Origin of the sequence: Natrarchaeobius halalkaliphilus (assembly GCF_003841485.1) — an archaeon.
Taxonomy (GTDB): Archaea; Halobacteriota; Halobacteria; order Halobacteriales; family Natrialbaceae; genus Natrarchaeobius; species Natrarchaeobius halalkaliphilus.
In genome coordinates this window covers 56,599-166,370 of sequence record NZ_REFY01000006.1, presented here as the reverse complement: position 1 = coordinate 166,370, position 109,772 = coordinate 56,599, and the positions used below count along the sequence as shown (strand labels likewise).

The window sequence follows — 109,772 nt, the reverse complement described above, 5'->3', positions numbered from 1 at the left end:
ACCGGACCGAGACGGATATCGGAATCTGCATCGACACCGCCCACACACTGGTTGCGGGGAACGATCTGACGACCCCAGACGCGGTCGACGAGACGGTCGGACGGTTCGACGACGAGATCGGTCTCGAGTATCTGGAGTACATCCACCTCAACGACTCGAAACACGACGTCGGAACCCACAAAGACGAACACGCCCACATCGGAGAGGGCTACATCGGTGCGGACGGAATGCGCGCGATCGTCAACCATCCCGGTCTTCGGGATCTGCCGTTCGCACTCGAGACGCCAACCGAAGACGGGCGTGGCTTCGCCTGGAACATCGAGAAGGTACTCGAACTCCGCGAGACGTAACCACCCGTCTGGAATCGACCCGTTTTTACTCGAGAGCCACGAACGGCGGTTCGTGCGGGAGTTCTCCGAATCCTACCTCGAGCGGACGCGTGACGGCATGTGGGACGACTCGAGAGCGGCTCTCGAGCCGTTGGCGCTCGAGTCCTGCAACCGGATCCTCGACGTCGGCTGTGGGACCGGCGAGTTGAGCCGGGTTCTCGACGCGGAATCGAACGCCGAGGTGGTCGGTTGCGACGCCGATCCGACGTTGCTCGGGGCTGCGAGCGAGCGCGTTTCGGTCGTCGCCGGCGACGCCCACCGGCTTCCGTTCGCAGACGACAGCTTCGACCTCGTCGTCTGTCAGGCGCTGTTGATCAACCTGCCCGATCCCGCGGCCGCACTGGCCGAGTTCGCTCGCGTCTCGAGCGACCGGGTGGCGGCCGTCGAGCCGAACAACGCCGCCGTCGAAGTCGACTCGAGCGTTACCAGCGAGCGTGCGCTCGAAAAGCGAGCGAGGAATGCCTACCTCGACGGCGTCGGAACGGACGTCTCACTGGGTTCAAACGCACGAAGCGCCTTCGAATCGGCCGGACTCGACGAACTCGAGACGCGACGGTACGACCACGTTCGGACGGTTGAGCCTCCCTACAGCGATGCCGCCTTGCTCGCGGCCCGCCGAAAGGCCACCGGCTCGGGGTTGGCCGACGACCGCGAGACGATGCTCGCGGGAGGCCAGACCGAGGTGGAGTACGACGAACTTCGGGGCGCCTGGCGCGAGATGGGGCGGGACGTGATCGACCAGATGGAAGCGCGGACGTATCGACGGGAGGAGGCGGTGCCGTTTTTCGTGACCGTCGGACAGATTCCTTAGCGCGGCGTAGACGGCTGCACGGCGAGAGAACGATCGCCGGCTTACATGACGGTCGCCGTCGAAAGGGGGGTATGGCCGCGGTCGAACTCGAGGGACTTACCAAACACTACGGCGGGGTGCGTGCCAACGATTCGATCTCCTTTGCGGTCGAGCGAGGAGAAATATTCGGCTATCTCGGGCCGAACGGGGCCGGGAAGACGACCACGATTCGAATGCTGCTCGGTCTCATCTCGCCGACGGACGGCAGCGCCCGCGTTCTAGGTGCGGACATCACCGACGAACGGGCGCTCATCGAGGCCAAGCGCCGGATCGGGTACCTCCCCGACGATCCCCAGTTCGACGAATCCGCAACTGGACGCGAGATCCTCGAACTCCACGCCGGGATCAAAGGCGACGAGCGAAGCGAGAAGCTGCTCGACCTGTTCGATCCGCCCCTCGAGCGGCCGATCCGGGAGTACTCCCACGGAAACGTTCGTAAACTCGGCCTCGTGACGGCGTTCATGCACGACCCGGAGCTGGTGATCTTGGACGAGCCGACGGGTGGGCTCGACCCGCTGATGAAACAACGGTTCGCTGAATTCGTTCGAGGAGAGCGCGATCGAGGCCGAACGCTGTTTTTCTCCTCGCACATCCTCGGTGAGGTTCGTCGCCTCTGTGACCGCGTTGGAATCATCCGTTCGGGAAGGGTCGTCACGGTCGAACCCATCGACGCGCTGGTGGATCGAAGCGGCAAGGTCGTTCGCCTCGTCACCGCCGACCCGATCCCGCGCGCGACCTTCGATCGCGATCTCGAGGGCGTTCACGATCTCGAGGTCGGTGCCGGAAACAGGACGCACGATCCCGGCGGCGGGCGAACTGCTACGACGGACGCACAGAGCGACCCGACGAGCGGACCGGATGATTCGGGAAACAAATCGATCGGGGCGGTCGGAGAGTCCGATCGTCCAGAGACCTTCCGCGAGTATACGTTCACCTTTACGGGCCCGGTCGATGAGTTGCTCGCGGTTCTCTCGGGGACCGAACTGGTCGATCTGACGATCGAGGAGGCACCGCTCGAGTCCGTCTTACTGCGATTTTATGGGGACGGCGACGATGCTTGAGATCGCCCGCTACGACGGACGGAATCGCCTGCGAGGAAGCGTCTATCTCGCGATCGCGATGTCCGTGCTCGCGGTCGTCGTCATCTGGATCTATCCCTCCTTCAGCGACTCGTTCGACGACGTCGACGAGGAACTCCTCCAGGCCTATCCAGACGAAGTCATTCAGCTGTTCGATGTCCAGACGATGGCGACGCTCGAGGGTTTTCTCGCGTTCGAACTCTACATCTTCGGCTGGACGATCCTGCTCGGACTGTACCTCGCCTACCTCGCGGCGGGGGCGATCGCAGACGACATCGAACGCGGCCGCATGGACATTCTGCTTTCGATGCCGATCTCCCGGAATCGAACCGTCCTCGAGAAGTTCCTCGCGCTCGGAGTGCCGATCGTCGTCGTCAACGTTCTCACGCCGATCGTGGTCTACGTCAGTGCGGAACTGGTCGACGAGCCCCTCTCGGCCGTCGACGTGGTGGCAGTCCACGCGCTCTCGGTACCCTACCTCTTCGCCTGTGCCTCGATCGGTCTCGCGGCGTCAGTCGCCGTCGACCGGACGAGCATTGCCCAGCGAGCCGCGCTCGGAGTTACGTTCGGCCTGTTCATGCTCGAGTCGTTGCTCGTCGACACCGAGTACGACGCGGTCGGAACGATCGCTCCGATGCGCTATTACGATCCCAACGAGATCCTTCTAAATAGTACGTACGACCTCGGAAACGTCGGCGTTCTGGTCGTGATGACCGTGGTTCTGGTCGCCGTGAGCGTCGCGTGGTTCGATCGGCGGGACGTGTGAGTTCAGGCTGAAAGCGCGGGCGGCGTTTCGGCCCGGCTCGTTCGGAACACCCGGTCGACTTCCTGTTCCGGAACGTTTGATATCGTCTGGTTGGAACGTCGACCGTGACCCGCGCTCGGCTCTTCGGTTCCCTCTGTGGACTCGTGTTTTTTCTCAACCTCGCCAGGATCGTCTTCGCACCGCTTCTGGACGTGTTCATCGCGGAATTCGGGATCGGGGAGGCGACTGCCGGACTTATCGTGACGCTCGTGTGGATCGGAAGCGCGTCGCTTCGGCTTCCCACCGGCTGGCTCCTGACGAAAGTCCCGAGACACCACGTCGTGATCGGTGCCGGTACGATTCTCGCGGTCTCGTCCGGATTCACTGCGACCGCCACGACGGTCGGTCACCTGATGGTTGGGGCGTTCTTCATGGGAATCGCCTCAGGAGTCTACTTCGTCTCCGCGAATCCGCTGTTGAGTGAACTGTATCCGGACCGCGTCGGACACGTCATGGGAATCCACGGCGGAGCAAGTCAGATGGCGGCGGTGATCGCCGCGCCGCTCGTCGCGCTCACACTCGTTGTCGACTGGCGGCTCTCGATATGGACGATCGCCGCCGGAGCGACCGCAGTAACTGTCTACACCTGGATCGTCACGAGGCGGACCGAGATGCCCGAAGCCGGTCGATCCGACCGGGACTTCGTCTCGGGCGCGCTCTCGGAGTGGCGTCTCATCGTAACCGCGCTCGTCCTCGTCGGGACGACAGTGTTCGTCTGGCAGGGCGTGTTCAACTTTTACGAACTGTACATGCAATCGAAAGGGCTCTCGAGCGGTGCCGCAGGGACGATGCTCACGATCGTGTTCGTCGCCGGCGTTCCCGCGTTTTACGTGGGCGGCGACCTTGCCGACACGCTTCCACACGTTCCGTACCTGCTCGGAATCGTCGCCGCGTTCTCCCTCTGTCTCTTCGCACTGACGCTGGTCGAGGGACTGATCGCGCTGATCGTGCTGTCTGCGGTCGTCGGATTCGTCATCCACGCCCTGTTCCCGGCCGTCGATACGTATCTCCTCGATACGCTTCCGGACTCGACGCGTGCAAGCGCCTACGCCGTCTTTAGCTCCGTCTGGATGCTCACGCAGGCGCTCGGATCGTCCGTCGTCGGCCTCTTCATCGAAGGAGGGTACACCTACGACTGGGTGTTCGCGAGCGCCGCTCTCTTTCTCGCGTCTTCGGTCGTCGTCCTCGCCCTCATCGAGCGATCGGGACGGCTGCCGAGCTAAGCACCCGATACGTTAGCGAGTGATCCGTCCTGACGAACGCACCCACAGACAGCAGGAATCTCGAGCGTGGCGATCAGACGACGTCGCCGCGGACCGTCACGCCCTCCTGATCGTCGCGCCAGGCATGAAGCGTTCGAGCGGCGTCCGTCGCCTCCTCGCCGTCCAGTCCGAGCATCTCGAGGGCGTCAGAAAGCGTCGGCAGTGCGAGGTCGCTCTCACGAAGCTTTCGGAACGCCTCGTCGCTCCGGGTGCCGTCGACCCAGAGGCAGACGCCGCGCGGGTCGAGCAACTGGGTGTAATCCTCACGTCGTTTCGCCCCGCGGAGGCGCTGGGTGACGTTGTCCTCGAAGGGGGCGTTACAGACCTCGAGGTGGATGGGTTCGTCATCGATCTCTCCGAGCAGGTGTGCGGCGAGACACTTCTCGGGTGCGGCGTGCCCGTTCGCGTTGGCCCGCAGATGCTCGGGATACTCGACTGCCCAGTCAGCTCGGACAGACTTGCCGACGCCCTCGATTCCGTGGGACGATCGAAACCGTGCTTCGGGGGACGTTCCCCCTTCCTCTCCGCCAGCCATCCCGTCCCGTCCGTCGCCATCGACGGTCTGGCTGTCGTCTCGCAACAGGATGTCCTTCGTCAGGTAGATATCGAGGCGGTCGACGGGGTCGAGCCCGAGCGCGACGTCGCCAAAGGCCCAGACCTCGCGGACCGGAACGGGGAGTCGATCGTTCTCGACGGTACCGACGAGCGCCTCGAGGCGATCGACCGCCTCGGCGCGGTCAAATCCACTCATTGTCGAGACTGGGTGCTCGAGGCGCAAAACCGTTTGCAGTGTCGACGATCCGGTCGTCTCGATCAGGCCGCCTTCGACTCGTCGGTCGCCACGTAGACCGTCTTTCGAACGGTCGCGTGAACCACACCGTCCGCGTCGACGAGGTCGACCGTGTAGTGTCGGTCGACCGACTCGGTCCCGTCCCGCTCGAGTTCGGCTCGGATCGCCGCGATCTCTTCGCCAGTGATCGTAAACCTCGCGTACAGCGTCTGTCGGCCGGGTCGCTTGAACCTGATCTCGGCCTCTTTGTCCCAGACAACGTAGCCGTCTCCGAGGTTTTTGAGCAGCATCATCACGTAGAACGGGTCGAGAGCGGCGTACATACTGCCGCCGAAAGTGGTTCCCACGTAGTTCCGGGTCCGCCAGTTCAGCGGGAGCTTCACGCGAACCTCCCGCCAGTCGGGTGCAACGTACGTGACGCGGCCGCCGGTTCCGCGGTAGGCGGGAAACAGATTGAACGCGAGCCGAGAGAGACGCGCCCGAAGGGATGCGAGCATACGATGCAGTCGATCCGACGGACGGAAAGCATTGGCAAACGCTCGGCCCGTGGCCGAGAGTTGACGCCGTCGAGAGATCATGTTTTTTATCGGTTCGCACCGAACGGAATCCTATGAGACACCGCGTTTTCAACGAGGACGGCGACGAAGAACTGGTGTTCGTCATGGGCTGGGGCAACCGCTGGACCCACGAGAACGTCAGCTGGCTCCTCGGGAAGCTAACCGAATCCGGCTACCGCGTCCACGCGTTCGAACTCCCCACGAACGTCGAGGACTTCAAAGCCGACTGGCTCGAGCCCGTCGCAGAGTACGTCCTGGATCTCGAGGGATACCAGTTACTTGGCCACAGCGCGGGTGCGCTTATCGGGCAGGCCCTCGACGGTGCGGACAACCACGTCTACCTGAGTCCCTGGTGGGGATACGGCAGCAAATTCCCCGACCCGATGGTGCTGGACGCGGTGGCAACGCTTCCGACGACGGTGCCGTGTCTCCCGGTCGGTGAGTTGAACGAGACGCATCTGGGTGAACGGGCGACCGATCATCAGATCGCGACGATGCCGCGGTGGGTGTCGCCGGCGTTCGTCCGGGAGACGCGTCACGCCCACCAGGAGCTGTTGACCATCGACCACGACGCGGTGGTGTTCTGTTCGCTTCGGGACCCGATCTCGGATCTCCGGCCGATCGGAGAGCGCGTTCCGTCCGAACACGTCGTCCTCTACGACGGCGGCCACGAACTGTTCTCGTCCGCGCGCCGGGACTGGTACGTCGACCTGGTACTGGACGCCCTCGAGAACGGTTCCGACGCCGCCGAACAACGGACGGTCGTCCCACTCGAGGACTGAGACGGAGTCGAGTGGGTCCGGAGACGAAACCGTGATGGGTGCGCGCCGACAACGACCGGCCGATGGACTGCAATCGGTGTGGCGAGGAAGCGGTCATGCACGCCGCCTACTCCGGGGCACACCTCTGTGCGGATCACTTCCGCGAGTCGGTCACGAAACGGATACGTCGCCGAGTACGTCGGGACGACCTCGTCTCGGGCGATCCGACGCCCGAAGACCCACAGATCTGGGTGATCGGTCTCTCGGGTGGCAAAGACAGCGTCGTACTCACGCAGATCCTCCACGACACGTTCGCTGAAGACCCCCGCATCGAACTCGTCGGGTTGACGATCCACGAAGGGATCGAGGGCTACCGCGATAAGAGCCTGGAGGCCTGCGTCGAGCTCACCGACGACCTCGGGATCCGCCACGAGGTCGTCAGCTACGAATCCGAGTTCGGCGTCCGAATGGACGACGTCGTGGAGGACGATCCCGAAAACATGGCCGCCTGTGCCTACTGCGGCGTCTTTCGGCGCGACCTTCTCTCGCGCTACGCCGAGGACCTCGAGGCCGACCTCTTATTGACCGGTCACAACCTCGACGACGAGGCCCAGACCGCGTTGATGAACGTCCTCGAGGGTGACGTCGCCCAGATCGCGAAACACTTCGACGCGAGCCTCGGGCCGCTCTCGGAGCGAGACGAACAGGACGAGTTCGTTCCGCGAGCGAAGCCACTGCGTGACGTCCCCGAGAAGGAAGTCGCTCTCTACGCCCACCTCGACGACCTCCCCGCACACATCACTGAGTGTCCCCACTCGAGCGAGGCCTACCGCGGCGAAATCCAGCAACTCCTCTACCAGCTCGAGGAGAATCATCCCGGCACGCGCCACTCCATCATTTCGGGCTACGAGGAACTGGCGGGGATCGTCTCGGAGGAATACAGCGGCGACGACGGTGCCGATCTCAGGGAGTGTATCGAGTGCGGGTCGACCACAACGCGCGAAATCTGTCGGAAGTGTTCGCTGCTCGAGTCGCTCGTCTGACTGGGTCGTTCGACTCGATCGAGCCGCGTTGTACGACGTGTCTTACACTACAGTTTGAGCGGCTCGTCGACAGCGGGTAACCGATACGCTCGTGAGTAGCGTCGAACTGACGGTCGGTAGAAGTCGTGATTCGAGACGGTGCTGTCGAGTCGCAGTCTGAGTCGTGCGTTATCGGATAACGTCGACGCCGTTCTGTTTCTCGAGTTCCTCGCGCCCGCCATCGCTCTGTGCGCCGTGGCCGGACCGGGAGTGTTCGACGTTGTTACTCGCATCGAAGTTTGACTCGTTGACACCCTCGATACTCGCACGCGACTTGTCGGCCTGTTTCTGCGTCGTCGGACCGAGTACCTGCGCACTCTGGACGCCGGTCATGATCGCCATCACGCGGACCTTGCCCTTGTAGTTCTCCTGAATGCGTGCGCCCCAGATGACGTTCGCGGAGGCCTCGAGGCGCTCCGTGATGTTGTCGGCAATGCCCTCTGCCTCCTTGAGCGTCAGATCCGGTCCACCGGTAATGTGGACGAGACCACCGGACGCACCACGATAGTCGACGTCGAGTAGCGGATGGTTCATCGCATCCTTGACGACTTCGTTGGTCTTGTTCTTGTCTTGAGTCTCACCGACGAGCATCACCGCGACGCCGCCCTGATTCATGATCGTGGACATGTCCGCGTAGTCCAGATTGATGAGAGAGGGCTGGGTTATCGTCTCAGAGATTCCCTTGACGGTCTCGGCGATGATCTGATCCATCACCGAGAACGCCTTGCCGATCGGGAGGTTCGGGACGTAATCGAGTAGCCGATTGTTGTCGAGGACGATGATCGAGTCAGCCTGTTCGCGGAGCTTTTCGAGTCCCTCCTCGGCTTTGACCGTCCGGGCGCGCTCGACGTTGAACGGCGTCGAGACCATTCCGACGACGATCGCCCCCTGCTCTTTCGCGATCTTCGAGACGACGGGTGCGGCACCGGTACCGGTTCCGCCACCCATACCGGCGGTCACGAAGACGAGGTCAGCATCACCGAGAACCTCCTTGACGGTACTCTGTGCCATCTCCGTGGCTCGCTCGCCCATCGACGGATCGCCGCCAGCACCGAGTCCGTTCGTGAGCGACTTGCCGACGAGAATCTTCGTGTCGGCTTCGATCATCGTGAGATGTTGCTTGTCGGTGTTGACCGCGACTGTATCAGCGCCGTCGACACCGATGTTGTACAGTCGGTTGATCGTGTTGTTTCCGGCTCCGCCACAACCGACGATGACGATTCGAGGATCACCGAACTCGTCGTCGTCCATGTCGGCATCCATCTCGCGGGCTTCCTGTTCGGCGTTCTCAAGAGCGTCTTGTACAATATCCTGCATCGTTACACCTTTGCCCAGCTGCGTTTGCTGGTCTGGTCCGTCTGCCCGTCGTACTGTTCGTTGATCATCTCTCGGACGGCCGATCGGATCGCCTCGCTCCGATTCGGAAACTCGCCGGAGTCGACCAGTTGCTCAACCTCCTCGATCTGCTGTTTCGGAATTCGCAGTGTCACACGCTCCATTGTTGTATTCCCCGTTTGGGTAAGACGGCGCGCGCCCCTGTCTGACACGCAGTGTCTTACAGGTTACACGCCCTGTTTCGGGCGTTTTCGGCAATTCATGCCATCTGTAAGACAACCGTCTTACGCGAGTAAACGAAATACTTGCATAGGTAATAAAACTATCGCCGGTCATGACCGTCAGTGTCTTACGAAACTCTCGGTCGCTGATTACCCCGACTCGAGAACGTCAGCGGCCGGCGTCCGACGGCCACAGCTCGGACAGAACGACCAGTCCGACCGGAGTTCGTCACCGCACTCACAGAACAGCCGTCGTGAGGCCTTCTCGCCACAGTTTGGACAGTAAACGTGATCGTCGTCGACGTGTTCACCACACTGTCCACACTGCGTTCGTTCTCTGTTCTGCTCCGAAGAACCGGTCCGATCCCGAGTAACGGCCTCGGATTCGTACTCGGCGTCGACCGATCCGGTTCGCGTCTTCGAAGGCTCGACCGACGCCCCCTCGACCCCCTCGAAGGAGATCGACAGGTTGAGATCGTGGCGTTCGGACGTCCGCGAGCGCACACGGTGAGGAGAGGTCCGTGTTTCGAGCCGTTCAGTCAGTAGCTCGTCGACTCGATCACGAACGAGGTCATCGATCGCCGTCTCGTTCGCCTCACGTTCCGTTCCGGAATCGACCTGGGTCGGCTCACCGAGATACGAACGGAGCGCCTCGCGCATCGCCTCGCTCTTGGAAATCTCGAGTGACTCGAGTTCCTCGATGAGGTCGTCATCGGCTCGGAACGTGATCTTGCTCATCTGCTGATACCACTATGTTAACAGTCATCCTATATCAATCATTCCTCCCTCCGACGGTTGTCATACGGACGTCGTCGGGTGAAATAACAACCCTTATGTCTCCTACATGGCCTACGTTTTGTTGAGACCGCCCTTAGCTCAGACTGGTAGAGCAGTCGACTGTAGATCGACTTGTCCCCCGTTCAAATCGGGGAGGGCGGATCCAGTTTCCTGCCGTTTCGTAGTCGAACCAGATAACGGCGTTTACACCCGTTTCAGTCCCTCTACCCGGAGGGGCGCGTCCTCGAGATTAGACCGAAAATGTGGGTGTGAGCTTGAAACCAGTTGGGGGACGCCGTCCTCTGGCGGTTTTTGTAGTCGAAATTCGGGGTGGTCGGCGTGAGTTCCATTCCCTGGGCGTCGGTCGAGACGTCGACCGGTCGTCACTGTGGAGCCCACGTTACCAACCAGTTCGCTCGAGTGTTCGGTGACGATCGCGACCGCGCCCACCGTTGCGGCGAGTGCGATACCTACTGCCGACTGAGCCGAGGCTCTGCCGCAGGACTCGAGGTTCCGATTCCGGATCCAGAGACGTCGCCGGGCCGACACGGAGATGTGCCGGATGCGTAAGCCGTCGTTCGTCCGCGCGAGCGTACTGTACGACGTCTCGAGGGGGACGCCCACCGTCCATCCGGCCCGCCAGGCGACCGACGCCGAGGTTCGGGAAGCGCTCGAGAACGGGGGTGAGTCTCGTGAGCGGTGAATCCTCGAGCGGTACTGACCAATTCCGAAAACTCGCCCCGGAACAGCAAGTCGGCAACTCATACGGTCTACTGTAAGTCGTTACCGGAGCGACCGCGAGCCGTCCTGCGGTCGCTCCGGTAAAAAGTCACAGCAAACCGTATCAATCGCCTGGGGAGTAGCAAAGTCCCCCATTGCTATCTGCGACCGAATCAGTTCTGGTCGGTCGGGTTGCTATTCTCGTCCTACATTCGGGACATTCGTAATCGATACATTCGCCGTGCGTTCGGACAATCCAGTCTCCGCTGAGGATGCTTTTGTGACCGCAGTTGAAGCAGTAGAGCGTCGCTTTTCGAGTTGGCGAACGCTCAAAGGTTGGTCTCATAGAGGGCATTACCAATACCACGGGCTGGGGGCGAATAACGGTGTTGGCGTTCACACCAGTGAGCATCTGATAACGCGAATCGAATTCGACAATTACTCACTACAACCGGACCCTGATCGTTCGTTTTCTCAATCTGAGAACTCGAGCGGGTCGTCGTTGCTCTCAACGCTCACGTTGTCCGTGAACTGTTCTTCGGCAGCTGCGCCCAGGCCGACCATCGCGACGGCTATCACGTCCACGAGCATGATACCGGCGATAGCGCCGACAGTGAGCCGGGTTGCGAGTCGTTTCCAGTCCGGTCCGATCAGCTGTGTGTTATCAACGTATGACATTGGATTGGTGAAATCAAGCGTCTGGATTCGACCACTATGCATACGCCCAGTTAAACCATGTCCCGACGAACCAGCCTCAAACTGACCGACGAACGTGAGCGCATTCTCTCGCCTAAAGAAGATAGGACAATGCAGCGCGGGGATCTTTGATCCTGATCAGGAGACATTCCCCGATCGAGCGGGAACAAACTCGAGGAGTGGAAGTACTGCGACTGGCGATCCTCTGTACCCGACATCACGATGAGTAGTGGGAAGCCAGGGTGTGCATCTGGCTTCCATGCCACGACAGTGACCCTCGGATGGTTCAATGTATGGTTGAAAGCCAACCGCAGGGTCACTGCCAACTCGTTTGCACACCCTATTAAGAACAACGATTTCATTAGTAATCCTCCGGTTTCTGGACTTGGTTCGTTCACGATCCGGCCGGAATTCTCCCAAACGAAGCTTACAGACGGATGGCATCCATGATCAAAACGATAACGAATTACACACCCATCGGACAGTCGTTCCCCCGATCAGGTGTGTGGCGACGTGTAGTAGCTACTCTATTCTGGGAACCCTCTGACGACGATTACTCATCAGCGATGATGATCTCCTCGGAATCGTCGTTGCGCTCGAGTTCTCGAATCGCTTCGTTTACTTCTTGTTGAGTCGCTTCTTCCATCTACCATCCCCCGCTGCAGCAATATCGAAGGTCTCGGAGCTTAAACGCTTCTAGCGTATTCAGAGCGAGAGAACGCTGGTCACCCGGTTCCGACGGTTCGCACGCTGACCGTTCGAACGACGGGTACGCGTGCCAGCTCGTTGCCATCGACGCCGCGACACTGTCATCCGGTTAGGATCCGGCGAAAAAGAGCGTGCGGAGACGTACAGGATAGGTAAACGAAGATCGAAAGTGAGCAAGGGAAACGTTCAGTTGCTGAACGGGATCTTTATTTTCAGAGGTAGTGATGAACGAAAAAGTGTCGGGTTTTGTCGGTAACACGAGCGTAGCCGCAGTTTCGATAGGACAACTAAACCGACAGTTCCGGTACGGGCACGATGGGCATTAGTGATGCGGATAGCGATTTCTGTTGCTTTTCGTTCATGAATTTCATAGGTCAGGAAGGTAGTTACTGCGCTGTTGGGCCTGCTTGCGGTCTGTGCGGCGGTCGTAGTGTCGGTCCAGAATATCCTCGCTGGCATTGAGCCGATCCTGCACGACTCGGCGGGGGACATCCTCACTTCGGTAGTACGTGACCCGGCCGCTCCGCACGTCATGGGGCGACCTCGACGATGGGCACTTACTCGCTTGATCAATGTACGTTGCCTCGCACTCGGCCACGTCCCGATCGTGCGGGCAGGACTCTCCGCGCCAGCAAGGGCGAGTGATCTTGTACAGCGTCTTCCGAATCGTATTCCCTGCCGGACGGCCGTACCGAGTCGTGATTACCGGTTTTCGACCGTGATCGTCGGTTACGTCGTGGCGATGATACTCGAGATAGTTCTCGAGATATTTCGCCGTCATCTCACTGATCCGATTCCACCGAGTTCCGTCTTCCTGATTTTTCAGCGGTGTACCGCTTTCAGGTCGGTGTACGAACCGTATTGCCGGCCCCTTGACTTTCGGGTGAGCCCCTTCGAGGTCTAGATCACGGAGATCTAACCCCCGAATCGCTCCGGTACGAGCTCCCGTTCGCCAGAGCAGTAGCAAGATGATATGTTCTCGAGAGGCGGGCTCCGCGTGCTCAAGGTACTCGAGGATGCCGATCGCCCGATCGACTTCGAGCGTGGAATCGGAGACATCCTCCCCGTGTTTCATCGTCGGTAGCGTCACCTGTTCGTACAGGGACGGTCGTACAGCGTCGATGTTCGCGGCGAATTGGAGGAAACTACGAAGGGTCGCGAGTTGCCCCTTCAGCGTGACCAGCTTAATCGGTTCACGACCCTCTCCGTGGCCTTCCCGCCTCCAAATACGGTATCGGTACAGGTCCCGGCCGGAGACGTTGTTCAGGTTCTCGATCTCTTTTTCTTCGCAAAACTGAACGAACGACTGTAATCGGTGCCTGGAGCTTTTCCTTGTCGCCGCTGCATGCTCGTCACGCATGGCGTGATGATACATCTCGGCAGCTTCAGCCGGTGGAATCGGATCGAGAGTGTCGCTCATCAGTCTCCCTCCTCGAGCGCGTCAGCGATTCGCTCGAGATCGGCGGCGATCGCCTCGGCGCGCTCGGCCACGACGAGCTCGGGCGGGTCTTCCGGCGTGTAAAACTCGTAGCGCCTCATCGGCCGACCCTCCGTGTCAAGCGGCCGATATCGGCATATTCACAGGTTGCGATACGCTTACCAGCGATGCGTGTGACTGTGTTCATGGTCTCATTTCCGTGGGACCACGGACTCACCGCGCGCGCCATCGTGTTGGACCACCAGGCGCGTGCGGCCGCTGTCCGTTGGTCGTCTGTACTGTCGTTACTACTGTCACTTAGTTTCGACGGGGGTGTTTCCGATTCTTCCGATAACTCGATACCGTGTAGAAACCCGACGGCTCGGGCCTCGAGACGTTCGAATTGGCTATTTCCGAAACTGTTTCCGGAAACGTGGCTGGCGGTCTGTACGTCCGCTCGAGCGGGGAACTTAATTCCCCGCAGGGTGCAGTCTATCATGCGTCCGTAGCGTGGTTACGGAGGCCAGGCGGGCCGGTGCCACAACACCGGGTCCGCGTTCTTTCGAGGACCCGACCGGGCAGCGGCGGGTCCGTCTGGCGTCCGTTACTCGCACGAAAACATTCTACCTACTTATAATTAACCGACCATACGTTATTCTAAGAAATAACGTACGTGCCTTTAGAACGAGCCAATCAGTATTCCTAAAATGGAGGTGCAGGATGTACCAGTATGCGAAGGCCGAGGGTGTCGTGGATGACACAAGCAGACGATAGAGTCCTCGAAACCCTCTCGGATAGCGGTCTAATCCTTTCGCCTCGTATTCTCTCGGCAAATACGGATTATTCACGTCACTACCTAAGTACGCGACTCGGCCATCTCCTAGATGCTGGGCTCGTCGAACGTGTGGACGAAGGGCTCTACAAAATCACCGACCGCGGTCAGGCCTACCTCGAGGGAGATCTCGAGGCTGCGGACTTGGAACGAGACGAGTAATTCAACGGCTATTATCGTACCGTTCCGAGCAAACGTGATGCATCGGCAGAAATGACGATGTCACGTTCCTGTAAACTCACCCCTCCTCCGGCGACGTCGTCGATCAAATCCGCGAGCGCGTTCAGATAGGCCCGGTTTCGATCTTCCCTGACCGTGAGTGTCTGCTTTTTATCGTGTTTGATGGCTCGGTTCTCGAGATACGCGTAGACAAACCTCTCACGAACCGTCTCGGGTGCACCGCCGAGGTACTCGGGCAACTCGAGGTGATGATTCGACTTCGACCCAACAGGCGCACCGAGTGACGAGAGCGTGCGACCGAGGACCGTGCCGTGTTCCGCCGGACGAACTTCGTCGCCGTGGTCCCCGCGATCGTCGATGATTTCGCACTCGATTCCAGCAAGTTCGAAAGCATCGAATACGTGTGAGTCCTCTTTCCGATGGTTGAGTGCGAAACTGGGTTGATAATATTGCTCTGCTATCGATCCACCTGAAAACACGTTCGCAACAAGAACGTTTAGACCGGCAAAGACAGAGTCCTCGTACGAACATTCGAGCCAGCCATAATCACGTGCGGTCTCAATCCCGCGGACTGGATCAGGTTTACCGTCGCCGTCGATCCAGGTGCGCAGTCGGCCCCGCGGAATCTCGAGAGCGCTAGCGGTTGCGGACGACCCGGCGTTGTGCTTCGACGCGTATTTTATCGCTTTGCGATACTGCTTGACGACCTCCCACGAGTTTTCGTGGTACCCGCCGTCGTACGTGGCGGCAAGTGTTTTTTCGTTCAAGACCGCAGGAGGATTGGTCATAGGCGACCTTGAGATCGAATTAGCAAAGGGATGGCGATAATTCGAATGTGATCGGAAACCGACGTACTGAGTCGCTTCAATCGGATGCTGTAAGCCGTCTGGAGAGCCTTGATTATCACATCTGAAACCGATCGTGCAGAGTTGATTTTGTCGAAAAACACACTATCAAGTGATTTTATATACCCTGAAACCACTGGTAACTACCAGCACCAAAATCGACGGCAGAAAGACGCGCCGGGTTGTGGTTGGATCCCCCATCCCCTAGCGCGACGTGTTATCCATACACGTCACACAGCAAAACCCTTCTGACCGTTAGGGTGCTGTATACACATGGATGCAAAACTAATACAACGCAAACTCGTGGGAGAAGAGCAGGAACGAGCAGTGTCACCAGTCATAGGGGTTATACTCATGGTCGCCATAACCGTCATTCTCGCGGCCGTGATTGCTGCCTTCGTCCTCGACCTCGGTGGGAGTGTAGGACAAGAAGCTCAGGCTGGTGTTTCGATCGATGTCGATGAAAGTGCTGAAGAAGTGAGTGTTGAAATCACCTCTCTCGGGAATTCGAATTACGTTGATTTGAGTAGTAGTGAGTGGGGCGATGGTATGGATGGCACCGAGGATAACGTGACGAATATGGATGTCGGAGACACGGTGACGCTTGAGCACGACAAGGCCCCTCAAGATATCAACGAATCGGGTACGGTCTCCGCTGTCGCTGTCATTGAGGAATCAGAAACGCGAACCTCCGTGGCTAGCGAAGACTGGGACTTCTAATAATCCCATCTTATTCCGGTTATTTAACCCATGACCAGCCACTCGCTACAATACCGTAATCGGGCCGTTTCGCCTGTCATCGGCGTCATCCTCGTCGTTGCGATTACCGTAATTCTCGCGGCTGTCGTCGCGGGGCTGGTTCTCGACATCGGCAGTGACATCGACGAAGAAGTACAAGCAGGTGTTTCGATCACCGTCCAACATGATCCACAGTATCTCGACGTCCAAGTGACGACACTGGGGAACGCCGATCACATCAACATCACCGGCGATCCCTACGACAATCTCGACGACAGCAGTCCGAACAACCTGGATGAAGACGATCTCCGAGAACTCGAGACCGGCGACAGTGTCCGAATCGGAAAAGACGATCTTGAGTCCGCCGGAGAAAACGGGACGGTGGTGGCGGTCGGCGTGGCTGGTGAGCAAGAGACGCTGATTACCAGCGAAGACTACAACTTTAGCTAATCTCTCCTTCTTTCTGCCTTTTCGAAACGATACTGACGAGTTTCGCTATCACCACTTACTCACGACCGAGGTCCGATAGCGAAGACCGACAACCGAGGTGTTGAATCGCTGGATCGTTTCTGGATCCAGCTCGCCTCGAGCGTGTCGAGATTTCGCTCGTGTTCGATCAAATTCTCTAACGCCGCATCGATGACGACTGACATCGGCGGGTCGTCGTACTCGTCGGCGGTGACGATCTCACTGGCGCACTCGAGTTTGCGTTCGCGTTTATCTATCAGCTTGTCGAGTAACACGGATATCTCGGTCACACCTTCAACGTTCCAGCCAGCCACAAATATCACGTTGATTGACTCTCGATTTCTATCAGAGCGGTCCAACCGATGATCGAAGACATTCCAGCTGTTTCAGCACTCGAGGAGGGGGAAACGTACCATCGGGTCAAGCTACATGAAAAGTACGGTGGGGCACGATACCGGGGGATCGCACCCTGCAAAGACCATCCGTACGTCTTCATCTTCACCGGCGATTCCGGCGAAGAACACGGCTACCTTGACGAATTCCGCGGCGACACATTCGTTTACACCGGCGAAGGACGGGAAGGGGACATGGAGATGACCCAGGGAAACAAGGCGATCCGCGACCACCGCGAGGACGGCCGGGAGATCCACCTCTTCGAAAGCAACGAGGAAGCCTGGAGCGTCACCTACGTCGGTCAGTTCGAATACGCTGATTGGTTCCCCCAGCGACTCGAGGATACGAACGGCAACTATCGTAAGGCGATCTGCTTCGAGCTTGAACCCGTTGACAACAACGTCGAGATCGAGACCTATGACCTTGGCCAGCTCGATCTCGAGACGTTACACGAACGAGCGGCCGGGACTTCAGCGGCGGAGTCAACTGAAGGCAAAACAACGACTACAACTCGAACAACGCACCCACGCTCGGAGGCAGTCAAAGAGTACGCACTTCGCGTCGCTGACGGAGTGTGCCAAGGTTGTGAAGAACATGCTCCGTTCATCGGGAAAGATGGGGAACCGTTTCTCGAGGTACATCACCTCTATCGTCGCAGTGACGGTGGGCCGGATCACCCAGACAACGTCGTTGCTCTCTGTCCGAACTGTCACCAGAGAGTGCATCACGGACAAGATGGTGATGACTTCAACCAACAACTCATCGAGAGATCGAAAACACCAGAGTTTGAATGAGAGGTGCCAAAGTAAGTGTGTGTCAGAAAATATGAGCTGCTTTCCTCGGAGTGTTGTGTATTAGGAAGGCTGTAAGTCCCAAAATCCCGAAAGCTTGTAGTCCAACTGCTAACAACGGCAATGCTGTGGAGCCCTCATCGTTGACAAGGTAATAGCCTAAGTCAACCGTTAGTAAGAGTGCGGCCACGGAAAACGGAATCAAGGTGCAAAGAAAGAGTAGCGAGGAGTACGGGATATAACGGTAGATCTTGCCAGCCCCTTCCTCTAATTTCTCAGTTCTATATCGGATCGAATCCGGGAGCAGTTTCCCCTCGTTATCATTTTCTACGGATGTCTGTGTGAGCCTCACCGCAGCGAACAGGACTGGAATTAAGATCCCGAGGAACTGCAGCATTTGTAGTGTAAAATCCACCATGAACCGATATACTGAGGGCCACACCTTATTTTGTAAGGATCGCTAACCATCTGCTGTTTCTTTAGCTGGGTGATGGTTTATCCGATAACAGGGGAATCTCGGATAATGAGCGTACACTACAAATGCGTAGTTAGCGCTGTGAATTCTATCAAATTTGAATGATGTGTTCGGCCGTACAAGATACACAGCGCGGGTTCAGCAGAAGACACATGGTTATCTTTGAGAGTGTTAGAACGTGTCGTTGGGGATTTGGTCCCTGTTGTCGCTGAGTAATCGAACCACCGGTTCGATCTCTTCCCAATTCGGTCCCTTTATGATAGTCCCGTGGTCCCTATCCCATACGATGTAGCCCATGTCATCGAGTTTTGGGAGATGCGTGTGAGTGAGTTGTAACTCCTGTACCTCGTCCTCTTGCGCACTATTCTTCGTCACCGCCTCTGGTTGGTCCACTGGATTGTGATCCTGGAGTTCCACAAGTACCTGCCGCCGCGCTCGACCCCCGAGGGCCTCGGTTATGTCATCAAACCCCATGTTTAGTCTCACATGGCAACACGTGTCCCAAATGGTTCCTTTCGCTGCATGGTGGGCCAAGGTAGTCATTTAGTAGCACCCGGTGTAGGAGCCCCCTTACCCGGTTCGAGAGGTTTTATGGTAATCACGATTCCTGGGGCTGTTCGAACTCCTCGGCGAGTTCCTCTTCCATTGCGATGAGCGTGTTTTCGGTGAGCGTCTCGATCGCCCGGCGAAGTCGTTCTGTGACGGCCTGGTCGGAGATCCCGAGGTCATCGGCCAGATCCTGCGTGGACATTCGCCGCGGGATGGAGTAGTATCCGCCCTGAACAGCGCTCATCAACGTTTCACGCTGGGCTTCTGTCACCCCGTACCACATGCCAGTCCCCGGACGGACGGGATTGTAGATGCGTCCGACTTCGAGGGAAATGTGGGCGTTCGAGCAGTATTCCTGAAACTCACTGAGCGCCTCGTGAGTGGGAAACCGGATCTCGAACTCCCATGTATTGACCGTTCCAGTGGCACTCAGGAGTTGTCCCTGGAGATCGACAACTCCCTGTAAGAATACATCGCGACCGACGCTCCAGTCCAGCGAATACAGGCGCTCGTCGTCGTGGCGTGTTACTTCTATGATTCGTTCGACCGACGGGTGATTCTCGACGTTTTGCTCGAACGATTCTCGGACTGCGTCACTCACTGAGAAGAACGGAACGGCTTTCTCGCCCAGCGGGACCATGTTTTCGAGTTCGATCGTCCCGGTTGTTTCCAGTTCGAGTATCCGGCCGAGTTCGAACGAGTCGGCCGGGATCCGAAGATGTGCGATGACTGCCATTCCTTGCTAGGCGTTGGAGTTCGAGACGGGTAAAGATGGGCAGCATGGTCTACCACCTCTGAATAAATAGCATGGTGTACCATGCAAAACGGCAGAGATATGGGTGTGGCGTCCCTTGGTGAGGATGGACCGAACGCCCTGCGCGAAGTGTGACCCAGTTGTGTGGATGTGGTCGTGGGTTTGCTTCCATATCTTCGGGTTGAGGATCGTGGCCCACCCATCATGACACGAGATCAACCCGGTGACGGTTCGATTACCAACGCCGACGACTTCGAGGCCGCCCTCGCCGAGGTGGTTGAGAAGGCCGTCGAGGCTGATGTGGACGTGCGCGGTGCCTGGGAGTTTCGAACGCGAGGGTCAATCCACGAGTGGGAAGTGGAGATAATCGAACTGGCCAGATACGACGATCAAGAAGAGGGATAACCAGTGTGTACAGCTCCAATAGAGTCAGTTGAATCTGTGAGTTTTGCAGTCGTGATGGCTGTCGCACAGCGAAAGGGAACCCCCGTCAAGGAGTTGCGACCGCTGCACGACGTTGTCGATCCGGACGCGCTTGACGCTTTGTGTACCGCCGCGGAAGTTTCGGTCACGTTCTCGTACGACGGCTATATGGTCACCATCAACGGCGATGAATCGATTCATCTCGAAGAACACTCCTGACTCGGTCGCACAGTCGAAGCTCGTTCTGTAGCAAAGCCGTTCTCCCAGCTGGCCCACCACTGATGATGGAATAGCCGCTATATTTAGACCTCGATTCGTAGCAGAATTCATCTACATTGCTGTCAAGGATGTCATATATTATCTCTTCCCTGGCATTTTCAACCTGTTTAACTCTGAAGAAAATGCCGAGCGATATATCCTTTATAGTCAGCAGGCAACTTTTGACAGATACTAATGAATTCGACGATTGCTCCGGTAACTACTTCACCTGTACTGACCGGAAAAGCAGGAGTCCGCTAAAGAGTGAAAGTCGGACGTGATCGGCCCCGATCGGGCCGCCGACCCCCGCCGAAACACTGACTATCCACCGGGTTGCCGTCCGCCTTGCTCGCAACCCGGACATGAATCTCCAACAGCACCAAAACCGCGACGACATGAAGGTCTGGCTCAGCCAGCCCGAAGTAGTACAACTGCTCGAGTCGGCCCAAGACACCCAACAGCGACTGGCGTTCTCACTCGGCGCGCGGTGTGGACTCCGCTCGCACGAGGTACTGGACGTCTCACCCGACGATGTCGTCGATACCGATGCCGGAACGATCCTCCGCGTCTGGCACGGCAAAGGCGACCAGTTCCGCGAGACACCCGTTCCCCGAGATCTCGCGACGACCATCCGAACCGTGGCCGACGTTCGCGACGCCTCCAGGAGCGAACCGTTACTCGAGATCTCGACGACGCGCTCACTTCGGCGCTGGCTCACTGCGGCCGCTGACGAGCTGGCCGAGACGACCGACGATGACGGCTGGCGGTATCTCGGTTTCCACGATCTCCGGCGCACCTGGGCGACCGCGCTCGCCGCGGCCGACGTCGACCCGCTCCTGGTGATCGACTGGGGCGGCTGGAACGATCTCGAGACCTTTCTCGAGCACTACCGTGGTACGTACTCGCCGGAGGCCCAACAGCGAGAACGCCAAAAAGTCGCCTGGTTGTAACGCCGATCAGTTATCGCCGCCGTCAGCAACGGGCTTTTCGGCACGGTAGTCATCGGCTTTCCCACCGAAGTCCTCCGCGAGATCCTGACGAACCTCTTCGCGAAGCTCTTCGATGCTCTCCTCGAGGTCATCGATCTCGTCGTCGGTCATCGGTCGGGTCTGATCTCGTGCCATTCTTCGAATCTCCGTATGAAGCCTACGAGGTTGTTCGCTAAATGATCTTCGGCGCGATCCAGTGCGTATTTTGCGGGCATCGGCGGAGCGACGTACTCGGTCCGGTACTTTTCTCCGTCGCGGTAGATATCGATGTGAACGCCTTCCTCGCTGACATCGTGACCGAACTCGCTTTTCACGTCGTGATCGTATCGGACGACAGTCGTCCACTCGTCGATCTCGTATTCTAACTGCACGACGAACCGACTGATCACGTCCCCGTCTCGGTTGTATCCCAACCGCTTCCGAGCACGGTGTGTGAGGGATGTCTCGTACTCTCGGTCGTACTCTCGCGGTCCGTCCGGCATTTCAGATCAGATACTCTTGATCCAAAGACCATAAGATGTAATGATTATGCCTCGATTTCCTCGACGCGCTCGAGGGTCCATTCGCCGTCGTCGACGTGGCGGATATGAAAGTAGTACTCACCGTCGACTCGCCCGTCCTGGTCGAGCAGGCCTTCGACCTGAAGGTCCCCTTTCGGGAGAGTGATACCGGCGGAGTCCGGATCCAACTGTCGGAGTTTATTGAGTGCCATGACCCAGGGGGCAACCCACCATGTAATAAAGTTGGTGAACCTCTGTTTCCCTGACGCTTTAGCGGGGTTGGATTGAGGGGTGCTCGTTGCACAATGGCAACGAGTAGATCACTCGCGTTCGGCAGTGGTACCGGCAGTAACGAAATCGATCCGATCGACATCATCGCGTTGATGGTCCTCCCCATCTCGGCCTCGATGATCTTTCAGGTCTTCAGCTTCCAGATCAACGTTTTCGGGGAGTACGACTTCACCGAACCCATCTGGACGGTCGGCGGTGCGGATATCTCACTGGCGCTTCTCATCACCGTGGCGGCGGTCGCCTGGGTGTTAATCACGAATATCGTCAACGCCGAAACGGATCACGGTCCGTACGAACTGGGGGCGATCGTCGTTGCGATCTTGCTTCCGGTTGCGTACGTGTTCGTCCCGGCTGTCGAGTCAGCCGTGATGTGGAACGATCTCATGCAGTTGGCGGCGCTGCTCTACGTCAGCGCGGCGACCGTCGTCGTCTCCTACCTCGGGTGATTCCGATGAGTAACAGAACACTTCGTGGATTGATGATTGCGTGGCCGTTCGCACTCCTGCTCCTGACCCTGGTGTTCATCGCGGCGGGTGGAGGTCTCTGATGGCCCAACGCCCACAGCCCACGGAGATGGACGACTGCTCGAGGCGTCAGTTTCTCGGCCGAACGGCGACGGCTGGCGGCGCAGTCGCGGCGATCGGGGCGGGCGGACACAAGATAGCTCCGCAGCACAGCCCGATCGGTCGCGCACAGGCATTAGCCCCTGTCGCTCCGATCGGCGCGGGTGCGGCCGCTGGTGCACTCGGGTACCTCATCACCGAGGGCGTCGACCGGATTCTCGGGGACGACCGGGATTACAGCGGCTATACTGGTTCTGAAGCACTCCACCAGAATATCATGACTGGTGCAGCCGAAATGAACAGCGCAGACGAGCGTGTAATGACCTCGATCGAGAATAATATCACTCACTCTCGAGCCGTCGGCCTCGCAAAAGGGAAGGCTGCGATCATCGAGGAGATGAATGCAGAGGAAAACGAGGATGCGGCTACTGATGCCATGTATGACGCTATTGATGATTATTACGCGACCATCGAAGAAAACATCATCAATCACTACACGGCTCAATACGATCAGCTTTTGCATATGGCTGAGATGGTCCAAACTCACGGTAGTATCTCTCTATCGACGGTCTTCGAGGGATACATCGACAGCAACTACCACGACGCAAATACCGACGGCGGCGGCAGTGCGGGAGTTCATAAATTCCTCACTCGCGAGGATAACGACGACGTAGTGGACTACGAACTCGCAAACGGAGAGACGATCGAAGTTAAAATTTCGATCGGAGAACTCGCTCTCGACACATTCGAGTCCGTCGCTCCACACACGAGTCTCGTCCCGAATGGACTAACTCGGTTCAGAATCCGTCCGGTAGATGACGAGGACCCCGTTGGTTTCTTCGACTGTCAAAGATATCATGACGCCCTAGAAAGCGCAAGCGCAGAGAGGGATACAGTTGTGTCGGACCTTACCGGGTTCGTCTCCGACGTGTACAACTTCTACTCGCCGGGAGATATCCCGACAGAGGACTTAGTTGATCCGATCACAGCTTCAACGGAACTTCGGCAGGACTACGATAACCGCGCTGGGCAGGGCGCTCACGCGGCGATGCTGGGCATTCCGACGAACGCAGACTTCTCGGCCTTACTGCACATCTATAGTGACGATTTGCCGGACGGTGCAGATGAGGACTATTGGGATGTCTGGGCGGATATCTTCACGAATCACGTCCCGACCGATGAAGAAGGCGATGAGGTAGGGTTTGAAGTCGGTGAGACGTATGATCCGTCGGAGTGGGACGCTCCCCTGTTCATCGCATACGAGTACATCGATTCAGTCACAGGCGACGAGAGAGCCGACTTCACACAGATAGAGTCTGAGTTCTCGATCGAGTTAGTCGAAGACGCAGACGGGAATGAAGTCGAGAACTTCCAGACGGAAAGCAGGAACAGCCAAACGAGCGATATCGAATCGCTCGAGGACGAACTCGAGGCGCTCCGGGAGGAACAGATCCGACTTCAGGAGGAGGCACAGGACCAGAACGGTGGCGGCGGTGGCGGTATCGGGGACTGGTTCGGCGGCGGTTCTCAGGGTGGCGTACTCGTCGGCGGACTGATCGTCCTCGCCGCGATCGTCGGAATCGGCCAAGTAACTGGCTAACTCATGAAACCGATTTTTCTGATACCCGTGCTGGTAGTGCTGGCTTCGGTCAGCGCGATGGGCATGGGCGTTGTGGGCGCACAGGAGAACACGATCGACGGGTTGGAGAACGAGACGATCGAGAACGACTCGGCGGTGGCGCTCGAGAACCAGGCGCTGATCGAGTTCACCGAAGACACCCGAATCGTTGGCTGGGAGTTCCGAGACGGACGTGTAACGGTCGCCCTCGAGACGGACCGACGGACCGGCGTCGTCGTCACTGACGCGCTCGCAGGGATCGGAGCAGACGGGGCCGTGCAGGTTCCAGAGACACGCCAGTTCCTCGAGCGAGACGACACGACGACAGTTACGATGGACGTCACCGAGTTCCGCGGCGGTCACTCGGTCGGTGTCTCAGTCGATGGAGCAACGGTCAGACTCTCGAGCGAGATGGATCCAGACGAGAACCCATTCGAGTACTTCGGTGGCGAACAAGGGCTGTTCTTCGGTATGTTCATGTCCGTCGTGATGTCCGGCGGTGCAGCCGGGTTCGTCCTCTGGCGCGAGGAAACGGGGGTGATGAAAGCATGAAATTCGGAAACTGGTTTGACCGACTCACATACGTCGTCGCAGAGGCGCAGATACTCGTCGCCGGAGTCGTGTTCTCGATCGGCGCGGCGCTGGTAATCTTCCGGCCGACCCTCCCGGCCGTTCCGCCAGTCGCGGTCGGAATGCTGGCCGCAACACTCCTGTTCGGTCCGGCGCTGTTCGGGTTCTTCGTGTGGCTGGTTCAGAAGCTCAGGACCCGGAATATGATCGAAGTACACCACGTCAATGCCGTTCAGGACGTTCTCGAGAAATACTACGTTGAGCCGGAAATCTGGCGGGAAAAAGCGATCACCGGCCCGAATCCGTATCCGGTGAACGGCGGCGGTGCCTGGGCGGTCCAGGAGTTCGAATGGCTCGAGGACATCGAGGAACTCCGCGTAAAGGGAATCTGGCTCGAGGAAACGACGGACACGAAGCTACTCACGTCGAAATCACACATGCAGGCGATCTACGGGAAGTTAACGGAGTCGCACATCACGCTGAACATCCTTCGAGATAGCGTCTCGGAGTTCGGCGCGGACATTCAGCGAGCGTTGATCAACTCGATGGCCGAGGCTCGAGAGCGAGGCAAGCTGATGGACAAATCGGCCGTGAAAGACGTCTTCGAATCCTTCGAGGACGACGCGGCGGGAACCACCGACGACGATCTCCCCACGCTCGAGCCGGACGATCTCCCCGGCGAAGACCTGGGCGATCTCGCGGACGACGCCCTCGAGGACACCCCGACGCCGGACGTGGGCATGGGCAGTGGGCCGCACCGAGCGGCGACTGACGGAGGCTCCGAATGACTGACGACAACGACGTCTACACGCCAGCGCAGTATCGAGAGCATCAGGACGGCTACGGCGTTCGTGACGCACACGAACACCGACACACGGGAATCGTTCGCGACGAGCTGGTTTCTCGATTCCTGTCGATTCAAGCGGAGAACTACGATCCCCTCGAGGCGGACGAGCCAGGGCGAATGCCCGGCGAAGCGGATACGCTCGAGGAAAGCCGCGAGATACTCGCGATCGGTGGAACCGAGACGGCACGGTCGGCACTCGAGAACGGCGACATGCCGACGCTCAAGCACCTCACCGGTGACCAGCAAGAGCGGGCCGATATCTCCGGACTGAAGGCGATTCAGCAGGTCGACGAGATCATCGAGGATCCGGCCCCGGTCATCGTCATCATCGGGGATATGGGAACCGGAAAGACGGATCTGGCGTGTCTACTCGCTCAGCGGGCCAAACACCTACTCGGAATCGAAAAGGTTGCGAGTAACGTCCCGACGCTCCGAGAAACGAATCAGTGGGTCGACGAAGACGGCGAAACGAGGGACGGGTTCGTTCCGAACTGGCGATCGATGGAGCAGTGGGTCCAACAGGACGGCGATCCGCTCGAGGACGATCAACGCGGAAAGCTGTTCATCGGAGACGAGTTCTCGAGCGGCGGCGACGGCACCGGAAAGAGCGGCTACCTCATGCGGAAGAAAATGGGACCGCTGGTGTTCAAAATCCGCAAGTACGACGGGATGTTGATCTACGTCGCACACGACGAGAGTTCCATTCATCCGCTTCTCTGGCGCGTCGGATACGTCATCAAGAAGGAATCGAAGAAACGGGCGACGGTCGCGGACAAGATCAAGTCCGGCGAAGTGCGGGATGTGCAGTTCGAAATCGACGGGATTCCGGCGACAGACTGGCGCTACAACACGAAAGACCCGGCTGTGTGGTCGTGGACAGGAGCGGAAGACGACGACGATCCGGAGCCGGGTGAAATCGCCTACGACGTGGCCGTCTGGACCGTCAAAGCGTGCAAGGAAGACGGTCTTTCACACCGTGAGACGGCTAAATTCGTTCCGTTCGGGAAATCGTGGGTCGGTGATCGATGGCCGGAAATTCAGGACGGAGAACATCGATCGGCTCTGGACAGAGTGGAGGCCGTAACTACATGACGGCTGTACGATGTCCGACTGTCCACGTCCGAGTACCCCGTACCATCTCTATGGGCGCGGCCGCTCGGCCCGGTAGGGCCGACGGCCCATCCGTCCGTTTCTCGTCGAGAGATGGCGAGGATTTGATATATAAGACGGGCGCGAGGCGCGTACGCGAGCGGAGGGAAGTATGAGAGAGACAATCGAGACAGTGGTAACAGAGGCGAGGAGAATCTACGAACCGCGAGTCGCACCCGTGATCGGAGTGTCCCTCGGTGGAGCCGCACTCTCCGGATATCTCGGGAACGTGGGCGTGTTCTTGCTCTGTGGGTTCGCTGTGTCGTTTCTCGTCTGGAAGATGTGGGAGTCGGAGAAGCGATGGCGAAACCTCGAGAGGGAAGAAAATGCCGTCACACAAGGCGAATAAGCACGGGACGGCGTGCGAGTACCACCTGGCCGAAAAGTACCGCGTCGATCTCGTCGGTGAGGATGGGAAGCGTCTAGATACGAGCTGGTACGACGGACTCAAGAACGGAACGCCGTGGGAGTTCAAAGCCACGGCGCACAAGCACGCTGACGGGAATCCAGGCAATTTCAAGGTCTACAAGCGGTATCACGGAAAGCTCAGACGAGAAGGCGGCTGGTATGCGTTCGCAGTCTATCGACGGAGAGGAACCGGAACGCAGGTTCTCAAGACGGAGGCAGTGGCGGCCTCGAGCCTCCCTACGTTACGCTGGCACGGTGGCGGCGATCACCGTGGGACCGAGCAGGCAAAGATATCGATCTCCGACGTCTTCTAATCCCCTCTAAGCAGATTCGGCAACTCCTCTTATCGAGGTACTGGCTTTTCACAGAACTACAGGAGACCTGTTCTACCCCAGGGTACCAGCCGATTCGACTTACCTCGAGCGCGGCGCGCGCTCTGCGCGCCGCAAGATTACCCAGCCCCCTTAGGGGCATGATCGTGAACACGAGCCGCTCTTCGTAGGTTATTGCGGTCACTCACTGGGGATATCAGTATAATAGAATGGTGTGGCCCCGGAGTGATCGGCCTGATCACCGACCGTCTCGAGGGCGATAGCCGAAATATGAACATGGGTAAGTCACGCTCGTGTTCATAGCCGGGAAACCGATCGTCGAAGCCGTTAGCTCCTGGGGGGTGCTAGAGAGTTGCTCCGAGAAAGTGAATCCATACTACGAGAACTCTGGAGCATCGCTTTTTGCGCATTCAATTGAGTATCGCACTAATTGGGGGGAAACATCCATCCGGTTATAAAATCGGCCTCGGTGTTTTGGCTCAAACCCACGGATTGCATAAGCGATTATGGCCTTACTCTGTGGCCGAAGTTCCTGAGAGTATAACATTTCGATCTGTTCCCAATCAGAATAGTCACCGTGCTCTCCTAAGATTGCAATTGCATAGTCTCTCGATTCAATTAGGGAACTTTCTCTAGATAGGACGGTCCGAGCAGCATGGACCACTTTAGGACCGATGTGATCTATTTCATAGAACCATCGAAGTAGAGCAAATTCATGATAGGAGTACCGGATTTCGTTCCTAATTATGGCATCAGCCAATCTACGGACAATCCCTTCCTTAACTGGAAGCTTTTTGAAATATCTATTTAATATTTGCCGAACATCTGCATACCCCTCTAAAATGTATTCAATGCAATATTTTACACCGATATACGATCCAACATCACCTAAATTCCTTATGACGTATCTGAAAAGGTGAGTATCTAACTCAGAGAAAGGCACTCCATCAATATATTTAGAATAACCTCTTTCCCAAACCTCCACTTCGGTTTCTTCATTGGCTTCTACTTCTTCGTCCGGCTCTGCTTCTTCGTTTTCCTCAGAAGAAGAATATGTGACGAATTCAGGAGGAAATCCTGAACGAAGGTAATCTGCTTCTGACATACCTTCTTTGTCTGCACTACTAATCCTTTCCCGAAGCTCAGCGAACTTTGATTCTGGCTCATTATATGCCTCAATGGCATCTTCTGCTGTCCGAATCCTTGTCTTACCTGTTTTCATATTCAAACCACGAGATCGGAACAACCGTTCTAAGAGATTTTGTGCCTGAATTGCAGAATCATGTGATCCACAAAATACAGTAAAATCGTCATTATACCTTACATGTGTGAAACCGGAATTACTGAGTCGACGGTCAATGCCGTCCAAATAGATCTCTGCAAGGATGTCCGATGCACCATAGCCTTGTGGAATCCCTCTTTTTCGCGGTTCTGCCCAGGGTTGAAGAATATCCCAGAGACAGTGAGCTATCTCCGTTCTCTCTGTGAATTGGCGAAATATAGATATTAGCCGTTCTATGTCTATGTTCTCATAATATCCAGACACGTCTGTTTCGAGGACATAACTGCTGTTTTCAGCATGTGTTATTTTCTGTTGCTGGAGGTCTCTCCAGTGGCCTTTTTCAAACTTTTGCCACCGGTTACTTTTTGACTTGTCATCTAACAAAATATGAGAATACCTGCACCTGTTCCCTGACCACTGCATTTCATCTTTTATTTTGCTGTATACCTCTAATATATAGGAAGAATATACGACTATGTCTTTAGGATGTAAAACTGATGCAGGACGTAAGTGATAATTGTTCTTCGGAACGTTAACTATCCTTACAGATTTTGGTTCATACTCTCCGTTATTTAACGCATTTCTCAACTCCTCAATCCATTCATCTGTATTTCTGTCAAGGATATCAATTACGTAGGGAGAATCTGTAAAAGAATTCATATGGTCATTTAGGTCTTTCTTAGTCTTTCGCCAAGCAAGTTCAAGATCAAGGTCGTCGACAAAATCCATCAGTAGTAGTTATCTATATTATGTCCTCTTGAAACTTCGTGTATATACCGCCAATATGGACGTTCATTTATCGTATAGGTCTGGAAGATCTATATGTTATTCTAATACTGCTACTTCCGATATAGTGTCCAAAGAGAGAATATAAGCAGATATTCTCACTTAGAGAAATCTTATAACACTGTATTAGTGCTGCTATCTATTCGAGTTGACGAATTGCATCACTTACTGTGAGCCCCTGTTGACCCGCAATCTCAGTTGCCAGGTCCAAAGCCCATTCTTCTTTCAGCGTTCCTCTATGCTCTTGGGCGAGCAGTGACAGTGCATAGACGATCAACAGGTCGTCTTGTGGATGTCGCATGTCACTCACGCTTGGCTGCGGCTTGACTGATAAACCCTCGTAGGTATATCCGATAATCCCGGTTACCGAGGTCGCACTTTATTTTAGTAGCGAGATAGCGGCGTTGTGCTACCCTGTATCTGCCGGCTCAATTTTTCGAGCACGACGCGTGTTCTACGCGCTGCAAGGTTACCCTGCCCCCTTAGGGGCATCAAGCAGCTATCCATAGTATTCCGAAAAAATGTCTACTGCTTCAAGAGCGACTCCAAAGACCATTATCACAATAATGAGGCAAACAACCACTAAAACACCCCAGGCTGCTAATTTGAGAAATTGAACTAAAGATCTCATGATCACAAGAATGAGATTGTTGGATAAAAAATATGGTGTGCAATCACGCTTCAGGAGTAACCCCAGTTTCGTGTGCTTCAACTCGAGAATGCTGTGCGGAGACGGCGAGAGGGCGTTGTAATTTTTTGGCGCTGTCCCCTTGGGGACACCCGCCAAGGGGGCGTTCGCGCGAAGCGCGAAACGACCCCGAAGGCGTCCCGGCGCGATCGCGTCGACGACCGGGGCCTCGAGGCCGGGACTACAACTGAACTTGAACAGTCACGACTGTAGAACAATCTGAGTTGTCGAAAACAGGAGTCTGAACAGCGTTGCCACTATCGTGGCTGGTTCAGCGATCCGCGACCGTCCCGACGTATCCGACCTCGGTGCCACCGTCTGGTGTCTGCCAGGAGAGCTGTGATCGTCGCAGGAGCGACGGATCGTTCCCTGACTTGCGCCACTTCTCTATGGCCTCGGCGGCGATCGTCTGGACGTTCTCGAAACGGCTGGCTTTCAGCTCGGAGAGAATCGTCTCGATACGCACCCGTTTCGGCTCTCCGTTCTCGTCGTATGCGATCTCGGCCCCGTTCTCGACGAGCCACTGTTGGAAGGGCGATGACTCTGCGATGTGATCGGCCAGTCCCATCACGTGTTGAATCCGGTCCGCGAAGCCTTCGATGGCGTACTCGGCGGATTCGACGAGTTTTCGCAGTTCCTCGTGATATTTCCGGACTCGGAACGAGACGTGTCCCTGATCGAGAGTGAGAATTTCGTCGAGTTCCTCGATCGCGCGGTAGATCGTCGCGGGATGTTTCCCCAGCTCGTCAGCGAGATCGTCGACGGTCGTCCCGCCGTCGGTCGCGGTCTTTTCGGTGACCGCACCAGCCGTCTCACCCATGTCTCGAAGCGTCGTCATCAACAGGTGATCCGTCTTCGCCTCGAGGCGGGGCGTCGGATCTTCGTACAGCTCCACTTGCTTCTCTCGAGCGACGGCGTCGAAGTGATCGTCGGGGATATAGACGCCGTTCCCGTCGGGCGAGAGCGGGATATCTTCCCAGTGGAGCGCGTTCAACAGCATTTCGTCGATCTGCTCGGTGACCTCGTCACGATCGGCCCACGCCCATGCCTCGCCGTCGTTTATTTTCTTGTTCACCAGCACCTCGACTTTCGGGTGGTACGACGGGTGATCCTTCGAAACCGCATCCGGATCTTTCAGCTGGTAGATCTCGAATTTGCGGCCGTAGGTGTGACCGGGAAGCAGTTCACCGGCCGACGCCGGATCGAGAACGAGGCGATTCTGGTGGTTGATCACTTCCTTGTTGTTGATGTGGAGGTCGGCTTTGATTCCCTCCAGGTCGGAAAGGTAGAGCGCGATCTTCTGGAGCACTCCCGCCGACGAGAGCGTTTCAGCCCATTCGCGCCGGATTCGGACGTAGCGCTCGTACGCCCACATTCGACTGGCTGAGTGTGGCGTCGTTCGAAAGTACTCCGAGTAAATTCGTTCGTTCGCTTCCTCGAAGATCGACGTGAAGAACTCCGGCAGTAGCTCGAGGCCGCGTTCGGCTTCGATGTTACTGGTGTGGAACTCGACGTCGACGCCGTCGACGTCACCGACCTGGTTTTCCCAGGGAAGTTGGATCGGCTCGCCGGTTTCCCAGTGACGCATATTCGGGAATCGTGGCGAAATGTTGTACGAGGCTTTCTTCTCTCCCGGCCCACGGCCCACGATGTCCCACTCGTAGAGGCGTTCAGCATTGATCCCGTCGGACAGTCGGGGAGCGAACCCGGACTTGCTGTACGAAACCTTCACGAGCCAGGGCTCGCCGTCGACGTCGACGGTCATCTCGAGGTAGCCTTCGAAGGGCGGGCCGAGCATGACCGACGAGAGCGCGTCGTACGGCCCGCGGCCCCAGTCGGGCCACTTCCAGCGGCCCTCGATCTCGTGGGGCGTCGTCGCGATCTGTGACACCGTTAGTCACCTCGCTCCGACTCGAGCAAGCCGGAGAGTACAGCGACGGGATTCCACCACGTCGCACTCCCGCACGGGTGACAGACGTGCTTGAACGACGTGAGGTCCGTCGCCTTGAGCGTCGCTGGATCGACGGCGGGGCTCTGGTCCATCTCCGCGAGCGACGCTCGTTTGACGCGCGTCCGCCCACAGCCCACGCAAATCGCATCGACGGGAACGCCACGCTGTCCCGCTGATGGACTCTCGAGTTCAGCATGGAGATCGCGATCGCCACGATCGACGTCGGAACTCACGGACGACCACCCGTCGCGGTCGACGGATCGACGTTCGTCGGATCGATGACGTGCGACCAGGCGAGTTTCGCCACCTCGTTTTCTGAGCGCGAACCGCCGACGTCGTACCACCGATCGGAGAGCAGTTCGTCGACGATCGTCGCCGGCACGACCGCGCGAGCGACCTGTGGCAATCCCGGTCGGGGAACGTAGACGACGAAGAGATACATCCCCGCCGCCTCGAGCAACTGCTGGTGAGCGTTTCGCTTGACGTAGAAGCGGCCGCGAGTCGATCTGGCTCCGTTGCTCGTCTCGATCTGACATCCTTTGATTTCGACCGGAACGTCCGCCTCGACGACGACGATCCCGTAGAACAGGAGACTCAGTTCCGGCTCGAGAAGTGTGGTCGTTCGGGCATCGTGCCACGTTGCGGTCCGATCACCGACGTACTCCAGGGCGTCGATCGTCTGGACCAGCTCGGCCTCGAGCGCGTCACCGCTCGCTTTTGGACTCTCGAGTTCCGACGTGCGAGAACTCACAGCGGACCACCTCGAGCGCGGCGGACTTCGCGAGCACACTCTGGGCAAAGGCGGCGCGTTGCTGGAACGAACGCCTCACACCGCTCACACTCGTCGGATTCGACAAGGCGGCTCATCGCGAACCCCCTCCGTTTCCGCTCGAGTTCTCAGATTTTGCGAACGAGCGATCAGTAGCCGCGTCTACTGACTGCCAGCACTGCCAGCAGCAAAGGCCGTCGTCCGTGCGTCTCGGCTCTGATGCTATGATTTTGCCCCGGCAGTAGGCGCACTTTCCGCGGTCAGTATCGCTTGACGACGTACCGCCATCCGTTGCGACGCGGCGTCCGTCAGACGACAAGCCGATGTCTTCAGGACCGTGTTCGGCGGCAAGATGACACGAAAACCGTTCGTAGTCCTCCCCCATGACTGCATCGCAGTGTGGGATCGGACAGGCAACCATTTTGAGCCATTCTCCTCTGTGACCCCCACTTTCGACGGTGACGAGACAACGATCAGTCCCGTCACTCGACATTGCGCTCACCTCCCAGCTGTCGTGACCGAACGATCACGTCCGCCCATGCTACGTTCCCCGAGCCGTTTCTCAGATCTTCGTCCGTTACCTCAAGAGTCGATTCACACTCTGGACACACCCATCCGGAAACCGTGTAGGACCTGGGCTCGTCGCCAGCGGTGAGCGAATTCCTCGAGCCGAGATAGTACACCTCTCGACTCGACTCACAGACAGGACATGGAAGAATGCTTTTTTGGGTAGCGTACACCTCATGCCCGGCGACTTCGATTTTGTTTTCCTCGATGTCAGTCAGCCTGATCGCGCCCATTCCGTGTTCGATCTCGCACGCAACGACGGTCGCGGTAAAAGTCTCTCCGTCGTTCTCGACTTCTACGGACGCATGACGCCAAATATCCGTGAAGTCGAATCCTTCGTTAACAGCCCTGGTTACGTCAGTCGAGAGAATTCGGTCACCGTCGAACTCGTCAACCTGTTCGACCGGGATCTGGTCGCCGTTGATTCGGTAAGTTTCGCTCGAGGATTCCCCGCTCATGCGACTTCACCTCGATTCTCGAGGGCACGGCGAACGTCGGCGTCGGTCGCCTGGTGAGCAGGATGGACGACGGACGTTCCGCTCGAGACGTCGTACAGTTCGCTCGCAGGGACGAACAGCGACTCACGCATCTGGCTCACCTCCGTGGCGACCGAGTGACGTCTCTGGATCCGGGATCGGTACCTCGAGTCCGGCGGCAGAGCCCCGGCTCAGTCGGGCGTAGCTGTCGCACTCGCCGCAACGGTGGGCGCGATCGCGATCGTCACCGAAGACGCGCGCAAACTGGTTGGTAATATGGGCTCCACAGTGTCGACAGGCGGATGTCTCGGCCGACGTCAGAGGCGTGAAACTCACGCAGACCACCTCGACGAACATCCGACAACAAAAACCGCCAGACTGCGAAGGGGGGTGTTCAACTGTTGAACGGGATCCGGATTCTCAGAGTGAAACCGGACCTGAAGATCGGCCGAATTTCGTCCAGTGAGCCACTCATGGCTAAATATGCTCGAGGGGCACTGAGACGATAATTTTCGTACGGGCACGATGGGATTTGAACCCACGACCGTCGGATTAGAAGTCCGACGCTCTTTCCAGACTGAGCTACGTGCCCTCGAGTACGAATCGAAGATCAACTGGCATAAGCAGTGTGGATTCGCACTCGAGACCCGTCGTGGATCCTCGAGTGGTCGAACCTCTTATCGAAGCGCAAGGCGTCGTCGAAACAGATAATAGCCGGCAACGAGGGGCTGCAACGGCGGTATCGACAGGCTGAGAAACGCGAGTCCCAGATACAGGCCGGGGTTGGGTTGCCAGGAGTTCCCCTCGAGACAGACGTAGGCGGAGTCCTGGTAGATCGCGATCGGAAATGCGCCGAAGGCAATCGCTCCGGCGAAGCCGATAGCCGTGGGAAGCAATCCCGGAACGGCGAAGACGACCGCGATCAATGCCATCGAGAACCCGATTATCGTCGCCGCGAACGACGCGGCGATTACCAGCCACCAGCCCGACCACCCGGCGCGAGTGCCAAAACGGTTGTGACGCCGGGAGAGGTAGAACACACCCGCGACCGGTGCCCACAACAGCGCGAACAGGGCGTTCAACCACGGTCGAGGCTTCCAGTGGCCGCTTGCACCTGCTCTGTGGCGGACGCGCCGGGCGTCAGCGTAGAGGGCGATCGCGAGAGCCAGCGTCAGGACGGTGTAGCCGAAGGTTCCGACGAGCAACAGTCCTCGCTCGAGGCCCGGGACGCCGGGGTCGGCCTCCCGGAGGACGCCGACGAGACCGACGCCGATCACCGGCGGAAAGAGATAGAGAAGCCGTTCGATGAGGCGCACCCAGTCAACTTCGTCTGTGGGTGTCAACACTCGAGTCATCGTCTCGTCGAAGCGGATAGAATACCGAGAGTGAAGACCTCCGCGCCGATCGTCGGTGCGAGGGGTGCCGTCGGAGTCGGCGTGGTAGATCGCGTGACGGACAGTGTGATAGCGGACGTGTCACTCGAGAGGACGCGCCTCACAGCACGTCTTTGTACGCCTCGAGCGTTTCCTCGACGTCGTCGTCGGTGTGACCGTAGCTGACGAACTGACACTCGAACTGGTTTTGCGAGAGGAAGATTCCCTGATCTTTCATCTCGCCCCAGAAGATGCGCCGCCAGCGTTCGGTCTCGGCGTCTTTTACGTCGGCCGCGTTCTTCGGACAGTAGTCGTAGCGCGGACAGGTCGGATGTTGCCGACAGCCGGCGTCGCATTGCTCCTCGAGCGATTCCTTTCCGGGGCCGTCTCGCGTGAAGATCACTTTGAACATGCTGTCGGTCCCCGTGACGGTGTAGCTCGGTGCCTGATCGGCAACGATATCCGACAGTCCTCGGCGGAGGCGGTCGCCCAGTCCGTTGACGTGGTCGTAGACGTCGTTCGCGGCGGCGAACTGGAGGGTCTCGAGGCCGGCGGCCATCGTTACTGGATGGCCGGAGAAGGTGCCGGCCTGGAAGACGTCACCCGTCGGTGCGAAGTGTTCGACGATGTCGGCGCGACCACCGATCGCGCCGACGGGGAAGCCGCCGCCGATGATCTTGCCGAACGTGGTGAGATCGGGTGTGACGCCGAACTCGCTCTGTGCACAGCCGAGGCCACCGACGCGGAACCCGGTGATCACTTCGTCGAAGATCAACAGCGAGCCGTGCTCGTCCGTGATCTGGCGAAGGAACTCGTGGTACCCCTCTTCGGGGTGGACGATCCCGTAGTTGCCGAGGATCGGTTCAGTGAGGACGGCGGCGATATCGTCGCCGTGGGCGTCGAAGACGTCGCGGATCGCGTCTTCGTCGTTGAACGGAACCGGAACGGTGTGTTCTGCGAACGACTGTGGGATTCCGGCAGATGACGGCGACGGATTCTCGGCATCGCCGCCGACCAGCGTCGACTCCTGGGCCCCGTGGTAGCCACCGTGCATGACGACGATCTTGTTCCGGCCGGTGTAGCCACGGGCGAGTCGAACGGCCGAGACCGTCGCCTCGGTTCCCGAATTGACGAATCGGATCTTCTCGACGCTCGGAACGTGCCGGACGACGAACTCCGCGAGATCCACTTCGATCTCCGTTGGGGTACCGTACATCGGTCCCTCGCTTGCGTTTCGCTGAATTCCGGCGCGGACGGATTCGGGCAGATCGTGACCCAGCAACAGCGGTCCGAGACCCATCACCCAGTCGATGTACCGGTTCCCGTCCGCGTCGACGACGTGTCCGCCGGCACCTCTCCGGACGAAAAACGGATAGGGTTCGATCGCCGCACGAACCGCGGAGTTGACGCCGCCCGGCATCACCGAGAGCGCTCGATCGTACAGGGTACGCGAATTGTCGTGGTTCATACGATCCCCGTTCGCGTTGGGACGGCAAAGTAGTACCGAGGTCGATCGATGATCCTCGAGGAATCGTTGTGGTATTCAGCGATGAGATCGGCCGCGGGGACCGGGATCGACTCGCTGACGGCGAGCTCTCTATCGACGAATGTCGTGAAACCGCGCGCGACGAAAATCGGATCGAACCTCAGCTTCGGATCGAACGTCAGCTATCGGGTCGGGAGAGCGCGACGACTGCCGCCGAAACCCCTCCGAGGGTCGTTAGACCGCGTCCTGACCGGTTTTACCCGTTCTGACCTGGTGGGCGCTCTCGACCGGCAGGACGAAGATCTTGCCGTCGCCCGGTTCGCCGGTGTTCGCAGCGTCCGCGATCGCGTCGACGACGTCACCAGCGGGGATGTCAGCGACGACGCACTCGATTTTAACCTTCTGGTGAAGGTCGACCGTGTACTCCTCGCCGCGCCATTGACCCTTCTTTGCGGGCTGTGAGCCGCGTCCGGAGACGTTGGTGACGGTCAGCGACGGTGCGCCGACCTCGGCCAGCGACTTCTTGACTGCACCGAGACGGTCCGGGCGAACGACTGCCGTAACCATCTTCAGTTCGCCGTCGTTCGGTTCACCGCCGTCAGTGCGGATGATCTTGTCGTCGGTCGCGTGGCCGCCGTCCGTTGCGACGTCCGGCTGACCGAACTCGGGGTAGGTATCGACGCCGTGTTCGGACAGATCGAGACCGTCACGCTCGTGGTCGGTCGTGACTCGAGCTTGTCCGATCGCTTTGAACGCACCCCAGACGGCTGCGGTCGCGAGCACCGTCCAAACGGTGATGACCGCGACGCCGATGATCTGTGGCGCGAACGCGCTCGCTTCGATCGAGAGAATGCCCCCGGCGATCACGCCGCCGCCGATCGCAGATCCCTCGAGCGACCAGAGCGGGTAGATGATCAGCCCGAGCATCCCCGCGGTCCCGTGGACCGGGAAGACGGCGCAGACGTCGTCGATCTTGAGCTTTTCGTCGACGAGCTTGAAGACGATCGGCAGCTGTGCGCCTGCGAGGAAGCCGATCGCGATCGCACCCATCGGCGTGATGAGGTCCGTCGGTCCGGTGACGCCGACGAGGCCGGCGAGCATGCCGTTTGCGACGTACAGCGTATCGACTTTGCCGTTCATCGCGATCGAAACGACTGACGCACCGAGTGCGCCAAGTCCCATTCCGAGTGCGGTGACCATCGCGATGCTCCCGACGTAATCGAAGTCAGCCAGTTCGAACGTCTCCGGGTTGATGACCGTCGCGGCCGTCCCCACGTTGAAGCCAAACCAGCCGAAACAGAGGATCAACGTTCCGAGCACCGCGAACGTCATCGAGTGGCCGGGAATGATGTTGACGCTTCCGTCGCTGTTGTACTTGTCCATGCGTGCACCGAGAACCCAGGCTGCGGTCAGCCCGGCGACACCGCCGACGCCGTGGACGACCATTCCGCCCGCGAAGTCAGCGAAGCCCAGACTCTCGAGGATCGGCGTTCCACCGGGAGCGTACCAGACCATTGCCGCGACGACCGGGTAGATGACTCCCGCGAGCAAGAACGTGTACGTGACGTACGCACGGAGCTTCGCGCGACCGGCGACCGCACCGGAAACGATCGTCGCGGCCGTCATCGCGAACACCGCACTGAAGAGCCACATCGCCCAGTCGAACGATCCTTCACCGAACATCGTCAGCGGACTGGCGTCGCCGCCGCCCAGTGCCGAACCGACGTTGTTCGAAATCCCCATCCCGATGACGAAGAACACGAAGATTCCGACCGCCCAGGTCAGCATGTTCTTCGTCAGCTGATTCGCGACGTTCTTCGAACGGACCTGGCCGGCCTCGAGCATCGCGAATCCCGCGTGCATGAAGAAGATGAGGAACGTGACCGTCAGCGCCCACATCAGATTCATTCCGGTGGCGAGTTGCTCGAGGTCGGCGGTCTCGACCTGCAGGAAAATCGGATCCATCAGCTCGATCCCTCCGTGAGAGTTTTCGTATCGGTACAATTTGGTAGACGTTTGTCCACGAACAAGCTTCTTTCAGCCATGGTTGTCTTCTGAATCACGTCTGGTGCTGATGAACTAGCTCCATATAAGGGTTAGCGTTAATATACGTCCAGTAATCACCCATATTAGGGAATGGCGTCCAGATTCAAAGGTGATATAAGGCATATTATGGTATTCAATCTCGAGTCTCTTTCGAGTGGCGGTTATATATTGTGGATTCGTAAACCACGACGATCCTGGATGAGGAGTTCTACTCGGTTACAAAGCACGACTTGTGGGCCACAGTGGCTCGCTCGTCTCCACGCGCGGCAGATATTGCCCCTCCAGTAGTCAGTCGGCCAATACAATGGACGTTCGTCCGAATACGTGCGAAATTCGATCGCATCCGAACACGGTTCGGCCGTCAAAGCTGCGCTATCAGCGACTAGAGCGATCGACCGACGTCTTCCGCGAAGTACGTCAGGATCAGGTCTGCACCGGCGCGTTTGATCGACACCAGCGACTCGAGTGCGACCTCCTCGAGGTCGAGCCAGCCCTTGTCGGCGGCAGCACACAGCATGGCGTACTCGCCGGAGACGTTGTAGGCGGCGACGGGATGGTCGAACTCCCGGCTGACGTCCCGGACAACGTCGAGGTAGGGAAGCGCGGGTTTGACCATCAGGACGTCAGCACCCTGGTCGACGTCCAGTTCGACCTCCCGCATCGCCTCGCGTGCGTTCGCCGGATCCATCTGGTAGTGTCGACGACCACCGAATTCGGGCGCACCGTCGGCTGCGTCCCTGAACGGCCCGTAGAAAGCGCTCTGGTACTTCGCCGCGTAGCTCATGATCGGAACGTGTTCGAAGCCGGCCCGGTCGAGGCCGCGTCTGATCGCCGCGACCATCCCGTCCATCATCCCGCTGGGTGCGATCATATCCGATCCCGCCTCGGCGTGTGAGACGGCGATCTTCTCGAGGGACTCGAGCGTCGCATCGTTGTCGACGGTCAGGGTGGATTCCCGAGAGCCGTGATCCGCAGTCCCACCTCCTTTCTCGTCCGCGAGGCCCGGCTCGAGCGGCCCGCAGTGGCCGTGTTCGGTGTACTCACAGAGACAGACGTCGGTGATGACGTACGCGTCGGTTTCGGCCGTTATCCGCCGAACTGCGTCCTGAATAACGCCGTCGTCTGCCCAGGCACGGCTCCCCGCCGAGTCCTTCGAAGAGGGGATCCCGAACAGCATGACGGCCTCGACACCCGTCTCGAGGACGCCCTCGACGCGGTCGACGCTCTCGTCGATCGGGACGCGCTCGTGGCCGGGCATCGACTCGATCTGGATCCGCTCGTCAGTCGTCGCATCGACGAACACCGGCGCGATGAGATCCGTGGGCTCGAGGGTCGTTTCGCTGACCAGATCGCGAACCCGGTCCTGTCGGAGCCGCCGGGGTCGGTTGGTGAGGTTCATACCGGCGGTAGTCACGGAACACCCAAAAGCGGTGCGTTCACCGCCGACGGTTGGAACCAACCGATCCCGACTGGCGCTCGACAGCCGACCAGTGGCGGCCCGTGCTGATTCGTGATGATCAGTGCTATTGGTGGCGGTCAGCGATATCGCACCCCCACGAGAGTCGAGACGGTCCGATCCCCGATCGTTACCGCCGGAGAAGATGCAGGAAGTTAAATAAGAGGCACACCGAAGCGTACGCATGAGTATGGGACAGCGTGTCTCGAGCGATCACCAGCTCGCTCGACTCCTCCAGATCGGCGTCGTTCTCGAGGAAGTCGTCGAGTCACGCGCCGCCCACCACCTCGAGTCGCTCCCCCCCGAACAGCGGGATGCAGTCGACGACGAGATTCGCGAGTTGCTCGTCGAAGCCGCATCCGAGTCGGCCGACCATCGCGAGCGCTTGGAGGCGCTGATCGACGACCTCGACGCCGAAACCGTCGCCTACGAGGAGATCAATGCGCTGGTCGATGCACAGTACGGCCCACCCGAGGATACCGACGGCGTTCTCTACGATCAGCTCTGTAACGAGGAAACGGCTTACAAGTTCTACGACGATCTGATCGATGCGATCGAAGCCTCCGACGTCGAGTTCGCCATCGACCGGGACCGGCTTCTCGAGACGCTGTCGGAGATTCGCACCGAGGAGAAAGAAGGGGCCGAGGAAGTCACCGAGATCATGGAGCATCGAGCATGAACGGGCGAGCGGCGAATACGACCGGCAACGGCCACGCCTCCGGCGGAGGGATGCGATGAACACTGCAGACCAATACCTCAAGGCGATCTACCTCGCACAGCGCATGGACGAAGGGCCGGCATCGACTGGAACCCTCGCGGACATCCTCGGTGTTAGTCCGGCAAGCGTCAACGAGATGATCGGTAAGCTCGAGAACCGGGGGTTCGTCGAACACGAAAAATACAAGGGAGCGAGTCTCACCGACGAGGGCCTCGAGCGAGCCCACAACGCCTTACAGACCTACTGCATCATCGAGCGGTTTCTCACGAACGTTCTCGAAGTCGCGGAGTTTCGCGACGAGGCGCGAACTCTCGAGAGCGTCATCGACGATACGGTCGCAGAGCGCCTCGACACGATCATCGACCGACCCGCGGAGTGTCCGGACTGTTTCGATCCGGAACGCGACTGCTGTGAGCGCCTCGAGGTCTGTGGACCGGCGAACTGAGTCGAAAGCAGCCTCCGCCGTGGCCGCTCAGCGCGATGACCGTCAGGGATTTCGATCCCCGAACCGAACGTACCGCCGACCGAGGAGCGCCGCACCGACCAGCAAAGCGACGACTGTGACACTGAGCTCGATCGGAAGCGACCAGACGCCGCCGTTCCAGTCGGCCTCGAAGACGGCCGCGAAGTACTCACCGGCCGCCCCGCTGTGGAGCGCCACGAGGACCTCGCGGTTGTTCTCGAAGGCGTTGTCGTTCCAGTTCGCACTGCCGACGACGGCGATTTCGCGGTCGATGACGACCCCCTTGGCGTGAACTTTCTCGAACCGATCGCTATCCTCGACCAGTTTCGCCTCGAGCGAGAGCCCTTCGGTGGCGGCGATGGCTTCGAGGTCGTCCGCGAGTGCGGCGTTTTCGTCTTCGTTGTACCACGTCGAATCGAGCAGAATCCGCACGTCGACGCCGCGACGCGCGGCCGCGAGCGTTTCCTCGAGCACGACGACGTCGTCTGCGATACTGGCCTGTTTGACGAGGATTTCGTCGTCCGCATCGGCGAGTAGCTCCGCGAGCCGTCGGTCGGCGTTGTCCGGAGCCACCAGTAACTCGACGGAGTCGACTGGGACCGTCGCCGCCTCGTGGACCGTCTCGAACTCGGACGGACTCGAGACACCGTCGTTCTCGACGAACGTTGCACTCTGGCGAAACGTCGATCCGGACTGGGTGTCCCACCCCTCGAAATCGGCCCTGAATACCGTTTCGAGCTCCGTAGCGAGGGACTCGTCTCCGATCCTGACGCCCCAGCCTCGACTCGATTCGCCGCCGATTCCCGACGGCTTCCAGTTTTCGCTCGTGACCAGAACTCGATCGTCGACGACCGCGTACTTTGGGTGGTGGAACCGATAGCGCGCTCCCTCGCCGCCGATCATCCGAACCTCGACGCCTGCATCTTCGAGCCTCTCGATCATCGAACCGGTCGCTGCCGGCGTTCCCCCGACGGGCCCGGACTCGAGGAGGACGGCGACTTCGACGCCGCGATCGGACGCCTCGACGAGCGCCGTTTCGACTGCCGGAGAGGTAAGCGTATACCCCGCGAGCAAGAGTCGGTCGTCCGCGTCTCGAATCGTCTCGAGTGGAACCGCCGGCGAATCGGGAAGGACGAACGTCGTCGCCGTCTCGGCGTCGATCCGAGCGGTCGAGAAACAGGTACCATCCCGCGGTGTCCAGCGTCCGTCCCCGTCGAGGTCGTCGCTGGTTCGGTGCCAGCGCTGGGCGAGGGGTGCCTCGTCGTAGGCCACCGCATCGACCGTCTCCGTCCCGTTCCGGAGTTCGAGTTCGTCGCCGTCGACTGCGAGCCGGATCGCGCCGTCGAGCCCGAGGACTGGATCGTCCGTCAGTTCGTCCGTGATCTCCGGCTCGGTACTCGCCGCGATGCGGCCCGAAACCGTCACGTTTGGAAATTCGGCGGTCGTGTGACCGTCGGTGAGCGTCCAGCTCTCGAGGTCCGTCTCCGGTGGTGCCTCGAGAACGACGAACTCGCCGGCATTGTTGAAGGTCGTCGGATTCGGGTAGAGCTCGACAACGCGTACAGACTCGAGGTCGGTTTCGGCTGACGTCTCGTGAGCAGGGACACATCCGGGACCGGTCGGGCCCGTAGCCGGACTCGCGAGAGGTCGATCCGCGGTGGGTGCCGTCGAAGGAACGCCGGTGGCGAGAGTGGTCAACAGTAAGAGAGCGGCCGCGACGACGATGGTAACTCGCCTGACGGACATCGCCGGCACTGGTCGCCTTTCCCTACGTAAACTCTCGCTTTCTCACTGCAAAACGGGGGGCGCTCGCCAGCGAACGGCGAGGATGTCGGCGATCGTCACTCGTCGGGAAGCCGGTTCCCCCGATAGATTGCGGCGACCTCCCGATCGACGTCCTCGAGACCGATGATGTCGTCCTCGGTTAGCTCTTCCGTGTCCCACTCCGAGAGATACGCCACGGCGTCGTCGCGATCCGCAAACGGCCTCGGGTTGATCTCCATCACTTCTCCGGTGACGGCGGTTTCGTCCGTGACGATCACGAAGTGTGCCTCGGTCGCATCGATGAGGTCACCCGATTCGAAGTCGGTCACCCACACGGCGGTGACGGGCGAATCCGTGGGCGGAACGGCGTAGTAGGCGAACAGACAGCCGGGCGTATCGAAGACCGCGCCGTCCCCGTTTTCGTGTGCGAGCTGACTCTGCCACTGGGGATACTGCGCCGGTACCATGTTACACACCGGACATCGCAGGTCGTCGGCAAACTCGATCGGCTCGTTCCCCGGATGCTCGAGGCTCGTCTCGAACTGATTTTCTCCACCGTCGCCGTTTTGGTGGTCGTCGTGGGTGGCGTGGTCGCCGTGATCGTCGCCGCTACCGTTCTCCCCCAGACAGCCCGCGAAGCAGACAGCGGTCCCCGTCCCGATCGCCCCGATGAATCGGCGTCGGACCAGCGGCTCGCTCTCGAGTCCGGTCATACTCGGAGGTACCGTCCCGACCGTCAAAACCGGCGTGGTTGGGACATCGAATCCATCGATACCCAACGGACCCCTGGATCGTTATCCAAGCTGTTCGTTCGTCAATCGATGGCGTGCCCGAAACATCGCCTCGAAGCCGATCCGAGAGAACGGCCTACCGAATCGCGCGAGCGGGCCGAGCGGAAGCTCGTACTCGATCTCGTCTCGCAGGACCGTCCGGTCGCCGTGGGCGAAGAAGCTGTGCGTGTGCACCCACTCGTCGAACGGTCCGTGTTCGAGTTCGTCGCGAAAGTACGCCGCGCCGTCGGCGCGTTCGCGCTCAGTTATGACCGAGAGCCAGTACTGGCGCGGGCCCAGGCCAAACGGACGGATCGACACCGAAAGCTCCGATCCGGGCTCGAGAACGTCGGGACCCAGTCGACCGTCGGAACCGATTACGGATTCGACCCGAAGGTCGACCCAGTCGGGCGTGACGTCTTCGAGTCCGGAGGCGCGAGAGTAAAACTGCCAGACGTCCTGAAGCGGTGCATCGATGATCGTCCGCCGGTCGTACGACGGCATATACGTTCCCTACGGAAGCCGAAGCAAAAACTCCCGGCATCGTCTCGGGAGCTAAACACTGAACCGAGAGACAGACTCCGGACGGAACGTCGACGCTGGAAAACCGAACTCGAACGAGGTGTCGGCCGAGAAACGAGAGTTCGAACGACGATCGGCGGAACGAGACGACGGAATCGAGCAGTCGGTTCGTTACTTCAATCGTTCTTGCAAGAACGACGGATGTGCGGCGGTGACGCCATCGATCTCGAGTAGCTCATCGGAGATTATCTCCCCGAGTTCGTCGCCGTCGGCGGCCCGAACTTCGGCCATCAGCATGTGATCGCCACTCGAGCTGTAGAGCGCCTCGATTTCGTCGTACTCTTTCAGCGCTTTCGTCGCTTCGATATAGCGCTCGCTGGCGACGTCGAGACCGACCAGTGCGATCGTCTGGCTCGAGAGTTTCTTCGGATCGATATCCGCCGAGTAGCCGACGATAACGCCGTCCTCTTCGAGCTGTTTGATGTACTTTCGAACCGTCGGCTTCGAGACGTTCGCCCGATCAGCGATCTCAGCGTAGGACGCCTGCGCATCCGATTCGAGAACCTCGAGGATGCGATCTTCCGTCGCCTGGGTACTCATGCGTATTCGTTTTGCTCCGACGGGAAAATATCTTTTGTATACGAAAAGAGAGCGTGGATCTCTTGGCGAAAGTACGACGGGGGCGCGAAACAGCAGTTGACGGCGTATACCGCGAGTGGGAGACCGCTCGGAGCACCAATCACCTGCACTCCAATCGTCATCGGCGGACTTATTCGCCAGGTCGACCCAGTTTCGCCGGAGATGATCGATCCGAACTACATCGGCGCGGCGGTCTGGTTCGTCTGTGGACTCGCGATACTCGGACTCGGCTACCTGATCGGCGTTCACGGCCGTGCCGACCTCCATGCGGACTACGACGAGTCGGTCGATCCGACCTACGCCTCCCGCTGGATCGGCGTCACCGCGGTCGTGATGGGGCTGCTCGTGATTGGCTATGCGGTCCGCGAGGCGATCTACGGCTTTCACCCCTACGCACTCGGCGGACTCGTCCTCACGCTGTTGGTTCTGAGCTACGTCACGAAGCTGTTCGCGCGCGGGTTCGGCTCCCGGGGATAGCACACCGACGATGAGTTACCGTTACGTCGAGACATCCCTAGTGATTCGTTCCGGACCGGAATCGATTGGTTATATAACAATTCACCGACGTTAGTGGTGAGTGTGTCCCCGAACACCCCTGCTCGTCGGTTCGTCGTCCCCCTCCTAGTTCTCGGGACGATCTTCCTTCTGGCCGGCTGCGTCGCGGTTCCCGGCGACGACGGTCTCGAAACGGACCTCGAACAACGGTTCGCAAGCGAAGGACCGCCGGACGAAATCGCGGCGACGCTCGAGGTTCGGTCGTCGATCGACGGTGAAACGACGGTTCGCGAGGAAAACGTCTGGTACCGTACGGACGGTACCAGTCGAGTCGAAAGCACAGACGGAACGCACGTCGTCGTCGTAGACGGACAGTCGCGATGGTCTCACGACAGCGAGACGGGTTCCGTCCAGCGCCTCGAGATCGATCCGAATCAGCCGTCGATCCTCGACGGGCTCTACACCCAACAGACGCGATACGTCGAAAGCGACCGTTACACGCTCACAGAACGCGAAGAGACGACGATCGAGGGTCGAGAAACGTACCGACTCGTCTTCGATCCGCCGGAAAACGAGACGGTCGAGCGATCCGTCGACGTTCTCGTCGGAGACACCGAGTACGTTATTCCACTCGAAACGAGCGAACGAGACATCGAGGATCGAGGGATCGAGCGGATCGAGATCTGGCTGGATAAAGAGACGCTGTTTCCCGTCCGCCACCACCTCGACGGAGACGAAATAGAACTCGAGACCACCTACCGGAACCTCGCGGTCGAACCGGGACTCGAGGACGATCTGTTCGAGTTCGATCCGTCGACGGTATCCGGGATCGGAGATGGCGAAAACGGAGAAACCAGCGAAGATGACGCCGTCGAAGAGATCGCATTGCCGGTGATCGATCACCACGAGACCGTCGAGGCGGCGACCGAGGCGGTTCCGTTCGCGGTTGCCGAACCCGACCGGTCGTCGCTTCCCGAAACCGTCGAACGCGACGGAATACGCAGCTACGAGTTTCCGGACGAAAATCGCACGCAGGTGTCGTTGTTCTACCGCGACGAAGACGGAACGGTGTCGGTGACTACCAGCGACGGTCCCCGCGAGTTCGCGGCCGACGGGACGGAAATCACCGTCGAGACCGCCACCGGAAGGATCGAAGAGACCGACCAGGGAACCGAACTCGAGTGGTCGTGTGACGGTCGTCACTACTCGGTGTTCGCCGCCGATTCGTTCGCAGACGGAACGGCGCTCGAGATCGCAGAATCAACCGCCGCCGAAAACTGCTCGTAGCCGGTGGCTCTCTCAGGATTCGTCCGGACCGGCGTCGGTCGAGTCGGCTCCATCGGCGTGTTCGGGATCGTCGTTTCCATCCGATCCGTCGGCGGATTCGCCGGTCGAATGAGGTGTGTCCTCGTCCGGCGTTTCCTCGGGTTCGATCGAATCGGTCTGCGTCGGCTGGGCCTGTTCGGGATCGGGACCCGCCGCTTCACCGACTTCGTCGGCCGTTGCTGAATCGGAGACGTCGATCGAGACGCGATCGTCGTCGGTGTTTCGTCGCGGATCTCGTGTATCGTCCGCCTCCAGTGTCGGCTTCGATCGCGGTTCGGATTCCTCGGTCGCCTCGGTGAACTCGATCCGCGACTCCTCGTCGGCCGCCGCAGACTCCATCTCAGTACTCGAGTCGGTCGTCGCTTCCTCCACCGACCGACGCGCCCGGAGGCCGTAGCCGACCAGCGCACCGCCGGCGATCGTCTTCGGAACCGCGCCGAGCCGTCGCCGTCTCAGCGATCGAAGCGCGGATAGGAGAACGACGCCGCCGGCTGCCAGCGCGACAGTTCGTTCGTCCAGACCGTTGCCAACCATCGAGGCGGCGGTCTCCGCCGCGTTCGGTAATCCGAACTCGTCGATCGCGTCCGATTCGTCGATCAGGTCCGTCGTCGGTCTCTCGTCGTCGTACTCATTGGTCATCGGATATCCTCGAGCGATCGTGCTCGAGCCAGCTACTGGGTCCAGTCCATTGAATCCACTGCCGTCGTACTCACCGGTGTCCACGACTGGATCGCGGTCGCTCGAGACGGATGCTCGCACAGAGATATCAGGACGATTGGTCGCCTCGAAACGCTTCCGTTACGGGCTCAGTCGCTGACGATCCCGTGGGAAGAGCACGGCTTCGCGAATGTTCTCGAGGCCGAGGAGCGTCATGACGAGGCGCTCGCCGCCAAGTCCGAAGCCGGCGTGGGGCGGCATGCCGTATCTGAACATCTTCGTGTAGTACTCGAACTGATCGGGATCGAGTCCCTGCTGTTCGAAGCCTTCGATGAGTTTCTCGTGGCGGTGTTCGCGCTGTCCACCGGACACCAGTTCCATGCGCGGATGCATCAGGTCGAAGCCGGTGGAGAGGTCGGGATCGTCGTCGTGATCCTGAATGTAAAACGGCTTGATCTCGCTTGGCCAGTCCGTGACGAAATAGTGGCCGCCGACGTCCTGTCCGAGCGCTCGTTCGGCTTCCGTCGAGAGGTCGTCACCCCAGACCAGTTGATCGTCGAGTTCGCCGGTCGCGTTGATTCGTTCGATGGCTTCCTCGTAGCTGATTCGCGGGAACTCGCCGTCCGGAACCGCAAAGTCGTCCTCGAGACCGAGCGCCTTGAGTTCGTCGCTACAGTTCTCGACGACGGCTTCGTAGGCGGCCGTGACGATGCCCTCAGCGACGTCCATCGCGTCGGCTTCGTCACAGAACGCGCCCTCGAAATCGATCGAGGTAGCTTCGTTGAGGTGACGCGGCGTGTTGTGTTCTTCGGCGCGGAAGATCGGACCGATCTCGAAGACGCGCTCGACGTTCGAGCCGGCGATCAGCTGTTTGAACAGCTGTGGCGACTGGTTCATGAACGCCTCCTCGCCAAAGTAGGTTATCGGGAACAGTTCGGTACCGCCTTCGGTCCCCGTGGCGACGATCTTCGGGGTGTTGATCTCCGTACAGCGGTACTCACGGAATCGGTCGCGGACCGCACGCATGATCTCCGAGCGGATCTCGAAGACCGCCTGGACCTGGTCTTTTCGCAGATCGAGCGTCCGGTTGTCGAGTCGCGTCGAGAGGTCGGCGTCAACCTTCCCAGACGGATCGAGCGGCAGTTCCGGATCGGCAGCGGAGACGATCTCGACCGACTCCGGCGTGACCTCGACGCCGGTCGGGGCACGGGGTTCCTCTTCGACCGCACCGGAGACGCTCACGACGCTCTCGCGGGCGGCACCGAGGCCGGTCTCGACCAGGTCGTCGTCCATCTCGTCTTTTTCGAATTTGATCTGTATCTTCCCGGTCGCGTCCCGGAGAATCAAGAACGCGATTCCGCCGAGGTCCCGAATCTCGTGGACCCAGCCGGCGACGGTGACGTCGTCGCCTGGCTCGGCGTCGGCCGTGTAAGTTCTATCCTGCATATCACCCGATTCACGTAGCCGGAACTTAAGCCCAGTCGTTCGCGTCCGGTCGGTTACTGGCTGACACGGACCCTCGTTTGATCGCCTCCGCCCGAAACCGGTCGGCCCCCACCCGAGACCGTGGTCCGTCCCGAATCCGAACGCTGAAACGACGAGGCTGTGATCACGTCGGTATGGGAACCCCACTGGCATCGACCGGCGAACAGGCCGAAGAGGTCGTCAACCGCCTCGAAGAAGCCTATCCCGATTCGACGATTTCGTTGCGCTACGCGGACCGCCTCGAGTTACTGATCGCCGTTATTCTCTCCGCACAGTGTACGGACGAACGGGTCAACTCGGAAACCGAGCACCTCTTCGAGAAGTACGACGGTGCCAAAGACTACGCGAACGTTCCACAGGACGAACTTGCCGAGGACCTGAACTCGATTACGTACTACAACAACAAAGCGAAGTACATCCGGAGCGCCTGCGAGTCGATCGTCGAGGATCACGACGGCGAGGTTCCGGACACGATGGCCGAGCTGACCGACCTCTCGGGTGTCGGCCGAAAGACGGCGAACGTCGTGCTCCAGCACGGTCACGACGTCGTCGAGGGAATCGTCGTCGACACGCACGTCCAGCGGCTCTCGAGGCGACTGGGACTGACCGAAGAGGAGTATCCGGAGCCGATCGAGGCGGAGTTGATGGAGATCGTCCTCGAGGACTACTGGCAGCAGTTCACCCACCTCTGTATCGATCACGGACGCGCGACCTGTACGGCTCGCAACCCCGATTGCAGCGCCTGCGTTCTCGCGGATATCTGTCCGTCGGAGAAGGGCGACGGCGAGGTCGACCTCGCGTCGGGCGATCCCTGGTGAGCCCTCTCCTTCTCGCGATCCGATCTTCCGTCGCAGGCCCAACGCTTTTGCGTGGATCGGCGGTACTCCCGTCCGCGATCACCATGACTACTGACCAGAACGAGACTGGCGAGACCGAACCGGACGAGGACGATCGAGACGTCAATCGGAAAGACGAACACGGTCGAGATATCGAACTCGCTCGCGAGGACACTGACGCCGAGGAGGACGAATCGGAGCTCACTGAGGCGGAAAAAGAAGCCCGCGAACGCCGGGACGAAAAACAGCGACGACAGGACATCGACCACAAATCGACCCAGCGGGAGAACGACGCCCTCGAGAACGAGAACCCGGATCATCACCGAGACGAAGAACCGTACAACAGCTAACCGGTGGGCGCGATTCGGTGTCGACGACGTCAGCTCGAATCGGGGACGGTAAGCACCGCGGAGGTTTCCGAAGCCGAGACTGAGACGCTCTCTCCGGCCGGTATACGCTCGACGCTCCGGTCGTCGACACAGAGGACGACCGGATCTTCGTCGCGTTCGACCGAGAGCGTGAGTTCGTCGTCCGGGAGCACCCACTGGCGAGTTCGGGTTACGAACGGCGCGATCGGGACGACGACGAGCGCGTCGATCGCCCGCGAAAGCAACGGTCCGTCGACCGTGCTCGCATAGCCGTGACTTCCGGCGGCCGTCGCCGCGACGACGCCGTCGGCGCGAAACTGCGCGATCGACTCGTCGCGACTGCGGACGCCGTACTCGGAGATCTGTGCCGGCTCTTCGGTAACGAGTGTGACGTCGAACACGCCGCGATCGCGTCGCCCGCGAGGCGTCTCTGCGGTCAAAAGCGGCTGTTCACTGAGGACTGCACCGCCGTCGAGAGCCGCCTCGAGCGCACCTTCGACCGAAGTGCGATCGATCGTCGGAACACCCGGGACGGTTCCAACGGGGAGTATCGGGGTGGCGCGCGCTCTCGAGGCGGCCTCCGTAAGCGCCCGCTCCCCCGGTGTAACGAGGAGAGACGGCTCGTCCGCGAGGACGTCCTCGAGATTCCCCGAAACGGCGGCCGCACCCAGATCCGCGATGCTCGACTCGACGTCGACGATCGAACGGTCGGTACCGGACGCGATGGACGCCGCCGAGCCAGGCGACTCGCCGTTGGCGGGGGGTCGTTCCGTGACGAGCCCGATCAGCGGATCCGACTCGGGAGCCCATGCGGTACGACTCATGTGGATGCCTTCCGGCGGATCGACCAAAAGGGTGCGGATTCACGCGTCAGGGCTGGTCCGGTACCGGGCTCGAGGTCGTACACGAAGAACTGAATCTTTTTTACCTCGCTTGCACTCGAGACAGGTATGCGGGAGACGCTTGCCGAGTGGCGGCCGGCCGTAGATGAGGCGCTTGCAGACCTCGTTCCACGGGAGATCGACGCCGAATACCTCGAGACATTTTTCGGTGAGCCGACCTACGAGTACGATCCGGACGGGATTCAGCGGGCGCTTTCGGATCCGCTCTGGGATCTGCTCGATCGGGGCGGAAAACGCTGGCGAGCGGTCCTCTTTCTCGTTCTCGTCGAGGGGTTCGGAGCGGACCCGATGGAGTACCTCCCGTACGCGTGCATCCCGGAGATCCTTCACAACGGAACGATCATCGTCGATGACGTCGAAGACGAAGCCGCAAAGCGGCGGGGAGAACCGGCGTTACACCACCTCTACGGACAGGACGTCGCACTGAACGCGGGCAACGCGATGTACTTCCTTCCGCTGAAGATCCTGACCGAAAATCCGGCGGACCTCCCAGACGACCGGCGACTGGCGGCCTACGAGATGTTGATGTACGAACTCAACCGGACTCATCTCGGCCAGGGGATGGACATCTGCTGGCACAACGAGCGCGAAGTCAGGATCACCCCGGCGGAGTACCTCGAGATGTGTGCGTGCAAGACCGGCTGTCTCGGGAGAATCGTCGCTCGTCTCGCCGCGATCATCACCGACCAGCCGGACGACGTCGAGGAAACGGTCGCGAACTACGCGGAGCTGACGGCCGTCGCCTTTCAGATCGGTGACGATATCCTGGACGTGGAGAACTCGCTCGGACGGGCCGGCGAGTTCGGAAAGGAGTTCGGCAACGACGTTCGGGAAGGGAAAAAGACGCTGCTCGTGATTCACGCGATCGAAGAGAGCGCACCCGAGAACGCCCTGCGTCTGGAAGAGATCCTCGAGGCCGACGCGAACACCGACGAGGAAGTACTCGAGGCGTTGACGATCATCGAAAACGCGGGGAGCATCGAGTACGCTCGAAACAGAGCGCTCGAACTCGCAGCACAGGCGCGCACCGAGGCGACCGAACTCGAGTTCGACGAGGAGACGACGCGAAAGCTGACGGAGTTTACCCGATTCGTCATCGACCGTGACGTCTGAGACGGCTGCTGTACTGATCAATCGGTGTTATTCCTGTGACTGCAAACGTTTCGTCGTCTGAACGAGTGGGTGGCGGGCGTAATCGACGACATCGATGTCGCTGATTCCCTCTAACTCCTCTTTGGCCGCCGTTTTCGCCATTCCGAGTTCGATCTCGCCGGCGATGACGATGACGTAGGCATCCATCTCGTCGATTCCTAAGCGATCGGCGGCAAGCACCCGATGATGCCCGTCCGCGAGCAAGAGCGTGCCGCCGTTGTCGATCACCACCAGCGGTTCAGCGAGGCCGCGGTCGAGTTCGTAGCGTCGACCCTCGAGTTCGTCGGCGTAGACCTTGCCCTGAGTTGGCGTGAGTTCGGAGAGGGGAACGGTCCGACGCTCTTCACCGAGTTCGATCTCGTGAATCTGCTCCAAAGTTCGTTTCAACTTCCCGACCTTCTCGGGGGTCGCTCGCTCGATCTGACTGCGGATGACGTCGGCGTTGGAGATGATTCCCACGAGGTTCCCCGCGTCGTCGACGACGGGGAGTTTCTGGATTCCGGATCGAAGAATAACGCGTGCCGCGTCGTTTACCTTCATATCCGGATGTGCGACGAGTAGATCGGTCGTCATTACCTTGAAGATCGGTTCGTCGTTCGAGGCGAGCAACAGATCACGGGCGCTGACGAATCCTTCGACGCGACGGCGATCACAGACGGGGAACCCGCTGTGCTTGTCGCTCTCGGCGATCCGCTTTGCAACCGAACCGACGGTCGTGTCCGGCGAGACCGTCGCAACGTCCCGAGTCATGTACTCCTCGACCTGGGGTTTTCTCCTGTCCGACGCGACGTCCATACGTGACACGTAACGGCCGCGAGCGCAAAAGTACTGTTACCCGTCGGTGTCGCGCGGTCGTGTAGGGACGCTTTCTCGGTTGAGACGGACCGCTATCAGTCAGTTCCGGTACGACCGTAACGCAACGATATGGGATGCACTACGCCGTTACAGCAGTCCGTCTCAGGCCGATTCACCGCCGTCAGTCTCTCCGTGCTGCGTGAACAGCCACTCGCTGGTTCGCGTGTAGGTGCCGACGGACGATCCTGGTCGCGTGTCGATCGCTTCGAAGAACCGGTTGGTAATCACCTCTTCGACGACGCTAACGATCGAATCGACTTCGTCCGAATCGTCTACATCACCGAGGATCCCGATTTCGAGCTGTGCACCGGCCATGTCCGCGTGGCCACCCGCGCTGCCGATCCGATCGAACGCGTCACGAAGCGTCGCACCGAGGTCGATATCGTTCGCTCGAGACCGCGCGGAGAGAAACGCCATCTCGTCTTCGAATCCGAACACGAGCGTCGTTTCGACCCCTTCCATCGCGAGTAACTGATCGGCCGCCTGGGGCAACGCATCGCGATCGGTCAATCGGCCGACGCTCGCGACCGCGATCGAATCGCGTCGAATTCGGTTCTGTATCGCCCGGGCGATCGTCCCGAGGGTCTCCCCGTCGACCGTCGGCTGTTCGATTCGCTCGAGCAGGGACGTATCGACGTGGGGCCACAGGATCGAAGCGGCTCGAAAGTCCGCCGGAGCGACCTCACGCATAAAATCGTTCGTGTCGATACGAATCCCGTACAAGAGGGCGGTCGCTGTCGCGGGATGGAACGTGAGACTGAACCGGTCGATATACTCGGTCAGGACCGTGCTGGTCGCGCCAGCGTGTTCGCGGAGGTCGACGAACGACGCCGAGACCGGACCACGCGGCGGATGGTGGTCGATGACGATATCGACGTAGAGTTCCTCGGGAAGCTGGTCGTTGACGCCCGGTCGGGAGTGATCGACCAGAGCGAACGCGTCGTAGTCCGTCAACGGTTCGTCCGGCGAAAGATTTCGGAGGTCGAGATCGAGCAGGTTGACCATCGCCCGGTTTTCCTGATGTGAGATGTCTCCGAAGTAACAGGCATCCGCCTCGAGTCCCACCGCGGCGGCGATGTCGACGAGTGCGACCGCACTCGCGATCGCGTCCGGATCCGGGTTGTCGTGGGTAACGACCGCGAGCCGTCCGTCGATCGACTCGAGGTGTTGACGGAGTTCGATCGCGGTCTCGGCCGAGGGACTGGCCGTTTGGTCGAGAACGCCGTCGACGATCGAATCGGCGGCGTCGATGACGTGATCTGCGAGTTCATCGAAGAGCGATCGATCGTTTTCGGATGGATTGCCGCCTCGATAGGCGACGATCGATGCGCGCGGAAACTGCGCTCTCGCCGTCTCGAGGATGGCCCGGTTTACGTCGCTTCGATCAGCGCCGACGAAGAGAACGTCGGGAGCGTCGACGTTTCGGATGACGCTGGCATCGGTGGGATCACCCTGACGAGCGGGAACGCTCTCGTCACGAAGCGCCTCGACTGCGGCTTCGTCGTCCGCGATGACCAGCAAACGGCCGTCGTTGTCGCGCTCGGACAGCCGTTCGACGACGTGGCGACCGACGGTCCCACAGCCGAGCACGAGCCGGAAAACCATGGTCGCGGGTTGCGACCGCGATGGGTAAAAGCTACCGGGTTTCGCGCCGAAACCGTCTCGATCGGTTCGTGAGTCGTAGAGCTGCTGTGTGTCACCTCCGAGGTATCCGAATCGAGTCCTTCGATCGGGCCGGTAGCCCGCTACAGCTATTCGTATCAGTCACCGGTCGTCCAGGATCGTCTCGAGTGCCTGAAACGGTTCGTCGCACGCCAGATGGACGGAGACCTCGTCGGCTACCGGCTCGGATACCAGCTCCCGTTCGAGAAATTCGATCACGATCTCCTCGGCCTGTCGTTGGTCCCGAACCCCCCTTGATTGGTTCATAACGCGTTCTCACCGGTGAGAGGTGGTGGGAAGATAAATATCTATTGGATATTTCCGATGGACTTCGTCTCGGATCAACGGAGTTTTTGAGGCTATACCGCGTCTATCGTGGCCAGTGACGGTCACCACCAACCCGGCCACACGGGGGCCGGTCGGTGACGGACAACGGATACAGCGGCAGCCGATACGAGCGCCGGAAACCGGAGATAGCGCCATCGAAACCCGTACGGTGGTGGTGAAATGGCACTCTACCGCACGGGTACTCGAACGTGACGAAATCTCGATATAAGTGACCCTGAATTGGCAAGCCGCGTGTTCGAAACTTCGAAATCGAAGGTCCGTGTCCGGCGACGAAACGAAGTCTACACGCACACGCTGGCCGGGTCCTTTTCTTTCGGCTCCTGAAACGCGAGTACATGAGCGAACGCGACCCGGACCGAGATCGCACACAGGATCGGGCCGAACGGCGCGCATCGCGGCGAGCGGATCGGACCGAATCGATTCTGGAGGACGTCGACCGCAACCTCGGGGAGTTCGAGTACCCGATTACCAGCGAGGAACTCGCGGCCGAGTACGGGAGCGAACCGATCGACATGCCGAACGAAACCGAGTCACTCGGAAGCGTCTTCGATCGGCTCGCCGGGGAGCAGTACGCCGATCCAGAGGCAGTCCGAGAAGCGGTGTACGGCGCGATCACCGGCGAGTCCGGTGATCGGAACGAAGCGAACGCCGAACGCGATCTCGATCGTCTGGACGAGGGCCAACAGGACTCCCGTGGTGAAGACGGACGTGGTCCTCTCTGAGTCGGCATCATCCTCGAGGAAGACCGTACGACGGGGACCGGATCCCGGTTCCGTCGGCCGCACTGTGAGAGCAGAACGGATTTACGTCAGCGTCGTCTGTTCTCGTGTATGGATTACGAGTCGAGTCTCGAGCGGGCGATGGACGACGTCCCGGATATCGGGGGCGACGAACAGCGGCTACAGATCCCCGACGCGCGGGCCCAGAAGGACGGCGCGTTTACGCGGTTTACCAACCTCGGAGAGATTGCGGACGTTCTCTCGCGGGAGGACGAACACCTTCACCGATTCGTCCAGCGCGAGATGGGAACGAGCGGAAAACTCGAGGACGGACGCGGACGATACAACGGTACGTTCTCGACGACGGATTTCGACGCTGCGATCGACGCCTACGTCGACGAGTACGTCCTCTGTTCGGAGTGTGGACTGCCGGATACGCGTCTCGTCCGCGAGGATCGGACGCCGATGCTCCGGTGTGACGCCTGCGGTGCGTTCCGTCCGGTGACCAAACGCTCGACGACCAGCCAACAGCACCAGCAGGCAGACGCCGTCGAAGAAGGAAAAACCTACACCGTCGAGATCACCGGCACCGGCCGCAAGGGAGACGGCGTCGCGGAGAAAGGAAGTTATACGATCTTCGTCCCCGGCTCGGAGGAAGGGGACGTCGTCGAGATTTACATCAAGAACATCTCGGGCAACCTCGCGTTCGCTCGACTGGCCTGATCGGTCCGTACCCGACCGGCGGGACCGACGGATCGCGGTTCGCACACCGGCCGTCCATCCGGCGGTGACGACACAGCCACGATCGGTTCGGGACTCGAGTTCCGTCGTTGCGTCCGATCGGATCGCGAAGCTAAAGTACACTTGTGGTAGTTACACGACCGTGGGAGTCTCGTTCGATCTCTTCGGAACGCTCGTCACCGCCGACAGGCCCGTCGACCCGGCCGAAGCCGTCGCAGCCGAACTCGAGGCGCGCGACGTCTCCGTTCCCGACGACTGGAGCCAGGCGTACGCCGAGCGACACGTCGACGCTCCCGTGGGTGCGGAGGTTCCACTCCCCGCCCACGTTTCACACGCGCTCGCGAGCCGCGGAGTCGCCTGGACGGAGAACGCCGTGCGGCGCGCAGTCGTCGCCGCCTTCGATCCCGCGGTCGAAACTGCTCCCGGTGCGCTCGAGTCGATCGAGGCCGCCCGTGCGCGCGGTCCGGTCGCGATCTGTTCGAACTGTAGCGTTCCCGAACTGGTGAGCCGGACGATCGTCAGAGCCGCGTTCGATCGGGACGACTTCGACGCGATCGTGACGAGCGTCGGCTGTGGCTGGCGCAAACCCGCTCCCGAAATATTCGAGCTGACGGCCGACGAACTCGGCGTTGCTCCGGAAGAGCTCAAACACGTTGGCGACGATCCGAGAACCGACGGCGGCGTCGAACGAATCGGCGGAACCGCAGTGGTGCTCGAAGATTCCCCGCTCGAGTCGGTTCCGGATCGTCTCGCCCATACGAGCGGAGGGACCGACCGATGATCGAGAGCGTGACGAGGCGGAACGGCGTCGAAGACGCAGCTGGGAACGCAACCGGTGACGACGAGCGTCTCGCGGTCCGGCCGAACTGGGAAATGAGCTGCGAAGTGAATCGCCGTACGAGTCACGGAAGGGATCACCGTACGAGAGGACGATCGGAACGGAACCCGAGGAGACGACCGTGGCACTGACGACGCTCGCACTGATCGGATTCGCCTTCAGTCTCGACTTGCTGATCGGAGAGCCCCGGACTGCACTCCATCCGGTCGCGTGGTTCGGTCGTCTCGTGGATGCCGTCGATCGGGAGTGGGCGGACACCGATCGCGGGCAACGACTCATCGGTGTCGCCATCGCCGCAGTGTTGCCGCTCGTTCCGGCGGCGGTCGCCGCCGGAGCCGTCCTCGCCGCGTCGCGCTGGATCGCACTTTTGGGGGCGGTCGTCGCCGGCGTCGTGCTCTTTTTGACGACCAGTCTGCGATCGCTTCTCGAGCTGACCGAGGAGGTCGTCACGGCTACGGGGGACGACCTCGAGACGGCCCACGAGCGAATTCGCGGACTCGTAGGACGGGAGACGTCGACGCTCTCGCCGGCGGAGGTGCGAAGTGGGGCACTCGAGAGTGCGGCCGAAAACCTCTCCGATGGACTGATCGCGACCATGTTACCTTTCGCCGTGCTCGCACCGATCTCACTCCCTCTCGCAGCGGGCGCAGCAGCGTGGATAAAAGGCGTCAACACGCTGGATTCGATGCTCGGGTATCCGTCGAAACCGATCGGGACCGCGAGCGCCCGTCTCGATGATCTCGTGATGTGGATTCCGGCTCGGGTGACGGCGGCTTCGATCGCTGGTGCCGCCGCGAACCCGACGGCGCTCCGTTGTGCGCGAACGTGGGCTCGAGAACCGGCGTCGCCAAACTCCGGCTGGCCCATGGCCACGCTCGCGTGCGTGCTCTCGGTTCGGCTGTCGAAACGCGGCGAGTACGTGCTGAACCCGGATGCCGATCTGCCGTCGGTTTCGGACGGGGACAGGGCGGTCACGCTCGTCGGCATGGCGGCAGCCGTCTCGGTCCTGATCGCCGCCGTCCTGTCGGTCGGCGTTGCGACGGTGGGGACGCCACCAGCCACAGCCGTGGTCACTAGCGCGAGCGAGGTCCTGATCCGAACGATCGCGGCCGGACTCGAGAGAGCAGTTGTCACGAACTGGCCGGTGGTGGGTGAGCGATGATCGGACGCCTGATCGGTGCCGTCCGCGGCGCGTTCGGGTTTCTGACGCGACTTCCGGTAGCCCACCGAGACGGTGACTGGGACGCGTTCCGGTCGACCCCACTGGCGTTTCCGATCGTCGGTCTCGTCGCGGGTGCGATCGCTTCGATTCCGCTGTTCGGTACCGAGGTATTACCGCCGACGGCGGTGGCGTTCGGATACGTGCTCGCGGTCTATGCGGTTACGGGAGTTCACCATCTCGACGGCGTCGCGGATCTCGGTGACGCGCTCGTGGTCCACGGGGACCGCGAGCGTCGGCGAGAGGTCCTAACGGATACGACGACCGGCGTCGGCGCGTTGCTCGCGGTAACCATCGTCGTCGTCGGGCTCGCCCTCGGCGGTCTCGGGCTGGCCGGGCTCCCGGTACTCATCGCGGTCGGTATCGTGATCGGAGCCGAGGTCGGAACGAAGCTCGCGATGGCGGTCGTGGCCTGTTTCGGGACGGCGAGCTACGAGGGAATGGGGAGGCAGATCACCGAAGCGTCGACGCCCGGTGGATTCGTCGTTCCCGCGGGGATCGTCATCCCGGCGGCAGCGCTGGCCTGGCCCCATCCGGGAACGGTCGCCCTGTGCGGGGCGCTCGCCGGCGTTGCTCTCCCCTGGTACTGGGCGCGCCGATTCCTCGGCGGAATCAGCGGCGACGTGTTCGGCGCAGCCAACGAGATCGGACGCGTCGCCGGCGTCCACGCGGGGGTGATCGCGTGGACGCTATTGTGATGTGTGGGGGATCGGGAACTCGCCTCGAGAGCCAGCGCGAAAAGCCGTTGCATCCGATCGGTGGCGTTCCGATGGTCGACCGCGTCGCGACCGCACTCGAGGCGAGTCGCATAGAGACGATCTACGCGGCGGTCTCTCCGAACGCACCCGAGACGCGGGCACACTTAGAACGCAGTAGTCGTCTCGAGACGATCGAGACCGACGGCGACGGCTACGTCCCGGACCTGCTGTCGGTCCTCGACGGAGGGGAACTGAGGACACCGGTGCTTACGGTCGCCGCGGATCTCCCGTTGCTCGAGGCCGCGGCCGTCGATCGCGTCCTCGCGACCCACGGCGATGTGAATCGGTCGCGGACCGTCTGCGTTCCGGCGGCGCTCAAACGCCGCCTCGGCGCGAGCGTCGAGTCTCGACTCGACTCGAACGACCACCTCGCACCGACCGGACTCAATGTGGTCGGCACAACTGATGAGACAGAAGACATGATCGACGTACGTTACACGTACCGACTCGCGGTCAACGTGAATCGACTCCAAGACAGCCGACTCGCAAAAGCGCTCGTCGACCGCTCCGAATCGGTCGATCGAGGGAGGATCGACTGATGCGGGTCGTCCTTCCCGCAGGAACGACCGAAACCGCGCTGATCGACGGTATCAGCGCCGCCGGAGCCGCTCCGGATCTGATGGCGCACACCCCGTCGGCGGACGTCGAAATCCTCGCCTACGGCGAGCCGACGGCCGCACCCGTGACGCCGGTGAGTCCGACGGGCTGTCCGACGCCCGCGGCGGTGACGCGTGCCGTCCGGGAGGTGATCGGCTTCGATCTGTCGGTCGTCGACGCGGGACTCGCCCGCTCGACAACCGCACCGACGGTCGATCTGGGGGCCACGCCCGGTGACGATATTCGGGCGTCAGTCGCCGTCCCGGACGCGTCGACGATCTTCGATCGCGCGTACGGCTTCGGCTCGAGTCTTCCCGACGACGAAATCCTCCTCGGAGAGACCGTTCCCGGCGGGACGACGACGGCACTCGGCGTTCTCACGGCGCTCGGAGAGCCGATGAGCGTGTCGTCGTCGCTTCCCGAGAATCCGATCGAACGAAAGCGCCGCGTCGTCGAGGAGGGACTCGACGCAAGCGATCTCGAGGCGGGCAGCTGTGACGGAAATCCTATGGCGGCGATCCGTGCCGTGGGTGATCCCGTCCAGGCCGTCGTCGCCGGTATCGCGGCGGGCGCGCTCGAATCGGGGACCGACGTCACGCTCGGTGGGGGAACCCAGATGGTCGCCGTGGCCGCGTTACTCCGTCACGCCGGCGTGGACGGTCCGCTCTCGATCGCGACGACGTCGTTCGTCGCTGCCGGGCAAGGCACGGAACTCCTCACGACGTGCGAGCGCTTCGACTGCGAACTCGTCGTGACGGACCCGGGTTTCGACGGACGAGATCACGTCGCGATGAGTCGCTACTGTGCCGGCGAGGCGAAAGAGGGCGTCGCGATGGGTGGAGTCCTCTCGCTCGTCGACGACGGGGGGATGGCGGCGGTACGGGCGCAGTTCGCGGCCGTGTGTGACCGTCTCGGAATCGACTCGAACGCGGATGAGAGCATCGACTCGAGCGAGTCGAGTGACGACCGTGGATCCTGACTGCGTCCGAACCGTCGAGCGAGTCCCCCACGGCGGGGAGCCGGATCGGGACGTCCTCGACTTCTCGGCGAACACGAATCCACACACGCCGCCGGGGGTCGAGGCGGTCTATGAGAACGCACTCGCGGAGTCCACTCGGTACCCCGACGACGCGTATCCAGAGTTTCGGGCCGCCGCGGCCGAGTTCGTCGGCTGCGATCCGGCGTCCGTGATACCCACCGCTGGCGGGCTGGCCGCGATCAGACTGGCGATGGCGATCACGCTCGGGCCGGGTGAAGAGGCGCTGGTTCCGTATCCGAGCTTCGGGGAATACGCTCGCGAACTCCGATTACAGGGCGGGAAACCGCGGTTAGTCAGGTACGACGAGCTATGCGATCTCGAGCCCGCCGTCCTCGAATCGGTCTCGTTCGCGGTCGTCTGTCGGCCGAACAACCCGACCGGTGACGCGGTCGGTCTCGACGAGCTGGCGGCGTTCGCCACTCGCTGTCGCGAGGCGGAAACGACCCTGCTCGTCGACGAGGCGTTTCTCGGGTTTACCGAGTTTCCATCGGCGGTCGAACTCGAGACCGAGAACGTGATCGTCGCCCGCTCGCTGACGAAACTGTTCGGGTTACCAGGGCTGCGGGCCGGCTTCGCCGTCGCGACCGGCGAGGATCGGGACGCACTCGAGACCGGAAGACGGGCCTGGTCGCTCGGAACCCCGGCCGCACGGGTCGGTTCCTACTGTCTCCGTCAGGACGAGTTCGTCGCTGAGACACGAACACGCGTTCGACAGGAACGCGAGCGACTTCGTGACGCGCTCGAGGAACGGTTCAGCGTCCACCCGTCCGACGCTCCCTACCTGCTGTGTACGCTCGAGGAGGGAAACCAGGACGTCTCGAGCCTCGTCGCCTCGGCGCGCGAGAAGGGCGTCGCCGTCCGCGACGCGACGACGTTTCGGGGACTGGACGCACACATCCGCGTCGCCGTCAAGGATCGCGACGCGAACGACCGGTTGCTTGCCTCTCTCGGTGTTGGGGAGACGAATACCGATGGTGACGGCCGTGACTGAGGCGGACCCGCCGTACGAGGCGACTCGGCGCGACGGGGTCCTTTGCGTTCGTGACCAGGAAACGGAGTGGCTCTCGAGCGGCTGGAACGGGGGCCGAACGACGGCCGACTGCGCGTACAACGTCTCGGTTCCGGAGGGGTGGAACCGGACCGATCTCGAGGCGTACATCACCGACCGTCTCGAACGTGCGCGGTTCGCCGGAGAGAGCGACCCTGTCGGGAACCAGCCAGCGCCGGTTCGAGCTCCCGTTCTTCTCACCGGCGTCGACATAGAGCACGCTCGTGGGGCGCGATGTGGGTCCGTGACCGCCTACGCAACCGCCGGGATCTCGAACCCCGCTGCGTTGCCGATGGAGCCGACCAGTGAAGCCGGTCTCGAGGACGTCGTGAGTCAACCGGGAGAGACACGAACAGAGGGACCAGAATCCCCGGGAACCGTCAACCTGATCGTCGGGACGACGCGAGCGCTCGCTCCCGGTGCTCTGACGAACGCGCTCGCGGTCGCCGCGGAAGCGAAGGCCACGACGTTACTGGCCGAAACAGGTTTTCCGGGAACGACGACGGACGCGATCGTCGTCGGTCACGATCCCCGCGGCCGGCGAGCGGCGTTTTCGGGGAGTGCAACCCCGGTCGGTGCGGCGACTCGAGCCTGCATTAGAGAGGCGCTTCGGGCCTCGCTTCGGTCCCGGTACGGCGACTCCGATGCGTCGGTTCCCAACACGGTCACGGATGCGGCCGACGGCGTCTCGACCGACGTCGAGGCCCGAGTGTTTCGACCCCCGCGTGAGTCATCCACTCGCGATCGAACGGCTGATACGGGCTCCTGAAAGTCGTTTCCGGACAACCGTAAGACGGCCGCGGTTGTACGGTAAATCGTTACAGCGGACCGTATGACTCGAGAGCGCCGGCGAGCGTGACAGTTAATCCGCGTCGTCTCCAATTGCTGAGCAATGACTGCGGACGATCCGTCGGTAATTCGGTCGCTCGCGATTTCGACGACGGATATCGTCGACGCCTACGCATACACCCAGGAAAATCCCGGAACGGCCGTCATCCGAGTGACGCCGCCGTTCCACGGTCGAATGCGGGCGAGAATTCACGTCTACCGGATCGACGACGTCGAACACACCGATGCCATCCACGTGTCGCCGGCCGACCTCATCGAAGACGATGTCGTCGATTCCTATCCCGGTTACGAGGACGAACTCGCACGTGAGGGGGAAGGAACGAGTCCGCCGAAATCGGGTGGGTTTGGCAACCGTCGAGCCGCGGCGGTTGACGGATGGCGAGCGCGAGCGCGGGATGCGATCGTGGACACGGTTTCGCTCGGGGAGGACGACGCTCGCCACGGCGTGGTCGTGAAAGCCCTCGAGTGACCGACGAGTACACCGGGATCAGGTCGTCAGTGAGATCGGACTGTCGGTGGAGTCGCATCGTCAGTGAATCAACGGTGGCGGTCGCCCTCACGAATCGTGAGCGGTCGGGCGACGAGGCGGAGAATTCCCACGCTGTACATCGTCTCTGCTCCACTTTCACTTTCACTTTGGACGGATCGGATTGACGTACCCTCCGGTCAATCGACACGTATGGCACTGATCGTCGACCGGACTGCTGAACGCGACTGCAGCACCGAATCGAAACCGACCCTCGAGGACGAGTCCCAGCGAGAGCGAATCGACGTCACCGATCTTCGCGCCGCGGGCATCGAGGAGTTCGTTCGCTCGAGCGTCGAGACCGATGCCGTCTCCCTCGAAAACCGAGGGGCGAGAACGTATCTCGTCCTGGAAGAGTGATCGGTCGGCGGGCGGAGTCTTCCGTCCCGTGACGTTCCGTCTCCGGTGACAGTCAGAGGCGACAGTACGAGGGTTGAAGATGCTGACTCCCCCTCTCACTACCGGGGTGATTGCCTTGCGCGACCACAACCGTGTTGTGGCCGTGTGTGAACGCTGCAATTCGGCATACGCAGCGAAAGAGCTCATGAGTGGAAGCGTTCGGCCCATCGGAACGGCCACCTGTTCCTGTGGATCCGACGCCTTCCGTGCACTCAGGTGAACAGTCCGATTGCCAACCGATTCGGCCACCCCTTTCCTGTGACGAGACACTGCCGGAACTCTAACGGAAACAGCGAGAGCTCCACGGACCCCCCGACCCGTGGTCGTTCACGGCAACCCCACCGTGGTACGAGATCACGAATGACGACCGTCGTCTTTCCGTCAGACACAGTGTCTAACCCCCTTTCATCTGCCGTTTTCACTTTCACTCCGCAGGGATTGGTTTTATATGTACGGCGTTCCCCTCTACAGTCGCACGTCACACGCCGTGCATCCCTGTATTCCCTGTCGTGCTGCACCTTCGCAGCACATCTCTTTCGATCGTCCCGACAGCGTCGCCGTTCCGTCCGGTACGCTATTACGATACGGGTGGACTAGTCGTAGATATGCTCGATCGATCGGACGTTCTCGAGGCGCGCGAACGGGTTCGAGAAACCGCCAGACACACGCCACTCGAGTACTCCTACACCTACTCAGCGATGACGGGTGCCGACGTCCACCTCAAACTCGAGACGTTCCAGCGGACGGGTGCGTTCAAGATCCGCGGTGCGACCAACCGAATCGCGACGCTCTCTGCCGACCAGAAAGCAGCGGGCGTCGTGACCGCGAGTGCGGGCAACCACGCACAGGGCGTTGCGCTCGCCGCCACTCGCGTCGGCGTGGATTCGAAGATCGTGATGCCAGAACACGCTCCGATCTCGAAAGTCAAAGCGACCCGGAACTACGGGGCCGAAGTAGTTCTGGCGGGGGCCGACTACGACGAAGCTGCGGAGCGCGCCCACGAGATCGAACGCAAGGAGAATCGAACCTACGTTCACGCCTTCGACGACGAGACGGTGATGGCCGGTCAGGGAACGATCGGACTCGAGATCGCAGAGGACTGTCCGGACGTCGAGACCGTGGTCGTTCCGATCGGCGGCGGCGGCCTCATCAGCGGAATCGCGGCCGCGATCAAGGGCGACAACCCGGACGCCCGCGTGATCGGCGTTCAGGCGTCGGGTGCCGCAAGCGCCGCTCGATCGCTCGAAAAAGGTGAACGCGTCTCGCTCGAGGGCGTCGACACGATCGCAGACGGGATCGCGACGCGGCGAATCGGTGAGCGGACGTTCGCCCACATTCGAGAGTACGTCGACGAGGTCGTCACCGTCTCGGATCCCGAGATCGCCGTCGCGACGGTCTACCTGCTCGAGCGCTCGAAGACGCTCGTCGAGGGCGCGGGTGCGGTCCCCCTCGCTGCACTACTGTTCGAGAAATTCGAGTACGAGACGGACGAGACGATCGTCCCCGTTCTCTCGGGCGGAAACATCGATCTCAATACGCTGACGAACGTCATCGTTCGCGGCCTCGTCGAGACCGGGCGGTATCTGAAGATTCGAACCGTTCTCACGGATCAACCAGGTTCCCTCGAGCGGCTGCTCGAGATCTTCACCGTCCACCGAGCAAACATATACGCCATCTACCACGACCGCACCTCGCGAGACGTCGAAATGAGCGATACGGAAGTCGAGATCGAACTCGAGATGCGCGGTCCGGATCACGTCGAGGAGTTTCTGTCCGACCTCCGGGAGGCGGGATACGAGGTGGACGTCCTCGTCTGAGAGGAGGTGTGGACCGAGTGACGACGTTGCATGCGGATCGCTGTACCGAGTTGCCGGCACAACCGCGGACGGGTTGCGGTTCCAACTGACTGACGGCAGATCGTCTCACATCGTCGTGACAGCAAACCGTATCACAACGCCGTCGAACGTCAACCGTTTTTAGGAACCGGCACCGTCGTTGAACCGAACGGATGAATCCCCGCCTCAAATCGGCCCTGCTGTGGGGCGCCGTCGGCTTCATGGCGTTTCTGGTCCTCGTTCAGGGCTACGCGCTGATCGTCGAACCGCTCGTGACGATCGTACACGGGACGATCCTCGCAGTCGCCGTCGCGATCGCAACGACCGCCAGCGCATACGCCCTCGAACACCGGATCGCCGCGTGGTCGGCTCGGCGAGCGGTGGATGAGACCGAGACACACGGCGACGACGGTAAAAGTAAGAGTTAAACGACGGACGTGGCTATGCTCACTCGAGCCAGGATGGCCGAACGGTAAGGCGCACGCCTGGAAAGCGTGTTCCCTTTGGGATTCTGGGTTCAAATCCCAGTCCTGGCGTATTTTGCCACGAGCAAACTCTCGAGTGGCACATCCCTAACGAGTGGGATTTGAAGCCCTGGCAGTCGCAGCTCCGGAACGGCCGACGAAGTGAGACCGCAGGCCCGGCCATCTGCCTACGGGTTCAAATCCCAGCCCTGGCGTTTCTGTGACGTTACTGGCCTTCCTGAACCTCGTAGATTTCGTCGGCGGTGAGTCCGTGTGACTCGCTGTGTACCTTCTCACCCGCTTCTTTGTCGGGAGCCTCGAAGAGACAAAAGACGGCCCCGGCGTCCTCGTCCCACCAGTATCGTTCGTACTCGACGCCGTACTCGCCCTGGATCTCGACGTCCATCTCGTGAGCATCCATCGCGGCCTGTGCGTCCATTCCTTCGACGTTTCTGTGTACGTCCATGAACAGTGGCATAGCGTGTTGTGATAGCACACCACGGGAGATGAGTCTTTTTTACGATAAACAATCCAGTTGGTTCGGTATCAACGTGTATCGAACTCACACTGCTCGGGGAAGTCGCGAGATATAGATAGTTCCGGTCGAAGAGACGAGCGTGAGAAGACGACGACTCTGGCTCGGTGCGGCGTGTTGTTTCGTCGCCGGCGACGCGATGGCGCTCCAGTCCCGCGGAGCGTTGCTCTCGAGTTTCGAGGGAACGTTCGGCGTCTCGGAATCGCTGCTCGGGCTGGTGGCACCGGCCGGAACTGTCGGTTTCGTCGTGGCGATCCTGGCGGTCGGGATGCTCGCGGGTCGTCTCGACGTCCGCCACGTCCTCGTCTTCGGTGCCGTGGCAATGGCGATCTCGCTGTTTGCGATCTCCGTCGCCCCGGCGTACTCGCTGTTCCTGTTTGCACTGCTCGTTCAGGGGTCCGCGGCCGGCGTATTCCGGGCGATGGATCGACCACTGCTGAGTCACCTCTACCCCGACCGACGCGGACGGATCTTTGTTCTGTACGCGCTCGCGTGGGCCGTGGGGGCGGTCGTCGGTCCGGTGCTGGCGAGCGCCGTGTTACTCGTCGCAGACTGGCGGGCAGTGTACGTCATCCTCGCAGTCAGCATCGTCCCCGTGGTCGTTCTGGTCCTCTCGCTCGAGGTACCATCGTGGAACGAGCAACCGCTCGAGCGCGACGCCATCGGTCCACTACTCTCGAGTTCCGGGGTTCGGACCACGCTGCTGGCGCTTGCACTGGCCGGGGGAATCGAGGGAACGGTTTTCACCTGGCTCCCCTACTACGCGGGGACGTTCCTCGATCGAACGACGGCAAACCTTGCGCTGTCCGCGTTCTTGCTCGCGTACATCCCCGGCCGTTACGCCTACGCGAAACTCGTGGACTCGATTTCGTATCTCCGCCTCTCGCTCGTGACGACGGGGCTATCGATTCCAGCGTTCGCCATCGCACTCGGCTGGCCGAGCGTTGGAATGCTCGTGGCAGTCTTCTGTGCCGGGGCCTTCATCTCGTCGCTGTTTCCCCTGTTGTCGGCTTACGGCGTCGACATCGTTCCGGAGTACAGCGGTCCGATGAGCGCGCTTACGACCGGGGCAACCTACGCCGGAACCGCGTTCGTTCCGGTCGTGGTCGGGATCGCAGCCGAACTGACGAGCATTCGGATCGCGATGTGGATCCCCATCGGGCTGACGGTCGTTCTCTTTGGTCTCATCTGGTCGATGCCCGCTCGAGCCGAGGTGAGCGAGGCCGGGACCGCGTGACCCGCCGTCGAAACGCAACGGGCTCGCCGCGACCTAAACACGGAAGGCGGTTGGATTGAAACGGGCCACCTATGCGATCGATCGGTGGACTGTCTCGAGACGAATACCTCTTTGGCGTGCTCATCGCATCGGTGCACGCTGGCCAGCACGTTCTGTTCCGGCTGTTTCCGCCCCTCATCCCGATTCTCGTCGTCGATCTCGACTCGCCGCTCTGGCAACTCGGTCTGCTCGTAAGCGTGTCGATGTTCGCGGGCGGGATCTTTCAGGCACCGATGGGAATCCTTTCGGACCGATTGGATCGACTGTATCTGCTCGCACCGGCGTTCGTCGCGATGAGTTTCGGCTACCTCATATTCGTACTCGCGCCGGGTATCGGTCCGATGATCCCCGAAATCTCTGTCGGTGGACACGTCTTCGACGGAGCGTACCAGATCATGGCACTCGGTATGTTCGTCGTCGGCATCGGCTACAGCGCTATTCACCCCGTCGGGTACCCATTGATCTCGGCGAACGTCGCGACCGAGAACAAAGGAAAAGTGCTTGGAATGTGGGGCAGCGCCTCCAAAGTCGGTGATGCGGTCGCACCGTTTCTCATCGGCGCGTTCATCGTCGTTCTCCCCTGGGAGTGGATCCTCGTCGGCGTCAGTCTGTTCGGATTCGCCTACGCCTTCGGGCTGGTCTTCGCCTTCAAGTCGGGCCCGTACGAGACGCGGCCGCCGGAGACCGACGACGACAGGTCCTCGAGTTCGTCGCAAACAGCGGAAACGGACCGTCGACAGTTCTGGTTTCCGATGGCCGCGGTGGTCCTCAGCTTCTTTTTCATCCTGTTCGCCGGCAACGGGCTCATCACCTACGCGCCGGTGTTCGTCTCCGACGTGTACGGGTTCTCCGTTTCGATGGCGGGCTACACGTTCGAGCCAGCGTCCGTCGCGAACTTCTACTTCGGCGTCCTGTTGATGAGTGGAGCGATCTCGCAGCTCGTTCTGGGCGGGCTGGCAGACGCGTACGACTACCGGGCGGTTCTCATCTCCTTACTCGGTGTCTCTGCCGTCGCGCTCGTGGTGTTAGCGACGATCGATCTCACGCCCGTGCTCTTGCTGGTCGTCTTCGTCGTCATCGGTGCGACGCAGTTCGGATTGAATCCGGCCCGAGACGCCCTGATAAGTGAGATCACGCCGGCCGAGTACGAAGGCCGAACGTTCGGGTATATCTGGACGCTCGCCCTCGTCGGGAGTTCCATCTATCCCGTCGTCGTCGGATACGTGGCTGATACGTCCGGACTCCGGGCGAGCTTTGCAACGCTAGCGATCGGTGCAGTCGGTGGACTCGTTTGCATCGCGTTACTCTACAGCCCTCGCGTCTATCAGGAGCGTACACCCGCGAAGAGGCGGTCCTGACCGATTTCGAGTCGCGCTCGAGGTCTCTACTGGAGGCGCTCGAGAAGTATATATAATATAGGACTAGCCAACCGGAAGGGATAGACGTGACCGTGTCAATAATACACATGGACAACGTAAGACCGAGCCGTCATCATGCGATTCTTCCTCTCGGTTACGATCCATCGTCGTCACGGATTCCTCGAGCATCCGGTACATTTATATAGAAGCACAATCATAGAATCGTCTGATTATGAGTCAACGAATGCAGCAAGGCCAGCCGATGATCGTAATGAGCGAGGACTCCCAGCGCGTCAAGGACAAGGACGCCCAGGACTACAACATCTCGGCGGCACGAGCCGTCGCAGAGGCCGTCCGCTCGACGCTCGGACCGAAAGGAATGGACAAGATGCTCGTCGACTCGATGGGGTCGGTGACGATCACCAACGACGGCGTCACCATCCTCCAGGAGATGGATATCGACAACCCGACGGCCGAGATGATCATCGAGGTCGCAGAAACACAAGAGGACGAAGCGGGTGACGGTACCACGACGGCGGTCGCCATCGCCGGTGAACTCCTCAAAAACGCCGAGGATCTCCTCGAGCAGGATATTCATCCGACGGCGATCATCAAGGGCTTCCACCTGGCTGGCGAGCAGGCCCGCACTGAAATCGACGATATCGCGACCGAAGTCGACACCACCGACGAAGAACTCCTTCGATCCGTTGCCGAGACCTCGATGACCGGCAAAGGTGCGGAGGTCAACAAAGAGCACCTCTCACAGCTCATCGTCGACGCCGTCCGATCGGTCACCGTCGAGGACGAAGGCGGCAGCAACGTCGTCGACCTCGAGTTCATGAACATCGAGAGCCAGACCGGTCGTAGCGTCGGAGAATCCGACCTGCTCGAAGGCGGTATCGTGGACAAAGACCCGGTCCACGACAACATGCCGACGAACGCCGAAGACGCGGATATCCTGTTGTTGAACAACCCCATCGAAGTCGAAGAGACGGACATCGACACCGAAGTCTCCGTCACCGATCCCGGTCAGCTCCAGCAGTTCCTGGACCGCGAAGAACAGCAGCTCAAAGAGCAGGTCGAACAGATCGTCGATCTCGGTGCCGACGTCGTCTTCTGCCAGAAGGGCATCGACGACCTCGCACAGCACTACCTCGCAAAGGAGGGTATCCTCGCCGTGCGCCGTGCAAAAAAGAGCGACCTCGAGTTCCTCAAAGAAGTCGTCGGCGCGAACATCGTTTCGGACCTCGCGAACGCGAGCGAGGACGACCTCGGCTTCGGAGACATCACCCGCGACGAGGAAGACGAATTGTTCTACGTCGAAGGCGACGACGCCCACGGCGTCACCCTCTTGCTTCGTGGCTCGACCGATCACGTCGTCGACGAACTCGAGCGCGGAATTAACGACGCGCTCGACGTCGTTGCACAGACCGTCTCCGACGGTCGCGTCCTCGCGGGCGGCGGTGCGATCGAGGTCGAACTCGCCTCGCGCCTTCGCGACTACGCCGACTCGGTCTCCGGACGCGAACAGCTGGCAGTCGAGGCCTTTGCGGACTCGCTCGAACTCGTTCCGCGCGTGCTCGCGGAGAACGCCGGACTCGACTCCATCGACACGCTCGTCGACCTCCGTGCGGCCCACGACGACGGCGAGGTCCGTGCCGGTCTGAACGTCTTCTCGAACAGCGTCGAGGACACGTTCGAAGCCGGCGTCGTCGAACCAGCACACGCCAAAGAACAGGCCGTTACCTCCGCAAGCGAGGCAGCGAACCTGGTCCTCAAGATCGACGACATCATCTCCGCCGGCGATCTCTCGACGGACAAGGGCGACGACGAAGAAGGCGGTGCCCCCGGCGGCGGCATGGGTGGCATGGGCGGCGGCATGGGCGGCATGATGTGACGTCGGAACGCTGACTCACGCTCTCGAGAAGCGCCCGAACCGTTCGCCGACCGCGTTCGTTTTCGACGGCAGGTGGTATATCCGTCTCGACGGTGTACGTCCAGCATGGCCTACCGAACGACGCTTGGCTGGTCGCTGTTTACCTCGGGTCTCGTCACGCTCGTCCTCATCGTCCTCCCCGGCGACTCGCTGTGGTGGGGGCTTCTGTTGCTCGCGCTCGGAATCGGCGTGCTGTACGTCCGCTAGGAACGGACAGGCGTGACCGAGGCGGTCGCTCGTGGTCCTCCGTGTCGAAAAATCGCTCGAGCGCCAGCGTTCAGTCGTCGTCGACGTCGACGTCGAGTGTGAACTGTTCGTTCTCGGAGACGGCGTTCAACACGACGCTCGTGTTCGAGGCTTTGATGTCCGGGTCGGTGAGGAGCGCCTTGATCTGGTCGTTCATTCCATCGGTGTCCCTGAACTTCCCGATCGCGATGACGTCGTAGTCGCCGGTGACCTCGTAGACGCTGATCATCTGCCGGTGGTCGCGGAGCGTGTCGGTGATCTCCGGGAGCGCGTTTCCTTCGACCTGAAGCTGAATCACGGCGGTGACGTCGTATCCGACCGCATCGTAATCGATTCGGGGCGTGTACCCCTCGATTACCCCTTCTTCCTCGAGATCCGACAGGTGGTTCGAGACTGTCGTCACGGAGACGTCGAGTTCTTCTGCGAGACTTCGGAGACTCGCGCGGCCGTCCCCGAGAAGTGCATTCACTAGTTTTGCATCGAGATTTTCGTACGTCATCAGGTGTACCCACTCACTCACCCCTTTAGAAATTTACGAATATACAGTTCCAACTCGAAGAGAGAAGATTTGCTCGGAACAGTAGGGTTTTAGTAGCGGAGATTCTTGGATAGGACGACAAGAAAGATGACAAGCGGAAACCTTACCGAAGCCGAACAGGCAGTACTCGATGAGATCGAAGAACACGACGTCGACTTCCTTCGACTGCAGTTCACCGACATTCTCGGAACGGTCAAAAACGTCTCCGTTCCGGCCCGCCAGGCCGAGAAAGCCTTCCGCGAAGGGATCTACTTCGACGGGTCCTCGATCGAAGGATTCGTACGTATTCAAGAATCCGACATGCGACTGGTTCCCGATCCGGACACGTTCGCGATCCTCCCGTGGCGTCAGAAAGAAGACAGTGCGGCGGGCCGCATGATCTGTGACGTCTACAACACGTCGACGGGCGAGCCCTTCGAGGGTGACCCACGCCGCGTTCTCAAGAACGCCCTCGACCGTGCCGACGAGATGGGCTACACCGTCAACGCCGCTCCCGAGCCCGAGTTCTTCCTCTTCGAGGAGGACGAGGACGGTCGAGCGACCACGAAAACCGGGGACCACGGGGGCTACTTCGACCTCGCACCGAAGGACCTCGCCTCCGACGTCCGCCGGGACATCATCTACGGGCTCGAGGAGATGGGCTTCGAGATCGAAGCGAGCCACCACGAGGTCGCGCGCGGCCAGCACGAAATCAACTTCGAGTACGACAACGCGCTTACGACCGCCGACAACGTCGCGACGTTCCGAACGGTCGTCCGCGCCATCGCGGCACAGCACGACCTCCACGCGACGTTCATGCCCAAACCGATTCCGAAGATCAACGGCTCGGGCATGCACACGCACCTCTCGCTGTTCACCGAGGACGGCGAAAACGCCTTCCACGACGAGAACGACGAGTTCGATCTGTCCGACACGGCGCACTCGTTCCTCGCCGGTATCCTCGAACACGCACCGGCGATCACCGCCGTCGCGGATCCGACGGTCAACAGCTACAAGCGACTCGTCCCCGGCTACGAAGCGCCGGTTTACGTCGCCTGGTCCGATCGCAACCGCTCGGCACTGATCCGCAAACCGGCCGCACGCGTCCCGGCTGCCTCGCGTATCGAAGCGCGATTCCCCGATCCGTCGTGCAACCCGTATCTGGCGCTGGCGGCCCTCATCCACGCCGGTCTCGAAGGGATCGATCAGGACCTCGAGTGTCCGGATCCGGTTCGAGAGAACATTTACGAGTTCGACGAGGCCAAACGCGAGGAGTACGGCATCGAGACGCTCCCGTCGAACCTCGGTGAAGCCGTCGACGCACTCGAGGAGGACGAGGTCATCTACGAGGCGCTTGGCGAACACGTCGCGCCCAAGTTCGTCGAGGCGAAATCCAAGGAGTTCGAGGAGTACCTCATCGACGTCTCCGAGTGGGAACTCGATCGGTACCTCGAGACGTTCTAACGGGGTCGCCTCGAGCGCCGCTCATAGTTTTCGATCGTCGTTTGTAACGGTCCGACCGTCGAGTTGACCGCGACGCGACACAGACCGGACTCAGGAGCGGCGGTTACCGACGAAATCGCGGATTCGGCCGGGAACATCGAGGACCGAAAGGCCAGCGCCGAACAACACCATCAGCACGTAGACGCCGAGCGTCGACGTCCAGACGACGAACATCGCGAGGATCGCCCAGATCCCCTCGAGGAAGTAAAACGCCGCGATCGCCATCGCGGTTCCGTACAGCAAGACGACGTAGGGGCCCCAGTCGCGGACGTGGCCGCGTCGGATTCGACGGCGGACGTACCGTTTGAGCTCGCCCTCGAGGGACTCTTTCTCGACGGTGCGTCGTTCGACGTTGTCCTCGAAGGAGTCGATGCGGTCACGGAGCCGTTCGATCTCCTCCCGAAGTGCCTCGGGGTCGTCCGATCGATCACGCGTCCGGGCACTCGAGTGGGTCGCCGTCCGATCGCGCGCGTCAGAACGATCCTGCGTGGTCTCATCGTCGGCACCCGTAGCGTCGTCGGTCATCGCTTCTAGTGGAACCTGTCGCGCGCCGGGACTTTGTAGCTGCCGATCCACTTCACGGCCGGCGAGGGTGGCATTGAGTACCGCCCCGAAGACGAGAATAATCGCGCCCGCATACAGCCAGATCAGGACGAGAAAGACGGCACCGAGCGCACCGTAGACGGCGTAGCCGGTCGCGAACTCCGTATACAGGGAAAACGCGCGACTCAGAACGAACCAGCCGGTGGCGGCGAGGATCGTCCCCGGTATCGCCTCGCGGAGATCGACGTCGGCGTCGGGAAAGACGACGTACAGCGGAAGAAACGTCGCGACCAGACCCAACAGGACGAGGATCGGACCGAGCGGCCCGAGTTCGACGACCGGAAGAAATCGGATGACGACCTCGACGACGGCGATGATCGCGAGGCCGGCGGAGATGACGAGAAAGACGATCATCGCGTCCCAGAACGTGTCGAGCAGTGATTTCGACGTCGAAGTTCCGTACACCTGCGAGAACGCTCGATCGATCCCCCGAAGGACGCGACTCGAGCCCCAGAGCAAACCGAGTGCGCCGAGGACCGTTGCGCTCTGGCGACCGGTGTCGTCGAGGACCGTTTCCGCGAGTAACTCCTGGGCGGACGGAGTGAGTACGTCGCTCGCTGCCGTCGTGAGCTGATTCGCGAGCGTCTCGCCGCCGATGGAGGCCGCGATTCCGAGCCCGAGGAGCATGAGTGGGACGAGCGAGATGAAGCCATAGAAGGCGACGCCGGCCGACAGCAGTGTCAGCTGTTCGGTGCGCGCGACTCGAACGACTCGCGTTACGAGCTCGAGACCCTGCCTGTGATCGACCACGGGAGCCTAGACGCGAGCGACGATCAAATAGCGGATGGATGATTCTCACGCGAGACCGTCTTCGGTCGCGTCACGGATCTGTCCGACGTTCGCGTCAGTTTTGAACGTCGTCCCGCCGTAGTGGGCTCGCGACGCCGAATAGCCCGCCTCGCGGAGATCCGCGAGGAAGTCGTCCATCGCGTTCGCGGGAAGCCCCCAGTTGCGACAGAGCTTGTGCTGGTCGTAATGCGTCGGCTCGTCGAGCTCAGCCTCGAGCGTCTCACAGAGGTTCCTGGCGTTCTCCGCGGTTCCGAACGCGTCGGGAACGCGCTCTCGAACTGCGGCGACGAACTCGCGGTCGCGAACGGATCCGAGCCAGACGGGGCCCGCCGTCAGCATTCGGTTTCCGTCGCAGTGTGGACAGCCCTCGAGTGGGTCCGCGATCAGTCCGAACGCGGTCTCTCGGTACGTACAGTCTTCACAGTGTGAGATGTACCCCAGCTCCTCGAGTGCCGCGTCGGCCGCGGTGGGCTTGTGCTCGAGCTCGAGATAGGTCCGGACGTAGTGACTGGTCGCGTGGGTGAGTATCGGATCGACGCCGACGTCGAAGCGGGCTCCGCTACGGGCGAGCGCCGAGAGGAGGATCCGAACGCCCATCTCGGCGTGGTAGTCGGTGTTCCTCGGCACCGCCGAGTACGATCGGACGCCGCTGTTGAAGTGTGCGCCACACAGCGGCGCGGTGTCGGTCGCGGTCACACAGACCAGATCGCGACAGTTCCCGAAGGCGGCATCAGCGAACGGCATCGGCGTTCCGTACGGATCGAGATCGATCACGTCGAACGTCGAATCGTGCATGAGAGCGTTGACGTTTCGGTGTTCGATCGCGGCGTCGACGTCGTTTCGCTCGAGGTTTGCTCGAGCGAGATCGATCGCGTCCTCCTCGACGTCACAGCAGGTCACGTTCCAGCCGTCGGCGCCCGCCCGAACGCCGCGGACGCCACTGGCCGTCATCGCGTCGAGATAGGTCTCGGCGCGGTCCTCGCGTTCGCGGTAGGCCCGCAGCGTGGCGATCGTCAGATCCCGGTTCAACTCCTGGCGGGGGTTGTAGAACACCGACTCCTCGACGCCCTCGGTCTGCTCGCCGGGAACCGCGAGTTCGACTCCGCCCTCGGTGACGCGCATACACCGTCTCGTCGGTAGCGGGCGAAAAGCCGTGTGATCTCGAGCGACGATGAGGACGGTCATCGAGCGACATCCCCGACAACCAAACGGATTTTACAGTTCGGCGCACAGTCACGGACGTGTCGGACGTAAATCCCGTCGAGCGCTGGCAGGCCGAACTCGAGGAGGCGGGCGAGTTAACCCCCGAGATCGTCGAGCGGATCTCGAACCTCCACGGCGACCGTGGGGTCCGCGCCATCGAGGCCGTCAGCGAAAACCGGGTGAAAGCCTACCGGGATTTCACGATCGTCGTCGGCTACGACGACGAGTACATCGTCGAGGACGGCAACTGTACGTGCAAGGACAGCGAGTACAATCTCGATCCCGAGGAACCGACCGATCTCTGCTGGCACGCTCTCGCGGTGGCGATCGCTCGCCGCGTGGGGCACGTGGATTATCACGACATGTGGTACTCGGACGTACGCGAACTGTTGTGATCGACCGACTCAGGTGAGCCAGATCGCGACGATCGTGAATAGAAGGAAGCCGACCATCGTTCCCACGACGACCGTCGCTACCTGGCGCATCGACGGCTCCGTCTCCTCGGGAAGACCGTTCCGCAGCCGCTGGATCCCGAACGCGACGAATCCGATCCCTGCCGCGGCCGTCAAAAGCGCATAGAAAGAGAGCAGCGAGTCCTGTGCGAGCCCCGAGACGATCATGTAGAGCCCGAGACAGACGAAGCCGACGCTCTGCAGTTGCCACCACTCGAGCGTCCGTCCCGCGACCGTCACCCGCTCTCGCAGTCCGGCGACGAGAAACGCGAGCCCGCCGAGAACCATCGCGAGTCCGCCGGCCAGCATCGCCGCGACCGTCCCCGACAGCGGCTCGGCGGCGAGTACCTCGAAGCTGATCCAGAGCGACCACGCGAAGACGAGGAGGAACACCGCGCCGACGACGAGGCTGACTCGCCGCTGTTGCTGTACTGACATACCGGCACAGAGTTCGGCCGCCGTAATAAACGTCGGGACCGCGCCAAACGATCAGCCTGGCCCCCCAGACCCAGCAGATCGTATCAGGCGTCCGCGCACATATCGACGAAGTTTTGCAGGATCCGCAGTCCCGTTTCGCCGCTCTTTTCGGGGTGAAACTGGGTTCCAAAGACGGTTCCGTCGTCGTTCGCAACGATCGATGGGAACTCGCGTTCGTAGTCCGTCGTCGCGACCGTCGCACCGTCCTCGTCGGGAACCGCGTAATAGGAGTGGACGAAATAGGCGTACTTCCCGTCGACGCCGTCGACGAGCGGATGCTCGCGCTCGACCGTCAGCTCGTTCCAGCCCATGTGCGGGACCTTCTGGCCCTCGGCGAAGCGAACGTTGGTTCCCGGAACGAGACCGAGCCCCTGAACGGCCGATTCACCGTCGGTTTCGCCCTCCTCGCTGGTCGTCAGAAGCATCTGCATCCCCAGACAGATGCCGAACAGCGGCGTGTCGGTTTCGGTCACCGCGAGGAGTTCGTCCCGGATCGGATCGGCGTTCTCGACGCCCTCACGGAACGCGCCGACGCCGGGGAGGACGACGCCGTCGGCCGCAGCGAACGCGTCCGGATCGGCGGTGATCTCGACGTCGGCACCCGCACGCTCCAGGCCGCGAGTGACGCTTCGCAAGTTCCCGAGCCCGTAGTCGACGACGACCACGGCGGCGCGGGCGTTCTCGGTGTCGGAGGTGACGGTGCTCATACCGGTACTCGGGACGGCGCGTTCAAGTGCGTTACTTTTCGGGTGAACGTCACACCCGCTTTCGCTCGCCCTCCAGCGATCGTCGACCGACGAAGGTTCAAGGCGTAGACCACGAACGTGTGGGTATGGAATGCACGGGGACGATACTCCGAGGTCGGACGTTCGAACCGGTCGAGGGGCGACTGATCGTGGGAGACGATGGGCGGATCGACGCGATCGAAGAAGGATCGGTCGACAGCACCGATATCGTAGTTCCGGCGTTCGTCAACGCCCACACGCACATCGGCGATTCGATCGCGAAAGAGGCCGGCCGAGGGCTGTCACTCGAGGAGCTGGTCGCTCCGCCGGACGGCCTCAAACACCGGCTGTTACGCACTGCCTCGCGCGAGGAACTGGTCGAGGGCATGCGCCGATCCCTGCAGTTCATGCAACGGAGCGGAACGGCGGCCTGTCTCGACTTTCGAGAAGGTGGCGTGGCGGGCGTCGAGATGCTCGAGGAGGCCGCGTCCGGACTCGAGATCGACGCGCTGTCGTTCGCTCGAGGATCGACCGCCGCGATGAGGGCGGGCGACGGTTTCGGAGCGAGCGGGGCCAACGACGCGGCGTTCGACCGCGAACGCACGGCGACTCGCGAGGCCGGCAAACCCTTCGGCATCCACGCGGGCGAAGTCGACGAGAGCGATATCAATCCGGCGCTCGACCTCGATCCGGAGTTCCTCGTCCACGTCGTCCATCCGCAACCGATTCACATGGAGCGGATCGCTGACAGTCAGGTGCCGATCGTCGTCTGTCCGCGTTCGAACCTCGTTACCGACGTCGGGCTCTCCCCCTACGAGGAACTCTCAGAACGAACGACGCTCGCACTCGGAACCGACAACGTGATGCTCAACTCGCCGTCGATGTTCCGTGAGATGGCGGTTCTCTCGAAGATATCCGACCTTCCCGCCCCGGAGATCCTCCGGATGGCGACGATCAATGGAGCCGAGCTCGCAGGCCTCGAGTACGGATCGATCGAACCCGGTCGGCCGGCTCGAGTAATCGTACTGGACGGCGACTCGGATAACCTCACGGGGGTCCGCGATCCGGTTCGAGCCGTGGTCCGGCGTGCCGGCGTCGACGACGTTCGCGACGTAGTATCGCCCTGATCGGTCACCGGTCCCGGTCACAACAACACTATTATAGCCAGCGGTGTTACGTTAGAACATACCACGATGTACGACCGCATCCTCGTTCCGACCGACGGATCGCCGGAGGTCGAGCACGCCCTCGAGTATGCATTCGACGTCGCGCGTGCTCACGACGCGGTCATCCGAGCGATCTACGTCGTCAATGCGGCGGGCTACGGCGGCTTACCGATGGAAACGGCGTGGGAGGGGATCAGCAAAGCCCTCCGCGAAGAGGGACGAGCAGCGGTCGAACGCGTCGAACAGCTCGCACCGGAGTCGGTAGAAGTGGAGACGGCGGTCCTCGAAGGATCGCCCAGCCGAGTCATCATCGACGAAGCCACACCGTCTTCGTGCGATCTGGTCGTGATGGGAACGCACGGCCGCGGTGGAATCGACCGGCTACTGCTCGGAAGCGTGACCGAACGGGTGGTCAGAAGCGCTGCAGTACCCGTCCTGACGGTAAACGTCGATCCGAACAAGATCGATGACGGTGTAGACCAGCCACAGGTCGCAGTAGAATAGCCCAGACCGGCACGGGTTACAGTGGAGTGAACCGGGAGTTCAATCGGGTTTTACAACCACGTCGAGCGGACGGGCAACAGTCCGTCTCAGGTCGGCCGCAGGTGTTCGCAGTCGCCGGCCGAAACCGTCGTTCGACCGTCGTCCGTTTCGAGAACTAGCGCACCGGTCTCGGTGACGTCGACGGCGTCACCGACGAGTTCGCCGGTCGCTCGCTCGACCCGGACGCGTTGTCCGATCGTCAACGCGAGTTCACGCCAGGCGGACACGACCGACTCGAGGTCGCCCCGAGCGCGGTCGAACTCCTCGACGAGGCGCTGTACGAACCGACGACGATCGACGTCGTCGCCCGTCTCGTCGCGAACGCTCGTTGCGCCGTCTGGCAGGTCGGACGCGTCGAGGTTCGCGTTGATGCCGATCCCGACGACGAGCCAGTCGATCCTGTCCGTTTCACCTTCCATTTCAGTGAGAATGCCAGCGAGCTTCCGGTAGTCGCCGTCGTCCCCGACCGGGACGACCACGTCGTTCGGCCACTTGATCTGCGCATCGACGCCCGCCTCTCGAGCGATCCGCGCCGTCGCCACCGCCGCAGCGAGCGTATACAGCGGTGCCCGCGCCGGCGCGACCGCCGGACGTGTGACGAGACTTATCCAGATCCCGCCGGCGGGTGACGACCACTCGCGCTCGAGACGACCGCGGCTGCCCCGCTGTTCGTTCGCGACGACGGCGACGTCCGTCGCACCGTGGACGGCGCGCTCTCGAGCGAGATCGTTCGTACTCTCGACCGCGTCGTGATACTCCACGCTGAACGGCGCCTCGAGCTCGTACTCGATCGACGGGCCGTTGTACGCCGAGACGTCGAGCAGTTCGTACCCGTGCGGGCCGCTTTCGATCTCGAAGGCGGCGTCTCGAAGCTCGTCGATATGCTTCCAGATGGCCGCCCGCGAGACGTCGAGATCGGTCGCCAGATCCGGTCCCGAAACCGGGCCGTCCGCGATCGCCTCGAGGATCGCCTCTCGTGTCTCGTTCATACGTATCTGGGAGTCCCCGATCGTACTTGAATTGGCTGGATCGGGACCGGTTTGGAAGGCTCGACGCTCGATCGACGCCGTCCGTTCGGACCAGACCGCATCAGCCAGACGAGAGTCCGAAAACGGGCCTTCGGAGAGAACGTACGTAACGGTTCCTTCGGGTGATCGGTTACTCGAGATAGCCGAGTGCGTCCTCGATGCGACCGAGTTCCGGACCGGTCGTATCCTCACCGACGACGTAGCCAGCCTCGTTCGCAAGCAACCCCGAGCCGACGAGAGGCGCACCGTAGTTGATCGTACCGACGTCGGCTCGGACGTCGAGTACCTCCTCCAGAAGATCCAGTTCGTCGTCGGTCGCCTTCGGATGACAGAGCACGCCGGAGTTCGTCGCGACCCCCGCAGTCCCGACGGTGCGGACGCCCGCGAGGTCGCCGCGTTCGACGGGAACCTCGAGGGTGTCTTTGACCGTCTGGATCGTCTCCCGCGGGAGATCGGGATGGACGTACGCGCCGTAGTCGTTGGCGAGTACGACGTTTCCTGCGGCGTTGATGTTCCCCGCCAGTTCCGCGACGGCGACGTCGAGTTCGTCCTCGAGTCGGTCGCGTTCGTACTCGAGAATGCGCGAACTGACGAGCAGACCGTTTTCGTTAGCCGTCGCTAACGCACCAACCGTCGAGGAGCCCCCGACCGTCGTCGGGATAGCTGGAACCTCGAGTTCGTCTTCCAGGGCGGCGAGGACGTCGTCGTCGACGTCGTGGCGAACGAGTACGCACGAGTCGGTCGCGCGGGCGAAGACGCCGACGTACGACGACCCGGCGAAGGCGAGGCGTTGCAAGTTTACTCAGCGACCTCTGCTTCGACGACGGCCTCACCCTCTTCGTCGAAACGAGCCGCGCGGACACGGAGCTTTCGTGGCGGGTTCGATCGGCCCTGCGACCAGACTTCCTCGTTGATCGAGGGGTCGAGACGGATCGCGTCTTCGTCGACCGCGAAGTGTTTCGCGAGGTGCTCGCGGACGAGTCGCATGGCGTAGTCCGCAGCCTCGTGGTTCGGTCCTTTCTTCACGTCACGTAGCGGAACGGTTACGACGCGTTCCTCGAAATCACTTGCACTCATCGTTATTCGTCGGTGTCACTGCGCCGCCAGTTACGACGTTTCGGGTTCCGCTGAACGTTCATGTCGGTCTTCATCATTACCCAGACCGGAACGCGGCTGTTCTGGTTCTCGAGTTTGGCAAGACGTTTCTTCTTGCCCTTCGATTTCTTACCCATAGTAGCCGCACGTAGCCCACGGTGGCTTAAAATCTTGTCCATTGGAGGCCATTGTGATCGAAACGCTGGGTCGACCAGGGTCACTCGAGCGGAAACCGTTCTACCGTCGAGTACGCCGGTCCATCCGCCGTCAGCCTGCTCTCGGTGAGGCGAACGTCGGTCACCCGCATCTCTCCGATCGTCGGATCTCGGTCACGGACGAGACCCTGAACCAGTTCCTTCCCGCCGGCGTGTTCCATTCGTGCGAGCGTGACGTGCGGCGTGAACGCGTGGTGGTCGGGATCGAACCCCATCTTCGTCGCCCGATCCTCGATCGCTTCGTGGAGCCGAGTGAGTCCGTCTCCCCCCGTCCGCGTTCCGATCCAGACGACCGAAATGTACTCGAGGTCCGGAAAGACACCGAGACCGCCGTAGCGGACGGTGAACGGAGCGATACCGCTGTCGTCGACGGCACCCTCGAGTTCGGTCCGAAGCGAAGGAAGTCGGCTCTCATCGACGTCTCCGAGGAATTTTAGCGTGACGTGAGACTGATCGGAGTCAGCGAGCCTGAGTCCGCTCGCGTCCGCGAACTCGCGTTGGATCTCAGCGATCGGGTCGACGATTTCGTCCGGGAGGTCGACGCTGACGAACAGTCGCATACACCGGTTACGGGTTCGAGAGAAACAACTGTGACGGTCGGTAGTATCGCGTTACGGCATCGCGTTCGAGTCGGTCGTCGACTCGAGTTCCGCGAGCCGATCTGCGAACAGGATCTCGAGCAGTTCGGGCGTGATATAGGCTTCGACGAACGCAGCGAGGACGAGCACGAGCCAGGCGAAGCCGACGAGCGCGAGCGTCCGATAGACGTACCGTTTCGTAAAGAGTGCCTCGCGCCGCCCCAGAATCCGATCGACGAACCGATGAACGAGCCGGAATCCGATCCCGGAGGCGACGAACAGCGCCGACAGCTCGAAGATTCCGTGGGGGGCCAGTCCCACGAGGATATAGTCGACTCCGACCGCATCGCCCGCGATCGCACTGACGTTCCCGACGACCACTCCGTTAAAGAACATAATGAACGCCGTCAGAAGGCCGAGCGACAGCGCACCGACGATCGACATGAGAAACGGCGGCGTGTTGTGTCTGATGAAAAACGTCGCCGTCAGTTCGAAGTCCTCGTCCTCGAGTTCGGGAAAGAGCCCGTCGTCAAACAGTTCAGCGATGATCTCGAGCAGATTGACGCCCGCGACCAGGAGCACGATACCGACGCCGGTTCCGAACGCGAACAGTCCCGCCGCGAACCACGCGTAGCGTCGGTGCTCGATCCAGGCGGCGTCGAGCGACTCGAGCATCGACGGTGTCGTACGTCGAGAGCCCACGGCGATTCCGGCGAAGACGGATGCGAGAACCAACGCACCAGCGGTGGCAACGGCATCATCGTGCCAGAACGCGGTGACGCCAGCCGTTGCGACCGAAACCACGGCGAGTCCGAACAGGAGCGCACTCCAGTTTCGGACCGCGTTCGGACCGGGCTCGGGGCCGGGTTCTGGCCCCGGTGGGTCGCCACCCGGCGGTCGGTCCGGATCATCCGATCGCGACGGACCGTCGGGCTCCGAGCTCGGGAGGTCGACGCGAATTCGACGGTCCGGATCGGATGCGGATCCGCGTTCGGGATGGCTCCGGTCGTTCGGACGATCCGTTTTCGCGTCGACGCGCTCCGGTCCGAACTCGAATCCCGTTTCCGACCCGTCGTCGCGCTCGGAGCCGTCGTGGTCAGTCCCCCGTTCGCCCTCATCGACAACAGAGTCGTCTCCACCGGTGGCTCCGTTCATGTGTACTCAACTGGTAAGACGGGAAATAAATCCGCCGACCGCGATCACCGCGACAGAACGCGAGCAGTTGACCGATCGCGCTTCGCTCGAGGGGGCGCCACTTCCGATCGAGCGATCCAGCCGGTCGTCGCAGAAGCGGTATCGTAGGTACGGCACGCCCGATCGAACGATAGCTGCCGGTCAGACTGTCTCTGGTCGCGACTATCGGCCAAGGTGTTGGTGTCCCAACCTGTAATATCGGACTATCGACGAGCAGTCCCCCCCTTTCCGAAGTAGTCAATGCTTGAGTCGAGCCACGTTCTCTCGAATCTGGCTGAAGAATCCGTCATCCGACTCCGCTTCTAGTGCCGCGTGCAGCCGCGAGTTCTCCGGTTCGTCCTGGATAACCACGCGGAGGTATGGCTCGAGTTGATCGAAGTTATCGGCCAGAACGACAGTGTGGTTGTCCTCGTCGTGGTCGACGACACCCGTATCGGCCAGTTTCGGGACGTGACACTGGACGGACGAGACGTAGACGCTTTTGTATTCGTTTTTGGCGACCTCGTCCGGCGGGACGTCCTGTTCCCAGCCGGCGATCCGCTCAGCGAGCCTCGAGAGTTCGATCGGGTTCTCCTGGCCCCGTAGTGCATACAGCAGGTAACGTCGCCGCCGGTTCGCCAACAACTCCAAGATCACGTCGGCGGAGAGTTCCTGCTCGCGTTGACTCGAGGTAAGGGTACTCATAACACGATATTACTCTCCGAAGCGGAAAAGGGTGTCTTGAATATCCGAAAATCCAACAGGCGGCGGGTAGACCTCCTAAACTCCAACTGTATTCTCTGCATTACTACGCAGATATTCTCTTCTAAACGAGTTCGAATGGCGTTCGTATGGTGACACTGGAGGCCGGTCTCGATTCGAAATCCTTTTTTATACCATCGACGGAGGTAGAACTGCGCCGCCTTAGCTCAGACTGGGAGAGCACTCGACTGAAGATCGAGCTGTCCCCGGTTCAAATCCGGGAGGCGGCATCCGGCTCCTACACGAATTTTATTTGAGAGCGTTACGCACTCGATGAAGATCGAGTTGTCCCCGTTCCCGCGAGCGCAGCAAGCGGGAAGTCGAAAGACGAGCGGAGCGAAGCCTTTCGGAAGTTCAAATCCGGGAGGCGGCATTAGACTCACAGTTCAAATGCCTGCGGCACTGCGCGGGCGATTTTCCAGGGTTATTTGGAGCCGATTTACCGACCGCGAGCTGCGACTGTGGTTGCACTTCGGTCCAAACGGGTGGTACTGCGTGGAGGATCTCGAATACGTACTCATGTACGTACCCGTGTACATACCCAGATACACGAGTGACCACCTGGCTTCTGGTGTCGCTCGGAATTCGCCGAAATATGGGCCTACTCACTTACAAAGGCAGCGGAATCAAGTTCAACGGGTCGTCCCTACTTCCACTCGACAGCGAGGACCGCATCTCGAAGCGAGTTGAGTCTGCGCTCAATGACATCCAACGGATGTGAGTCGATGAACTGCGCTGGTTCGTGCGCGATGGGCGTCGCGCCGTCGTTAACCTGCAGATGGACCGGCCCGAGGTTATCATGCGTGTCGTCCTGGTGCCAGCCTACCAGCAGACTTCGCTCTGGCTCGATCCAGTTAAACCAGTAGTACTCGTGTGGTTCCCCAGTCTGCAGTCGAAAACCAATCTCGACGCGCGCAGTCGCCACCGGGTACTCGTCGTCACCGAGGAACTGGCGTGGGTCTACCTCAGCGACGACACGGTACGGACCGGCTTCACGCGGTTCGGCACGTCGTCGTCGAACGTTCTCGAACTCACCGCTGAGCCGGTTCTGAATTCTATCGTGGAGCCGCTTGCTCTGCAAGTTCGCCCGGTTAGCGAGGAAAACAACCATTAGGCGAGTGTCGAGGGAGAGTCAGTCCGCGGTGAAGAGAGTTCGATCACATCATCATACAGTTGGAGGGCGTGCTTCACGAGCCCGAGTTCCGTGTTGATCGCTTCCCAGGTGGCGATCACGTTGCGACGCTCACGAAGTTCCTCAGCCGAGAATTCCTCGTCGGCGAGTTGTTTCCGGAACTCATTGAGGGAACTCGCGTCGTACTCCGCAGCCAGCGCCTCCTGTTCCTCTTTCAGTTCCGTGAGCTGACTTTCCAGTCCGTCACGCGAATGTGCCTCGATCAGATCGGTCACCTCGTCGAAGAGAATCCGAACGGGATTCAGATCGTACGCCTTCGTCCCGTCGACAGTCGTCTCAGTAACCCAGTCGTCACTCTTCAACTGCTGGAGTTCGTCGTCTGCCGTCGCACGCGAGACGTCCGCCCGATCTGCGATCTCTTGTACTGGTGTTGGCTCTTCTAGCAACTCTACGACGTGCCGAACGCGCTCACGTCCACTCATGCTCTCTGCCCACGATTCCTGACTCGACTCAGCCATTCGTGCTGGATCTTCGGTCCCATCCTTCATATAATTTGGTCCAGATTAAATATTCAAACATCCCCGCCGGGTGAGCTATCGTCGAGCCGTCGAACCAGACTGTGACGAACGAGGAGAAGGTACGCACACAATTCGGCTCGTCGGCGAGTCTCGATAAAATGGAACGCCACGTTGTAGTGGTCGGTCCACGCCGCGACCGTACCCGTGACCTGGTTCGGATGAATGTCCCGCCACGCCATACACCCGTGATTACGGAGAAGGGTCTCCCACGATGTCTCGACGACGACTGGGAGGGGCTGTGCCCACTGGACTGTCCGCTGTAACTCGCGTTTGAATCGCTCTCGCTCCCAGGTGAGTGCCGTGAGAAAGTCGGGTCCGGACTTCCGCTCGACGGCGAATTGTGGGTGATACGTGTCTATTTCCTGGTCGTGAGAACAGTGTGTCGGCACAGCGTAGTCACCGGTCGAAAGCGTTACGTCGCGCGTCTCAACTGGACAGCCCTCGAAGGTCCACGGACGTTGTTCGCGTGTGTCTCGCAGGATCGTCGTCGGGATCGGAGTTGTCTCTCGCGTCTCGACCATCTAGCGGGGTCTGCCTCCGGCATCACGGGTAAACGTTCGTCGCGGAGTCGCAGGTGTGGAGCACCGTTCACGTGATCGACTACGTCGGCGGCCGCAATCAAAACCCAGCCACCTCCAGTTCGTCGAGAAACGCCGGCCGATTCGAGTGTTCGTCCTTGAGGAAACCGACGAACTCCTCGAATCGCTCTTCGGGGACGAGTTCCTGCATCTCGTCCAGATGATCGGCAATCTCTCGGTAGTGGCGTCGCCCGGTCTCGCCGGCGGCAAACGGGACGAGCAGTTCCCGGTACCGTTCGAAGTATTCCACCGGATCCACGCTTGTGACCGGGTCTCGGTGCCGTTTCAGTAGGATACGGTCGTCACTGTCTTTCAGTTCCGCAAACGCTTCTTCGAGGTCGAGTGCCCGCCAGAACTGCTCATCGTTGATCGGGGGATCGGCCGTTGCGGGCGCTTCCAGTACGCCGGCGTACGTGTCGAACTCCTCGGGATCCGGATCAGTTGCCAAGACACAGTCGGCGTAGCCATCGAGTGCCCGCTGCATGATCTGTGCGTAATGATCGTAGGCCCCGTCGATCCAGTTCGGCTTTTCGTCGACCTCCTCGAACACTGCATCAGTGCTTCGATTGCGAATGGTTTCCTCGATGACGTTCATATCTCGTCATTTGACCTCTGACCTCAATCCGACTTCGGTTTGGAATTTGCGTCCATACGGTTCAGATCGGCCAGTTTCATCGTTATCGTCACCGCGAGGCGTTTGTCGAGACATATAAACGAGGACTCTCCCGTTGCCCCTACTAGCGAACGATCCCCCTCACCTGAACGTTTTATTAGATGGGGCCGTATCCGTATCCATGCCGTTCAGCGTTAGCTGGCACACATTGCTCGACGAACTCGACGATATTTCCGACGATGCCGAGCTCATCACCCCGCTCTCTCACGATCGATTCCATATTACAGACGTACAGGATCACCGTGTCATCGTCACGTTTACCGAGACGGGAGACCGGATGCCCCTTCAGCGCGAGCAGTTCGAAACCCTCTGCCGGCGGATTCAGGAGGCAAGCAGTGGTTTCGACCTCGGCCGACTTCCATCAGATGCCGCTCCATACCCCGCTGTACTGAGTCTTCACCCACGCTTTGAGATCGACGAGCAGACGGGGACCATCACCGAAAAAGAAGACGCGACTGCCACGCAACTGGTGAGTGACGAGACAGCGACGGCCGAAAGCGAGCGCGTCGAACCTGATGGAGTGGACGTCTATTCGGATGCGTTACTGCTCGTCGACGCGCTCGAACGTCACGACGTATCCGGTCTTTCCGAACTGGAGACTGACGCGCTCGTGAATCTCTACACGTTGTGCTCGGACGTCCAGCGGAACGCCGATGAATTCCGACAGGACGTCGCTGACGTGTTGCTCGACAGACTGCATCACGACCAATCAGTCCACGGCCAATACGGGTCAGTCCAGCGAACGTTACGCCGCAACCGCTCGCTAAAGGACGACGAGGAAGTACTGGCCGCGCTGGAGGGCGAAGGAATCGACCGGGAACGTGTGACGAGCGTCGATTCGAGCAAGATCGACGAGGCCCTAGAGGTGACGGAGATCTCGGAGTCGGCCGTCTACGAGATCGACGAGAGCGAATACGTCCGGAAAGCCGAGGTCGACGAGGACGTCAAAGAGTCGCGTCTCCAAGGGTTGAAAGACCGCCTGACAGCGAGCGAAGAAGAAGAGACCGACGATCTACGACGCGAAATCGAAGCACTCGAAGATCGTATCGACGACCTCACGAGTTTCAGTACCGGATCACAGTTGTAGAGCTGATACGGTTTGCTGTGACTTTTCACCCGAGCGACCCAGGACGGCTCGCGGTCGCTCCGGTAACGACTTACAGTAGACCGTATGAATCGCCCCATCTCCTGATGCCCAACAGTAATGAAACCCTTCAAATGCTAGAAGGCGGCATTACATTCACGGTCAAAAACCTGCGGGCGGCTGCTTGATCCGCTGAAACTACCTCTTTTCAAGACTACGTTTCCGGAGATCAACCCGTGGTCGGGACAGTACAGCATCCGATCGAGAACGGACCGGTTCCGGTCGGCCGTGGGCCCTTACGTCGAGACACGTGTGGTCGATCGGTAAATCGAAACGGGGAGGTCCCTGACGTCCCTCGAGTCGACCGAAGGGATTGCCATAGTAAGGGACTACGTTCAGGCGTCGTCGAATCCTACAGGTCGTATGAGACTCGCACACGTGACTCGATTGGAAGCGTTCGGAACCCGTTCGCTGGTCATCCACGGAATCATGGCGCTTTCGTTTATCAGTGCGATTCTGGTCGGACTTTTCGTCGGTGGACAGTTCGGACAGGTCTCGTTCGTCGCACTGTTGAATTTCACCGCCGGGCTGTGGGTCGCCCACTCCGTTCACTCGCTCGGAAACACCGCGAACAACGGGGAGTACGCCGGTGTTCTGAATGAGCTGGTGGACACCGACACCGGTCTCGATAGCGGCCGGTTTGGTCGTCTGCTCGCTTTGATCGGAGCGGTCACGGCGGTGTCGCTACTGACGTCTGCACAGGTGCTTGCGGGAGCGTTGCTCTCGATCGCCGTCGTCGCCGTCGGCGCGATCGCTCTGGTCACCGCCATGATCGGGTTTCTGATCGCCCTTGGCGCGTCCTACGACGGAGCACAGGAGCAGGCGCTGGTCGACCGCGAGCAACGCTCGGATCGCCTCGACGGCCAGAGCGCGAGTGATCGATAGCGCCGATCGCCAGCCTGGCTCTCGACCACGGGCCCGGTTTTCGATCGAGAACGACAGCCGACCGAGACCCTGGGTCGGTCGCTGAGGAACCCCTCGATCGATCGCGTCGTTTCATCCGCGGGCGGTCGTCCGATCCGCGCAATATTGAAGGTATTCTAACATTATTTCTTCCGGGACAAGGCTGCCGGATACAACAGGGACAAGTGGATGTTCGGCTACGCCTAGGTGTGAACGGATCGAAGGTGTCGAACGATAGAGAACAATTCATCGGTGGGTACAGCGGACGAATTCTACTGGTCGTCGCGCTGGCGTGGGCGGCGATCCAGACCGGTCGATTCGTGTTGCCGCCGCTGCTTCCCGAGATGCGTGCGGATCTCTCGCTGACGCTGACGCAGGCAGGCATCGTCCTGACCGTGTTCAATGCGATGTACGCCGTGAGTCAGTATCCGAGCGGTCGGCTCTCCGATATCCTGACCCGAGCCACGCTCATCGTCCCGTCGTTGATCGTTCTGGTTCTGGGCAGTCTTCTGATCGGCAGTTCGACGAACTACCCGTTGATCCTCATCGGTGCCGGGGTGTTCGGCGTCGGGATGGGGATGTATGCGATCCCGTCCAGAGCGTTAGTTTCGGACCTGTTCGTCGAACACCGCGGCCGTGCGCTGGGAATACTCGGTGCCGGTGCTGACGTCGGCGGCGGCCTCGCCGCGGGGCTCGCTGCGGTCGTTCTCGCGATCGCTACGTGGCGAACGCCCTTTTTCCCGCTCGCGGTGGCGCTGGGTGGATTGGCCGTCCTGTTCGTCGTCTGGAACACCGAGCCCTACGCCGTCGAGCGAACGAGGCTCGGAGCGCTCGAGACGATGCGTCGGCTGATTGCCACGCCGGGCCAGCGCTGGGCGTTGCTCGCGTTTATCCTCTTTTATTTCATGATCAACGGCGTCCTCAGCTTCCTTCCGGCGTATCTCCGCGAGGTCAAGGGGTTCTCTCCGCTGCTCGCGACGGTGAGTTACGCGCTCCTGTTCGCGCTGGGAATCGTCGTCAAACCGATCGCGGGGGGTGTCAGCGATCGCTTTCCCCGGCGGCAGGTCGCAACAGCCGGAATGTTGGTCGGTGCGATCGCGCTGGGCGTCCTGCTCATCGCGGGATCGCTCGTCGGCGTGTTGATCGGTATCGTCCTCTTTGCCGTGGGCTACAAGACGCAGTTCCCGGTGGTCGACGCGCTCCTCATGGACGCCGCGCCGGACGGAAACATGGGCGGCGATCTCGGAGCCGCTCGAACGGTGTTTCTGGGTGTGGGCAGTCTCGGACCGGCGTTCGTCGGAGTGACGGCCGACCGGTACAACTACACGGTCGCGTTCGCGGGCCTCGCAGTCTGTCTCATCGTCGCCGCGGCGATCCTTTTCTGGCAGGGTCGTCAGTGATTCGCTCGTCGAGGACGCGCTCGAGACATCGATACCCTCTTTTCGGCGTGCGGACGAGAGTGGGACATGACTGACGAGATTACCGTCATCCCCGGCGACGGCATCGGCCAGGAAGTAACGCCAGCCGCAGTGGACGTCCTCGAGTCCCTCGAGATCGAGTTCGCGTTCCACGAGGCGGATGCTGGCGACCACGTCAAAGAAGAGACGGGCGAGGCCCTGCCCGCGGAGACCTACGATCTGGCGGCCTCGACGGACGCGACGCTGTTCGGCGCGGCGGGAGAGACGGCAGCGGACGTCATCTTGCCCCTCCGGGAAGCGGTCGGCTCGTTCGTCAACGTCCGTCCCGCGAAGGCGTACCCGGGCGTCGACGCGCTGCGTCCCGACACCGATCTCGTCTTCCTGCGCGAGAACACGGAAGGTGTGTATTCCGGCCACGAAAACCGGCTGAGCGACGATCTCTCGACGCTGACGCGCGTCGTCACGTCGTCCGCGTCCGAACAGCTCGCGGAGTTCGCCTGCGAGTTCGTAGCCGACGGCGGCTACGACGGCTTCCACGTCGCCCACAAGGCGAACGTCATGCGCGAGACCGACGGCCGGTTTCGCGATTCCGTCCTCGCGGTCGCAGAAGAACGTGGCGTCGAGACCGAAGAGGTACTGATGGACGCGTTCGCGACCCACGTCTGTCTCGATCCGACGCAGTTCGACGTCGTCGTCTGTCCGAACCTGGCGGGAGACGTCCTCTCGGACCTCGCGGCCGGACTCGTCGGCGGTCTCGGAATGCTTCCGAGTGCGAACATCGGTCCCGAGCGCGGGCTGTTCGAGCCGGTCCACGGTTCAGCTCCCGATATCGCCGGCGAGGGCATCGCGAACCCGGCTGCGACGATTATCTCCGCCGCGATGTTGCTCGAGTACCTCGGACACGACGACGACGGACAGGCGGTCCGGAGCGCCGTCGAGGGCGTCCTCGAGGACGGCCCGCGAACGCCCGACCTGGGCGGCGACGCGTCGACCGACGACGTAACGGACGCGGTCATCGACCGGCTGTAGCGTATCGAACGCGGATCGGCCGAAGGCACTCCGACGAGCGACCCGTTTCGATCACGGTTGCGAGCGGCGGATCGCTCGTCGGTCCCCGGTGCCGATCCATTCTTTCCGCCGCCGAGAGACGGTCGACCGGGTACGACGAGAAACCGGACTCCACATCGGGCGGACACACCACGGGTTTTACTCCTGGCGAGCGTCGCTGTGTCAACTCCCTCGGAAACCTGTAAAAACGGAACGTTAGACGACGTCGAGGTGCTCACGGTCGACGCCGCCGAGTTCGACCAGAGCGTCGGCCTCGAGGAGGTGACACTCGCCCGGGACGACGAGCAGGTGGAGCGGGTCTCCGAACTCACGGGTTGCAAGATCGGACATCCTCCCGCCGTCGACGAGCGGATCGGGACTCCCCGCGCGGGCGACGACGACGCCGACGAGGTCGGGATACGCCTCCGCGAGGAGGTCGGCACCGACGTCAGCGGTCATATATTCCTCGCGTTCGACTTTGATGTCGAGGTAGACGACGGTGTGCAGGCCGTCGCGACGGTTGTCCTCGATCGTTTCAGTCACGCTCGCCGGGAGCCCGTCCGCTCCGTGAGCGTAGGGGAACGGGAGCGTCGTGGCTTTCCCGAAGCGGTAGTTCTGCAGACCGGTGAGCGCGCTGGTCGCGGTCTGTGCCGTGATGCCGTGGATGATTCGAGTTTCGATCCCGCGGTCGTGCGCACGGAGGCGGAGGTCGACGTGGGTCGTCGAGATCATCGTATCGCCGGCAGTCAGGAAGACGACGTTCTCGGAACCCGCGGCCCGAAGGATGTCGTCGGGACGTTGTTCGACGCCGGCGCGGTCGCGCACGGTGATCTCGACGCCGTGGTAGGACTCGAGCTCCGCGACGGTGGTCCCGATCAACTCGCTGGTGTAGAACTCGGCGTAAACGCGGTCGGCGTTCCGGAGGGCGTCGCGTCCCTCGATGGTGATCGACCGCTCGTCGTAGAGGCCGAGCCCGATGAAGGTGAGCATAGCGGTCGTAGTGGATAGCGCCGCTATAAGCTTACGAGTCGTCGGACGGGTCGACGACGGGTACGAGCGGGATTCGGTGCTCGGATCACTCCGATTTCGGCCAGTTCTTTAGACTAGTCTAATCTTTTTTCTTGGTTCGTAAGCTATATTGCTTTGGCCAGTTGAATGGTGTGTAATGATGAATAGAAACGTAGGATCGAGTCGAATTGAAATCACGCGTCGAAACGCCCTCGTCGGTGCGAGTAGCCTCGCTATCGGATTGGCGGGCTGTCTCGGCGCTGACCCGGACGAAGACGACACGACAGCGGGAACCGACGACGAGACGGATTCGGAAGGCGACATCGATGAGTCCGAGTTCACCGTTGCGACGGGATTCCTCGCGGTGTGGGATCTCACCCGACAGGTCGTTGGAGATCGGATGACCGTCGTCGATCTGGTTCCGATCGGTGAACACGGTCACGATTTCGATCCTGGTCCGAGCGTGGTGTCGGATATCGAGGACGCCGACGTGTTCATCTATCTCCGGGAGTTCGCGAGCTGGCAGGACAGCACGGCGGCGGAACTCGAGGGGACGGACGGCGTCCACGTCGTCGAGGCCTCGGACGGTATCGAGTTCTTCGATAGCCCGGCCGAAGACGACGACGAACACTTCTGGATGGATCCCGTGACGTGTCAGGAAGCGGTCGACACCATCGCGAACGCGCTCGGGGAGATCGACCCCGACAACGCCGCCGAGTACGAGGCCAACGCGGCGTCGTTCAACGAGGAACTCGAGGAGCTTCACGAAGAGTTCGTCGACATCGTCGATCGCGCACAAAAGACTCAACTCGTCGTCGGGACGCACGATTCGTTCCAGTGGTGGCACGATCGCTACGGGCTCGATATCTACTCACCGATCGGGACCTCGCCCGACAACGAGGCCACCCCCAGGGACGTCGAAGAAATCGAGCGCACAATGGAGGAGCACGACCTCGAGTACGTCCTCTACGACGTGGGCGAACCCGACGATCTGGCGGAATCGATCGCGGCCGAAACCGATGCCGACGTGTTGCCGATCTCACCCGTCGAAACGCAGCTCCCGGAGTACGACGAGCAGGACTGGGGGTATCTCGAGCACTATCGGGAGATCAACTTCCCGACGCTCGAGCGGGCCCTCAATGTCACAGACCAGGAGTGAGTACGGCAACGAAACCAGATTACACCAGAACACAGCCAATCGATTATGAATCACGCAATCACCGTCGAAAACGTCAGTTTCTCCTACGGCGATCGACCGGTCCTGAAAGACGTCTCCCTCTCCGTCGAAACGGGTGAGTTCCTGGGACTGATCGGACCGAACGGGTCGGGGAAAACGACGCTGGTGAAGATCATGCTCGGGTTACAAACGCCCGACACCGGAACGGTCGAACTCTTCGGGACTCCCGCCTCGACGTTCACCGAAGGAACTCGCCTCGGGTACGTCTCACAGCAGTCTTCGGAAGCCGACTCGATGATGCCGGTCACCGTCCGCGAAGTCGTCGAGATGGGGCGCTATCCACACGCCGGGCTGGGGCGACTGAGCGACGACGACGACGCCATCATCGGCGACGCACTCGAGCAGGTCGACCTGACGGATCTCGCGAACAGGCGCATTAGCAAACTCTCCGGAGGACAGAAACAGCGCGCGTACATCGCTCGCGCGCTCGCCTCGGAGGCCGATCTACTCGCACTGGACGAACCGACCGTCGGCGTCGATGCCGAGTCGGTCGAGACGTTCTACGAGCTTCTCGAGGAACTCAACGCGAGTGGTATCACCATCGTCCTCATCGAACACGATATCGGAATCGTTACCGACCACGCGGACACGATGGCCTGCCTCGACTGTGAGCTCTACGAACACTCCGAGACGGAACAGTTCCTCGAGAGCGACGCGCTCGAGCGGGCCTACAGTTCGGCGCGCGTCGCAAGCGCTGCGAACGTTTCCGCGGGTGACTGAGATGGCGACCGAACAGCACAGCCGGATACCCCGTACCGCCGGGCTGATCGCGACGATACCGGTCGCGATAGCCGCGCTGTACGTCATTATGTACGTGCTGTTCCCGCCGCTGTTCGAGCGGTTCTGGGGTGCAACCTGTGGGACGGTAGATACGTGGCTCGTCTGCAGTAGCTTCGTCCAGCACGGATTCACTGCAGGTGTGCTCATCGGCGTCACCGCCCCGGTCGTCGGTGCGTATCTGGTGAACCGTCAGATGGCGCTGATCGGTGAAGCGCTTGCACACATGGCCTTCGGTGGCGTTGCGATCGGTCTGTTCGTCGGTGCGGCGGTCCCGAGCGCCGATTACCCGCTTCTGTTCGCGCTGGTCGCCGCGACGATCGCTGCACTCTGTATGCAGTACATCGCCATCAAAACCGACGGCTACGCGGATATCCCCATCGCGATCATGCTTACCGGGGGGTTCGCCCTCGGAATCGCCGTGATCTCCTACGGCGTCACCTTCCATTCGACCGTCGAGAGCTATCTCTTCGGAGACATTCTGTTCGTTCCGTTCGAAAACGTCCAGCTGATGGTCGGACTCACGCTCGTGGTGATCGGGACGATCACGCTGACGCACAAACAGCTGCTGTTCATCACTTTCGACCGTGAGGCTGCGCGTCTAGCTCGAATCGACGTGCGCTTTTACGATACGCTGTTGATCGTTCTGACCGCGCTCGTCGTCGTCGCAGCGATGCAGATTCTCGGTGCGATCCTCGTGGCGGGGATGCTCGTGATTCCCGTCGCGGCCGCGATGCAGATAACGGACAGTTTCAACCGCGGCCTGATTCTGTCGGTGGCGTTCGGCCAGATCGCCGTTTTCGTCGGCATCCTCCTTTCTGCGTGGTGGAACATCGCGACCGGTGCGATGATTATCCTCGTCGCGATCGCCCTCTATTTCGCGAGCCTGCTCGCGAGAATGCTCTCGTGAGCTTCCTCGAGACGGTTCGACGGTCTACACCTCGGCCGATCGGCGGCGCGTGAGCCCGATCACAAAGAGAGGTGCGACGTCGAAGACGGGTCGTCATCACCATCCGCGTCCCCGCCTTCGATCCCCCCGTCGCGAAGGTAGGTGACGTCGTCGTCGGTCAGATAAACGGTGCCGTCCTCGACGATCACGTCGATCGACGGCAGCGTCGTCTCGGCCGCTTCGCCGTTGTCGCAGTAGCCGGTACACGAGTCGAACATCGAACCGTGTTTCGGGCAGATGATCTGACCATCGCGCATCGCCGCACCCGTTCCCGTATCGAGGCGCTGTGACTCGTGCGTACAGCGGTTGATCCACGCTTCGACCCCGTCTCCACACGGAACCAGAAGTACCTCTTCGTCCGTGCCGTGCTGGTCGCGGACTGTACACAACCACGAGCCCTCCTCGTGGATCGTCTCGACGGTCGTCAATCGCATCCGAACGCCCATACCGATCGCTGTGGCCGAGCCACTGAAAGCTCTTTCATCGTCTGGGTCGACACGATCCGTCGACTGCACGTCCATCGGAGATCGGAAACGTCAGCGTTAGGGCAGCCGGTCGGTGAGTAACCGTATGGACGTGCCGTTCGTGCGTGTGGCCCGCGAGTGTGGGGAGCGTGCGCGTCGTGAACTCGCGGACGCCGACCTGATCGACGACGACTACGAGATCGACGTCGAGGACGAACGCCTCTACGTTCCAGTCGTCGATCCCGACGCGGTTGGCGACGACCTCGAGGTCGTGTTCCGGGCTGGAAACGAACGCGACACGCAGACGACGCCCGCCGATCTGCTCGGATTCGACCCGTCCTACGAGCGGCTCGGACGGGCCGTCCTTCTCGACGAGGACGACAAGGAGAGAGCGCGGACGATCGCGGACGCCGTCCTCGAGTCGGACCTCCCGGTCGATACGATCGTGAACAAGGCGTCCAAAGTGAAAGGCGAGACGCGAATCCGGGACTGGGACGTGCTCGCAGGCGATGATACCGAGGTCGTCCACCGGGAGTACGGTCGGGAGTTCGCACTCGATCTCGCGACGGTGTACTTCTCGCCGCGACTCGCGACGGAACGCCACCGGGTCACCGAGCAAGTCGAGGCCGACGAGCGGGCGTTCGACATGTTCGCCGGGGTCGGGCCGTTCGTGATTCCCGTCGCCGGACGCGGTGCGGAGTGCGTCGGCGTCGACGTCAACGCCGACGCGATCGAGTACCTGCGCGACAACGCCAGACGAAACGACGTCGACGATCGCGTCACGGCCGTCTGTGACGACGTTCGTCAGGTCGCAGCCGAGTACGACGGATGGGCCGACCGCATCGTGATGAACCTCCCCCACAGCGCCGACGAGTTCCTCGACGCTGCCGTGACGATCGCCGGCGACGACTGCGTGATCCACTACTACGACATCCAACACGAGGACGATCCGTTCGGTCCGGGCGAGCGAGCCATCCGAGCGGCAGCCGAACCCACCTACGACGTTCGCGTCGAGAACAGGCGAACGGTCCGGTCGTACGCACCCCACGAACTCAACGTCTGTCTGGACGTTCGACTCGAGCGAGTCGGTGAGTAAGCGCCTCGAGAACCGGAGCCACGTCTCGGCGTTTCGCGCCCGAAACGATTCGCAATCCTTATGGCTGGTATCGAACCTACGAATGAGTGTACCCGTCCCGACATCCGGAACGAACGGGACGCGTGCCGGTGTAGCTCAGACTGGCAGAGCGAATCCTTCGTAAGGATTAGGTCGAGGGTTCAAATCCCTCCACCGGCTTGCTTTCTGCGACGAACGTCACGCGAGGAGCGAAGCAAGCTGTGGGGGATTTGAATTAGACCACGAGTGAGCGCAGCGAGCGAAGTGGACGCTACGTTCGGGTCACTACTGGACCACGGCCAGTGGAAATACGGTCGGGGTACCATACAAAAGAGTTAATAGTAATCACTAATAACAATCAGTTGCCCATCCAGGCGCTCTCGTCTGGAGGCATCGTCCCATCCGCTTGCCATTCCATCCCCCCCACCCCCGACGAATCGCACGCGGCTGGGATATCGATCGGCGAGGGTTTTTTCGTTCCCCTTCCTCGCCTCGATCGGTTTCTCGAGTCCAGTCCTGTTCAGAGGAACGCCGTCAGTGCGAGTGCAACGGCTCCGATCACCACCGGAACGTCGAGCCGTGAAAACGACAGCATGGGAAGCGTCGGGTTCCACGCGAAACAGCGAGCCCGTAACGCGAGCGAGAGTCGATCGGCCCGCTCGAACATCCGCGTGAGACCCAGCAATCCGATCGTCGTGAGGCGCTCGAGCGCGTTCCGTTCGGTTCCCAGACGGGCGGCCATGGCGTCGCGGATCGTACGAAGGTCGCCCTGAAGCACCGGGAGGAATCGAAAGACGAGCGCGACACCGATTCCGAGAACCTGGCCGGGCTTGCCGGGAACGGTCCGCTGGATCGCGGCGCGAGAGTGACGGACCGGGGTCGACCGAACGTAGGCCGTGCTGACGAGCAAGATGAGGAGAACGCGGTAGCTCGCTCGCGCGGACGCGAGGCCATCGGAGGCGTCGAACCAGGGCGGCCCGAGCGTCACCGCGGCAATCAGCGGTGCGGTCGCGAGAACGACCAGCGCGAATCGGTAGGCATAGAGCGTCTCGAAAAGCGGCACCCGGGCGACGAACAGCACGAACGCACAGACGAGCGAGAGCGCGAGCAGTGCTCGGTGGCTGGTGTGTGCGAGTGCGGTGGCTGCGAAGCCGAGCTGGACGGCGAGCTTCGAGCGGGGATCGAGTCGATGGGCGATCGTCTGGTCCGGTTTGTACGTCAGCATCGAGGAACGCGAACCTCCGCGCCGTCCAGTCCGGCAAGCGCACGATCCGGTCGGTCGTCGACGATGACCCGGCCGTTCCGCATGGCGACGACGCGATCCGCGAGGTCGATGACGTCACGGAGATCGTGGGTCGCGAGCACGACGCCGGTATCGTTCTCCGCGAGTGACTCGAGTCGCGAGAGTACCGATCGACGAGCGGGATCGTCCAGCCCGGTGAAAGGTTCGTCGAGAATCAGATGCGAGGGCTCCATCGCGAGCGCGCCGGCGATGGCGACGCGAGCCTGTTCGCCGCCCGAAAGTGCGTCGATTCGCTCGGTTTCGCGGCCGGCCATGTTCACGGCCTCGAGAGACGCCTCGACTCGACGATCGATCTCCGATCGCTCGAGACCGAGGTTTTCCGGCCCGAACGCGACGTCCGCGCCGATCGTCGCCGCGACGAACTGATCGCGAGGGTGCTGAAAAACCATGCCGATGCTCGAGCGGGCGGCGATCAGGTCGTCCTCGACCGGACGTCCGTCGACGAGGACCGCCCCTTCGTCGGGCGAGAGCAAGCCGTTACAGTGTCGCAACAGGGTCGTCTTTCCGCTGCCGTTCGCTCCGGCGAGTGCGACAAACTCACCGTCGTCGATCGAGAGCGAAAGTTCGTCGATGACGGGAACGTCCTCGAAGGCGTAGGAAACCGAGTCGAATTCGATCATCGCCGGTGGTTACGATCGGATCGGCTCGATCCGACCGCTTTTGACGATCGCGATGGCGGCGGCCATCTTGAGGAGTTCGCCGGGAACGAACGGGAGCGCGCCGAGAGTGATGGCCTCCCACGCCTCGAGGTCGAGAAGCCAGGCCATGTAGGCCGTTCCCATCCCGTAGACGAGGATCGTCGCCGCGACGAGCGCGCCGACGAGGACCACTACCGATTCGTCGGCGGGGTCGCGAAGCGACGTTCCGCGGTGAACGAGGAGGCCGATCAGCGCGGCAGCGACCGGATACGCCCAGAGATAGCCCGCCGTCTGGCCGACCAGAACGCCGGGGCCGCCGGCCATACCCGCAAAGATCGGGAGTCCGATCGCACCGGCTGCGAGATAGAGCAGGATCGAAACGGTACCCCACAGCGGACCGAGGATGAGACCCGCAAGGAAAACGAACAGTATCTGCAGCGTGATCGGTGCCGGCGACAGCGGGATCGGTATCGTCACGGGTGCGGCCGCACCCAACAGCGCGGCGAGCAGGGCCGCTCGAGCAAACGATCGGACGACGTCGTCGGGAACGAGGTCGACGGAGTTGCGTTGAGTTGCCATACCGCCCCTCCCTCGTAAACCAAGTTCAATACTTCGGTTTCCGAGAGCGGATCAGCGATCGGGTTCGGTGACCCCGAAGGACGTGATGAATCGATGCCACGCGGTTTCCAACCGGCAAAAGGCAGTGTCGTATCCTCGTCCAGAGAACGCATCGACCTGTTGCTTCGAGGGAATCTCGCGTGTTCGTGCCGGGGAAGTTCCACAGTTGTATCGATCGAAATACGAGGTTCCTGTCGACGATCGTGATAGTCGGGCCGACACCAGTCGCGGTGAGAACTGGCCGCACGAACGGCGTAGCGAGCGGCGCCTCCATCCGTGATTCGGCTCCCGACGAGTAATAAGCGATTGTTCCCAGCCGACGACCGGAACGACCGGGGTGTTTATGCAGCGATTCGGTCCGGTGACGTGAAACGGATGGGATCTGGAACGTCGGCATTCGAACGGGACGGTATCGACGGAGGAGAACGCCGTGGCTGAGACGCGCGTGCTCGTCGGGCTCATCGCCATCACGATGGTGACGAGCGTCGTTGCGTTGCCGTTGCTCGGGGGAGGGCTGACCGGAGTGACGGGCACCGAAGATGCGGTACCCGACTCGAACGCGGAGTTCGGCGGGCTCGAGGCGGGATCGGATTCGGGGCTGACGGCCGAGGCGCTCTCGATGGGGTCGGCTGGAGCGGACCCGGCGACGCCGTCACAGCCCCAGGAGATCTCACAGGACCACGAGGACGCACTCGTGGACGGCGTCGAGGACGGGATCGAACTCGCTCAGTCACAGGGGATCGACGTGACGCAAGAACAGCGGGCCGCCGCGGTCGACGGCGCGCGCGACTCCGTCGGTCAGCATCAAGAGGCGAGCGTCGAGCAGGTCCAGGAGGCGACCAAAGGTGCGGTTCACGGCTCGGTGATGCAGGCCCAACGGGTCGACGCAGAGCAGATCCAGTACGCCGTCGGCGGGGCGACCGGCGGTGCGCTTTCCCAGTCACAGACGGTCAACGCGAGCCAGATGCGGAGTGCAACCTGGGGTGCAACCCACGGTGCACTCGCACAGGCACACCACCAGCGCGTGACCGTCGACGCGGTACAGGTCGCGACCTACGGCGCAGCGGCGGGTGCCGCGAACGAGGCCGGCCAGAAGGGCATCGATCGGAAACCGACGATCCAGGAAGCCGCACAGGGAGCGGCCTACGGTGGGCTGGCACAGTACCAGAAGATAACCGTCGAGCAACGCCAGCAGATCACGCTCGAGCACGTCCAGCACGCGACGGCGGGTGCCTCGGCGGGCGCGCTCGAGGGGAGTACGGAGATCGCCCTCGAACAGCGCCAGTTGCTCGAGGTCGAACAGTACCAGCGAGTCGACGTCAAGCAGGTCCAGAAGGCCGCGACGGGTGCCGCAAAGGGTGCGCTCGTCCAGCGACAGGAGGTGACGATCGAACAGACGCAGGCCGCGGCTCGCGGGGCGGGTAAGGGATCGTTGATTCAGGTCCAGTCCGTCCGCGTCGAACAGATCCAGCGGATCTCGATTACGGCGATCCAGCAGGCATCCTTCGGCGCGGCCAAAGGGTCGATCCAGCAGAGTCAGGAGGCGACCGTCGAGCAGATTCAGGCCGCGGCCGACGGGGCCGCCCAGGGGACGCTCGTCCAACACCAGACCGTGTCGATCACGCAGATCCAGTACGCAGCCGCCGGCTCCGCAAGCGGTGCGATCGAGTCGGCACTGCAGTATCAGATCGTCGAAATCGAACGGATTCAGGCCGCCGCACGCGGTGCGGGCGAAGGAGCGGTGTTACAGACGCAGATCGTCGATATCACCCAGGTCCAACAGCTCGCCCGCGGAGCCTCGAGCGGCGTCCTCGTCCAGCACCAGGAGGCGACGATCACGCAGCTCCAGATCGCGGCTCGAAGCGCTGGCCAGGAGACGGCACGAGCGATCCAGTACCAGCGGATCAGCATCACACAGATCCAGGTCGTGACCCAGGAGACCGCGTCCGAGGTCTCGGCCTACGCGATTGCCGAAGAAACCGACGACGAGGATCAACTCGGTCAGTTCGTCGAAGTCGAAGTCGCCCAGAAACTCGAGGAGGTCGACGAACTCGAGGGAACGGCGACGGTCGCGTTCAGCGATCAGGAGTCCACCGGCGACAGCGTTACAATCGATTCGGTGGCCCTCTCGGAGGACGGCTTCGTGGCGGTATACGACGGTAGCGACTTCGGTGTCGACTCCGGCGACGTTCGCGGCGTCTCCGAGCACATAGAGCCCGGTGAGCACGAAGGCGTCGAAATCGACCTCGACGAACCGCTCGCGGAGAGCGGATCGCTCGTCGCGGTCGCCCACCACGACACGACGGATGACGAGACGTTCCAGTACGCGAACACCGACGGGATCGAAGACGAACCGTACGTCACCGACGGCGGTAGTCCGATCACCGACGGGGCGTTCGTGACGCTCGAGGGCGAACCCGACGAACCGATCGAAGACGAACCCGAGGCGACGCTCGCGGTGAGCGACCAGACCGGCGACGGTGAGACGCTAACGGTCGAGGAGGCGAACGCGTCGGTCGAGTACGCGCTCGCGGTCACCGACGAGAACGGCGACGAACGCGGCGAGACCGATCCGATCGATGCGAACGAGCCGGTCGAAAACGGGAGCGTCGATCTCGAGCCGCCTCTCGAGGCCGAAACCGTCCTCGACGTCGCGGTGGTCTCGATGGCCGACGGCGAGACGCTCGCGACCGAGACCATCGAGTACACGCTCGGGGAGCCCGTCGAGGAGCTCTCGGTCGAGTACGTCGACTGTACGGAACTCGAGGTGACGGGGACACTCGAGGAAGGAGACTCGCTCGTTCCGCGGACGCTCTGGTACGACTCGATCGGTCCGGGCGGCACCGTCTTCCCCGGCGTCACGGCCGGCGACGAGATCGACGCGCCGTTCACCGGAACCGTCGTGATGACCGTCGGTGAGGAGTACGAGATCGATCAGCTCGATTCGGAGACCGTCGTCCTCGAGGTTCCCGACGAGGGCTCGTTCGGTTCGTTCGTCGTCCCGTGGTTCGACCCCGCCGACAGCGCGGAAGAACAGCTCGCGTCGCCACCCGAGGACCTCGAGTGCGGTGGGGAGATCCAGCCCGACGAGCCGACGATCACCGTCGAGGACGTCGAGAGCACCGGTTCGGGAAGCTTCGACGTGACGTTCGGCTACGAGAACCCGAACGACGCGGCACTCACCGGAGGCGGGTTCGTCGAGGGAACGACGGCCGACGAACCGGTCGATGAGCTATCGGTCGGTGACGGCGAGTTCACCGTCGAGTGGGCGCCCGAAGACGACGCCGAGCGATTGATATGGGAGATTCCCATGGAGAGCTTCGGCTACGACGAATCGGTTCGGGCGGAGACGGAGCCGGCGGACGAGTACGAGGATCCGATCGAACTGGACGTCGAGTTCGTCGATTGCTCGCGCGCCGAGGTGATGGGGTCGTTCGAAGAGGGCGAGACGATCATCGCGACCACGGCGTTCTACGAGTCCGGCGGTCTGGGGAACACGATGGGTGAGTACGCGATCGCCGTCGGTGACGACGTGGACGCGCCGCTCGAGGGAACCGTCGCTTTCGAGGTGGGCGACGAGTATACGATCACCGAAACGGAAGAGGGCGCGCTCGTCGAAATTCCCATTAGTGAGTTCGGAACGGCTATAACGGGAGTTAGCTCGCCGGAGGCGGTTCCCGGATCGATAGACTATCCGAACCCCGACGGCGCGGCGTGTCTGGAAGACGTCCGGCCCGAGCTCCCCGTAATCGACGTCGTGGACGCTACACCGACCGGAGAGGGAATCGACGTGACGTTCGGCTACGAGAATCCCAACGACGGCTCACTGGCCGTCACCAGCGAGTTCGTCGAGGGAACGACGGCCGACGAGCCAGTCGACGACCTATCGGCCGGTGACGGCGAGTTCACCGTCGAGTGGACGCCGGTGGACGGGGACGAACAGCTCGTCTGGGAGATCGATATGAGCAACTACGATTACGACGCCGAGGAGTGGCCGGTCGCATCGACCGCGACCGCCGGCGAAATCGATCCGTCGTTCAGCGAGGAGGGGGAGCCGACTGAGCCCGAGACGCCGGACGATCCCCCAACCGGAGAGAGTCCGTTCAACGGAGATGACCCGTTCGATGGAGACGATCAAAACGAGGACTCGTTCGGAGAGTCCGAGGGCGTCGCTAGCGAGAACACTTGAACGAACAGCGCTCGAGTCGGTGAAACGAGCGGAACGTCTCATACGGTTTGCTGTGACTTTTTACCGGTGCAACCCGTAAGGACGGCCGTGGCTGCGCCGGTAACGACTTACAACGGTCCGTATCAGTGCTGGTGACCGGTCGCTTCTCCAAAGGTGACACCGAACCGCTCCTCGAAGAGATCCATCACGCGTTCTTCCTGTGCCTCGAGGTCTTCGCCTTCACCCTGGTCGTGGTGGACGAGGTGGTGTGCTCGGCTGGCGAACGAGAGGAGAACGATATCAGCGACCGTCTCGGCCTCGTTTTGATCGCCTTCGGCCAGGAGATCGACGAGACCGGCCGGAACCGTCACCTCGTCGGCAACGTCGTCTTCGGATTCGATCGAGAACGTAATCGTGTCTACGTCATCGGACATACTGCTACGGTCGGGAAGCGCCCGTAAAGATGCTGTGGCTTGCACCGGCGAGTCGAGACAGTTCGAACCGCTCGAGACGAAGCCGACCGGCGGGAGTCGCTTCGAGGACCGTTACTCTTCGGGTGAAGCGGCTTCCCGGACCGACTCCCAGCGCCCGTTCGACTCGAGATGACTCTGGAGTTCAGCGGCGTACTTCTGGGTGAGATCCTCTGCAGCCTCGAGTTTCGCCTCGTCGCTACCGCTATCGGTTGTGCCGCTGAATCCGAGTGCCCCCTTGATCGAGTCGACGATCCCACCGCCGGACGAACTCGGCTGCGATCCGCCTTCGGCACCCATCGCACCCATACTCGACTGGATGTTCTCGAGTTCGGGGATGACCTGGTCGACCTGATCCGTGTTGGCGACCATTCGCGCCTGCTCGGGATCGTCGGGCTGTTCGATCTCGAACGTCGTCGCCGTCATGATCAAACTCCACTCCTGGTTCGAAAACTGCGAGTCCTGAATGTGCGTTGAAAACTCCTGGTCGACCGTCATTCGCTCACCGACGATCTGGTCGGTCCACGATGGTTCGCTCATACGGGACGGTTGGTCTGGTGATCGTATCAGCGTTTCCCTCGACGCTCGCTGCGTTTCGGCCCCGGACGGACCCAACGGTGGCGAGAGACGCGATCAACACGACGGAATCAGTCCGACGGAATCAATCCACTCGCTCCGAGGATTCGGCGTACCGCGTCGCGAGCGATGCGTAGCGGTCGGCCGTCGCCTCGAGACGCGGATCGTCGATCTCGCCTTTCGGCTCCGCGGGCGTTCCGGCGACGAGCGTCGACGGCGGAATCTCGGTCCCCTCCGTGACGACGCTTCCTGCCGCGACGATGGCACCCTCACCGACGTGACTGCCGTCGAGGACGACCGCGTTCATGCCGACCAACGCTCCCTCGGCAACGGTCGCGCCGTGAACGATTGCGCTGTGGCCGACCGTCGATCGCGAACCGAGTTCGGCGTCCTCGTGGAGAACGGCGTTGTCCTGAACGTTCGCCGCTTCTCCGATGACGATCGTTCCGTGATCGCCGCGGATCGTGGCGTTCGGCCAGATACTCGCATCGGGTTCGACGACGACGTCACCGATCACGACCGCCGCCTCGTCGACGTACGCAGCCTCAGCAACCTGCGGTTCGGTCCCCTCGAACGAACGAAGCATGTCACTCCGTGACCCGAGGAGGGCCTTGAAGCTGCCTATTATCCAACCGAATCGCTCGAGTGAGACTCGAAGAATCAGATCGAGAAATCGACGAGGCACAGAATAACGGTCCGGAACGCGCCGGCTTCGCCGTCAGAACGCGCCGGTTTCGACGCTCGTCTCCGCGTGGAGCTGCGTTTTGAGCGCGTCGTGAACCTTGCAGAGTTCGTTCGCCCGCTCGACGATTTTCTCGGCCGTCTCGTCGTCGACGTCGGCCTCGAAACTGATATCGAACGAGACGGACTCGAGTTTGTCGTCGTCGTTGAGTTCGCCCGAGGACTCGATTTCGACTCGACCGAGTTCGTCGACGCCACGCTGTTGTCCGCCGACCCGCAGGGCGGGTACGTAACAGGTCGCGTAGGTCGAAAGAAGCATCTCGAGCGTGTCGGGTGCGTCCTCGCCGGTCGCATCGATGAGCGTCTCGAAGTCCCGAACCTCGTTCGTCGCACTGAACCCCTCCTCGGAGACGGTGGTGGACTGTTTCGACATTGCAATCGTGCTATCGGTAGCTGACGCCGTAAACGTTGTTCTCGGTGAGTCGTCTCGGGAGCAAATCAGAACAGGACGTTCCACAACGCTACCACATCGAAGTCGACTCACCGATTGAGACGATCGGACAGAAGCGCCGTAAACGCCCGCTGGTCGAGGTGGGTCACAGAACGAACCGCACCGGCGTTCAGCGCGATCGCGGCTCCGAGTTTTGGGGCCTCGATCTCGAGCCACTCGCGTTCGTCGGTGACGAGGCGACTGACGCGTATCTGGCAGAATTCGTTCGTAATTCGGGTAAGCTCGGTTCGCGAACCCGCTGGCTGGCCGCGTTCGACGACGCAGTCGTCGGACGGAGCCGTTCGGGCTTCCACGGGAACGGACTCGAGAAACGAATCCTCGGATTGCCACGTGAGACACTCGAGTGCGATCGCATCCAACCGGATCGCCGTATCGGTGTCCTCCACGTCGAACTCGAGGCGTTCCCCTCTGGGCGTCTCGATTCGACGAACGGAGATACTGATACCGCGTTCAGTTAGCCGCACGAGTGGCTCCGCGGTTACGGAACCGTGTGTCGAGTGAGTAGTCATGGTTACAAAAAGATAGAGAGGTTTCTGGTCGCGAGTACCGTCTGATCCAGGTGAACGGTTCGGCGTGCCAATCGAAACCCCTCGTCGGCCCGACGGAGAACGTCCACTCGCTCGCCGGCGATGAGATCGTGATCGCTTTCGTCGCCCTGGCTCCGATAGACGATACTATTGCTCTTGACGGTCACGTCGTCGGCCGTTTGCTCGACCACCCGCACGTTGCCGACGATTCGCCGCGTTCGTGACGGTGGATTTTCCGCCCAGGCGTACTCCTTGTCGTACCGTTCCACTCTGGTCCGTAACGTCCCCTTATCGTCGCGAAAGAGGAATCCTTCGTCGCTGAACTCCGCGGCCTCCGCGCCACGTTCTCTCATCACTCGACGGGGGACGCGGTACTCGACATCGTCCGTCAGGAGGTCGAGCCACTCGTGGAGACGCTGATCGTCCAGGAGTTCGGCCTCGTTCACCAGGAACTGCCGACACTCCAGCGTGAGAACGAGGTCGTCGTTCATCGATCGTCCTCCCGGTCGGGGTCGATTCGTGATCCGGTCATCGCCCGGTACCAGCTCCGGTAAAACGTCCGCATCGTCCCGTCCTCGAGGTTCGTATCGTACACTTCGCCAGGGCCGGGCCACTCCTCCGAGATGTTCGTCGCTTCGCCCATCCCCTCGATTCCCATCTGGAAGTTCGACGTCGAGCGGTGCTTCGTGACGTACGTGCTTCCGGCCGCTTCGGCGATGCCGTCCCACACCGCGAAATCGTCCACCTCGAAGCTTCCGGAGACGCTGAACGTTGCAATCCCGGTATCGTAGGCTCGCTGTTTGAACTCCTCGGAGGCGGTTTTCGGAACCAGTATCCAGTTCCACAGCTGGGTCGTTTTCGGTCCGATCGGTTGCCACTTCCGGAGGTTGAGAAAGGCGGTCACCTCTCGGTCGTCCGGATCGGCGTTCAGATTCATTTGCAGGAACGAGAGGTTCGGAAAGACCGTTCCGACGCTCGAGACGAGTCCTCTGGCGATCTCGAACTGATCGGACGACAGCCCGTCGACCGAAAAGACCTCCGACGGATATCCGCCGGTGAGCGTGCCGTCTTCCAGGTACGCGAGCATACACGAGTGGCCGCTACAGTTCGTCACGTCCGCCGGTGCGCGGTCGGATCCGGTGGCGGACAGTTCCGGCGGAAAGATGTCGAGATCCATCGCCGACTTGTGGGTGGCGAGCGTGTGGTAGGAATCGCCGGTGAAGTTGTCGGCACCGATCTTCCAGTTCGTGTCGATCTCCCACCTGATCGGCTCACCGACGACCTCGAAACCCTCCTCGAGGAATCCGAGGTTGAGATCCAGATACCAGGTGAAATCTCCGAGGTACTCCGAAAGCGGCGGGGCGTCCGCCGAGATGGTCGCGAAGACGAGCCCGCGGTAGCTGTCGACTTGCGGTGCGGACTCGAGGGCGTGTTCGCACATGTCGAGTTCCTGGTAACACTGGTCTTTGTACGGAACGCCGACCAGCTCGCCGGTGTTCTTGTACGTCCAGTTGTGGTAGGGACAACGGAAGTGACTGGTGTTGCCCTGTTCGGCCCGGACGACGGTCGTTCCACGGTGTTGACACGAATCGAAGAGAACCCGAATCTCACCGGTCTCGTCGCGGACGAAGATGAAGGGGCTGTCACCGATGTATCGCTTCGCGTAGTCGCCCGGTTCCGGGATCTCGGAAACGTGACCGACGAACACCCACGTTTCACCGATCACTCTCTCGAGTTCCGCTTCGTGAATGTCCCGGTCGTTGTGTATTCGAGACGGGATCTCACCGGTTTCCGTTACCCTGCCGACGTCCTCGACGACGTCGCGGACGTCTCGAGGTATAGATGATTGCGTGGTACTCTCAGCCATAATTTGTTCGATGGTTGCCGTCGATTTCGAGTAAGGATTGCCCCCTACGTGTAGGGGTGTACAAACCATCGTGATCGGACGAGACCGGGTCCGGACACTGAAACGCTCGAAAACCGAACGGTTCGATCGAAGGCCTTACGCGACGGTCGACTGAGTGTGGTCGTCCGTCGAGGACTCTACCGGACTGATTCGCGCGCCGAGCCAGCCGAACGTCTGATCGAGGACGATCACGAGGACGGCGCCGGGAATGGCACCGGCCAACAGGATTTCGTTCGCGTAGCGCTGCTGGCCGAGGATGATCCACTGGCCGAGCCCACCCGCCCCGATGAACGCGCCGAGATAGGCGATACCGACGCTCAGGACGATAGTGGTGCGAATGCCGGCGATGATGACCGGAAGCGCAAGCGGCAGTTCGATCCGCCACAGACGTTGGAGGCGCGTCATTCCCATTCCTCGACCGGCCTCAACCTGTGCGGCCTCCACGTTTCGTATCCCCGCAGTCGTGTTTTTCAAGATCGGTAACAGCCCGTACAGAAACAGGGCGAGTATGGCCGGCCGCGGTCCGACGCCGAGAAACGCGAAGGTGAGCGCGATAACGCCCAGCGGAGGAACGGTCTGTGCGATCGCACCCATGTTCATCACCGCCGTCCCGACGGCCTGATGGCGCGTGGCTGCGATCCCGGCCGGCACCGCAACGGCAATCGCGGCCGTGACGCCGATGACGACCATCTGCAGGTGCTCGCGGAGCATCGTCGCGAACGAGCCCGGATTCTCGAGGATGTATTCGATCCAACCGGTCAGTACCAGCGGAATCGACAGCGCCTGCAACAACGCGCTTACGGCCGTCTCAGACATGGTTTTCCTCGATGGGGCGTGAAGACTCCTCGAAGACGTGTCGGAGGTGCGTTTCGGTGA

125 protein-coding genes, 5 tRNA genes and 2 pseudogenes (2 of these 132 only partly in view) are annotated in these 109,772 nt (G+C 61.1%); 64 read left to right on the top strand and 68 right to left on the bottom strand.

Going from position 1 to position 109,772, the window contains the following annotated elements; translation table 11 throughout:
• From EA462_RS15360 to EA462_RS15340, 5 genes are all read left to right on the top strand, one after another.
• Positions 1–350 carry the 3' end of a deoxyribonuclease IV gene (locus tag EA462_RS15360; RefSeq protein WP_124179533.1) on the top strand. 520 nt of this gene lie to the left of the window's left edge, so 350 of the gene's 870 nt are visible here — the last part of the coding sequence; its start codon lies beyond the left edge, outside the window; its stop codon occupies positions 348–350.
• Between the two features lie 52 nt (positions 351–402).
• Positions 403–1,200: a class I SAM-dependent methyltransferase gene (locus tag EA462_RS15355; RefSeq protein WP_124179461.1), complete on the top strand. Its 798-nt coding sequence runs from the start codon at positions 403–405 to the stop codon at positions 1,198–1,200.
• Between the two features lie 71 nt (positions 1,201–1,271).
• Positions 1,272–2,300: an ABC transporter ATP-binding protein gene (locus tag EA462_RS15350; RefSeq protein WP_124179460.1), complete on the top strand. Its 1,029-nt coding sequence runs from the start codon at positions 1,272–1,274 to the stop codon at positions 2,298–2,300.
• Positions 2,293–3,084: an ABC transporter permease subunit gene (locus EA462_RS15345; protein WP_124179459.1), complete on the top strand. Its 792-nt coding sequence runs from the start codon at positions 2,293–2,295 to the stop codon at positions 3,082–3,084. The genes EA462_RS15350 and EA462_RS15345 overlap by 8 nt, the downstream gene beginning before the upstream one ends.
• Before the next feature lie 104 nt (positions 3,085–3,188).
• Positions 3,189–4,346 carry an MFS transporter gene (locus tag EA462_RS15340; protein ID WP_124179458.1) on the top strand — a complete coding sequence of 386 codons (1,158 nt, stop codon included), beginning with the start codon at positions 3,189–3,191 and terminating at the stop codon, positions 4,344–4,346.
• Between the two features lie 73 nt (positions 4,347–4,419).
• Here EA462_RS15340 and EA462_RS15335 read toward each other — a convergent pair whose 3' ends face one another.
• Together EA462_RS15335 and EA462_RS15330 are read right to left on the bottom strand one after the other, a co-directional pair.
• Positions 4,420–5,136, bottom strand: coding sequence for a DUF7095 family protein (locus EA462_RS15335; RefSeq protein WP_124179457.1), 717 nt, complete (start codon positions 5,134–5,136; stop codon positions 4,420–4,422).
• Positions 5,137–5,198: 62 nt separating this feature from the next.
• Positions 5,199–5,672 carry a DUF4442 domain-containing protein gene (locus EA462_RS15330; protein WP_124179456.1) on the bottom strand — a complete coding sequence of 158 codons (474 nt, stop codon included), beginning with the start codon at positions 5,670–5,672 and terminating at the stop codon, positions 5,199–5,201.
• Between the two features lie 113 nt (positions 5,673–5,785).
• Between EA462_RS15330 and EA462_RS15325 the strand changes: the two genes are divergently transcribed.
• Complete coding sequence (locus EA462_RS15325; protein ID WP_124179455.1) at positions 5,786–6,514, top strand: alpha/beta fold hydrolase; 729 nt, start codon at positions 5,786–5,788, stop codon at positions 6,512–6,514.
• Between the two features lie 62 nt (positions 6,515–6,576).
• Complete coding sequence (gene ncsA, locus EA462_RS15320) at positions 6,577–7,536, top strand: tRNA 2-thiolation protein NcsA (RefSeq protein WP_124179454.1); 960 nt, start codon at positions 6,577–6,579, stop codon at positions 7,534–7,536.
• 168 nt (positions 7,537–7,704) lie between these two features.
• Here ncsA and ftsZ read toward each other — a convergent pair whose 3' ends face one another.
• The 3 genes from ftsZ to EA462_RS15305 form a co-directional block, all read right to left on the bottom strand.
• On the bottom strand, positions 7,705–8,892 hold the full coding sequence (ftsZ, locus tag EA462_RS15315; protein WP_124179453.1) for a cell division protein FtsZ: 1,188 nt from the start codon (positions 8,890–8,892) through the stop codon (positions 7,705–7,707).
• 2 nt (positions 8,893–8,894) lie between these two features.
• The gene (locus tag EA462_RS15310) at positions 8,895–9,074 is read right to left on the bottom strand and encodes a ribbon-helix-helix domain-containing protein (protein WP_124179452.1); all 180 of its coding nucleotides are present in this window, start codon (positions 9,072–9,074) and stop codon (positions 8,895–8,897) included.
• Positions 9,075–9,281: 207 nt separating this feature from the next.
• Positions 9,282–9,869 (bottom strand): double zinc ribbon domain-containing protein, encoded by a 588-nt coding sequence (locus tag EA462_RS15305; RefSeq protein ID WP_124179451.1) that lies wholly within the window; start codon positions 9,867–9,869, stop codon positions 9,282–9,284.
• A gap of 127 nt (positions 9,870–9,996) precedes the next feature.
• Here EA462_RS15305 and EA462_RS15300 point away from each other — a divergent pair.
• The 3 genes from EA462_RS15300 (at position 9,997) to EA462_RS17410 (ending at position 10,611) form a co-directional block, all read left to right on the top strand.
• Positions 9,997–10,070: transfer RNA gene (locus EA462_RS15300), tRNA-Tyr, on the top strand.
• Positions 10,071–10,238: 168 nt separating this feature from the next.
• Positions 10,239–10,478, top strand: a complete 240-nt coding sequence (locus tag EA462_RS15295; RefSeq protein WP_124179450.1) for a DUF7563 family protein — start codon at positions 10,239–10,241, stop codon at positions 10,476–10,478.
• The gene (locus tag EA462_RS17410; RefSeq protein WP_165872103.1) at positions 10,471–10,611 is read left to right on the top strand and encodes a hypothetical protein; all 141 of its coding nucleotides are present in this window, start codon (positions 10,471–10,473) and stop codon (positions 10,609–10,611) included. The genes EA462_RS15295 and EA462_RS17410 overlap by 8 nt, the downstream gene beginning before the upstream one ends.
• 491 nt (positions 10,612–11,102) lie before the next feature.
• Here EA462_RS17410 and EA462_RS15285 read toward each other — a convergent pair whose 3' ends face one another.
• Both EA462_RS15285 and EA462_RS15280 read right to left on the bottom strand, forming a co-directional pair.
• Entirely contained in the window at positions 11,103–11,306 is a 204-nt protein-coding gene (locus tag EA462_RS15285) for a hypothetical protein (protein ID WP_124179449.1), read from the bottom strand.
• A gap of 1,093 nt (positions 11,307–12,399) precedes the next feature.
• Positions 12,400–13,452 (bottom strand): tyrosine-type recombinase/integrase, encoded by a 1,053-nt coding sequence (locus EA462_RS15280; RefSeq protein WP_124179448.1) that lies wholly within the window; start codon positions 13,450–13,452, stop codon positions 12,400–12,402.
• A 751-nt stretch (positions 13,453–14,203) separates the two neighbouring features.
• Here EA462_RS15280 and EA462_RS15275 point away from each other — a divergent pair.
• Positions 14,204–14,443 carry a MarR family transcriptional regulator gene (locus tag EA462_RS15275; protein ID WP_124179447.1) on the top strand — a complete coding sequence of 80 codons (240 nt, stop codon included), beginning with the start codon at positions 14,204–14,206 and terminating at the stop codon, positions 14,441–14,443.
• A gap of 11 nt (positions 14,444–14,454) precedes the next feature.
• Here the strand turns inward: EA462_RS15275 and EA462_RS15270 are convergent, their stop codons facing one another.
• A complete protein-coding gene (locus tag EA462_RS15270) occupies positions 14,455–15,249 on the bottom strand; it encodes a hypothetical protein (RefSeq protein WP_124179446.1) in 795 nt (264 codons plus the stop codon).
• 330 nt (positions 15,250–15,579) lie between these two features.
• Between EA462_RS15270 and EA462_RS15265 the strand changes: the two genes are divergently transcribed.
• On the top strand, positions 15,580–16,026 hold the full coding sequence (locus tag EA462_RS15265) for a type IV pilin (RefSeq protein ID WP_124179445.1): 447 nt from the start codon (positions 15,580–15,582) through the stop codon (positions 16,024–16,026).
• A gap of 30 nt (positions 16,027–16,056) precedes the next feature.
• Positions 16,057–16,494 carry a type IV pilin gene (locus EA462_RS15260; protein WP_124179444.1) on the top strand — a complete coding sequence of 146 codons (438 nt, stop codon included), beginning with the start codon at positions 16,057–16,059 and terminating at the stop codon, positions 16,492–16,494.
• Between the two features lie 48 nt (positions 16,495–16,542).
• Here the strand turns inward: EA462_RS15260 and EA462_RS17405 are convergent.
• Positions 16,543–16,793: pseudogene (locus tag EA462_RS17405) on the bottom strand (DUF7386 family protein).
• Between the two features lie 81 nt (positions 16,794–16,874).
• On the opposite strand from EA462_RS17405, the gene EA462_RS15255 reads away from it, so the two are divergent.
• Positions 16,875–17,699 (top strand): HNH endonuclease, encoded by an 825-nt coding sequence (locus EA462_RS15255; RefSeq protein ID WP_124179443.1) that lies wholly within the window; start codon positions 16,875–16,877, stop codon positions 17,697–17,699.
• 22 nt (positions 17,700–17,721) lie between these two features.
• Here EA462_RS15255 and EA462_RS15250 read toward each other — a convergent pair whose 3' ends face one another.
• From EA462_RS15250 to EA462_RS15240, 3 genes are all read right to left on the bottom strand, one after another.
• Positions 17,722–18,114, bottom strand: coding sequence for a hypothetical protein (locus EA462_RS15250; RefSeq protein ID WP_124179442.1), 393 nt, complete (start codon positions 18,112–18,114; stop codon positions 17,722–17,724).
• A gap of 228 nt (positions 18,115–18,342) precedes the next feature.
• Complete coding sequence (locus EA462_RS15245) at positions 18,343–18,645, bottom strand: DUF7344 domain-containing protein (RefSeq protein WP_124179441.1); 303 nt, start codon at positions 18,643–18,645, stop codon at positions 18,343–18,345.
• 124 nt (positions 18,646–18,769) lie between these two features.
• Positions 18,770–19,456, bottom strand: a complete 687-nt coding sequence (locus tag EA462_RS15240; protein WP_124179440.1) for a helix-turn-helix domain-containing protein — start codon at positions 19,454–19,456, stop codon at positions 18,770–18,772.
• 222 nt (positions 19,457–19,678) lie between these two features.
• Between EA462_RS15240 and EA462_RS15235 the strand changes: the two genes are divergently transcribed.
• The 3 genes from EA462_RS15235 to EA462_RS15225 all read left to right on the top strand — a co-directional run bounded on the left by EA462_RS15235 (position 19,679) and on the right by EA462_RS15225 (position 21,105).
• Complete coding sequence (locus EA462_RS15235; protein ID WP_124179439.1) at positions 19,679–19,879, top strand: hypothetical protein; 201 nt, start codon at positions 19,679–19,681, stop codon at positions 19,877–19,879.
• 36 nt (positions 19,880–19,915) lie between these two features.
• On the top strand, positions 19,916–20,116 hold the full coding sequence (locus tag EA462_RS15230; protein ID WP_243641438.1) for a HalOD1 output domain-containing protein: 201 nt from the start codon (positions 19,916–19,918) through the stop codon (positions 20,114–20,116).
• Positions 20,117–20,517: 401 nt separating this feature from the next.
• Entirely contained in the window at positions 20,518–21,105 is a 588-nt protein-coding gene (locus tag EA462_RS15225) for a tyrosine-type recombinase/integrase (protein WP_124179437.1), read from the top strand.
• A gap of 6 nt (positions 21,106–21,111) precedes the next feature.
• Here the strand turns inward: EA462_RS15225 and EA462_RS17400 are convergent, their stop codons facing one another.
• From EA462_RS17400 to EA462_RS15215, 3 genes are read right to left on the bottom strand one after another with little or no spacing between them, the layout of a single operon-like run.
• Positions 21,112–21,255, bottom strand: coding sequence for a hypothetical protein (locus EA462_RS17400; RefSeq protein ID WP_165872102.1), 144 nt, complete (start codon positions 21,253–21,255; stop codon positions 21,112–21,114).
• Positions 21,252–21,626 carry a DUF7718 family protein gene (locus EA462_RS15220; RefSeq protein ID WP_207891681.1) on the bottom strand — a complete coding sequence of 125 codons (375 nt, stop codon included), beginning with the start codon at positions 21,624–21,626 and terminating at the stop codon, positions 21,252–21,254. The genes EA462_RS17400 and EA462_RS15220 overlap by 4 nt, the downstream gene beginning before the upstream one ends.
• A gap of 44 nt (positions 21,627–21,670) precedes the next feature.
• Positions 21,671–21,856: a hypothetical protein gene (locus EA462_RS15215; RefSeq protein ID WP_124179436.1), complete on the bottom strand. Its 186-nt coding sequence runs from the start codon at positions 21,854–21,856 to the stop codon at positions 21,671–21,673.
• A 93-nt stretch (positions 21,857–21,949) separates the two neighbouring features.
• On the opposite strand from EA462_RS15215, the gene EA462_RS15210 reads away from it, so the two are divergent.
• The 7 genes from EA462_RS15210 to EA462_RS15180 all read left to right on the top strand — a co-directional run bounded on the left by EA462_RS15210 (position 21,950) and on the right by EA462_RS15180 (position 27,404).
• On the top strand, positions 21,950–22,381 hold the full coding sequence (locus tag EA462_RS15210; protein WP_124179435.1) for a hypothetical protein: 432 nt from the start codon (positions 21,950–21,952) through the stop codon (positions 22,379–22,381).
• A gap of 100 nt (positions 22,382–22,481) precedes the next feature.
• On the top strand, positions 22,482–24,098 hold the full coding sequence (locus EA462_RS15205; protein ID WP_124179434.1) for a twin-arginine translocation signal domain-containing protein: 1,617 nt from the start codon (positions 22,482–22,484) through the stop codon (positions 24,096–24,098).
• A 3-nt stretch (positions 24,099–24,101) separates the two neighbouring features.
• Positions 24,102–24,668, top strand: coding sequence for a hypothetical protein (locus EA462_RS15200; protein ID WP_243641437.1), 567 nt, complete (start codon positions 24,102–24,104; stop codon positions 24,666–24,668).
• A complete protein-coding gene (locus EA462_RS15195; RefSeq protein WP_124179433.1) occupies positions 24,665–25,474 on the top strand; it encodes a hypothetical protein in 810 nt (269 codons plus the stop codon). Before EA462_RS15200 ends, EA462_RS15195 begins: the two co-directional genes overlap by 4 nt.
• Entirely contained in the window at positions 25,471–26,625 is a 1,155-nt protein-coding gene (locus EA462_RS15190; RefSeq protein ID WP_124179432.1) for a hypothetical protein, read from the top strand. Before EA462_RS15195 ends, EA462_RS15190 begins: the two co-directional genes overlap by 4 nt.
• 169 nt (positions 26,626–26,794) lie before the next feature.
• Positions 26,795–27,031, top strand: a complete 237-nt coding sequence (locus EA462_RS15185) for a hypothetical protein (RefSeq protein ID WP_124179431.1) — start codon at positions 26,795–26,797, stop codon at positions 27,029–27,031.
• A complete protein-coding gene (locus tag EA462_RS15180; RefSeq protein WP_124179430.1) occupies positions 27,009–27,404 on the top strand; it encodes a hypothetical protein in 396 nt (131 codons plus the stop codon). The genes EA462_RS15185 and EA462_RS15180 overlap by 23 nt, the downstream gene beginning before the upstream one ends.
• 394 nt (positions 27,405–27,798) lie before the next feature.
• On the opposite strand, the gene EA462_RS15175 is transcribed toward EA462_RS15180, so the two are convergent.
• The 12 genes from EA462_RS15175 to hemB all read right to left on the bottom strand — a co-directional run bounded on the left by EA462_RS15175 (position 27,799) and on the right by hemB (position 40,245).
• A complete protein-coding gene (locus tag EA462_RS15175; RefSeq protein ID WP_124179429.1) occupies positions 27,799–29,433 on the bottom strand; it encodes an RNA-directed DNA polymerase in 1,635 nt (544 codons plus the stop codon).
• 1,016 nt (positions 29,434–30,449) lie between these two features.
• Positions 30,450–32,069, bottom strand: a complete 1,620-nt coding sequence (locus EA462_RS15170; protein WP_124179428.1) for a DUF7845 domain-containing protein — start codon at positions 32,067–32,069, stop codon at positions 30,450–30,452.
• Positions 32,070–32,071: 2 nt separating this feature from the next.
• Positions 32,072–32,362, bottom strand: a complete 291-nt coding sequence (locus EA462_RS15165; RefSeq protein ID WP_124179427.1) for a hypothetical protein — start codon at positions 32,360–32,362, stop codon at positions 32,072–32,074.
• On the bottom strand, positions 32,359–32,880 hold the full coding sequence (locus tag EA462_RS15160; RefSeq protein WP_124179426.1) for a hypothetical protein: 522 nt from the start codon (positions 32,878–32,880) through the stop codon (positions 32,359–32,361). The genes EA462_RS15165 and EA462_RS15160 overlap by 4 nt, the downstream gene beginning before the upstream one ends.
• Before the next feature lie 500 nt (positions 32,881–33,380).
• The gene (locus EA462_RS15155; protein WP_124179425.1) at positions 33,381–33,923 is read right to left on the bottom strand and encodes a hypothetical protein; all 543 of its coding nucleotides are present in this window, start codon (positions 33,921–33,923) and stop codon (positions 33,381–33,383) included.
• A complete protein-coding gene (locus EA462_RS17775; RefSeq protein WP_279387018.1) occupies positions 33,920–34,054 on the bottom strand; it encodes a hypothetical protein in 135 nt (44 codons plus the stop codon). Before EA462_RS17775 ends, EA462_RS15155 begins: the two co-directional genes overlap by 4 nt.
• Positions 34,047–34,298 (bottom strand): DUF7563 family protein, encoded by a 252-nt coding sequence (locus EA462_RS15150; protein WP_124179424.1) that lies wholly within the window; start codon positions 34,296–34,298, stop codon positions 34,047–34,049. The genes EA462_RS17775 and EA462_RS15150 overlap by 8 nt, the downstream gene beginning before the upstream one ends.
• Before the next feature lie 160 nt (positions 34,299–34,458).
• A tRNA-Arg gene (locus EA462_RS15145) sits at positions 34,459–34,533 on the bottom strand.
• An 85-nt stretch (positions 34,534–34,618) separates the two neighbouring features.
• A complete protein-coding gene (locus EA462_RS15140; RefSeq protein WP_207891680.1) occupies positions 34,619–35,296 on the bottom strand; it encodes a hypothetical protein in 678 nt (225 codons plus the stop codon).
• A gap of 139 nt (positions 35,297–35,435) precedes the next feature.
• Positions 35,436–36,782 carry a glutamate-1-semialdehyde 2,1-aminomutase gene (hemL, locus tag EA462_RS15135; protein WP_124179423.1) on the bottom strand — a complete coding sequence of 449 codons (1,347 nt, stop codon included), beginning with the start codon at positions 36,780–36,782 and terminating at the stop codon, positions 35,436–35,438.
• Positions 36,783–37,034: 252 nt separating this feature from the next.
• Positions 37,035–38,765: an ammonium transporter gene (locus EA462_RS15130; RefSeq protein WP_394341824.1), complete on the bottom strand. Its 1,731-nt coding sequence runs from the start codon at positions 38,763–38,765 to the stop codon at positions 37,035–37,037.
• Between the two features lie 463 nt (positions 38,766–39,228).
• Complete coding sequence (gene hemB / locus EA462_RS15125) at positions 39,229–40,245, bottom strand: porphobilinogen synthase (protein WP_124179422.1); 1,017 nt, start codon at positions 40,243–40,245, stop codon at positions 39,229–39,231.
• A gap of 241 nt (positions 40,246–40,486) precedes the next feature.
• Between hemB and EA462_RS15120 the strand changes: the two genes are divergently transcribed.
• On the top strand, positions 40,487–40,981 hold the full coding sequence (locus tag EA462_RS15120; RefSeq protein ID WP_124179421.1) for a ferritin-like domain-containing protein: 495 nt from the start codon (positions 40,487–40,489) through the stop codon (positions 40,979–40,981).
• Between the two features lie 55 nt (positions 40,982–41,036).
• Entirely contained in the window at positions 41,037–41,465 is a 429-nt protein-coding gene (locus EA462_RS15115; protein WP_124179420.1) for a metal-dependent transcriptional regulator, read from the top strand.
• A 42-nt stretch (positions 41,466–41,507) separates the two neighbouring features.
• Here the strand turns inward: EA462_RS15115 and EA462_RS15110 are convergent, their stop codons facing one another.
• The 4 genes from EA462_RS15110 to lrpA1 all read right to left on the bottom strand — a co-directional run bounded on the left by EA462_RS15110 (position 41,508) and on the right by lrpA1 (position 45,139).
• Positions 41,508–43,229 (bottom strand): phospholipase D-like domain-containing protein, encoded by a 1,722-nt coding sequence (locus tag EA462_RS15110; protein ID WP_124179419.1) that lies wholly within the window; start codon positions 43,227–43,229, stop codon positions 41,508–41,510.
• Positions 43,230–43,324: 95 nt separating this feature from the next.
• Positions 43,325–43,960 (bottom strand): nitrous oxide reductase accessory protein NosL, encoded by a 636-nt coding sequence (locus EA462_RS15105; RefSeq protein WP_124179418.1) that lies wholly within the window; start codon positions 43,958–43,960, stop codon positions 43,325–43,327.
• A gap of 81 nt (positions 43,961–44,041) precedes the next feature.
• Positions 44,042–44,521 (bottom strand): SRPBCC family protein, encoded by a 480-nt coding sequence (locus EA462_RS15100; RefSeq protein WP_124179417.1) that lies wholly within the window; start codon positions 44,519–44,521, stop codon positions 44,042–44,044.
• Positions 44,522–44,710: 189 nt separating this feature from the next.
• Positions 44,711–45,139 (bottom strand): HTH-type transcriptional regulator LrpA1, encoded by a 429-nt coding sequence (lrpA1, locus tag EA462_RS15095; protein ID WP_124179416.1) that lies wholly within the window; start codon positions 45,137–45,139, stop codon positions 44,711–44,713.
• Positions 45,140–45,340: 201 nt separating this feature from the next.
• On the opposite strand from lrpA1, the gene EA462_RS15090 reads away from it, so the two are divergent.
• The gene (locus EA462_RS15090; protein ID WP_124179415.1) at positions 45,341–45,655 is read left to right on the top strand and encodes a hypothetical protein; all 315 of its coding nucleotides are present in this window, start codon (positions 45,341–45,343) and stop codon (positions 45,653–45,655) included.
• Positions 45,656–45,757: 102 nt separating this feature from the next.
• The gene (locus EA462_RS15085; RefSeq protein WP_124179414.1) at positions 45,758–46,960 is read left to right on the top strand and encodes a LolA family protein; all 1,203 of its coding nucleotides are present in this window, start codon (positions 45,758–45,760) and stop codon (positions 46,958–46,960) included.
• Between the two features lie 12 nt (positions 46,961–46,972).
• Here EA462_RS15085 and EA462_RS15080 read toward each other — a convergent pair whose 3' ends face one another.
• Positions 46,973–47,758: a hypothetical protein gene (locus tag EA462_RS15080; RefSeq protein ID WP_124179413.1), complete on the bottom strand. Its 786-nt coding sequence runs from the start codon at positions 47,756–47,758 to the stop codon at positions 46,973–46,975.
• 39 nt (positions 47,759–47,797) lie between these two features.
• A complete protein-coding gene (gene aspS, locus EA462_RS15075; protein ID WP_124179412.1) occupies positions 47,798–49,102 on the bottom strand; it encodes an aspartate--tRNA(Asn) ligase in 1,305 nt (434 codons plus the stop codon).
• 173 nt (positions 49,103–49,275) lie between these two features.
• Between aspS and nth the strand changes: the two genes are divergently transcribed.
• Both nth and EA462_RS15065 read left to right on the top strand, forming a co-directional pair.
• Positions 49,276–49,959: an endonuclease III gene (gene nth / locus EA462_RS15070; RefSeq protein WP_124179411.1), complete on the top strand. Its 684-nt coding sequence runs from the start codon at positions 49,276–49,278 to the stop codon at positions 49,957–49,959.
• 83 nt (positions 49,960–50,042) lie between these two features.
• Positions 50,043–50,327: a hypothetical protein gene (locus tag EA462_RS15065; protein WP_124179410.1), complete on the top strand. Its 285-nt coding sequence runs from the start codon at positions 50,043–50,045 to the stop codon at positions 50,325–50,327.
• A gap of 29 nt (positions 50,328–50,356) precedes the next feature.
• Here the strand turns inward: EA462_RS15065 and EA462_RS15060 are convergent, their stop codons facing one another.
• Positions 50,357–51,169 carry an NAD(+)/NADH kinase gene (locus tag EA462_RS15060; RefSeq protein ID WP_124179409.1) on the bottom strand — a complete coding sequence of 271 codons (813 nt, stop codon included), beginning with the start codon at positions 51,167–51,169 and terminating at the stop codon, positions 50,357–50,359.
• 126 nt (positions 51,170–51,295) lie between these two features.
• Between EA462_RS15060 and EA462_RS15055 the strand changes: the two genes are divergently transcribed.
• Positions 51,296–52,360 (top strand): polyprenyl synthetase family protein, encoded by a 1,065-nt coding sequence (locus EA462_RS15055; protein WP_124179408.1) that lies wholly within the window; start codon positions 51,296–51,298, stop codon positions 52,358–52,360.
• A 27-nt stretch (positions 52,361–52,387) separates the two neighbouring features.
• Here the strand turns inward: EA462_RS15055 and EA462_RS15050 are convergent, their stop codons facing one another.
• The 3 genes from EA462_RS15050 to EA462_RS17395 all read right to left on the bottom strand — a co-directional run bounded on the left by EA462_RS15050 (position 52,388) and on the right by EA462_RS17395 (position 55,183).
• Complete coding sequence (locus tag EA462_RS15050) at positions 52,388–53,194, bottom strand: CBS domain-containing protein (protein WP_124179407.1); 807 nt, start codon at positions 53,192–53,194, stop codon at positions 52,388–52,390.
• Between the two features lie 162 nt (positions 53,195–53,356).
• On the bottom strand, positions 53,357–54,859 hold the full coding sequence (locus EA462_RS15045) for a DHH family phosphoesterase (protein ID WP_124179406.1): 1,503 nt from the start codon (positions 54,857–54,859) through the stop codon (positions 53,357–53,359).
• Positions 54,860–55,018: 159 nt separating this feature from the next.
• Positions 55,019–55,183: a hypothetical protein gene (locus EA462_RS17395; RefSeq protein ID WP_165872101.1), complete on the bottom strand. Its 165-nt coding sequence runs from the start codon at positions 55,181–55,183 to the stop codon at positions 55,019–55,021.
• Between the two features lie 416 nt (positions 55,184–55,599).
• Here EA462_RS17395 and EA462_RS15040 point away from each other — a divergent pair, with 416 nt between their 5' ends.
• From EA462_RS15040 to EA462_RS14975, 14 genes are all read left to right on the top strand, one after another.
• The gene (locus tag EA462_RS15040; RefSeq protein ID WP_124179405.1) at positions 55,600–55,986 is read left to right on the top strand and encodes a DUF5789 family protein; all 387 of its coding nucleotides are present in this window, start codon (positions 55,600–55,602) and stop codon (positions 55,984–55,986) included.
• A gap of 108 nt (positions 55,987–56,094) precedes the next feature.
• Entirely contained in the window at positions 56,095–56,706 is a 612-nt protein-coding gene (locus EA462_RS15035; protein WP_124179404.1) for a translation initiation factor IF-2 subunit beta, read from the top strand.
• A 160-nt stretch (positions 56,707–56,866) separates the two neighbouring features.
• Positions 56,867–57,505 carry an HAD family hydrolase gene (locus EA462_RS15030; protein WP_124179403.1) on the top strand — a complete coding sequence of 213 codons (639 nt, stop codon included), beginning with the start codon at positions 56,867–56,869 and terminating at the stop codon, positions 57,503–57,505.
• Positions 57,506–57,683: 178 nt separating this feature from the next.
• The gene (gene cbiB / locus EA462_RS15025) at positions 57,684–58,724 is read left to right on the top strand and encodes an adenosylcobinamide-phosphate synthase CbiB (RefSeq protein ID WP_124179402.1); all 1,041 of its coding nucleotides are present in this window, start codon (positions 57,684–57,686) and stop codon (positions 58,722–58,724) included.
• Positions 58,721–59,479 carry an adenosylcobinamide-GDP ribazoletransferase gene (cobS, locus tag EA462_RS15020; protein WP_124179401.1) on the top strand — a complete coding sequence of 253 codons (759 nt, stop codon included), beginning with the start codon at positions 58,721–58,723 and terminating at the stop codon, positions 59,477–59,479. Before cbiB ends, cobS begins: the two co-directional genes overlap by 4 nt.
• On the top strand, positions 59,479–60,078 hold the full coding sequence (locus EA462_RS15015) for an NTP transferase domain-containing protein (protein WP_124179400.1): 600 nt from the start codon (positions 59,479–59,481) through the stop codon (positions 60,076–60,078). The genes cobS and EA462_RS15015 overlap by 1 nt, the downstream gene beginning before the upstream one ends.
• Positions 60,078–61,115 (top strand): nicotinate mononucleotide-dependent phosphoribosyltransferase CobT, encoded by a 1,038-nt coding sequence (gene cobT / locus EA462_RS15010; RefSeq protein ID WP_124179399.1) that lies wholly within the window; start codon positions 60,078–60,080, stop codon positions 61,113–61,115. Before EA462_RS15015 ends, cobT begins: the two co-directional genes overlap by 1 nt.
• Positions 61,105–62,166 (top strand): threonine-phosphate decarboxylase, encoded by a 1,062-nt coding sequence (locus EA462_RS15005; RefSeq protein WP_207891679.1) that lies wholly within the window; start codon positions 61,105–61,107, stop codon positions 62,164–62,166. Before cobT ends, EA462_RS15005 begins: the two co-directional genes overlap by 11 nt.
• Complete coding sequence (locus EA462_RS15000) at positions 62,147–62,992, top strand: adenosylcobinamide amidohydrolase (protein WP_207891678.1); 846 nt, start codon at positions 62,147–62,149, stop codon at positions 62,990–62,992. Before EA462_RS15005 ends, EA462_RS15000 begins: the two co-directional genes overlap by 20 nt.
• A 123-nt stretch (positions 62,993–63,115) precedes the next feature.
• Complete coding sequence (locus EA462_RS14995; protein WP_124179396.1) at positions 63,116–63,541, top strand: hypothetical protein; 426 nt, start codon at positions 63,116–63,118, stop codon at positions 63,539–63,541.
• 210 nt (positions 63,542–63,751) lie between these two features.
• Positions 63,752–63,958 carry a hypothetical protein gene (locus tag EA462_RS14990; protein ID WP_124179395.1) on the top strand — a complete coding sequence of 69 codons (207 nt, stop codon included), beginning with the start codon at positions 63,752–63,754 and terminating at the stop codon, positions 63,956–63,958.
• Positions 63,959–64,602: 644 nt separating this feature from the next.
• A complete protein-coding gene (ilvA, locus tag EA462_RS14985; protein WP_124179394.1) occupies positions 64,603–65,814 on the top strand; it encodes a threonine ammonia-lyase in 1,212 nt (403 codons plus the stop codon).
• A 191-nt stretch (positions 65,815–66,005) separates the two neighbouring features.
• The gene (locus EA462_RS14980) at positions 66,006–66,260 is read left to right on the top strand and encodes a hypothetical protein (protein WP_124179393.1); all 255 of its coding nucleotides are present in this window, start codon (positions 66,006–66,008) and stop codon (positions 66,258–66,260) included.
• Positions 66,261–66,287: 27 nt separating this feature from the next.
• A tRNA-Ser gene (locus EA462_RS14975) sits at positions 66,288–66,368 on the top strand.
• A 154-nt stretch (positions 66,369–66,522) separates the two neighbouring features.
• On the opposite strand, the gene EA462_RS14970 is transcribed toward EA462_RS14975, so the two are convergent.
• A complete protein-coding gene (locus EA462_RS14970; RefSeq protein WP_124179392.1) occupies positions 66,523–66,774 on the bottom strand; it encodes a DUF4242 domain-containing protein in 252 nt (83 codons plus the stop codon).
• Positions 66,775–66,913: 139 nt separating this feature from the next.
• On the opposite strand from EA462_RS14970, the gene EA462_RS14965 reads away from it, so the two are divergent.
• The 4 genes from EA462_RS14965 to EA462_RS17390 all read left to right on the top strand — a co-directional run bounded on the left by EA462_RS14965 (position 66,914) and on the right by EA462_RS17390 (position 71,608).
• Positions 66,914–68,068, top strand: coding sequence for an MFS transporter (locus tag EA462_RS14965; protein WP_207891677.1), 1,155 nt, complete (start codon positions 66,914–66,916; stop codon positions 68,066–68,068).
• Between the two features lie 71 nt (positions 68,069–68,139).
• Positions 68,140–69,465 carry an MFS transporter gene (locus EA462_RS14960; protein ID WP_124179391.1) on the top strand — a complete coding sequence of 442 codons (1,326 nt, stop codon included), beginning with the start codon at positions 68,140–68,142 and terminating at the stop codon, positions 69,463–69,465.
• Positions 69,466–69,697: 232 nt separating this feature from the next.
• Positions 69,698–71,362: a thermosome subunit beta gene (gene thsB, locus EA462_RS14955; protein ID WP_124179390.1), complete on the top strand. Its 1,665-nt coding sequence runs from the start codon at positions 69,698–69,700 to the stop codon at positions 71,360–71,362.
• Positions 71,363–71,467: 105 nt separating this feature from the next.
• Positions 71,468–71,608 (top strand): hypothetical protein, encoded by a 141-nt coding sequence (locus EA462_RS17390; protein ID WP_165872100.1) that lies wholly within the window; start codon positions 71,468–71,470, stop codon positions 71,606–71,608.
• Between the two features lie 70 nt (positions 71,609–71,678).
• Here the strand turns inward: EA462_RS17390 and lrp are convergent, their stop codons facing one another.
• A complete protein-coding gene (gene lrp, locus EA462_RS14950) occupies positions 71,679–72,146 on the bottom strand; it encodes an HTH-type transcriptional regulator Lrp (RefSeq protein WP_124179389.1) in 468 nt (155 codons plus the stop codon).
• Between the two features lie 126 nt (positions 72,147–72,272).
• Here lrp and glnA point away from each other — a divergent pair, with 126 nt between their 5' ends.
• The gene (glnA, locus tag EA462_RS14945) at positions 72,273–73,628 is read left to right on the top strand and encodes a type I glutamate--ammonia ligase (protein WP_124179388.1); all 1,356 of its coding nucleotides are present in this window, start codon (positions 72,273–72,275) and stop codon (positions 73,626–73,628) included.
• A 90-nt stretch (positions 73,629–73,718) separates the two neighbouring features.
• Here the strand turns inward: glnA and EA462_RS14940 are convergent, their stop codons facing one another.
• Positions 73,719–75,020 carry a YihY/virulence factor BrkB family protein gene (locus EA462_RS14940; protein ID WP_124179387.1) on the bottom strand — a complete coding sequence of 434 codons (1,302 nt, stop codon included), beginning with the start codon at positions 75,018–75,020 and terminating at the stop codon, positions 73,719–73,721.
• Positions 75,021–75,065: 45 nt separating this feature from the next.
• Entirely contained in the window at positions 75,066–76,181 is a 1,116-nt protein-coding gene (locus EA462_RS14935) for a tRNA (guanine(26)-N(2))-dimethyltransferase (RefSeq protein WP_124179386.1), read from the bottom strand.
• A gap of 119 nt (positions 76,182–76,300) precedes the next feature.
• On the opposite strand from EA462_RS14935, the gene EA462_RS14930 reads away from it, so the two are divergent.
• Positions 76,301–76,657 (top strand): SWIM zinc finger family protein, encoded by a 357-nt coding sequence (locus tag EA462_RS14930; protein WP_124179385.1) that lies wholly within the window; start codon positions 76,301–76,303, stop codon positions 76,655–76,657.
• A 9-nt stretch (positions 76,658–76,666) separates the two neighbouring features.
• Here EA462_RS14930 and EA462_RS14925 read toward each other — a convergent pair whose 3' ends face one another.
• On the bottom strand, positions 76,667–77,152 hold the full coding sequence (locus tag EA462_RS14925) for a hypothetical protein (RefSeq protein WP_124179384.1): 486 nt from the start codon (positions 77,150–77,152) through the stop codon (positions 76,667–76,669).
• An 83-nt stretch (positions 77,153–77,235) separates the two neighbouring features.
• Positions 77,236–77,898, bottom strand: a complete 663-nt coding sequence (gene hisH / locus EA462_RS14920; RefSeq protein WP_124179383.1) for an imidazole glycerol phosphate synthase subunit HisH — start codon at positions 77,896–77,898, stop codon at positions 77,236–77,238.
• A gap of 125 nt (positions 77,899–78,023) precedes the next feature.
• Here hisH and EA462_RS14915 point away from each other — a divergent pair, with 125 nt between their 5' ends.
• Together EA462_RS14915 and EA462_RS14910 are read left to right on the top strand one after the other, a co-directional pair.
• Positions 78,024–79,043: an amidohydrolase family protein gene (locus tag EA462_RS14915; RefSeq protein WP_124179382.1), complete on the top strand. Its 1,020-nt coding sequence runs from the start codon at positions 78,024–78,026 to the stop codon at positions 79,041–79,043.
• A gap of 66 nt (positions 79,044–79,109) precedes the next feature.
• A complete protein-coding gene (locus EA462_RS14910) occupies positions 79,110–79,586 on the top strand; it encodes a universal stress protein (protein ID WP_124179381.1) in 477 nt (158 codons plus the stop codon).
• 86 nt (positions 79,587–79,672) lie between these two features.
• Here the strand turns inward: EA462_RS14910 and EA462_RS14905 are convergent, their stop codons facing one another.
• The 7 genes from EA462_RS14905 to EA462_RS14875 all read right to left on the bottom strand — a co-directional run bounded on the left by EA462_RS14905 (position 79,673) and on the right by EA462_RS14875 (position 84,419).
• Positions 79,673–80,614 carry a biotin--[acetyl-CoA-carboxylase] ligase gene (locus EA462_RS14905; protein WP_124179380.1) on the bottom strand — a complete coding sequence of 314 codons (942 nt, stop codon included), beginning with the start codon at positions 80,612–80,614 and terminating at the stop codon, positions 79,673–79,675.
• A gap of 169 nt (positions 80,615–80,783) precedes the next feature.
• The gene (locus tag EA462_RS14900) at positions 80,784–81,449 is read right to left on the bottom strand and encodes a translation initiation factor IF-6 (RefSeq protein ID WP_124179379.1); all 666 of its coding nucleotides are present in this window, start codon (positions 81,447–81,449) and stop codon (positions 80,784–80,786) included.
• A gap of 2 nt (positions 81,450–81,451) precedes the next feature.
• Positions 81,452–81,730, bottom strand: a complete 279-nt coding sequence (locus EA462_RS14895; RefSeq protein WP_124179378.1) for a 50S ribosomal protein L31e — start codon at positions 81,728–81,730, stop codon at positions 81,452–81,454.
• 2 nt (positions 81,731–81,732) lie between these two features.
• The gene (locus tag EA462_RS14890) at positions 81,733–81,885 is read right to left on the bottom strand and encodes a 50S ribosomal protein L39e (RefSeq protein WP_124179377.1); all 153 of its coding nucleotides are present in this window, start codon (positions 81,883–81,885) and stop codon (positions 81,733–81,735) included.
• 80 nt (positions 81,886–81,965) lie between these two features.
• Positions 81,966–82,523, bottom strand: a complete 558-nt coding sequence (gene thpR, locus EA462_RS14885; protein WP_124179376.1) for an RNA 2',3'-cyclic phosphodiesterase — start codon at positions 82,521–82,523, stop codon at positions 81,966–81,968.
• Positions 82,524–82,574: 51 nt separating this feature from the next.
• Positions 82,575–83,696, bottom strand: a complete 1,122-nt coding sequence (locus EA462_RS14880; protein WP_124179375.1) for a stage II sporulation protein M — start codon at positions 83,694–83,696, stop codon at positions 82,575–82,577.
• Positions 83,697–83,972: 276 nt separating this feature from the next.
• Positions 83,973–84,419 carry a DUF7344 domain-containing protein gene (locus EA462_RS14875; protein WP_124179374.1) on the bottom strand — a complete coding sequence of 149 codons (447 nt, stop codon included), beginning with the start codon at positions 84,417–84,419 and terminating at the stop codon, positions 83,973–83,975.
• 213 nt (positions 84,420–84,632) lie between these two features.
• Here EA462_RS14875 and EA462_RS14870 point away from each other — a divergent pair.
• Positions 84,633–84,706, top strand: a tRNA-Phe gene (locus tag EA462_RS14870).
• A 416-nt stretch (positions 84,707–85,122) separates the two neighbouring features.
• Here the strand turns inward: EA462_RS14870 and EA462_RS17940 are convergent.
• The 4 genes and pseudogenes from EA462_RS17940 to EA462_RS17935 all read right to left on the bottom strand — a co-directional run.
• Positions 85,123–85,587, bottom strand: coding sequence for a hypothetical protein (locus EA462_RS17940; RefSeq protein ID WP_124179373.1), 465 nt, complete (start codon positions 85,585–85,587; stop codon positions 85,123–85,125).
• Positions 85,587–86,090: a winged helix-turn-helix domain-containing protein gene (locus EA462_RS17615; RefSeq protein WP_124179372.1), complete on the bottom strand. Its 504-nt coding sequence runs from the start codon at positions 86,088–86,090 to the stop codon at positions 85,587–85,589. The genes EA462_RS17940 and EA462_RS17615 overlap by 1 nt, the downstream gene beginning before the upstream one ends.
• 89 nt (positions 86,091–86,179) lie before the next feature.
• A complete protein-coding gene (locus tag EA462_RS14855) occupies positions 86,180–86,707 on the bottom strand; it encodes an ERCC4 domain-containing protein (RefSeq protein ID WP_124179371.1) in 528 nt (175 codons plus the stop codon).
• Between the two features lie 379 nt (positions 86,708–87,086).
• Positions 87,087–87,317, bottom strand: a pseudogene (locus EA462_RS17935) (SWIM zinc finger family protein); the annotation flags it as partial.
• 241 nt (positions 87,318–87,558) lie between these two features.
• Here EA462_RS17935 and EA462_RS14845 point away from each other — a divergent pair.
• The 4 genes from EA462_RS14845 (at position 87,559) to leuB (ending at position 91,931) form a co-directional block, all read left to right on the top strand.
• Entirely contained in the window at positions 87,559–88,524 is a 966-nt protein-coding gene (locus EA462_RS14845) for a hypothetical protein (protein ID WP_124179370.1), read from the top strand.
• Positions 88,525–88,944: 420 nt separating this feature from the next.
• A complete protein-coding gene (locus EA462_RS14840; protein ID WP_124179369.1) occupies positions 88,945–89,466 on the top strand; it encodes a hypothetical protein in 522 nt (173 codons plus the stop codon).
• A gap of 287 nt (positions 89,467–89,753) precedes the next feature.
• Positions 89,754–90,884, top strand: coding sequence for an MFS transporter (locus EA462_RS14835; RefSeq protein ID WP_124179526.1), 1,131 nt, complete (start codon positions 89,754–89,756; stop codon positions 90,882–90,884).
• 66 nt (positions 90,885–90,950) lie between these two features.
• A complete protein-coding gene (gene leuB / locus EA462_RS14830; RefSeq protein WP_124179368.1) occupies positions 90,951–91,931 on the top strand; it encodes a 3-isopropylmalate dehydrogenase in 981 nt (326 codons plus the stop codon).
• A 234-nt stretch (positions 91,932–92,165) separates the two neighbouring features.
• On the opposite strand, the gene dph5 is transcribed toward leuB, so the two are convergent.
• Positions 92,166–92,939: a diphthine synthase gene (dph5, locus tag EA462_RS14825; RefSeq protein WP_124179367.1), complete on the bottom strand. Its 774-nt coding sequence runs from the start codon at positions 92,937–92,939 to the stop codon at positions 92,166–92,168.
• 178 nt (positions 92,940–93,117) lie between these two features.
• Between dph5 and EA462_RS14820 the strand changes: the two genes are divergently transcribed.
• From EA462_RS14820 to EA462_RS14810, 3 genes are read left to right on the top strand one after another with little or no spacing between them, the layout of a single operon-like run.
• On the top strand, positions 93,118–94,116 hold the full coding sequence (locus tag EA462_RS14820; protein ID WP_394341826.1) for a metal ABC transporter substrate-binding protein: 999 nt from the start codon (positions 93,118–93,120) through the stop codon (positions 94,114–94,116).
• Positions 94,117–94,161: 45 nt separating this feature from the next.
• Positions 94,162–94,914, top strand: a complete 753-nt coding sequence (locus EA462_RS14815) for a metal ABC transporter ATP-binding protein (protein ID WP_124179365.1) — start codon at positions 94,162–94,164, stop codon at positions 94,912–94,914.
• 1 nt (position 94,915) lies between these two features.
• Positions 94,916–95,881: a metal ABC transporter permease gene (locus EA462_RS14810; RefSeq protein WP_124179364.1), complete on the top strand. Its 966-nt coding sequence runs from the start codon at positions 94,916–94,918 to the stop codon at positions 95,879–95,881.
• Between the two features lie 59 nt (positions 95,882–95,940).
• Here the strand turns inward: EA462_RS14810 and EA462_RS14805 are convergent, their stop codons facing one another.
• Positions 95,941–96,366 (bottom strand): Rieske (2Fe-2S) protein, encoded by a 426-nt coding sequence (locus EA462_RS14805; protein ID WP_124179363.1) that lies wholly within the window; start codon positions 96,364–96,366, stop codon positions 95,941–95,943.
• 124 nt (positions 96,367–96,490) lie between these two features.
• On the opposite strand from EA462_RS14805, the gene EA462_RS14800 reads away from it, so the two are divergent.
• Together EA462_RS14800 and EA462_RS14795 are read left to right on the top strand one after the other, a co-directional pair.
• Entirely contained in the window at positions 96,491–97,480 is a 990-nt protein-coding gene (locus EA462_RS14800; RefSeq protein WP_124179362.1) for a class I SAM-dependent methyltransferase, read from the top strand.
• A 124-nt stretch (positions 97,481–97,604) separates the two neighbouring features.
• Positions 97,605–97,678: transfer RNA gene (locus EA462_RS14795), tRNA-Thr, on the top strand.
• Between the two features lie 340 nt (positions 97,679–98,018).
• Here EA462_RS14795 and EA462_RS14790 read toward each other — a convergent pair.
• From EA462_RS14790 to EA462_RS14780, 3 genes are read right to left on the bottom strand one after another with little or no spacing between them, the layout of a single operon-like run.
• A complete protein-coding gene (locus EA462_RS14790) occupies positions 98,019–98,723 on the bottom strand; it encodes an energy-coupling factor transporter transmembrane component T family protein (protein WP_124179361.1) in 705 nt (234 codons plus the stop codon).
• On the bottom strand, positions 98,717–99,421 hold the full coding sequence (locus EA462_RS14785) for an energy-coupling factor ABC transporter ATP-binding protein (protein WP_124179360.1): 705 nt from the start codon (positions 99,419–99,421) through the stop codon (positions 98,717–98,719). Before EA462_RS14785 ends, EA462_RS14790 begins: the two co-directional genes overlap by 7 nt.
• Before the next feature lie 9 nt (positions 99,422–99,430).
• Positions 99,431–100,018: a biotin transporter BioY gene (locus tag EA462_RS14780; protein WP_124179359.1), complete on the bottom strand. Its 588-nt coding sequence runs from the start codon at positions 100,016–100,018 to the stop codon at positions 99,431–99,433.
• Positions 100,019–100,529: 511 nt separating this feature from the next.
• Between EA462_RS14780 and EA462_RS14775 the strand changes: the two genes are divergently transcribed.
• Positions 100,530–104,246, top strand: a complete 3,717-nt coding sequence (locus tag EA462_RS14775) for a DUF7282 domain-containing protein (protein WP_394341825.1) — start codon at positions 100,530–100,532, stop codon at positions 104,244–104,246.
• Positions 104,247–104,368: 122 nt separating this feature from the next.
• On the opposite strand, the gene EA462_RS14770 is transcribed toward EA462_RS14775, so the two are convergent.
• From EA462_RS14770 to EA462_RS14730, 9 genes are all read right to left on the bottom strand, one after another.
• On the bottom strand, positions 104,369–104,659 hold the full coding sequence (locus EA462_RS14770) for a DUF7545 family protein (RefSeq protein WP_124179357.1): 291 nt from the start codon (positions 104,657–104,659) through the stop codon (positions 104,369–104,371).
• A 111-nt stretch (positions 104,660–104,770) separates the two neighbouring features.
• Entirely contained in the window at positions 104,771–105,235 is a 465-nt protein-coding gene (locus EA462_RS14765; protein ID WP_124179356.1) for a DUF5799 family protein, read from the bottom strand.
• Positions 105,236–105,356: 121 nt separating this feature from the next.
• A complete protein-coding gene (locus EA462_RS14760) occupies positions 105,357–105,857 on the bottom strand; it encodes a gamma carbonic anhydrase family protein (RefSeq protein WP_124179355.1) in 501 nt (166 codons plus the stop codon).
• Positions 105,858–105,989: 132 nt separating this feature from the next.
• Positions 105,990–106,385, bottom strand: a complete 396-nt coding sequence (locus tag EA462_RS14755) for an OsmC family protein (RefSeq protein ID WP_124179354.1) — start codon at positions 106,383–106,385, stop codon at positions 105,990–105,992.
• 107 nt (positions 106,386–106,492) lie between these two features.
• Positions 106,493–106,972, bottom strand: a complete 480-nt coding sequence (locus tag EA462_RS14750; protein WP_124179353.1) for a hypothetical protein — start codon at positions 106,970–106,972, stop codon at positions 106,493–106,495.
• Between the two features lie 2 nt (positions 106,973–106,974).
• Complete coding sequence (locus tag EA462_RS14745; protein WP_124179352.1) at positions 106,975–107,481, bottom strand: aromatic-ring-hydroxylating dioxygenase subunit beta; 507 nt, start codon at positions 107,479–107,481, stop codon at positions 106,975–106,977.
• Complete coding sequence (locus tag EA462_RS14740) at positions 107,478–108,857, bottom strand: aromatic ring-hydroxylating oxygenase subunit alpha (RefSeq protein ID WP_124179351.1); 1,380 nt, start codon at positions 108,855–108,857, stop codon at positions 107,478–107,480. The genes EA462_RS14745 and EA462_RS14740 overlap by 4 nt, the downstream gene beginning before the upstream one ends.
• 135 nt (positions 108,858–108,992) lie before the next feature.
• Positions 108,993–109,712 (bottom strand): ABC transporter permease, encoded by a 720-nt coding sequence (locus tag EA462_RS14735; RefSeq protein WP_124179350.1) that lies wholly within the window; start codon positions 109,710–109,712, stop codon positions 108,993–108,995.
• Positions 109,705–109,772, bottom strand: partial view of an ABC transporter ATP-binding protein gene (locus EA462_RS14730; RefSeq protein WP_124179349.1) — the end only. Its footprint extends 940 nt past the window's final position; 68 of the gene's 1,008 nt are visible here — the last part of the coding sequence; its start codon lies beyond the right edge, outside the window; the stop codon is at positions 109,705–109,707. Before EA462_RS14730 ends, EA462_RS14735 begins: the two co-directional genes overlap by 8 nt.

Coding starts and splice junctions, on each gene's coding strand:
- EA462_RS15105 (WP_124179418.1), bottom strand. CDS start 43,960: ATGACCGGACTCGAGAGCGAGCCGCTGGTCCGACGCCGATTCATCGGG.
- EA462_RS15260 (WP_124179444.1), top strand. CDS start 16,057: ATGACCAGCCACTCGCTACAATACCGTAATCGGGCCGTTTCGCCTGTC.
- EA462_RS14895 (WP_124179378.1), bottom strand. CDS start 81,730: ATGAGTGCAAGTGATTTCGAGGAACGCGTCGTAACCGTTCCGCTACGT.
- EA462_RS15150 (WP_124179424.1), bottom strand. CDS start 34,298: ATGTTCGTCGAGGTGGTCTGCGTGAGTTTCACGCCTCTGACGTCGGCC.
- EA462_RS14925 (WP_124179384.1), bottom strand. CDS start 77,152: ATGTCAGTACAGCAACAGCGGCGAGTCAGCCTCGTCGTCGGCGCGGTG.
- hemB (WP_124179422.1), bottom strand. CDS start 40,245: ATGAACCTCACCAACCGACCCCGGCGGCTCCGACAGGACCGGGTTCGC.
- EA462_RS14815 (WP_124179365.1), top strand. CDS start 94,162: ATGAATCACGCAATCACCGTCGAAAACGTCAGTTTCTCCTACGGCGAT.
- EA462_RS15185 (WP_124179431.1), top strand. CDS start 26,795: ATGAGAGAGACAATCGAGACAGTGGTAACAGAGGCGAGGAGAATCTAC.
- EA462_RS15210 (WP_124179435.1), top strand. CDS start 21,950: ATGGCAACGAGTAGATCACTCGCGTTCGGCAGTGGTACCGGCAGTAAC.
- EA462_RS14735 (WP_124179350.1), bottom strand. CDS start 109,712: ATGTCTGAGACGGCCGTAAGCGCGTTGTTGCAGGCGCTGTCGATTCCG.
- EA462_RS15045 (WP_124179406.1), bottom strand. CDS start 54,859: ATGGTTTTCCGGCTCGTGCTCGGCTGTGGGACCGTCGGTCGCCACGTC.
- EA462_RS14770 (WP_124179357.1), bottom strand. CDS start 104,659: ATGTCCGATGACGTAGACACGATTACGTTCTCGATCGAATCCGAAGAC.
- EA462_RS15245 (WP_124179441.1), bottom strand. CDS start 18,645: ATGGGGTTTGATGACATAACCGAGGCCCTCGGGGGTCGAGCGCGGCGG.
- EA462_RS15235 (WP_124179439.1), top strand. CDS start 19,679: ATGACACGAGATCAACCCGGTGACGGTTCGATTACCAACGCCGACGAC.
- EA462_RS14845 (WP_124179370.1), top strand. CDS start 87,559: ATGCCGTTCAGCGTTAGCTGGCACACATTGCTCGACGAACTCGACGAT.
- EA462_RS15050 (WP_124179407.1), bottom strand. CDS start 53,194: ATGGACGTCGCGTCGGACAGGAGAAAACCCCAGGTCGAGGAGTACATG.
- EA462_RS15140 (WP_207891680.1), bottom strand. CDS start 35,296: ATGACTCGAGTGTTGACACCCACAGACGAAGTTGACTGGGTGCGCCTC.
- EA462_RS14745 (WP_124179352.1), bottom strand. CDS start 107,481: ATGAACGACGACCTCGTTCTCACGCTGGAGTGTCGGCAGTTCCTGGTG.
- EA462_RS14960 (WP_124179391.1), top strand. CDS start 68,140: ATGCGATCGATCGGTGGACTGTCTCGAGACGAATACCTCTTTGGCGTG.
- cobT (WP_124179399.1), top strand. CDS start 60,078: ATGCGGGTCGTCCTTCCCGCAGGAACGACCGAAACCGCGCTGATCGAC.
- EA462_RS15040 (WP_124179405.1), top strand. CDS start 55,600: ATGAGCGAACGCGACCCGGACCGAGATCGCACACAGGATCGGGCCGAA.
- EA462_RS14980 (WP_124179393.1), top strand. CDS start 66,006: ATGAATCCCCGCCTCAAATCGGCCCTGCTGTGGGGCGCCGTCGGCTTC.
- EA462_RS15130 (WP_394341824.1), bottom strand. CDS start 38,765: ATGGATCCGATTTTCCTGCAGGTCGAGACCGCCGACCTCGAGCAACTC.
- EA462_RS14910 (WP_124179381.1), top strand. CDS start 79,110: ATGTACGACCGCATCCTCGTTCCGACCGACGGATCGCCGGAGGTCGAG.
- hemL (WP_124179423.1), bottom strand. CDS start 36,782: ATGAACCACGACAATTCGCGTACCCTGTACGATCGAGCGCTCTCGGTG.
- EA462_RS15275 (WP_124179447.1), top strand. CDS start 14,204: ATGACACAAGCAGACGATAGAGTCCTCGAAACCCTCTCGGATAGCGGT.
- EA462_RS15270 (WP_124179446.1), bottom strand. CDS start 15,249: ATGACCAATCCTCCTGCGGTCTTGAACGAAAAAACACTTGCCGCCACG.
- EA462_RS15335 (WP_124179457.1), bottom strand. CDS start 5,136: ATGAGTGGATTTGACCGCGCCGAGGCGGTCGATCGCCTCGAGGCGCTC.
- cobS (WP_124179401.1), top strand. CDS start 58,721: ATGATCGGACGCCTGATCGGTGCCGTCCGCGGCGCGTTCGGGTTTCTG.
- EA462_RS14780 (WP_124179359.1), bottom strand. CDS start 100,018: ATGGCAACTCAACGCAACTCCGTCGACCTCGTTCCCGACGACGTCGTC.
- EA462_RS15220 (WP_207891681.1), bottom strand. CDS start 21,626: ATGCCGGACGGACCGCGAGAGTACGACCGAGAGTACGAGACATCCCTC.
- EA462_RS15180 (WP_124179430.1), top strand. CDS start 27,009: ATGCCGTCACACAAGGCGAATAAGCACGGGACGGCGTGCGAGTACCAC.
- EA462_RS14765 (WP_124179356.1), bottom strand. CDS start 105,235: ATGAGCGAACCATCGTGGACCGACCAGATCGTCGGTGAGCGAATGACG.
- EA462_RS14820 (WP_394341826.1), top strand. CDS start 93,118: ATGAATAGAAACGTAGGATCGAGTCGAATTGAAATCACGCGTCGAAAC.
- EA462_RS14840 (WP_124179369.1), top strand. CDS start 88,945: ATGAGACTCGCACACGTGACTCGATTGGAAGCGTTCGGAACCCGTTCG.
- EA462_RS15240 (WP_124179440.1), bottom strand. CDS start 19,456: ATGGCAGTCATCGCACATCTTCGGATCCCGGCCGACTCGTTCGAACTC.
- EA462_RS14805 (WP_124179363.1), bottom strand. CDS start 96,366: ATGGGCGTTCGGATGCGATTGACGACCGTCGAGACGATCCACGAGGAG.
- EA462_RS14760 (WP_124179355.1), bottom strand. CDS start 105,857: ATGCTTCGTTCGTTCGAGGGGACCGAACCGCAGGTTGCTGAGGCTGCG.
- EA462_RS15255 (WP_124179443.1), top strand. CDS start 16,875: ATGATCGAAGACATTCCAGCTGTTTCAGCACTCGAGGAGGGGGAAACG.
- EA462_RS14995 (WP_124179396.1), top strand. CDS start 63,116: ATGACTGCGGACGATCCGTCGGTAATTCGGTCGCTCGCGATTTCGACG.
- EA462_RS15190 (WP_124179432.1), top strand. CDS start 25,471: ATGACTGACGACAACGACGTCTACACGCCAGCGCAGTATCGAGAGCAT.
- EA462_RS17615 (WP_124179372.1), bottom strand. CDS start 86,090: ATGAGTGGACGTGAGCGCGTTCGGCACGTCGTAGAGTTGCTAGAAGAG.
- EA462_RS14905 (WP_124179380.1), bottom strand. CDS start 80,614: ATGAACGAGACACGAGAGGCGATCCTCGAGGCGATCGCGGACGGCCCG.
- EA462_RS14890 (WP_124179377.1), bottom strand. CDS start 81,885: ATGGGTAAGAAATCGAAGGGCAAGAAGAAACGTCTTGCCAAACTCGAG.
- EA462_RS15200 (WP_243641437.1), top strand. CDS start 24,102: ATGAAACCGATTTTTCTGATACCCGTGCTGGTAGTGCTGGCTTCGGTC.
- EA462_RS15285 (WP_124179449.1), bottom strand. CDS start 11,306: ATGTCATACGTTGATAACACACAGCTGATCGGACCGGACTGGAAACGA.
- EA462_RS15225 (WP_124179437.1), top strand. CDS start 20,518: ATGAATCTCCAACAGCACCAAAACCGCGACGACATGAAGGTCTGGCTC.
- EA462_RS15305 (WP_124179451.1), bottom strand. CDS start 9,869: ATGAGCAAGATCACGTTCCGAGCCGATGACGACCTCATCGAGGAACTC.
- EA462_RS15115 (WP_124179420.1), top strand. CDS start 41,037: ATGAACACTGCAGACCAATACCTCAAGGCGATCTACCTCGCACAGCGC.
- EA462_RS15350 (WP_124179460.1), top strand. CDS start 1,272: ATGGCCGCGGTCGAACTCGAGGGACTTACCAAACACTACGGCGGGGTG.
- EA462_RS14740 (WP_124179351.1), bottom strand. CDS start 108,857: ATGGCTGAGAGTACCACGCAATCATCTATACCTCGAGACGTCCGCGAC.
- EA462_RS14915 (WP_124179382.1), top strand. CDS start 78,024: ATGGAATGCACGGGGACGATACTCCGAGGTCGGACGTTCGAACCGGTC.
- EA462_RS14880 (WP_124179375.1), bottom strand. CDS start 83,696: ATGAACGGAGCCACCGGTGGAGACGACTCTGTTGTCGATGAGGGCGAA.
- EA462_RS15195 (WP_124179433.1), top strand. CDS start 24,665: ATGAAATTCGGAAACTGGTTTGACCGACTCACATACGTCGTCGCAGAG.
- EA462_RS15000 (WP_207891678.1), top strand. CDS start 62,147: ATGGTGACGGCCGTGACTGAGGCGGACCCGCCGTACGAGGCGACTCGG.
- EA462_RS15100 (WP_124179417.1), bottom strand. CDS start 44,521: ATGCCGTCGTACGACCGGCGGACGATCATCGATGCACCGCTTCAGGAC.
- EA462_RS15250 (WP_124179442.1), bottom strand. CDS start 18,114: ATGGTGGATTTTACACTACAAATGCTGCAGTTCCTCGGGATCTTAATT.
- thpR (WP_124179376.1), bottom strand. CDS start 82,523: ATGCGACTGTTCGTCAGCGTCGACCTCCCGGACGAAATCGTCGACCCG.
- EA462_RS14935 (WP_124179386.1), bottom strand. CDS start 76,181: ATGCGCGTCACCGAGGGCGGAGTCGAACTCGCGGTTCCCGGCGAGCAG.
- EA462_RS17775 (WP_279387018.1), bottom strand. CDS start 34,054: ATGCGTGAGTCGCTGTTCGTCCCTGCGAGCGAACTGTACGACGTCTCG.
- EA462_RS17390 (WP_165872100.1), top strand. CDS start 71,468: ATGGCCTACCGAACGACGCTTGGCTGGTCGCTGTTTACCTCGGGTCTC.
- EA462_RS14755 (WP_124179354.1), bottom strand. CDS start 106,385: ATGTCGAAACAGTCCACCACCGTCTCCGAGGAGGGGTTCAGTGCGACG.
- EA462_RS15280 (WP_124179448.1), bottom strand. CDS start 13,452: ATGAGCGACACTCTCGATCCGATTCCACCGGCTGAAGCTGCCGAGATG.
- EA462_RS14855 (WP_124179371.1), bottom strand. CDS start 86,707: ATGGTCGAGACGCGAGAGACAACTCCGATCCCGACGACGATCCTGCGA.
- glnA (WP_124179388.1), top strand. CDS start 72,273: ATGACAAGCGGAAACCTTACCGAAGCCGAACAGGCAGTACTCGATGAG.
- EA462_RS14875 (WP_124179374.1), bottom strand. CDS start 84,419: ATGAGTACCCTTACCTCGAGTCAACGCGAGCAGGAACTCTCCGCCGAC.
- EA462_RS15215 (WP_124179436.1), bottom strand. CDS start 21,856: ATGGCACTCAATAAACTCCGACAGTTGGATCCGGACTCCGCCGGTATC.
- EA462_RS14790 (WP_124179361.1), bottom strand. CDS start 98,723: ATGCTGACGTACAAACCGGACCAGACGATCGCCCATCGACTCGATCCC.
- EA462_RS15055 (WP_124179408.1), top strand. CDS start 51,296: ATGCGGGAGACGCTTGCCGAGTGGCGGCCGGCCGTAGATGAGGCGCTT.
- EA462_RS14750 (WP_124179353.1), bottom strand. CDS start 106,972: ATGACTACTCACTCGACACACGGTTCCGTAACCGCGGAGCCACTCGTG.
- thsB (WP_124179390.1), top strand. CDS start 69,698: ATGAGTCAACGAATGCAGCAAGGCCAGCCGATGATCGTAATGAGCGAG.
- EA462_RS15345 (WP_124179459.1), top strand. CDS start 2,293: ATGCTTGAGATCGCCCGCTACGACGGACGGAATCGCCTGCGAGGAAGC.
- EA462_RS15035 (WP_124179404.1), top strand. CDS start 56,095: ATGGATTACGAGTCGAGTCTCGAGCGGGCGATGGACGACGTCCCGGAT.
- lrpA1 (WP_124179416.1), bottom strand. CDS start 45,139: ATGAGTACCCAGGCGACGGAAGATCGCATCCTCGAGGTTCTCGAATCG.
- ncsA (WP_124179454.1), top strand. CDS start 6,577: ATGGACTGCAATCGGTGTGGCGAGGAAGCGGTCATGCACGCCGCCTAC.
- EA462_RS15065 (WP_124179410.1), top strand. CDS start 50,043: ATGACTACTGACCAGAACGAGACTGGCGAGACCGAACCGGACGAGGAC.
- leuB (WP_124179368.1), top strand. CDS start 90,951: ATGACTGACGAGATTACCGTCATCCCCGGCGACGGCATCGGCCAGGAA.
- lrp (WP_124179389.1), bottom strand. CDS start 72,146: ATGACGTACGAAAATCTCGATGCAAAACTAGTGAATGCACTTCTCGGG.
- ilvA (WP_124179394.1), top strand. CDS start 64,603: ATGCTCGATCGATCGGACGTTCTCGAGGCGCGCGAACGGGTTCGAGAA.
- nth (WP_124179411.1), top strand. CDS start 49,276: ATGGGAACCCCACTGGCATCGACCGGCGAACAGGCCGAAGAGGTCGTC.
- EA462_RS15310 (WP_124179452.1), bottom strand. CDS start 9,074: ATGGAGCGTGTGACACTGCGAATTCCGAAACAGCAGATCGAGGAGGTT.
- EA462_RS14785 (WP_124179360.1), bottom strand. CDS start 99,421: ATGATCGAATTCGACTCGGTTTCCTACGCCTTCGAGGACGTTCCCGTC.
- EA462_RS15205 (WP_124179434.1), top strand. CDS start 22,482: ATGGCCCAACGCCCACAGCCCACGGAGATGGACGACTGCTCGAGGCGT.
- EA462_RS14990 (WP_124179395.1), top strand. CDS start 63,752: ATGGCACTGATCGTCGACCGGACTGCTGAACGCGACTGCAGCACCGAA.
- hisH (WP_124179383.1), bottom strand. CDS start 77,898: ATGAGCACCGTCACCTCCGACACCGAGAACGCCCGCGCCGCCGTGGTC.
- EA462_RS14810 (WP_124179364.1), top strand. CDS start 94,916: ATGGCGACCGAACAGCACAGCCGGATACCCCGTACCGCCGGGCTGATC.
- EA462_RS15090 (WP_124179415.1), top strand. CDS start 45,341: ATGATCGATCCGAACTACATCGGCGCGGCGGTCTGGTTCGTCTGTGGA.
- EA462_RS17395 (WP_165872101.1), bottom strand. CDS start 55,183: ATGAACCAATCAAGGGGGGTTCGGGACCAACGACAGGCCGAGGAGATC.
- EA462_RS15325 (WP_124179455.1), top strand. CDS start 5,786: ATGAGACACCGCGTTTTCAACGAGGACGGCGACGAAGAACTGGTGTTC.
- EA462_RS15120 (WP_124179421.1), top strand. CDS start 40,487: ATGAGTATGGGACAGCGTGTCTCGAGCGATCACCAGCTCGCTCGACTC.
- EA462_RS15110 (WP_124179419.1), bottom strand. CDS start 43,229: ATGTCCGTCAGGCGAGTTACCATCGTCGTCGCGGCCGCTCTCTTACTG.
- EA462_RS15175 (WP_124179429.1), bottom strand. CDS start 29,433: ATGGATTTTGTCGACGACCTTGATCTTGAACTTGCTTGGCGAAAGACT.
- ftsZ (WP_124179453.1), bottom strand. CDS start 8,892: ATGCAGGATATTGTACAAGACGCTCTTGAGAACGCCGAACAGGAAGCC.
- EA462_RS15265 (WP_124179445.1), top strand. CDS start 15,580: ATGGATGCAAAACTAATACAACGCAAACTCGTGGGAGAAGAGCAGGAA.
- EA462_RS17940 (WP_124179373.1), bottom strand. CDS start 85,587: ATGGTTGTTTTCCTCGCTAACCGGGCGAACTTGCAGAGCAAGCGGCTC.
- EA462_RS14970 (WP_124179392.1), bottom strand. CDS start 66,774: ATGCCACTGTTCATGGACGTACACAGAAACGTCGAAGGAATGGACGCA.
- EA462_RS15330 (WP_124179456.1), bottom strand. CDS start 5,672: ATGCTCGCATCCCTTCGGGCGCGTCTCTCTCGGCTCGCGTTCAATCTG.
- EA462_RS14800 (WP_124179362.1), top strand. CDS start 96,491: ATGGACGTGCCGTTCGTGCGTGTGGCCCGCGAGTGTGGGGAGCGTGCG.
- dph5 (WP_124179367.1), bottom strand. CDS start 92,939: ATGCTCACCTTCATCGGGCTCGGCCTCTACGACGAGCGGTCGATCACC.
- EA462_RS15060 (WP_124179409.1), bottom strand. CDS start 51,169: ATGAGTCGTACCGCATGGGCTCCCGAGTCGGATCCGCTGATCGGGCTC.
- EA462_RS17410 (WP_165872103.1), top strand. CDS start 10,471: ATGCGTAAGCCGTCGTTCGTCCGCGCGAGCGTACTGTACGACGTCTCG.
- EA462_RS15155 (WP_124179425.1), bottom strand. CDS start 33,923: ATGAGCGGGGAATCCTCGAGCGAAACTTACCGAATCAACGGCGACCAG.
- EA462_RS17400 (WP_165872102.1), bottom strand. CDS start 21,255: ATGACCGACGACGAGATCGATGACCTCGAGGAGAGCATCGAAGAGCTT.
- aspS (WP_124179412.1), bottom strand. CDS start 49,102: ATGCAGGATAGAACTTACACGGCCGACGCCGAGCCAGGCGACGACGTC.
- EA462_RS14775 (WP_394341825.1), top strand. CDS start 100,530: ATGGTGACGAGCGTCGTTGCGTTGCCGTTGCTCGGGGGAGGGCTGACC.
- EA462_RS15015 (WP_124179400.1), top strand. CDS start 59,479: ATGTGTGGGGGATCGGGAACTCGCCTCGAGAGCCAGCGCGAAAAGCCG.